Annotated in this window: 79 protein-coding genes; 27 read left to right on the top strand and 52 right to left on the bottom strand. The window is 70.6% G+C overall.

Going from position 1 to position 91,662, the window contains the following annotated elements; all coding sequences use genetic code 11:
- From ACTJK8_RS15905 to ACTJK8_RS15885, 5 genes are all read right to left on the bottom strand, one after another.
- Positions 1 to 1,196 (bottom strand): aspartate aminotransferase family protein (locus ACTJK8_RS15905; protein WP_440762169.1); only part of this gene is annotated, 1,196 nt, incomplete at its 3' end.
- Entirely contained in the window at positions 1,196 to 2,953 is a 1,758-nt protein-coding gene (locus ACTJK8_RS15900; protein WP_287079447.1) for an ABC transporter ATP-binding protein, read from the bottom strand. The genes ACTJK8_RS15905 and ACTJK8_RS15900, both read right to left, overlap by 1 nt.
- Before the next feature lie 11 nt (positions 2,954 to 2,964).
- A complete protein-coding gene (locus ACTJK8_RS15895) occupies positions 2,965 to 3,804 on the bottom strand; it encodes an ABC transporter permease (RefSeq protein WP_012320163.1) in 840 nt (279 codons plus the stop codon).
- Entirely contained in the window at positions 3,801 to 4,772 is a 972-nt protein-coding gene (locus ACTJK8_RS15890; protein ID WP_440762168.1) for an ABC transporter permease, read from the bottom strand. Before ACTJK8_RS15890 ends, ACTJK8_RS15895 begins: the two co-directional genes overlap by 4 nt.
- Before the next feature lie 118 nt (positions 4,773 to 4,890).
- Complete coding sequence (locus tag ACTJK8_RS15885; protein ID WP_058607669.1) at positions 4,891 to 6,444, bottom strand: ABC transporter substrate-binding protein; 1,554 nt, start codon at positions 6,442 to 6,444, stop codon at positions 4,891 to 4,893.
- 1,012 nt (positions 6,445 to 7,456) lie between these two features.
- Between ACTJK8_RS15885 and ACTJK8_RS15880 the strand changes: the two genes are divergently transcribed.
- Positions 7,457 to 8,707 carry a flavin-containing monooxygenase gene (locus ACTJK8_RS15880; protein WP_440762167.1) on the top strand — a complete coding sequence of 417 codons (1,251 nt, stop codon included), beginning with the start codon at positions 7,457 to 7,459 and terminating at the stop codon, positions 8,705 to 8,707.
- Positions 8,708 to 8,776: 69 nt separating this feature from the next.
- Here ACTJK8_RS15880 and ACTJK8_RS15875 read toward each other — a convergent pair whose 3' ends face one another.
- From ACTJK8_RS15875 to ACTJK8_RS15820, 12 genes are all read right to left on the bottom strand, one after another.
- Positions 8,777 to 9,709 (bottom strand): 2-hydroxyacid dehydrogenase, encoded by a 933-nt coding sequence (locus ACTJK8_RS15875; RefSeq protein WP_029358611.1) that lies wholly within the window; start codon positions 9,707 to 9,709, stop codon positions 8,777 to 8,779.
- The gene (locus ACTJK8_RS15870) at positions 9,706 to 10,161 is read right to left on the bottom strand and encodes a type II 3-dehydroquinate dehydratase (RefSeq protein ID WP_127992685.1); all 456 of its coding nucleotides are present in this window, start codon (positions 10,159 to 10,161) and stop codon (positions 9,706 to 9,708) included. Before ACTJK8_RS15870 ends, ACTJK8_RS15875 begins: the two co-directional genes overlap by 4 nt.
- A gap of 61 nt (positions 10,162 to 10,222) precedes the next feature.
- Positions 10,223 to 11,170, bottom strand: coding sequence for a LysR family transcriptional regulator (locus ACTJK8_RS15865; protein ID WP_012320169.1), 948 nt, complete (start codon positions 11,168 to 11,170; stop codon positions 10,223 to 10,225).
- 59 nt (positions 11,171 to 11,229) lie between these two features.
- On the bottom strand, positions 11,230 to 11,904 hold the full coding sequence (locus tag ACTJK8_RS15860; protein ID WP_058607672.1) for a DUF1028 domain-containing protein: 675 nt from the start codon (positions 11,902 to 11,904) through the stop codon (positions 11,230 to 11,232).
- Positions 11,901 to 12,323, bottom strand: a complete 423-nt coding sequence (locus tag ACTJK8_RS15855; protein ID WP_024829447.1) for a RidA family protein — start codon at positions 12,321 to 12,323, stop codon at positions 11,901 to 11,903. Before ACTJK8_RS15855 ends, ACTJK8_RS15860 begins: the two co-directional genes overlap by 4 nt.
- A 281-nt stretch (positions 12,324 to 12,604) precedes the next feature.
- Positions 12,605 to 13,213, bottom strand: coding sequence for a glutathione S-transferase N-terminal domain-containing protein (locus ACTJK8_RS15850; protein WP_029358608.1), 609 nt, complete (start codon positions 13,211 to 13,213; stop codon positions 12,605 to 12,607).
- On the bottom strand, positions 13,210 to 14,436 hold the full coding sequence (locus tag ACTJK8_RS15845; protein WP_440762166.1) for an ABC transporter ATP-binding protein: 1,227 nt from the start codon (positions 14,434 to 14,436) through the stop codon (positions 13,210 to 13,212). Before ACTJK8_RS15845 ends, ACTJK8_RS15850 begins: the two co-directional genes overlap by 4 nt.
- The gene (locus ACTJK8_RS15840) at positions 14,417 to 15,235 is read right to left on the bottom strand and encodes an ABC transporter permease (protein WP_012320174.1); all 819 of its coding nucleotides are present in this window, start codon (positions 15,233 to 15,235) and stop codon (positions 14,417 to 14,419) included. Before ACTJK8_RS15840 ends, ACTJK8_RS15845 begins: the two co-directional genes overlap by 20 nt.
- Positions 15,235 to 16,098: an ABC transporter permease gene (locus ACTJK8_RS15835; RefSeq protein ID WP_440762165.1), complete on the bottom strand. Its 864-nt coding sequence runs from the start codon at positions 16,096 to 16,098 to the stop codon at positions 15,235 to 15,237. The genes ACTJK8_RS15840 and ACTJK8_RS15835 overlap by 1 nt, the downstream gene beginning before the upstream one ends.
- 36 nt (positions 16,099 to 16,134) lie before the next feature.
- Positions 16,135 to 17,166, bottom strand: coding sequence for a polyamine ABC transporter substrate-binding protein (locus tag ACTJK8_RS15830; RefSeq protein WP_012320176.1), 1,032 nt, complete (start codon positions 17,164 to 17,166; stop codon positions 16,135 to 16,137).
- 822 nt (positions 17,167 to 17,988) lie between these two features.
- Complete coding sequence (locus ACTJK8_RS15825) at positions 17,989 to 20,205, bottom strand: TonB-dependent siderophore receptor (RefSeq protein WP_440762164.1); 2,217 nt, start codon at positions 20,203 to 20,205, stop codon at positions 17,989 to 17,991.
- A gap of 976 nt (positions 20,206 to 21,181) precedes the next feature.
- Positions 21,182 to 21,820 carry a hypothetical protein gene (locus ACTJK8_RS15820; protein ID WP_440762163.1) on the bottom strand — a complete coding sequence of 213 codons (639 nt, stop codon included), beginning with the start codon at positions 21,818 to 21,820 and terminating at the stop codon, positions 21,182 to 21,184.
- Positions 21,821 to 22,448: 628 nt separating this feature from the next.
- Between ACTJK8_RS15820 and ACTJK8_RS15815 the strand changes: the two genes are divergently transcribed.
- The 3 genes from ACTJK8_RS15815 (at position 22,449) to ACTJK8_RS15805 (ending at position 26,445) form a co-directional block, all read left to right on the top strand.
- A complete protein-coding gene (locus ACTJK8_RS15815; RefSeq protein ID WP_440762162.1) occupies positions 22,449 to 23,738 on the top strand; it encodes a cystathionine gamma-synthase family protein in 1,290 nt (429 codons plus the stop codon).
- 274 nt (positions 23,739 to 24,012) lie between these two features.
- Positions 24,013 to 25,305, top strand: a complete 1,293-nt coding sequence (locus ACTJK8_RS15810) for a YjgN family protein (RefSeq protein ID WP_440762161.1) — start codon at positions 24,013 to 24,015, stop codon at positions 25,303 to 25,305.
- 3 nt (positions 25,306 to 25,308) lie between these two features.
- Positions 25,309 to 26,445 carry a M48 family metallopeptidase gene (locus ACTJK8_RS15805; protein WP_440762160.1) on the top strand — a complete coding sequence of 379 codons (1,137 nt, stop codon included), beginning with the start codon at positions 25,309 to 25,311 and terminating at the stop codon, positions 26,443 to 26,445.
- Between the two features lie 199 nt (positions 26,446 to 26,644).
- On the opposite strand, the gene ACTJK8_RS15800 is transcribed toward ACTJK8_RS15805, so the two are convergent.
- The 21 genes from ACTJK8_RS15800 to ACTJK8_RS15700 all read right to left on the bottom strand — a co-directional run bounded on the left by ACTJK8_RS15800 (position 26,645) and on the right by ACTJK8_RS15700 (position 49,207).
- On the bottom strand, positions 26,645 to 28,684 hold the full coding sequence (locus ACTJK8_RS15800; protein WP_059408305.1) for a molybdopterin-containing oxidoreductase family protein: 2,040 nt from the start codon (positions 28,682 to 28,684) through the stop codon (positions 26,645 to 26,647).
- Positions 28,685 to 28,826: 142 nt separating this feature from the next.
- The gene (locus tag ACTJK8_RS15795) at positions 28,827 to 29,642 is read right to left on the bottom strand and encodes a M55 family metallopeptidase (RefSeq protein WP_024829436.1); all 816 of its coding nucleotides are present in this window, start codon (positions 29,640 to 29,642) and stop codon (positions 28,827 to 28,829) included.
- A gap of 3 nt (positions 29,643 to 29,645) precedes the next feature.
- On the bottom strand, positions 29,646 to 30,722 hold the full coding sequence (locus tag ACTJK8_RS15790) for a DmpA family aminopeptidase (RefSeq protein ID WP_440762159.1): 1,077 nt from the start codon (positions 30,720 to 30,722) through the stop codon (positions 29,646 to 29,648).
- On the bottom strand, positions 30,719 to 31,621 hold the full coding sequence (gsiD, locus tag ACTJK8_RS15785) for a glutathione ABC transporter permease GsiD (protein ID WP_007568587.1): 903 nt from the start codon (positions 31,619 to 31,621) through the stop codon (positions 30,719 to 30,721). The genes ACTJK8_RS15790 and gsiD overlap by 4 nt, the downstream gene beginning before the upstream one ends.
- A gap of 7 nt (positions 31,622 to 31,628) precedes the next feature.
- Positions 31,629 to 32,549 (bottom strand): glutathione ABC transporter permease GsiC, encoded by a 921-nt coding sequence (gsiC, locus tag ACTJK8_RS15780; RefSeq protein ID WP_043074077.1) that lies wholly within the window; start codon positions 32,547 to 32,549, stop codon positions 31,629 to 31,631.
- 105 nt (positions 32,550 to 32,654) lie between these two features.
- Complete coding sequence (gene gsiB, locus ACTJK8_RS15775) at positions 32,655 to 34,202, bottom strand: glutathione ABC transporter substrate-binding protein GsiB (RefSeq protein WP_440762158.1); 1,548 nt, start codon at positions 34,200 to 34,202, stop codon at positions 32,655 to 32,657.
- 31 nt (positions 34,203 to 34,233) lie between these two features.
- Positions 34,234 to 36,147 (bottom strand): dipeptide ABC transporter ATP-binding protein, encoded by a 1,914-nt coding sequence (locus ACTJK8_RS15770; RefSeq protein ID WP_440762157.1) that lies wholly within the window; start codon positions 36,145 to 36,147, stop codon positions 34,234 to 34,236.
- A gap of 8 nt (positions 36,148 to 36,155) precedes the next feature.
- Positions 36,156 to 37,133, bottom strand: coding sequence for an isoaspartyl peptidase/L-asparaginase (locus ACTJK8_RS15765; RefSeq protein ID WP_029358591.1), 978 nt, complete (start codon positions 37,131 to 37,133; stop codon positions 36,156 to 36,158).
- On the bottom strand, positions 37,130 to 38,068 hold the full coding sequence (locus ACTJK8_RS15760) for a MurR/RpiR family transcriptional regulator (protein ID WP_012320190.1): 939 nt from the start codon (positions 38,066 to 38,068) through the stop codon (positions 37,130 to 37,132). The genes ACTJK8_RS15765 and ACTJK8_RS15760 overlap by 4 nt, the downstream gene beginning before the upstream one ends.
- A gap of 282 nt (positions 38,069 to 38,350) precedes the next feature.
- Positions 38,351 to 39,043: a GntR family transcriptional regulator gene (locus ACTJK8_RS15755; protein ID WP_024829429.1), complete on the bottom strand. Its 693-nt coding sequence runs from the start codon at positions 39,041 to 39,043 to the stop codon at positions 38,351 to 38,353.
- 85 nt (positions 39,044 to 39,128) lie between these two features.
- A complete protein-coding gene (locus ACTJK8_RS15750; protein WP_440762156.1) occupies positions 39,129 to 39,893 on the bottom strand; it encodes a carboxymuconolactone decarboxylase family protein in 765 nt (254 codons plus the stop codon).
- Positions 39,890 to 40,279, bottom strand: coding sequence for a cupin domain-containing protein (locus tag ACTJK8_RS15745; protein ID WP_043074082.1), 390 nt, complete (start codon positions 40,277 to 40,279; stop codon positions 39,890 to 39,892). The genes ACTJK8_RS15750 and ACTJK8_RS15745 overlap by 4 nt, the downstream gene beginning before the upstream one ends.
- A 21-nt stretch (positions 40,280 to 40,300) precedes the next feature.
- Complete coding sequence (locus ACTJK8_RS15740; protein WP_043074083.1) at positions 40,301 to 41,194, bottom strand: NAD(P)-dependent oxidoreductase; 894 nt, start codon at positions 41,192 to 41,194, stop codon at positions 40,301 to 40,303.
- Between the two features lie 26 nt (positions 41,195 to 41,220).
- The gene (locus ACTJK8_RS15735; RefSeq protein WP_059408310.1) at positions 41,221 to 42,597 is read right to left on the bottom strand and encodes an MFS transporter; all 1,377 of its coding nucleotides are present in this window, start codon (positions 42,595 to 42,597) and stop codon (positions 41,221 to 41,223) included.
- A 92-nt stretch (positions 42,598 to 42,689) separates the two neighbouring features.
- Positions 42,690 to 43,091 carry a carboxymuconolactone decarboxylase family protein gene (locus ACTJK8_RS15730; RefSeq protein ID WP_058606607.1) on the bottom strand — a complete coding sequence of 134 codons (402 nt, stop codon included), beginning with the start codon at positions 43,089 to 43,091 and terminating at the stop codon, positions 42,690 to 42,692.
- Positions 43,092 to 43,149: 58 nt separating this feature from the next.
- Entirely contained in the window at positions 43,150 to 44,586 is a 1,437-nt protein-coding gene (locus tag ACTJK8_RS15725; RefSeq protein ID WP_440762155.1) for an aldehyde dehydrogenase family protein, read from the bottom strand.
- A 4-nt stretch (positions 44,587 to 44,590) separates the two neighbouring features.
- On the bottom strand, positions 44,591 to 45,463 hold the full coding sequence (locus ACTJK8_RS15720; protein WP_440762154.1) for an NAD(P)-dependent oxidoreductase: 873 nt from the start codon (positions 45,461 to 45,463) through the stop codon (positions 44,591 to 44,593).
- A gap of 55 nt (positions 45,464 to 45,518) precedes the next feature.
- Positions 45,519 to 45,845 carry an NIPSNAP family protein gene (locus ACTJK8_RS15715; protein WP_012320199.1) on the bottom strand — a complete coding sequence of 109 codons (327 nt, stop codon included), beginning with the start codon at positions 45,843 to 45,845 and terminating at the stop codon, positions 45,519 to 45,521.
- 12 nt (positions 45,846 to 45,857) lie between these two features.
- Positions 45,858 to 46,667, bottom strand: a complete 810-nt coding sequence (locus ACTJK8_RS15710; RefSeq protein WP_440762153.1) for an N-acyl homoserine lactonase family protein — start codon at positions 46,665 to 46,667, stop codon at positions 45,858 to 45,860.
- Between the two features lie 320 nt (positions 46,668 to 46,987).
- Positions 46,988 to 48,223 (bottom strand): MFS transporter, encoded by a 1,236-nt coding sequence (locus ACTJK8_RS15705; RefSeq protein WP_440762152.1) that lies wholly within the window; start codon positions 48,221 to 48,223, stop codon positions 46,988 to 46,990.
- A gap of 147 nt (positions 48,224 to 48,370) precedes the next feature.
- Positions 48,371 to 49,207, bottom strand: a complete 837-nt coding sequence (locus tag ACTJK8_RS15700) for an IclR family transcriptional regulator (protein WP_440762151.1) — start codon at positions 49,205 to 49,207, stop codon at positions 48,371 to 48,373.
- Positions 49,208 to 49,530: 323 nt separating this feature from the next.
- Here ACTJK8_RS15700 and ACTJK8_RS15695 point away from each other — a divergent pair, with 323 nt between their 5' ends.
- The 9 genes from ACTJK8_RS15695 (at position 49,531) to ACTJK8_RS15655 (ending at position 58,242) form a co-directional block, all read left to right on the top strand.
- Positions 49,531 to 50,541: an ABC transporter substrate-binding protein gene (locus ACTJK8_RS15695; protein WP_024829417.1), complete on the top strand. Its 1,011-nt coding sequence runs from the start codon at positions 49,531 to 49,533 to the stop codon at positions 50,539 to 50,541.
- Between the two features lie 50 nt (positions 50,542 to 50,591).
- The gene (locus ACTJK8_RS15690) at positions 50,592 to 51,743 is read left to right on the top strand and encodes an acyl-CoA dehydrogenase family protein (protein ID WP_053621021.1); all 1,152 of its coding nucleotides are present in this window, start codon (positions 50,592 to 50,594) and stop codon (positions 51,741 to 51,743) included.
- A 5-nt stretch (positions 51,744 to 51,748) separates the two neighbouring features.
- Complete coding sequence (locus ACTJK8_RS15685) at positions 51,749 to 52,864, top strand: acyl-CoA dehydrogenase family protein (protein ID WP_024829416.1); 1,116 nt, start codon at positions 51,749 to 51,751, stop codon at positions 52,862 to 52,864.
- A gap of 16 nt (positions 52,865 to 52,880) precedes the next feature.
- Positions 52,881 to 54,137, top strand: a complete 1,257-nt coding sequence (locus tag ACTJK8_RS15680; RefSeq protein ID WP_440762150.1) for a CaiB/BaiF CoA transferase family protein — start codon at positions 52,881 to 52,883, stop codon at positions 54,135 to 54,137.
- On the top strand, positions 54,134 to 54,937 hold the full coding sequence (locus ACTJK8_RS15675; RefSeq protein WP_440762149.1) for an enoyl-CoA hydratase/isomerase family protein: 804 nt from the start codon (positions 54,134 to 54,136) through the stop codon (positions 54,935 to 54,937). Before ACTJK8_RS15680 ends, ACTJK8_RS15675 begins: the two co-directional genes overlap by 4 nt.
- Before the next feature lie 126 nt (positions 54,938 to 55,063).
- Positions 55,064 to 56,065 (top strand): TRAP transporter substrate-binding protein, encoded by a 1,002-nt coding sequence (locus ACTJK8_RS15670; protein ID WP_076729097.1) that lies wholly within the window; start codon positions 55,064 to 55,066, stop codon positions 56,063 to 56,065.
- 28 nt (positions 56,066 to 56,093) lie between these two features.
- The gene (locus ACTJK8_RS15665; protein WP_058606598.1) at positions 56,094 to 56,681 is read left to right on the top strand and encodes a TRAP transporter small permease; all 588 of its coding nucleotides are present in this window, start codon (positions 56,094 to 56,096) and stop codon (positions 56,679 to 56,681) included.
- Complete coding sequence (locus ACTJK8_RS15660; protein WP_012320210.1) at positions 56,678 to 57,961, top strand: TRAP transporter large permease; 1,284 nt, start codon at positions 56,678 to 56,680, stop codon at positions 57,959 to 57,961. Before ACTJK8_RS15665 ends, ACTJK8_RS15660 begins: the two co-directional genes overlap by 4 nt.
- Before the next feature lie 104 nt (positions 57,962 to 58,065).
- Positions 58,066 to 58,242: a hypothetical protein gene (locus ACTJK8_RS15655; RefSeq protein ID WP_312892750.1), complete on the top strand. Its 177-nt coding sequence runs from the start codon at positions 58,066 to 58,068 to the stop codon at positions 58,240 to 58,242.
- A gap of 399 nt (positions 58,243 to 58,641) precedes the next feature.
- On the opposite strand, the gene glpT is transcribed toward ACTJK8_RS15655, so the two are convergent.
- The 3 genes from glpT to ACTJK8_RS15640 all read right to left on the bottom strand — a co-directional run bounded on the left by glpT (position 58,642) and on the right by ACTJK8_RS15640 (position 62,614).
- Positions 58,642 to 59,982: a glycerol-3-phosphate transporter gene (gene glpT, locus ACTJK8_RS15650; RefSeq protein ID WP_012320211.1), complete on the bottom strand. Its 1,341-nt coding sequence runs from the start codon at positions 59,980 to 59,982 to the stop codon at positions 58,642 to 58,644.
- A gap of 270 nt (positions 59,983 to 60,252) precedes the next feature.
- Positions 60,253 to 61,755 carry a glycerol-3-phosphate dehydrogenase gene (gene glpD / locus ACTJK8_RS15645; protein WP_440762148.1) on the bottom strand — a complete coding sequence of 501 codons (1,503 nt, stop codon included), beginning with the start codon at positions 61,753 to 61,755 and terminating at the stop codon, positions 60,253 to 60,255.
- Positions 61,756 to 61,852: 97 nt separating this feature from the next.
- Positions 61,853 to 62,614: a DeoR/GlpR family DNA-binding transcription regulator gene (locus tag ACTJK8_RS15640; RefSeq protein ID WP_012320213.1), complete on the bottom strand. Its 762-nt coding sequence runs from the start codon at positions 62,612 to 62,614 to the stop codon at positions 61,853 to 61,855.
- Between the two features lie 288 nt (positions 62,615 to 62,902).
- On the opposite strand from ACTJK8_RS15640, the gene ACTJK8_RS15635 reads away from it, so the two are divergent.
- From ACTJK8_RS15635 to ACTJK8_RS15605, 7 genes are all read left to right on the top strand, one after another.
- Positions 62,903 to 64,543, top strand: a complete 1,641-nt coding sequence (locus ACTJK8_RS15635) for a PAS domain S-box protein (protein WP_440762147.1) — start codon at positions 62,903 to 62,905, stop codon at positions 64,541 to 64,543.
- Between the two features lie 75 nt (positions 64,544 to 64,618).
- Positions 64,619 to 66,241 carry an ATP-binding protein gene (locus tag ACTJK8_RS15630; RefSeq protein ID WP_440762146.1) on the top strand — a complete coding sequence of 541 codons (1,623 nt, stop codon included), beginning with the start codon at positions 64,619 to 64,621 and terminating at the stop codon, positions 66,239 to 66,241.
- 388 nt (positions 66,242 to 66,629) lie between these two features.
- Positions 66,630 to 67,976 (top strand): oxygen-independent coproporphyrinogen III oxidase, encoded by a 1,347-nt coding sequence (gene hemN, locus ACTJK8_RS15625; protein WP_440762145.1) that lies wholly within the window; start codon positions 66,630 to 66,632, stop codon positions 67,974 to 67,976.
- A gap of 137 nt (positions 67,977 to 68,113) precedes the next feature.
- A complete protein-coding gene (locus ACTJK8_RS15620) occupies positions 68,114 to 69,667 on the top strand; it encodes a PAS domain S-box protein (protein WP_024829407.1) in 1,554 nt (517 codons plus the stop codon).
- Positions 69,657 to 70,274, top strand: coding sequence for a response regulator FixJ (fixJ, locus tag ACTJK8_RS15615; RefSeq protein WP_012320218.1), 618 nt, complete (start codon positions 69,657 to 69,659; stop codon positions 70,272 to 70,274). The genes ACTJK8_RS15620 and fixJ overlap by 11 nt, the downstream gene beginning before the upstream one ends.
- Before the next feature lie 191 nt (positions 70,275 to 70,465).
- On the top strand, positions 70,466 to 70,873 hold the full coding sequence (locus ACTJK8_RS15610; protein WP_024829406.1) for a response regulator transcription factor: 408 nt from the start codon (positions 70,466 to 70,468) through the stop codon (positions 70,871 to 70,873).
- Between the two features lie 72 nt (positions 70,874 to 70,945).
- Positions 70,946 to 71,626, top strand: a complete 681-nt coding sequence (locus tag ACTJK8_RS15605; protein ID WP_440762144.1) for a helix-turn-helix domain-containing protein — start codon at positions 70,946 to 70,948, stop codon at positions 71,624 to 71,626.
- A 308-nt stretch (positions 71,627 to 71,934) separates the two neighbouring features.
- Here ACTJK8_RS15605 and efeB read toward each other — a convergent pair whose 3' ends face one another.
- From efeB to ACTJK8_RS15590, 3 genes are all read right to left on the bottom strand, one after another.
- Entirely contained in the window at positions 71,935 to 73,176 is a 1,242-nt protein-coding gene (gene efeB, locus ACTJK8_RS15600) for an iron uptake transporter deferrochelatase/peroxidase subunit (RefSeq protein WP_440762143.1), read from the bottom strand.
- Between the two features lie 79 nt (positions 73,177 to 73,255).
- Positions 73,256 to 74,143, bottom strand: a complete 888-nt coding sequence (efeO, locus tag ACTJK8_RS15595; protein ID WP_182179125.1) for an iron uptake system protein EfeO — start codon at positions 74,141 to 74,143, stop codon at positions 73,256 to 73,258.
- 238 nt (positions 74,144 to 74,381) lie between these two features.
- Positions 74,382 to 74,567, bottom strand: coding sequence for a hypothetical protein (locus ACTJK8_RS15590; protein ID WP_024829403.1), 186 nt, complete (start codon positions 74,565 to 74,567; stop codon positions 74,382 to 74,384).
- Positions 74,568 to 74,776: 209 nt separating this feature from the next.
- On the opposite strand from ACTJK8_RS15590, the gene ACTJK8_RS15585 reads away from it, so the two are divergent.
- Entirely contained in the window at positions 74,777 to 77,122 is a 2,346-nt protein-coding gene (locus ACTJK8_RS15585) for a sensor histidine kinase (RefSeq protein ID WP_012320224.1), read from the top strand.
- On the top strand, positions 77,119 to 78,480 hold the full coding sequence (gene ugpB, locus ACTJK8_RS15580) for a sn-glycerol-3-phosphate ABC transporter substrate-binding protein UgpB (RefSeq protein WP_440762142.1): 1,362 nt from the start codon (positions 77,119 to 77,121) through the stop codon (positions 78,478 to 78,480). The genes ACTJK8_RS15585 and ugpB overlap by 4 nt, the downstream gene beginning before the upstream one ends.
- Before the next feature lie 33 nt (positions 78,481 to 78,513).
- Here ugpB and ACTJK8_RS15575 read toward each other — a convergent pair whose 3' ends face one another.
- From ACTJK8_RS15575 to ACTJK8_RS15555, 5 genes are all read right to left on the bottom strand, one after another.
- Entirely contained in the window at positions 78,514 to 80,151 is a 1,638-nt protein-coding gene (locus ACTJK8_RS15575; protein ID WP_440762141.1) for an ABC transporter substrate-binding protein, read from the bottom strand.
- Positions 80,148 to 82,487 carry an ATP-binding protein gene (locus tag ACTJK8_RS15570; RefSeq protein WP_440762140.1) on the bottom strand — a complete coding sequence of 780 codons (2,340 nt, stop codon included), beginning with the start codon at positions 82,485 to 82,487 and terminating at the stop codon, positions 80,148 to 80,150. Before ACTJK8_RS15570 ends, ACTJK8_RS15575 begins: the two co-directional genes overlap by 4 nt.
- Positions 82,488 to 82,749: 262 nt before the next feature.
- Positions 82,750 to 82,983 (bottom strand): hypothetical protein, encoded by a 234-nt coding sequence (locus ACTJK8_RS15565; RefSeq protein WP_440762139.1) that lies wholly within the window; start codon positions 82,981 to 82,983, stop codon positions 82,750 to 82,752.
- Between the two features lie 15 nt (positions 82,984 to 82,998).
- Positions 82,999 to 83,256, bottom strand: a complete 258-nt coding sequence (locus tag ACTJK8_RS15560; RefSeq protein WP_043074095.1) for a hypothetical protein — start codon at positions 83,254 to 83,256, stop codon at positions 82,999 to 83,001.
- A 140-nt stretch (positions 83,257 to 83,396) separates the two neighbouring features.
- On the bottom strand, positions 83,397 to 84,158 hold the full coding sequence (locus ACTJK8_RS15555) for a response regulator (RefSeq protein ID WP_012320229.1): 762 nt from the start codon (positions 84,156 to 84,158) through the stop codon (positions 83,397 to 83,399).
- Between the two features lie 134 nt (positions 84,159 to 84,292).
- On the opposite strand from ACTJK8_RS15555, the gene ACTJK8_RS15550 reads away from it, so the two are divergent.
- Complete coding sequence (locus ACTJK8_RS15550; protein ID WP_024829397.1) at positions 84,293 to 86,047, top strand: ATP-binding response regulator; 1,755 nt, start codon at positions 84,293 to 84,295, stop codon at positions 86,045 to 86,047.
- Between the two features lie 224 nt (positions 86,048 to 86,271).
- Positions 86,272 to 86,403 carry a hypothetical protein gene (locus ACTJK8_RS15545; protein WP_012320231.1) on the top strand — a complete coding sequence of 44 codons (132 nt, stop codon included), beginning with the start codon at positions 86,272 to 86,274 and terminating at the stop codon, positions 86,401 to 86,403.
- Between the two features lie 61 nt (positions 86,404 to 86,464).
- Here ACTJK8_RS15545 and ACTJK8_RS15540 read toward each other — a convergent pair whose 3' ends face one another.
- Together ACTJK8_RS15540 and ACTJK8_RS15535 are read right to left on the bottom strand one after the other, a co-directional pair.
- Positions 86,465 to 86,974 (bottom strand): c-type cytochrome, encoded by a 510-nt coding sequence (locus ACTJK8_RS15540; RefSeq protein ID WP_440762138.1) that lies wholly within the window; start codon positions 86,972 to 86,974, stop codon positions 86,465 to 86,467.
- A gap of 160 nt (positions 86,975 to 87,134) precedes the next feature.
- On the bottom strand, positions 87,135 to 88,526 hold the full coding sequence (locus ACTJK8_RS15535; protein WP_440762137.1) for a PLP-dependent aminotransferase family protein: 1,392 nt from the start codon (positions 88,524 to 88,526) through the stop codon (positions 87,135 to 87,137).
- 199 nt (positions 88,527 to 88,725) lie between these two features.
- On the opposite strand from ACTJK8_RS15535, the gene ACTJK8_RS15530 reads away from it, so the two are divergent.
- Together ACTJK8_RS15530 and ACTJK8_RS15525 are read left to right on the top strand one after the other, a co-directional pair.
- Complete coding sequence (locus tag ACTJK8_RS15530; protein ID WP_024829394.1) at positions 88,726 to 89,130, top strand: DUF983 domain-containing protein; 405 nt, start codon at positions 88,726 to 88,728, stop codon at positions 89,128 to 89,130.
- A gap of 73 nt (positions 89,131 to 89,203) precedes the next feature.
- Entirely contained in the window at positions 89,204 to 89,704 is a 501-nt protein-coding gene (locus ACTJK8_RS15525; RefSeq protein ID WP_083460949.1) for a LysR substrate-binding domain-containing protein, read from the top strand.
- A 258-nt stretch (positions 89,705 to 89,962) separates the two neighbouring features.
- On the opposite strand, the gene ACTJK8_RS15520 is transcribed toward ACTJK8_RS15525, so the two are convergent.
- Positions 89,963 to 90,388, bottom strand: coding sequence for a MucR family transcriptional regulator (locus ACTJK8_RS15520; protein WP_012320236.1), 426 nt, complete (start codon positions 90,386 to 90,388; stop codon positions 89,963 to 89,965).
- Between the two features lie 553 nt (positions 90,389 to 90,941).
- Between ACTJK8_RS15520 and ACTJK8_RS15515 the strand changes: the two genes are divergently transcribed.
- Positions 90,942 to 91,662 (top strand): MCP four helix bundle domain-containing protein (locus ACTJK8_RS15515; RefSeq protein WP_440762136.1); only part of this gene is annotated, 721 nt, incomplete at its 3' end.

Here is a 91,662-nt window from a genome sequence, read left to right as displayed (position 1 = left end):
CCGGCCGCGCCGGGCTTCGCGCCGGGTGCCGTCGCGGGCTTCAGCTCGAGGGCCCCGATCAGGCCGACGCCGCGCCACGTCTTCACCAGGGGGTGCTCGGCGAGCCCCACCAGCCGCTCGAGGAAGAGCGGGCTGAGGCGCCGGCAATTGCCCACGAGGTCGCGCTCCTCGATGATCCAGATGTTCTCCAGGCCCACCGCGGTGGCGACGGGATGGCCCGAGGCCGTGTAGCCGTGGCCGAGCACGCCGAGCCGGGCGGATTCGTCGGCGATCGGCTCGTAGAAGTTCGCGTTCATCAGGATCGCCGAGAGGGGCATGTACGAGGAGGAGATCTGCTTCGAGAGCACCATCACGTCCGGCTCGATGCCGAAGGTCTCGCAGCCGAACATCGCCCCCGTGCGCCCGAAGCCGCAGATCACCTCGTCGGCCACCAGCAGCACGTCGTAGCGGCGCAGCACCGCCTGGATCTCCGCCCAGTAGTTCTCCGGCGGGACGTAGACCCCGCCCGAGGCCATCACCGGCTCGCCGAAGAAGGCCGCCACGGTGTCCGGCCCCTCGGCCAGGATCAGCTTCTCGAGCTCGTCCGCCATGCGTCGGGAGAACGCGGCCTCGCTCTCGCCCGGCAGGGCCGACCCGGCGTAGTCGGGGCAGGAGACGTGCCGCATCCGGTCGAGCGGCAGGTCGAAGCTCTCGTGGTTGCGCGGAAGGCCGGTGATCGAGCCCGCCGCGATGGTGACGCCGTGATAGCCCTTCAGGCGGCCGATGATCTTCTTCTTCTCCGGCTTGCCCAGCGCGTTCGAGCGGTACCACGCCAGCTTGACGACGAGGTCGTTGGCCTCGGACCCGGAGGAGGTGAAGTGCACCTTCGACATCGGGACCGGCGCCAGGCTGATCAGCTTCTCGGCGAGGTCGACCGAGGGGCCGTGCGTCTTGTGCGCGAAGATGTGGTAGTACGAGAGCTGGTCCATCTGCCGCTTGGCGGCGTCCGACAGGCGCCGCTCGCCGAAGCCCACGGCGACCGACCAGAGACCCGCCAGCCCCTCGATGTAGCGTCGGCCGGCATTGTCGTAGACGTAGATCCCCTCCCCCCGCTCGATCACGAGCGCACCGGTCTTGTCGTAGTTGCGCAGGTCGACCAGCGGATGGAGCTGGTAGGCGATGTCGCGCGCCTCGACGGAGTTAGGCATGAAGGTCATCAGACGGGTGTCCTGATCGCGGCCGGAAGGGGAACGGGGGCAAGGGAAACGGAGGCGAGGGAGACGGAGGCAGAGGGCGCGGAAGCGGGCGCCTCCGGCGGCGTCGTGCGCGGTCTGCGGCCGGGGATCGCCGCCACGAGGCTGCGCGTGTAGGGCTCGCGCGGGTTCGAGAAGATCTCGGGCCCCGGCCCGATCTCCACGACGGCGCCCTTCTCCATCACCATCACGCGGTCGCAGATCTTGGCCGCCACCCGCAGGTCGTGGGTGATGAACAGGAGCGAGAGGTGCAGCTCCCGCTTCAATTCGTCGAGGAGGTCGAGGATCTGGGCCTGGATCGAGACGTCGAGGGCGCTGACCGCCTCGTCGGCCACGATGATCTCGGGCTTGAGCGCCAGGGCCCGGGCGATGCCGATGCGCTGGCGCTGCCCCCCGGAGAACTCGTGGGGGTAGCGGTCCGCCGCCGAGGCATCGAGGCCGACGCGCTCGAGGAGCGCGGACGCGGCCTTCAGGGCGGTCCCGACATCCTCGCCGTAGGCGATCGGGCCGTCGGCGATGGCCCGCCCGACGCGCACCCGCGGGTTCAGCGAACCGTAGGGATCCTGGAAGACCATCTGGATCCGCCGCCGCGCCTGCCGCAGGGCCTCGCCCGACAGGCCGGCCATGTCGATGCCGCCGAGGCGCACCCGTCCCCCGTCCGGGTCCTGGAGCCGCACGAGGCACCGCCCCACCGAGGACTTGCCCGATCCGCTCTCGCCGACGATGCCCAGGGTCTCGCCGCGGCCGAGGGTGAACGTGACGTCGCGCACCGCCGCGACCGTCCGGGGCGCCCGGAACAGGCCGCCGCCGAGCGTGTAGCTCTTGGTCAGACCCTCGACGTCGAGGACCGAGTCCCGAGGCGCCGCCCGCGCCGCCCGGCCGGCCCCGGCCTCCATGTCGGGGATCGCGGCGATCAGCTTGGCGGTATAGGGGTGCTGCGGCCGCTCGAGGACGTCCGCGGCGCGGCCCTCCTCGACGATCCGGCCGTGCTGCATCACCGCCACCCGGTCGGCGATCTCGGCGACCACGCCGAAATCGTGGGTGATGAACATCACCGCCATGCCGCGCCGGGCCTGGAGATCGCGGATCAGGCGCAGGATCTGCGCCTGCGTGGTGACGTCGAGGGCCGTGGTCGGCTCGTCGGCGATCAGCACCTGCGGTTCGAGGGCCAGCGCCATAGCGATCATCACGCGCTGCCGCTGGCCGCCCGAGAGCTGGAACGGGTACGCGGCGGCGGCGCGCGCCGGGTCGGGCAGGCCGACCTCGGCCAGCAGTTCGAGGGCCCGGCTCCGGCGCGTCCGGGGCGTCAGCAGGCCGTGCGCGGCGAAGACCTCGGCGATCTGCGCCTCGATCCGCATCAGCGGGTTGAGGGCCGTCATCGGCTCCTGGAAGATCATCGCGATGCGCCGCCCGCGCACCGCGTAGAGCTCCGCCTCGTCGAGGGTGAGCAGGTCGGTCCCGCCGAGGAGGATCCGGCCGCCGACCGGCTGCACCGTCTCCGGCAGAAGGCCCATCGCGGCGTTGGCCGACATCGACTTGCCCGAGCCGCTCTCGCCGACGATGCAGAGGATCTCGCCGGCCCTCAGCGTGAGGCTGACCCGGTCGACGGCGTAGGGGCGGTCCGCGCCGGACGGCAGGGCGACGGCGAGCTTCTCGACGACGAGGACCGGCTCGCCGGCGGCGTGGTTTTGGGGCGCGTGGTTTCGGGGGGCGACGGTCATGGCTGCGCCCCTCATCGCGTCCTGCGCGACAGGCGCGGGTTGAGGGCGTCGTTCAGCCCCTCGCCGACGAGGTTCAGGGCGAGCACCGTCAGGAGGATCGCGACGCCGGGGAAGAGACTCACCCACCAGGCCTGCCGGATCACCGTGCGCCCGGCGCCGATGACGTAGCCCCACGACATGATGTTGGGGTCGCCGAGCCCCATGAACGACAGGGCGCTCTCCAGCAGGATGGCGGCCGCCACCATCATGGTCCCGAGGACGATGACCGGCGAGAGCGTGTTGGGCAGGATCTGCCGCAGGATGATCGGGCCGCTGCGCTGGCCCGACAGCACCGCGGCCTGCACGAATTCCCGCCCGCGCAGCGCCATCACCTCGCCGCGCAGGAGCCGGGCCACCGGCGGCCAGCTCACGATCGCGATGGCCGTGACGATCGAGACGAGGCTCGGCCGGAAGATCGCCACCAGCACCACCGCCAGGGCGAAGTTCGGCACGCTCTGGAAGAACTCGGTGAAGCGCATCAGCAGGTCGTCGACCCGGCCACCGAAGTAGCCCGCGACGGCCCCGATCGGGATGCCGATCAGCAGGGCCGCGAGGGTCGAGACGAAGCCGACCAGCAGCGACACCCCGGCCCCGTGGGCCACCGCGGAGGCGATATCCCGGCCCATCGTGTCGGTGCCCAGCGGGTAGCCGCCGTTGGTGAAGGGCGGCAGGAACGGGCGCTGCACCATCGCCCAGGGGGAGCGCGGGTAGAGCGCCGGCGCCGCGATCGCCAGGACGAGCACCAGGACGAGGATGACGATTCCCACCACCGCGCCGCGGTTGCGGGCGTATCGGGCCCAGAACGCCGTCATGCCGCAGCTCCGATACGGGGATCCACCAGCCGGTAGAGGATGTCGGTGATGAGGTTGAAGGCCAGCACCATCGCGGCGGAGACGACGAAGATGCCGAGGAGGAGGTTGTAGTCGCGCTGCTCGAGGGCCTCGAACATCAGCCGGCCGATGCCCGGCCACGCGAAGACGGTCTCGATCAGCACGGCGCCGCCGACGAGTTGCCCCGCCTGGAGGCCGGCCAGCGTCACCACCGGGAGGATGGCGTTGCGCAGGATGTGGCGGACCAGCACGACGCGGGGGCGCAAACCCTTGGCGCGGGCGGTCCGCACGAAATCGAGGCGGCTCACCTCCAGCACGGAGGCCCGGGTCATGCGGGCGTAGACCGCCATGAAGAACAGGCCGAGCGTCAGGGCCGGCAGGACGAGGTGGTGGAGGATGTCGGCCGCCCGTTCGAGGCCGCTGTAGCCCGAGCCAACGCTCTCGTAGCCGAAGCCCGGAAACCAGCCGAGCTGCACCGAGAACAGCAGCACCGCCATCAGCGCCAGCCAGAACAGCGGCGTGGCGTAGAACAGGAGGGCGAGGGTCGAGATGACCGAGTCGGAGACCTTGCCCTGGCGCGAGGCCGCCAGCGCCCCCGCCGCCACGCCGAGGACGAGGGAGATCAGGAAGGCCGAGCCCGACAGGAGCAGGGTGGCGGGCAGCCGGTCGGTGATCAGGTCGATCACCGGCATGCCCTGGCGGTAGGAATAGCCGAAGTCGAGCCGCAGGACGTTCGCGAGGTAGGTCAGGAGCTGGATCGGGAGCGGCCGATCGAGGCCGAAGCGCTCGCGCAACTGCTGCAGGAAGGCGGCGTCGGCATCGCCGGCCTCGCCCGCCATCACCGAGGCCGGATCCCCCGGCGCCGCGTGGATGAGCGCGAAGTTGAGGATGACGATCCCGACCAGGATGAGCGCCATCTTGCCCAGGCGCGAGGCGATGAAGCGGGGCATGACGGGTATGGTCCTCCGCGCGCGGGAGCCCCGCCGGAACGGCCGGCGGCTCGGGGTCGGACGGGGCCCCGCGATCGGGGCCGCTGGATGAGGCGTCGTGCGGGCCGGTCCGGCGCCGTCAGCGCTTGATCCACGTGTCGCGCAGCGAGTCGTTGAGACCGTTGGCGGTGGTGATCAGGTCCTGGACGTTGCACCGGTAGATGACCGGGAAGCGCAGATCGAGCAGCCACGCCACGGGCACGTCGGCCTGAACCGCCTTCTGGACCTCGTCGTAGAGATCCTGGCGCTTCTCGGCCGGCGTCGCCAGCGCCGCCTTGGCGAACAGCGCGTCCACGGTCGGGTTCGAGTAACCCTCGACGTTGTTCCAGGGATTGCCCTTGGAGATCTGCGAGGTGATGTAGTTCCGCTCGACGCCGAGGGCCGGGTCGCCGTTCTGGAACAGGAAGGTGAAGGCCATGTCGTAGTCCCATTGGGACACGCGCTGGTTCCAGCCCGCCACGTCGGTGGCCTGGATCTCGACGGGGATGCCGACCTCGCCGAGATTCTGCTTCACCGCCTCCGCCCAGCGCTGCCACGTCTCGCCGTAGGGAAGCGGCAGCAGCTTCAGCGGCTTGCCGTCGTAGTGCATCTCGGCGAGCAGCGCCTTCGCCTTCTTCGGATCGTGCGGATACTGCGGCTGGACGGACTTGTAGAACGGCGTCGTCCCGGCGATCGGACCGGTGGCGACCTTGCCGATCCCGTTCCACAGGACGTCGAGGGCGAACTGCCGGTCCATGGCGTACATGACCGCCTGGCGGAACCGCACGTCGTTCATCGGCGGCTTCCGGTTGTTGAGCCAGAGAAACGACAGGGGCGAGTCGAACTCCTGACCCTTCTGCGAGACGCAGGTGTTCTTCAGGGCCGTCAGCCGCGGCACGTCGAAATTCTCGACCGACCCGCCCGGCAGCACGTCGACCTTGCCGGTCTCGTAGGCAACGGCGCGCGAGGCGCCGTCCGGGATGACGTGATAGTAGATGTCCTGAAGATACGGCTTGCCCGCGAGATAGTAAGCCTCGTTCTTCACGAGGTGGATCGCGCTCCCCTTCCGCCAGCTCTCGAACTTGAACGGCCCGGTGCCGATCGGCCTGTCGTTCGCCGGGTTGGAGGCGTAGTCGGTACCCGCGTAGATATGTTTGGGCACCATCGGCATCACCCAGAAGGCGAAGCTGCGGATGAAGGGCTCGAAGGGCTCCTTGAGGGTGAAGACCACCGTGTGATCGTCCGGCGCACCGACATCGGCCACACGCGTCATCGTGTTCCTGTGACGCGGCTGCGTCTTCATCAGGAATTCGTTGACCGAGAACAGGACATCCGCGGAGCTGAATGGCTTTCCATCGTGCCACGTCACGCCTTGATTGAGGTGGAACGTGTAACGCAGTCCGTCAGGGGAGATATCCCAGCTCTTCGCGAGGGACGGCAGCGGCTTGAGCTTGTCGTCGTAGCGCAGCAATCCTTCGTAGATCTGCCCGGCTACGAGCTGCGTCGGCGCGTTGGTCACGAGACCGAGCATCAGGCTGGGCGGTTCCGGCTGAACGATCAGGTTGGCGCGACCGCCCGAGACGGGCTGCGCCTGTCCGACAGATGGCACCGCGAGAGCCGATATCGTGAGCAAGGCTCGAAGAATGTTCGACATGGAAGCTCCGTACACTGCCACGACATGCGCGGAAAAATCGAACCCGTGAAAACCCTATTCGCTCTGATCTTGTCGTGCTCGAGATCTACTCTTCGCCGCCCGAAGGCCGGCGGCCTGACCCGAACGGGTGGGCGAGGCTGTCCCGCCCCCGGCGGCGCTCAGCGATATATCGGTATATCAGTTCCGAATCAGTGATTTGTCAAACCGAGGCCGCGGAAAAAGACGTCACGCGGCGCCTCATTGTGCGTCACGGTCGCTCAAATATTGAGCCCGCAGGCTGGTGTGTTCAGGCGGGATCTATTCACTCTGAACCGCGCGGGAGACCAGCGGCACCTGCTCGGTTCGGGCCCGCACCCCTGTCGGGGACGGACCCGTCCCTCACAGCATCCGGAGTCGACAGGAAGGGACATTCGCATCCGGCAATGCGTGCCGGGCCGAGGTCTGCTTGGGAGCTGCCGGGGGCGACCGGCGAACCGCCCGATGGGCGCGGAGCAGCCGGCTGATCCTGGCCGATACCGGTCTGTTCGCTGCGACGCCCGACCGTGAGCGAGTGGATGCTCGCTTGGCCCAGGCGCGAGTTGGAGAGTGCCCGAGAGGGGATCTTCGGAAGAACCGCATCCCGTCTCTAGGATCGAATGGGGCGCGGCGGATCGGCAGAGGCCGTCGCCGTCCTGGGTGCTCGCGAGCGGACGCGGTGAGATGAGGGCGTTCGGACTTTGCCGTGCGATCATCCGCTTTCGGCGACCGATCGGGGTCGGTTGCCTCGGGATCTCAGCGCGCGAGCCCGCGCCGGCAGGACGACCGCGCACCGCAGACGTGAGCTCGGATGAGCAATTCGCATTTTCCGAAGCACACCATACGATAATCGTACTTCTCATCTGCGGCCCGTTCCAGCAGACCCGGCTCACCAATCACCGTCGCCGACCCCGCGTACAGCAGGTCCAATCCGGCCGGTTCCGACGCCGCCGGCGGATCTCGTGATTGAAGAGTCTGCGAGCTTTCGGGAGCTGACATGGCAGTCGAAACCACCGACACCCTGGTCGTGGGAGCGGGCCAGTCGGGTATCGCGATGAGCGAGCATCTCAGCGCATTGAAGATCCCGCACATCGTGCTGGAGCGGAGCCGTATCGCGGAGAACTGGAGCTCCATGCGCTGGGACTCGCTCGTGGCGAACGGGCCGGCGTGGCACGACCGCTTCCCGAACCTAGAGTTCGAGGATGTGCATCCGGACGCTTTTCCGGGCAAAGATCGCGTCGCGAGATACTTCAACGATTACGCCGCGATGATCGAGGCTCCCATACGGACCGGCGTGGAGGTCAGGCTCGTCAGGCACAGCCAGGGTCGCCCCGGCTACACCGTGACGACGTCGGACGGCATCTTCGAGGCGCGGCGCGTCGTTGCCGCGACCGGGCCGTTCCAAGTGCCCTCGTTCCCGGACATCGTTCCCGGGGACGCGGCGGTCCATCAGTTACACTCCTCAGCGTACAAGAATCCGGGCCAGCTGGCGGACGGCGCCGTGCTGGTCGTCGGATGCGGCGCGTCCGGCTCGCAGATCGCGGAGGAGCTCTGCAAGGCTGGACGGCGAGTCTACTTGTCCGTGGGCGAGCACTACCGGCCGCCCCGCGCCTATCGCCAGCGGGATTACTGCTGGTGGCTGGGCGCGCTCGGCCTCTGGGACGAAGTCAAGTCGAAGCGCAAGAAGCGCCACGTCGCCTTCGCGGTGAGCGGCTACGAGGGCGGCCGGACCGTCGATTTCCGGCGCCTGGCGCATATGGGCGTCACGCTGGTCGGCGTGACCCGCGCTTACGAGAACGGCACGCTCCACTTCGCGGACGACCTCGTGCGGAACATCGCCGAGGGCGACGAGGCCTATTTCGAGGTCCTGCGGGACGCCGACGCCTATATCGCGCGCAAGGGCATGGACCTGCCGCCCGAGCCCGAGGCGTGGCAGCGCTACGAGGACCCGGACTGCCTCAAGGAGCCGATCCTCAGCCTCGACTTGGGCAGAGCCGGCATCGGCACCATCCTGTGGGCGACCGGCTTCCGGTACGATTTCAGCTGGCTCGACGTCGACGCGTTCGACGAGCAGGGCATGCCCCTGCACAAGCGCGGCGTCTCCGCGGAGAACGGCATCTACTTCCTCGGCCTGCCCGACCTGACCAACCGCGCCTCCGCCTTCATCTACGGCTGCTGGCAGGACGCGAAGCACATCGCCGACCACATCGTCATCCAGCGCAACTACGACGCCTATACCCGGGCCTGACGGGCCGGAACCGGGCCGGAGCCGCCGCAGGAAACGGCCGTCGGCCGTGAGATCTCCCGTGCCAGCCTCTCAGTAGCCCCGCGTCAGGTCCACGCGGTGCTCGGGCGCGCGGCCCGCGCGCACCCGGTGGATGTTCTCGGCGATCTGCCGGGCCGCGGAGGCGGGGATCGCCACCGAGGCGAGGTGCGGCGTGACGAGGACGCTCTCCATCCCCCAGAGCGGGTGCCCCGCCGCGAGCGGCTCGGTCTCGAACACGTCGAGCGTCGCCCCACCGAGGTGGCCGGCCGCCAGAGCCGCAACGAGCGCCGCCTCGTCGATCACGGCCCCGCGCGACACGTTGATGAGCGCGGCGCCCCGCGGCAGCGCAGCGATCTCGGCCGCTCCGACCAGGCGCCGGGTCTCAGGGGTCAGCGGCAGCATCACCACCAGGATCTCGCTCCGCGCGAGAAACGGGATCAGCGCGTCCGGTCCCGCGTGGCAGTCGACTCCGGGAAGCGCCTTCGGCGTGCGCGACCAGCCGGCGACGGAGAACCCCTGCCGCGCAAGTTCGAGCGCCGCCGCGCCGCCGAGCTCGCCGAGGCCCAGCACGCCGACCCGGATTTCCCGGGCCTCGCGCGGGTGGACGTAGTGCCAGCGGCCGGCCCGCTGGGCCGCCTCGAACGCCGGGATGTCGCGGGCGTAGCGCAGCACCGCGAACAGCACGTAGTGGGTCATCATCCGTGCCATCTCGGGGTCGGACAGGCGGGTGATCGGCACGTCGGGCAGGTCGTCCCGGCCGACGAGAGCGTCGGCGCCCGCGCCCAGGATGGTGACGAGCCGCAGGCCGGGATGCCGCGCGAAGAATCCGGCCGGCGGCTTCCAGACCAGCGCGTAGCGGACATCGTCCCCGGGCCCGATCTCGTCCGGCGTCCTGACGCGCACGTCCGGCAGCAGCGCCTCCAGCGCCGCGCGCCAGGGCTCGATCGGGTCGACGGCGCTCGCGAAGACCAGGGTCTCGGTCACGCGCGGGCCTCCCGCACCAAGGTGGCGAGGGCGGTGATGGCCAGCTCGTAGCCGAGGCCGCCGAGCCCCGCGACCACGCCGGTCGCCGCCCGCGAGACGTAGGAATGGTGACGGAAAGGCTCCCGCTTCCAGATGTTGCTCATGTGAGCCTCGACGATGGGTCCGGGAAAGGCCAGCAGCGCGTCGAGGATCGCCACGGAGGTGTAGGTGAGCCCGGCCGCGTTGATGACGAGGCCCGCGGCCGTCCCCCGCGCCTCCTGGATCCAATCCACGAGCACGCCCTCGTGGTTCGACTGCCGGAAGTCGAGGCCGACCCCGACGCTCTCGGCGTGCCGCTCGCAGCGCGCCTTGAGCGCGGGGAAGCTCTCCGTGCCATAGGTGCCGCTCGGGTCGAGCCCGTACAGGTTGGCGTTCGGGCCGTTCAGGAAGAGGATCGGGATCGGCGCGGTCATGGAGCTTTCCTTGGAGCTTTCCTGGGGCGTTCCTCGGGGGCTCGCTGCGCGGGGCACGACTTCAGCGCGGCACCCGCCGCTCGATGGCGGGCGCGACCATGCCGGGGATGTAGGCGTCCGAGATGAAGGCCCGGCAATGGGTCTCGAAGGCCTCCACGAGGCGCGAGCGGTTAAGCTGCTTCAGGCGCGCGAGGCCGATGCGCATCGGGCGATGCGTGCCGGCGAGCCGCACCCGCCGGAGCCGCTTCCCGTCGAGCGCGAGGTCGGAGCGCGGGCGCACGTTGAACAGGGTGTAGCCGTGGCCGTTGGCCACCATCGTGCGCACCACCTCCTGGTGGGCGGAGCGCGCGGCGATCTTCGGCTGCAAACCCTCGGCCATGAACAGGGCGAGGAAGTACTCGCGGCTCAGCGGCAGGTCGAGGAGGATCATCGGTTCGTCCACGATGTCGGTCATCGCGACGGCGGCCTGCTCCGCCAGCGGGTGCCCCTCCGCCACCAGGACGTGCGGCGGCAGGTCGACGAGCGGGGTGAAGTGGATGTCGTCCGGCACGTGCAGGTCGTAGGTCAGCACGACCTCGGTCTCGGAGCGGCGCAGGCCGACGATGAGCTGTTCCTGGTCGCCCTCGACGTAGCGGATCTGCGTGGCCGGGAAAGCGGTGGTGAAGGCGTGGGCGAGTTCGGGCACCAGCATCGGCGCGAGCGTCACCATGCAGCCGAGCGAGAGGGGCCCCCGCACCTGTCCCCCCGCCTCGGACGCCAGGGTGTAGAGGCCTTCGGCCTGCTCCACGAGGGCCTTGGCTTCGCGCAGCACCTCGCGGCCGATCGGCGTCAGCGTGAGCCCCTGCGCGTGGTGACGGACGAAGAGCTGCACGGAGAGTTCCCGCTCCAGATGCGCGATGGCCGTCGAGATCGAGGGCTGCGAGATGTGGATGCGCTCGGAAGCGAGCGTGATGCTGCCGGTCTGGCCGGCGGCGATGAAGTATTCGAGCTGGCGCAGGGTGAACCGCATTCGCTGCCTTCAGCGAGCGGCCGGCCCGACCTCGATGCCGCCTCGCGTCCCGTCCTCGATCATAGGTCGCCCGGGACTCCGTAACTCGGGGCCGAGACCGGGTCGAGGGCGCGGGTGACGTAGGCGTCCAGCTGCGGCCGGTATAGGTCCCACAGCGCGGCGAGGCCGGCAATCGGGCAATCCTCCGTCCAGTCGACGCGCAGGTCCGCGACGGGCCACGCGACCTCGCGCACGAGCACCAGGCCGGCCGACCGCACCGGGCCGGCCTCCCCGCCGGCGGCGAGGGCCGCCCGCATCGCGACGAGCAGACGATCGCCGAGATGGCCGGACGTGCCGAGGAAAGCCTCGACCATGGCGGCGGGCACGCGCGCGTCGGCCAGCAGGTTGCCGCCGCAGGCGACGTTCTCGGCGCGCGCCTCGGCCCAGGTCCCGAGCGCCTTGGGCCCGGAATGGATCGCCGTGCCGCCAGCCGCGTCCACGACGAGCACTTGGCGGTACGCCATCGGGCCGCCGGTCCGCCGCAGGACGGCGACGGTCTCCTCGGCGTCGGCGCCGAGCGCCATCAGGTCCAGGGCGCGCCGGCCGAGCCGCGGGTCGGTCACGTTCTGGCTCGCGACCGCGCCGATCCCCGCACGGGCATGGGCGCACCGCGCCGCGACGGCGGGTGAGGAGGACGAGACCGCGACGCCGAACATGCCGGTCGACGCGCAGCGCGCCACGATCGAGAACGTCATGCCGCCTCCGGGATGACCGCGATGGCGTCGATCTCGACCAGCCACTCGGGCCGGGCGAGCGCGGAGACGACGATCCCGGTCGACACCGGATGGACGCCCTTCAACCAGCGGCCGACCGTGCGGTAGACCGGCTCACGGTAGCGCGGGTCGACGAGGTAGATCGTGATCTTGCAGATGTGCTCGAGCCGCGATCCGGCCTCTTCCAGCAGCATCGCGATATTGGCCATCGCCTTCTCGGCCTGACCGGCGGCGTCGCCGATCGCGACGCTCTCGGAGCTGTCGAGGTCCTGACCGATCTGGCCGCGCACGAAGACCATCTGGCCCCGGGCCACCACGGTCTGGCAGAGATCGTTGTCGAGCTGCTGCTCCGGATAGGTGTCGCGGGTGTTGAAGGGACGGATCCGCTTGTGGACGGTCATCGGGTCGTTCCTACCTCGGGCAAGAGCGCAGGCTGCCTGTCGCCGTGGCGCAGAGGGGCGCCCCGAGATCAGGGCGGCCCGCCATGGCAGGCAGAGGGCACGCACCCGGCCGCGCGACGCGTCGGGATCGAACGGTGGCGCCCGCCTTCAGGCTTGAGCGCATTGAGGATAGCAATCCGGTCGGTCTCAACAACAAGCACTTGCTGGGGTCGTAGTTCGGAAAATCCGAAGCCGCCGAGGGCTCCGGGGGCGGGCGCGAGCGCCGCGTTCGAGGTCGCGCATCAATCCTCGGGCTTCGTGCGCTGCATCGACGGACGCCGCGCGAACGCCTCGTACCACGCGGCCGCAGCGGGCCGTCCGGTGCGCCAGCCGAGGTCGGGAAAGCGGAAATCGAGGTAGCCGAGGGCGCAGGCCGTGGCGACCGTGCCGATGTCGAGCGCGCCCGCAGGCCCGACGCGGGTCGCCTCGATCCGGTCGAGGGCGCCGGCGACCTTCGCGATCTGCCCCACCTCCCAGGCATCCCAGCGCGACGAGGCCGGCCGCATCACGCGCTCGTAGCGGAGCAGCAGCGCGGCATCGAGCAGCCCATCGGCGAGGGCTTGACGGGCGAGTGCGTCCCAACGGGCCTCCCCCTCCGGGAATAGGCGAGGACCGACGGAGCGCGCGTCGAGGTACTCGCAGATCACCCGGCTGTCGAACAGCGCGGTTCCATCGGCCAGCACCAGGGCCGGGATCTTGCCGAGCGGGTTGTGGCCCACCGTCTCGGGATTGCGTTCGGTCGGCGATGCCGTGACCGGAACGATTTCGATCGCCGCGGCCTGACCGGTCTCGTGGGCCAGGACCAGGACCTTGCGGACATAGGGCGAGGTTCGCGCGTAGAGGAGCTTCATCGGGCCGGATCGTCCTGTCCCGAGCCCGTCCGGCCCGAGGGTCCATTCGGGCTTCCCGGCTCGGCCGGGAAGGCGACGAGGCCTGCCTGCGGCACGAGCAGGGCCACCGGCGATCCGGGGGCGTAGGTGGCGAGCGCCCCGTGCCCCGGCATCCGCACCACCACCCGCCCGCCGCTCATAGGACCGGAACGGAGGTCGGCGTGCAGGTCGATATGCAGGTCGATGTGCGAGCCCTGGTAGACGAGGGCCGCGACCCGGGCCGGCAGGGTGCCGCTCTCGCCCGCCGGGCGCACGCCGAGGTGATCCGGCCGCACGAACACGTCGACCGCGGCGCCGGTCGCACAGTCCCGCAGGGTGTCGGCCTCGACCTCGCGGCGCAGGTCACCGATCGCGACCGTCGCGCGCTCGCCGGCCCGCGCTTCGAGGCGGCCGGGCAGGAGGTTCACGTCGCCGATGAAGCCCGCCACGAAGCGGTCCTGCGGGTGACGGTACACCTGATCCGGTGTGCCGATCTGCCGGACGCGACCGGCCGACATCACGACGATCCGGTCCGACATGCTCAGCGCCTCTCCCTGGTCGTGCGTGACGAAGACCGTCGTCACGCCGAGCCGGCGCTGGATCTCCTTCAGCTCGACCTGCATCGCCCCGCGCAAGTTCTTGTCGAGCGCCGAGAACGGCTCGTCGAGGAGCAGGACCTTCGGGCGGATGACGAGGGCGCGGGCGAGCGCGACGCGCTGCTGCTGCCCGCCGGAGAGTTGCCGGGGCGAGCGGTCCGCGAAGCCCGAGAGCTTCACGAGGGCGAGAACCTCCTCCACGCGCGCGGCGATCTCCCGTCTCGGCACGCCGCGCACGCGCAGACCGTAGCCGACGTTCTTCGCGACGCTCATGTGCGGGAACAGGGCGTAGTTCTGGAAGACGATGCCGACCTCGCGCTCGTAGGGCGGAGTGGCGGTCACGAGGTCGTCCCCGATGAAGATCTCGCCCGCATCCGCTTCCAGGAAGCCCGCCATCAGGTTGAGCAGGGTGGTCTTGCCGCAGCCCGAGGGTCCGAGCAGCGTCAGGAACTCGCCCTGCTCCACCTGCAGCCAGCTCTCCTCCAGCGCGGTGACCGCGCCGAAGCGCTTGACCACGCCGTCGAGGCGGACCGCCGGTCTTGCCCGGGGGGCCGCGGCTGTGCCGGGGAGGGTCGCCGGCGCGGTGAGATCAAGAGCCTTGCTCAACATTCAGAACCTTGCCGAGCCCGAGGAACGTGTTGGCGACAATCAGGGCGAGGGCCGTGACCGCGATGTAGATCACCGAGACGGCCGCGAGCGTCGGGTCCGCGAACTCGCGGACGTAGCCGTACATCGCCACCGGCAGGGTCTGGGTCGCCTGCCCCGTCACGAAGAGCGAGGCGGTGAACTCGTTGAAGGACAGGATCGCCGCGAACAGCCAGCCGCTGGCGAGGCCGGGCGCGAGGAGCGGCAGGGTCACGGTGGTGAGCACGCGGCCCGGCCGGGCGCCGAGGCTCGCGGCGGCCAGCTCCAGCCGCTCGTCGATGTTCTGCAGCGAGATGTAGACCGAGCGGATCACGAAGGGCAGCACCACCACGACGTGGGTGAGGACCACGACGGAGAAGCCCCGCGCCGCACCGATGCCGGTGGCCAGGACCAGGAGGCCGAGGCCGATGGTGAAGTGCGGCACGATCAGCGGCGAGAGCAGCACGCCCTCCAGCGCCGCCTTGAAGCGGAAAGCGTATCGCTTCAGGGCGATCGCGAAGCCGGTGCCCACGGCGAGCGCGAGCGTGGAGGCCCAGGCGGTGACGACGAGGCTGTTCCACAGGCCCGTCTGGAAATCCCGGTAGGTCAGGGCCCGGGTGAACCAGCGCGTCGAGTACTTGGCCGGCGGGAAGCTCAGGATCGCCCGGTCGTTGAACGCGGCGAGGGTCACCACGAAGGCCGGCAGCACGATGAAGGCGAGGATCAGCCCGACGAGGACCCTGCCGGAGATCCCGAGAAGCCGGGTGCGGAGGCCGCGGCGCATCAGTGGCCTCCGAGCGCTTCGAGCGGGCGGGCGCAGCGGCGCACGAGCCACATCGTTCCGAGCGCCAGGACCAGGCCGGCGAGGCTCAGGGACGCCGCGACCGGGAAATTGAAGGAGGACAGGCCGAGCTGGTAGACCAGCGTCGAGACGACCCCGACCTTTCCGCCGCCGATCACCTGGGGCGTCGCGAAGGCGCTGAACGTCCAGGCGAAGGCGGTGGTGAAGCCCGCCACCACGCCGGGCAACGACAGCGGCAGCGTCACGGTGAGGAACGTGCGCACCGGCCCGGCGCCGAGGCTCTGGGCCGCGCGCTCGTAGTCGCGGTCGATATGCGCGAGGGCCGCGGCCAGCATGATGACCATCACCGGCAGCGTGACGTGCACGAGGGCGATGATCACCCCGAGCTCGGTGAACATGAGCTGGATCGGCCGCTCGATCAGGCCGAGCTGGCGCAAGGTGGCGTTCACGAAGCCGGAATTGCCGAGCACCACCGTCCAGGCATAGGTGCGCACCACCTCGCCGAGGAAGAGCGGGGTCACCGCGACGATCAGGATGACGGACTTCAGCAGCAGCGAGCGGGTGCGCACCAGGGCGTAGGCGACGGGGTAGCCGACGACCAGGGTGATCAGCGCCGTCTCGAAGCAGATCAGCACCGTGTCGCGTAGCGCCCGGAGCACGATCGGGCGGCCGAGATCGGAGAAGTTCTCCAGCGTGAGCCCGCCGACGTCGAGGGAACCCGGCACGTAGGCGTGCAGGCTGTAGCGCAGGATCGCCGCCATGGCGGCCACGATCGCGGCGGCGACCAGCACCGCCGGCGTCACGAACAGCGGCAGGAAGGGCCGGCGGCGGATCGCGGGTGTCATGAGGCTTCCCGTCGAGCGAGGCGCATGGCGCGGGCCCTAGCGCGCCATGATGTTCTCGGCGAACCACTTGCGCCAGAGCGCGGTCTTCTCGGCCCGGAGCTTCGGGTCGATGTTGATCGCCTGGGTCTTCCACTGCTCGGCGGTGGTGAACACACCCGGCAGCTTGGCGATCTCGGGATCGACCTTGGCGTTGGTGACGGTCGGGCTGCCCTTCTTCAGCTGCGCGATCTTGGCCTGTACTTCGGGATCGAGAGCGATGTTGATGAACTTGTAGGCGAGCTCTGCCTTCTTGGACCCCTTGTTGATCGCGACCGTGTCGATGCCGAGAACCCCACCCTCCTTGGGGATCACCACGGTGACCGGCACGTCCTGGCCCTTCATGTAGTAGGCGTTCATGGTCAGCACGACCTGAACGGGCGTCTCGCCGGTGGCGATCAGCTGCTGGCTGTTGGCGTCGTTGGTGTAGAAGGCCCGGAAGTTCGGCTTCAGCGCCTCCAGCTTGGCCTGCCCCTTCTCCCAGGTCGCCGGGTCGCCGCCCGAGAGCAGCGCCGAGACGGCGATGATGTGGCTCGGGTCGAAATCGGGCGCGGCCAGGCTGTTCTTGAGCTTCGGGTCCCAGAGATCGGCCCAGGAGCCGAAGGTCATGCCCTTGGGCGTCAGGTCCGCGCGGTAGCCGATCGTGTAGACGTAGCCCCAAGTGCCGAGATGCGCCGGGCTGACCCGGGCCTGCTCGACGAGGTTCGCCGCGTTCGGGATCTTGGCCATGTCGAGCGTCTCGAACAGGCCGTCATTGACGTAGAGCCAGCCGACATGGGCGGTCGTGAAGGTCACATCGCTCTCGGGCGCGTCCTTGGCGAGCTTGGCCTTGTTGAGCCGGTCGATGGTACCGCCGGTGATGTACTCGACCTCGGCGCCGGTCTCCGCCTTGAACTTCGTGGCGATGGCCTCGTCGATCAGATCGCGGAAGCTGCCGCCCCAGGTGCTGACGACGAGCTTCTCGGCCGCCTGCACCGGGATGATGGATGCGACCAGGGCGGAGGCCGCGAGGAGCGGGGTCAGAAGACGCATCACGTCGACAGTTCCTTTCTCTGCAGTACCGCGCGCCGAGCAAATCGAATGCCAGAGATGTATTTTATCCTGGAGAAACTGTTCCGGTTTCGATCGAGATTCGCCCCGTCAGAGCGCGGTCTCGATTTTCGATCATTTTACGCCGATCGATCATCCAAGCGCCCCCTCCCGGAAACGGCCGCACGGACTATCGGCGCCTATCCCGGACATGTCTCTCCGGACGCGGGCGCTGCGTCTGCCTCGAGCTTCTGCGTCACGCCCGCTCAGGACGTCCTGCCGACATCACGTGGAGAGCTGTTCGTCCTCAACCCGAGCAGATCTCGATAGGAAAGGCTAAATGGCCGCACCCGCTCATCAAGCACGATTTCCGGAAGCGTCTGGATCGGAAATCCTGAGGCAGACGACGATCGGGTTCGGATCGCGCTCGAGGCCGCGGTCAGGATGTGGAGAACCGTCGGTCGACGGCGCGAATGTCGCGGTGGCCACACAGCGCCCTTGTGGGGCCGAACGCCGGGCGGCCTATCGCCGGCGACCTGGCGACACCCGCCTGAGCGTAGGCGCCCGACCCGCACAGGAAGGCCGGGTCGGTCATTCGGCGCGTGTAGATCGGAGCCTCATCGCCGGGGCCCGCGCCCTCCGGCGTATCGGAGCGCCTCAAGACCTGCGCCGTCGATGAGTGAACCAGCGGTCGCAGATCGCCCGGGCGGACGTCGATCCGCGCCCCCGCCATCGCGATCGTGGCCCGCCGCGCGGCGGGCCACGATCGTCGTGTCCTCCTGGAGGCCCTGCCTCGGAACACGCAGGCGCCGGAGATGGACGCTCTCACCAGCGATAGATCAGGCTACCGATGACTCGTGCCGGCTGGTTGAAGTTGCAGAACCCGAACGAGCAGGTCGTGTAGTTACGGTCGAAGATATTGTAGGCGTTGATCTGCGCCCGGAAGCCCTTGTACTTCGGATCCAGCGCCGCGAAGTCGTAGGCGACCAGCGCGTCGTAGAGGGTGACCGCGGTGTTGCGCACCGTGTTCTGGTCGTCGGCGAAGCTGGATCCGATGAAGCGGATGCCGCCGCCGATCTGCAGACCGCGCAGGGCCGAGGAAGGCGGGAAGGCGTAGGTCAGGAACGACGCGTAGGTGTCGCTGGGGATGCCGGACACGCGGTTCCCGGCGATCGACTGACCGGTGGCCGAGACCGAGTTCACGAACCGGATGTCGACGTGTGTGTAGGCGATCGTCAGGTTCGTGCCCGGCGCGAGGTTGGCCGTGGCCTCGGCCTCGAAGCCCGTCGAGCGCACGGCACCGCCGGCGGTCTGGAACGCGAGGTTGCCCGCGTCGGGGATCAGGATATTCGACTGGTTGATGTCGAAGCCGGCGAACGCCGTCTGGATATTGGTGCCGGGGATCAGGTACTTGACCCCGGCCTCGATCTGGTCGCCCGTGGCGGGCTTGAACGCCTGCCCGTTCCGGTCGATGCCAACCTGCGGCGTGAAGGTCGTGGCGTAGCTGGCGTAGGGCACCAGCCCCGGTGCCAGGACGTAGCCCAGGCCGACCCGGCCCGTGAAGGCGCTGTTGTCCTGACGTGAGACCGCGCTGTCCGGCGTCGCGTAGTTGTTCTGGAAGACCCAGTCGTGCCGCCCGTTCAGCGTCAGGATGAAGTTTCCGAACTTGGCTTGATCCTGCAGGTAGACACCGATCTGGTCCTGGCTCTGGCGCGACGCGGGCGCCAGGGGGGGCGTCGGGATGAACTGCTGGCCGTAATTCCGCGTGACGAGGTTGAGGTCCGGAGCCAGCCCGAACCCGAAGCGGGCGCTCAGGCTGTACCGGGCGTAGTCGACGCCACCGACCACGGTGTGCGCGACCGGGCCTGTAGCGAAGCGGGCTTCCAGCTGGTTGTCCAGCGTCTGCTGCACCAGGCCCTCGCGAATGTAGCCCGTATCGCGCGTGCCGATCGTGCGTGCTTCGTTGATGTTGTTGATGTCGACGTACTTGGCGCTCAGGAAGAGCCCGTAGTGCCGGAAATTCTGGCGAAAAATGAGGTCCGGCGTGATGAAGTGCTCGAAGGCGTAGCCGACCCGGTACTGCGTCTGATCGAGGCCCATGAAGCGCGGGTCGCCCTGGTAGAACTTGGACACCCGAAAGCCCGGGTCATTGTAAAAGAACGTCGCCGCCGGCGTATTCGTGACCTGAAACTCGCTGAGGAACGTGAATGTGGTATCGGCCGACGGTTTCCAGGTGAACGCGGGGGCGAGATAGAGCTGGTCGTCGGTCGTGCCCAGACCGATGAAGGTGCCCGCCTCGCGGCGCACGCCGGTGAGACGGTAGGCCATGGTGCCGCCCGAACCCTCGATCGGCCCCCCGACGTCGAAGTTGCCCTGGAAGCGGTCGAAGCTGCCGGCTTGGAACTGAACCTCGCCGAACGGCGCGAAGACGGGACGCTTGGTCGTGATGTCGAGGATGCCGCCGGGCGAGCCGAGGCCGTAGAGGCCGGAGGCGGGCCCGCGCAGGATGGTGAGCGCCTCCGCGCCGTAGGGCTCGCTTTTCGGGAAGGCGAAGCCGGTCCCGATCACGCGCAACCCGTCTCGGTAGATTCCCTGATTGGTCAGCACGTCGAAGCCGCGGATGAAGATCTGATCGAACCGCGGATCGAAGCCGGACCGGGCGGATACGGCGCCGGGGACGTAGTTGACCGCGTCGGTGAAGGTCTGAACGTTGCGGTCGTTCAGCTGCTCGCGGGTGACCACCGACACGGACTGGGGGACCTCGATCAGCGGCGTGTTGGTTTTCGTTGCGGTCGTGGCGACCCGGGCGGTGTAACCGGTGATCCCGGACGGACCGCCACCGCCGCCGCTGGTGCTTGCCGTACCGCCGTCGCCCCCGCTCACGTTGAGGCCGCCCGAGCCCGTCAGGCCGGGGGCGGAATTGCCGGGCGACGCCGCTTCGACCGAGATCTCGTTGAGCTGAACGGAGCCGTCCTGCGCCCTCGCGGGCCCGGCGAGAGCAGTGGTGGCGAGGAGGAGGGTGAGGAGCGAGCGATACGACATAGATCACGCTGACGAGCGCCTCCGGCGGCGCAGTGCCCACGTGTTCGCCGTTCACGGATCGTTGATCAAGCCGAAAACGTGTTATAGATCACACACTTACAACGATTCAAAAGTGAATTTATTCTAAGGCATGGATTACCGGCCGAGGTTTTACAGCGCCGGAACCGAGTTGTGCTCGGATGTGCTGCGCGCAGCGCGCACCTTTCGACACGCGAGACGGCATATTGCGTAGGATCGCGAGCGGCGCGCAGCAGGATCTCCGATCCCCGGCGTCGAACAAACGTCCGTTCACCGCCCCGAGCCGAGGTTGCCGAACGGCCGGTGGTGGCTGCTTTCGAGATCCGCCCCCTGACCAGCGGCCGGTGGTGCAAGGGTCTCGGGCGCAGGTCCGACGACAGCGCATGCTCGGCGATCGGCCCGGTCCGGCCGCTAGCGGCCGGTCCGGGTCGCGGCAGGGCGGCCGCAGGGGACGCCCTCGACGCTTCCCGAGAGCGTCGATCCGTCGGCCGCCGCGCGACTTCGCATCGGGGCTGACGACCAGCGTCGAGAGCACGCCCATTGGCTGATGCGCGCCGAGCGTCCGGACCGCCTGCGATTAGGCGCTCCAGCCAGACTGGCGTAGGATGTCGCGATCACCAGCCGGTTCTCGAACCCGTGGGCGCTGGTGGCTGAGAGATACGTGTGCTCCCGCCTGCATGACGCGGAGCAGCCTCTTGGCAAACTCGTCCCCCAAAGCTCGACTGTCGGCTGGATACGATCAGTGGCTCCTGGAGACCTCGTTGCAGGCGATCCGACGCTCACGGACGTTGCTGGATCAGACGGAGCATCTCGTTCGTCGCCCCGACCCTCCGCCGTCGATCAATTGTTCCGAGCTCAGCGACGACGACGTGAATTCCCCGAATCCTGAAGACGACGCCACGAGCAGCGTGACGCCTGCTCCTCGCGCTGAATAGAATTCGACGCTACCCGCCCGGGATCAAAGCGCACCAGCTTGTATCAGGCGAAGTTCGTCAAGAAATTTCGCACGGGTGTCTTCCAGGGCGGATAGACTATTCAACAGCTCCTCCAGCAATTCTTCGGCAAGATTGAGGCTGTGCCGCATGCCTCGGAATCGAGCAACCCGCTCTCGCTGTTGAGCGACGCGCCGCTCTCCTGCTTGGATATGTCGGCTCACCGCCCCCAGCCTTGTCAGCGCCCGATAGAGCTTGCTCTCGAAGGTGCCCTCTAGAAGCTGGCTGAGGCCGCAGATCAGCCTGTGATCTGAATGGGGCTTTCCGATGTTGAGGCAGTCTCGATATTCTTCCGGGATCTGCGATAGCGGATGGGCGCTCGCGAATATATAAGGTATTCCGGCCCAATCGAGGCGTTTGGCGATCGGATAGCTTCTCTTCCCGTCCTGAAGGTCGATGTCGAGAACGGCCGAATCGATGCGATCGATACTCCGATCGAGCGATGACATGGCATGTTCGACGTTCGACCAGGGCCCCTCGATGGTTGCACCATGTGTGCGCAGGCAGTCTTTGACGTGTGCTGCGGCAAAATAATCATCTTCCACGACTAGAATATGGCGACCTATCAGCGCCCTTTGGTCGAAAAACATGGTCTTCTGCCGCACGGAAAGATCACATGCTCGCGTCTCTCGCGGTAAAATTCCATCACTTGGATCATACCTGATCGGGCAGCGACAACGTGACCGCGGGTGAAAGGACGGGGCTGAAGCGCGATACAGGGTCAGCGGGTCGCTATCGAAGGTCGTGAAAGGCTGCGATGAGCCGCGGTCGCGAACTCATGGAGCGCGCGGCGAGGCCCGGACCGCCGCGAGCTCGACGCTTGCCGGGACGTTAGCGGGATCCTCGCCGAAGCGGGTGTCGACGGCACGGCATCCAGGCGCGGGCGATTCAGGAGGCGCCCGACCTGCCCCTCGGGCAGTATCTCGGCCCGGCAGCCTATCGGAACGAACTCCGCGACGCGGTCGAGAACCGGTCCGTGCTCCGGAACGCGTGCCGAACACTTTGAATGTAAATCATCGTGAAATTTAATATCACTCTGCAGACCAAGCAATCGGTCGGAACGTTTCCAGATCGGCTCAAGACCGGAGTCGAGATTGATCGAGCTCGCGGGCACGCATTAAACTGCCCCTGCGCCCGTACGGGAAGATCGGCACGGCTGTGCCGTGCTCCCGCACCCGGAGCGCATCCGGGCTGTCCAGCTCCGCGCTGGCGTCCTGTCGGAGCGAGGTCAGCATGTCGGACGACCGCTACCACAAGAAGGAACTCGGCAACCGCCCGCTCCATCCCGAGACGCTGATGCTCGGCTACGGCTACGATCCGGCCCTGTCCGAGGGTGCGGTGAAGCCGCCGGTCTTCCTGACATCGACGTTCGTCTTCACCTCCGCCGAGCACGGCAAAGCCTTCTTCGACTACGTCTCCGGGCGGCGCGAACCGCCGGTCGGCGAGGCGGCGGGGCTGGTCTACTCGCGCTTCAATCATCCGAACAGCGAGATCGTCGAGGATCGGCTGGCCGTCTTCGAGGAAGCCGAGGCGGCGCTGGTCTTCTCCTCCGGCATGTCGGCGATCGCCACCACGATCCTGGCGTTCGCCCGGCCCGGCGACGCGATCCTGCACTCGCAGCCCCTCTACGGCGGCACCGAGACGCTGATCGCCAAGACCCTGGCCGGGTTCGGCATCGCGCCGTTCGGGTTCTCGGACGGGACCGACCCGGCGAGCGTGCGCGCCGCGGCCCACCGGGCGGCCGACGCGGGACGGGTCAGCGTCGTCATGGTCGAGACCCCCTCGAACCCGCTCAACACCCTCGTCGACCTCAGCCTTGTCCGCGCGGTCGCCGAGGAGATCGGTGCCCGGCAGGGCGGCGCGGCGCCGATGGTGGTCTGCGACAACACCCTGCTCGGGCCCCTCTTCCAGCACCCGCTGCGCGAAGGCGCCGACATCTCGGTCTACTCCCTGACCAAGTATGTCGGCGGCCACTCGGACCTGATCGCCGGCGCCGCCCTCGGCTCGGCGGCGCGGATGAAGCCGGTGCGGCTGCTGCGCTCGGCGATCGGGACCGGTCTCGACCCGCATTCCTGCTGGATGCTCGGGCGCTCGCTCGAGACCCTGTCGCTGCGCATGAGCGCCGCGAACCGCAACGGCGAGATCGTCGGCCGGATTCTGGCGGAGCACCCGAAGGTGGCGCGCCTTCACCATCTCGCGCATCTCGAGCCCGGATCGCATCAGGCGCAGGTCTACGCCAGGCAGTGCGCGGCACCGGGCTCGACATTCTCGTTCGACATCGTCGGCGGCGAGGCCGAGGCGTTCCAGGTCCTCAACCACCTCCAGTTGTTCAAGCTCGCCGTCAGCCTCGGCGGGACGGAGTCGCTCGCCAGCCACCCGGCCTCCACGACCCATTCCGGCGTGCCGAAGGCGGTGCGCGACCGGCTCGGGATCACGGACGCGACGATCCGGGTGTCGATCGGGATCGAGCACCCGGACGATCTCGTCGCCGATCTGGCCGCGGCCCTCGCTGTCCTGGGCTGACGGCGCTCAGGCCGTGGCGGTCGCGCCGGTTCTGCGCCGCCGTCGAGCCGCTCCGGCCGAGCGCGACGCCTCCCTCACCGGGCCGGCTCGGCCGCGACACCCTGCGATGACCGCCTCGAACCCGGAAGTCGCTCGTTGACGACGCCGCAGGTCTCGTGCGGTCGCCGCACGACAGTGGGGGACGGAATTGAATTGCGTCCGCGCGGAACTGGTCAGCGCGGGTCTCACTTCGTAGTGTCCCGCCGCGAAACGCGACGGGACGATCGACGAATCCATGGATCCCGCAACCGGCACCGAGTTCGACACGCGGAGCGGCGCTCCGGCCACGCGCGTGGCCGCCGTAACCTTCGATCCGCGGGTCGAAGGACTCACGTGGCTCGCGTTGAAGGGCTTTCTGCTCTCGGTGGTGACCTTCGGCATCTACCGGTTCTGGTACGTCACCAATCTGCGCCGCTTCTTCTGGGAGCGCACCGCGCTCGACGGCTCGCCCGCCGAGTACACCGGAACCGGCAAGGAACTGTTTCTGGGCTTCCTCGTCGCGCTCGCGATCCTGGTGCCGATCTACGTCGCGCTGTTCGCGGTCTCGCTCGTCGCGCCCGCGCTCGCCCCGTTCTCGGTGGTGATTTCCTTCGTGTTCCTGTTCCTCCTGGGCCAGTTCGCGATCTACCGCGGACGCCGCTACCGGGCGATGCGGACCCTGTGGCGCGGCATACGCCTCGGACAGGACGGCTCCGGGCTCGCCTACGCGGCGCGCGCGGGCGCTTGGTGGCTGCTCACGCTCGTCACCGTCGGCCTGGCCGTCCCGTTCATGCGGGCGAGCCTGGAGCGCTACCGCATCGGTCACACCCTGGTCGGCACCAGCCGGATGCACTCGACGGCGCGGGGACGCAGCGTGCTCGGCCCCTGGCTTCTGCTCTACGTGGTGGGGCTCGGGCCGCTGATCGGGCTCGGCATCGCCCTCCTGGCGGCGGCGGATTTCTCGCTGCCCGGCGACCTGCTGGTGCCGAAGCCCGGCGGCAAGGCCGGCGAGACGATCCTCAATCCCGCTTACGCGGCCTCGCATATCGGCGTCCTCCTCCGGACGATGGGCTTCGCGGCCGCGATCTGCGTGCCCGCGGCGCTGCTTCTGATCCCCTATTACCGCGCCCGGGAGACGCGGGCCTTCATGGCCGCCGCCGGCCTCGGTCACGCCCGCCTCGCCTCGAGCCTCAAGGCGCGCCAGTTCTACTGGCCCTACATCGTCTACATGCTGTCGCTTCTCGGCTTCCTCGTCGTGCTGGGCCTCGTCGCCGCGCTGCTGATCTTCGCCGCGCGGGCGGCGGGCGATCTCGGGATGCTCCACGGGCTCGTCGTCCTCATCTACCTCGTCGGCGCGCCGCTCTTCGCGGTGCTGTACGTGCGCGTGGTGCAGGCCCGGTTGTGGGCGGCGGTGGCGACGAGCACGACGGTCGTGGATCCCCGAGCCCTGGACAGTGTCCTCGCCTCGTCCCGCGGCGCCGGCAGCGGCCTGCAGGAGGGTCTCGCCGACGCGCTCGACGTCGGGGGCGCCCTCCAGATCGGCTTCTGAGACTTGATCCGCCCTTCCGAAGCGACCGCCGGGGCGCCGATCGAGGTCGAAGGCCGCTACTTCGACGGCGTCAGCGCGCGGGCTCATCCCGTCACCCTGCGCCTCGACGACCGCTTCCGCGTCTCCGGGCCGGACGTCGCCCGGGACTGGAACCTGCTCGACCTGCGCGCCGCCGTCTCGGTGCCGCCGCTGATGCGGATCGGTCCGGCCGACGAGCCGGCCCGCGTGGAATTCTCGGACGCGACGCTCGCCGCGGCGCTCGCCGCGCGCTGCCCGGACCTGCACCTTCGGGAGGGTTCGGGCGGCACGGTGCGGCTCGTGCTCTGGTCTCTGGCGGCGGGTCTCTCGGTCCTGCTCGTGGCGGTCTTCGGCGTCCCGCAGATCGCCGGCCTGCTCGCCCCGCTCGTGCCGGACGCCGCCGAGTCGCGGCTCGGGGCGGTGGCGGAGCCGCAAGTCCTGCGCTTCCTCGGCGACCCGCCGGCCTGTGCGGAGCCCGCCGGGCGCGAGGCCCTCGACAAGCTCGTCGGTCGCCTCGTCGCGGCCGGGCAGGCTGAGGGCTCGCTGCCGCCGGCTCTCGCCGTGAGCGTGCGCCGCCACGGGATGGCCAACGCCTTCGCCCTGCCGGGCGCCCGCGTGATCGTGCTCTCGAGCCTCATCACGCGGGCGCGATCGGCCGACGAGGCCGCGGCGGTTCTGGCGCACGAGCTCGGCCATGTCCGCAGACGCGATCCGACCCGCTCCCTCATCCGGGCATCGGGCACCTCGTTCCTCCTGAGCCTCGTCCTCGGGGATCTGACCGGCTCGACCATCATCATCGCGCTGGGCGACGCGGTGCTCTCGGCCGGCTACAGCCGCGACGCCGAGCGGGCGGCGGATGCCTACGCGGTCGACCTGATGACGCGCGCGGGCGGCAACGGCGCGGCGCTCGCCGACATCCTCGAGCGCATCGCCAAGGACAAGCACGACGGCAAGAGCCACGTGCTGGACCTGCTGCGCAGCCATCCCTTCACGCGCGAGCGCGCGGCCGCGATCCGCGCCCAGGCGGGACCCGCGGCGCCCGAACGGCAGATCCTGTCGGGCGCCGCGTGGACCGCGCTCCAGGGCATCTGCGGGGCGGGGTCGACGAGGGCCGAGCCTTAGCCCGGCCCGCGGTCACGATCACCGCCCGCGGGCGGGAAAGCGCGGGCGCGGGAGAGCGCCGCCCGACCCCGTCGACCCCGACCAGCCGTGCGCCTGACCGGGATTCCGGGCAACGGATTGCTGTCGATTGTCCGTCCCCGGCTTCTGCGAGGGGGGCACCGGAGAAGGAGCGTGAGTTTCGACGGCCCGAGCGCCCGGCTCAGGCCGCTCGAACCCAGACCGCAGTGTCGTGGAAGGCGGCACCGTCGTTGGGCGCGGCCGGCGCCGACCCGATCAGCGTGTTGATGCCCCCGTCCCCGCCCGCGAAGGCCGCGCTCGGCCACAGGCTCTCGACCACCACGACGCCCGGCTGCTGCCCCTCGGCGAGCCGCGCGTGCAACCGGACCCGACCGCGGGCATTGCCGACCTCGACGGCGTCGCCCGTACCGATCCCGAGCCGCACGCCGTCCGCCGGGTGGATCAGGCAGGTCGGCCGCCCCTCGCGGCGGAGCGACTCGGGCACGTTGGTGAAGGTCGCGTTGAGGAACTGACGGGCCGGCGGGGCGATCATCCGGAACGGGTGCTCCGCGTCGGCGGGCTCGGCCTCCGGCCAGTGATCCGGGAGGGCCGGCATGCCGGCCGCGCGCGGACCCAGCGCCGCCCAGTCGGGGGCGAAGCGGAAGCGCCCGTCGGGATGGCCGAACCCGGTCAGGAAGTGGCTCTCGGCGAAATCCGGCTGCGCGTCGATCCAGCCCTCCGCCTCCAGCCTGTCGAGACCGCCCCAGCCGGAGCGCGCGAGGGTGGCGTCGGCGAGGTCCCGGGCGGTCAGGCGGAAGCCCGCGTGGTCCGCGCCGAGCCGGGCGGCGAGCCCCGACAGGAGCGCGTGGTTCGAGCGGCACTCGCCCGGCGGCTCCAGGATCGCCGGCCCGGCCTGGATGTGGCTGTGGCCGCCGGCGCCGTAGATGTCGTCGTGTTCCAGGAAGGTGGTGGCCGGCAGCACGAGGTCGGCGAGCGCGGCCGTCTCGGTCATGAACTGCTCGTGCACGGCCACGAACACGTCCGGCCGCGTCAGCCCCGCGCGCACCCGGGCGCTGTCGGGCGCGGAGACCGCGGGATTGGCCGACTGGATCAGCATGGCGCGGACCGGCGGGCCGCCCAGCAGGGCGTCGGGATCGTCGGTGAGCACGGCGCCGATCCGGCTCATGTCGAGCTCGCGCACGCCGGGCGCCCTGGCGTCGAGCCCCTCCGTCAGGGTCTTGTCCCAGTTGAAGATCGCGGCGTGCTGCCAGAGGGCGCCGCCGCCCTCGTGCTGCCAGGCGCCGGTGACGGTCGGCAGGCAGGTCACCGCGTGCAGGTTCACCGCGCCGTTGCGGCTGCGGGTGAAGCCGAAGCCGCAGCGGATGTAGCTGCGCGGCGTGCGCCCGTAGAGGGCCGCGAAGGCCTCGATCGCGGCGGGCTCCAGGCCGGTGATCGCCGCCGCCCATTCGGGGGTGCGCGACGCCAGATGCGCCTCCAGCGCCGCCGTGTCCTCGGCCTGGGCGGCGAGGTAGGCCCGGTCCGCGTGGCCGTCGCGGAACAGGACGTGGAGCACCGCGCAGGCGAGCGCCCCGTCGGTGCCGGGCCGGAGCGCGAGGTGGAGGTCGGCCGCCGCCGCGGTCCCGGTGCGGTACGGATCGATCACCACCAGCTTGGCGCCCCGCGTCTTGCGGGCGCGGCTGATGTGGGTCATCGCGTTGACCTGGGTGCTCACCGGGTTGCCGCCCCAGACAACGATCAGGTCGGAGAGCGCCATCTCGCGGGGATCCGGGCCGGCGATCCGGCCGACCCCGGCGCTCCAGCCCGCGATCGCGACCGCCGTGCAGATGGTGCGCTTGCGCCGCGAGTAGCCCATCACGTGGGTGAGCCGGTGGATACCGTCGCGCTGGACGAGGCCCATGGTCCCGCCCGAATTGTACGGCCAGACCGCCTCCGCCCCCCAACGGTCCGCCGTCTCCGAGAAGGCCGCCGCCAGCCGGTCGAGCGCCGCGTCCCAGGAGATCCGGCGCCACGCCCCGCCGCCCTTCGGCCCGACGCGCTCCAGCGGGTGGAGGATCCGGTCCGGGTGGTGGACGCGCTCGCCGTAGCGGCTGACCTTCGCGCAGATCACCCCGGCCGTGTAGGGATTGTCGCCGCCCCGGACCGACACGACGCGCCCGTCCGCGACCTGCACGTCGAGGCTGCAGGCAGAGGGACAATCGTGCGGGCAGACGGTCCGGACCAAGCGACGAACTCCCGTGGCGCCAGCATGGGGAAGCAAGGACCGTGCGGTTCTGGGCCTTCGGCCGGAAGACCGCAAGGCGCGCATGCCGCCGCCTCTCGGGCGACGCCGGGCGGATCGTCGCCGTCGCGCCGGCCGCGAGGGCTCAGCGCAGCGCGCTCGACATCGCCGAGAGGGCGTTGATCACCTGGACCGCCTCCGCGACGTGCGCCGCCGCGAACACGACCTCGCTGCCCTCCCCCCGCCGGAGGCTCGGCCACAGGCAGAACAGGTCCGCCAGGGCCGGTGTCTGCGCGCGCACGCGGACCTCCAGCGGACCCTCGAGGCGGAAGGGCCGCGCGCTCGACTCCCGGAGGGCCGCTGCGACGGCCTCGCCGATCGCCGCGCAGCTCTGCGCCGGCGAGAGGCTGATGCCGCTGTTCTGCCCCGTCGCGCGCTTGGTCTCGACGAAGCGCGTGCCCGGGAGCAGCGCGCGGTTCTCCGCGACGAACACGTCGTCGCCGCTCGCCATCGCCACAGGCACGCCGTAGGCGCCGGCCAGCGCGCCGTAGAGGCCGGCCTCGCCGAGTTCCTGGCCGTTGATCGCGATCCGCGCGAAGGCGAAGCTGTTGACCGTGTGGGCCAGGATGCCCCGCCCGCTCGCCCGCGCGTGGTAGCCGACGAGGCAGACCGCATCGATGTCCTGATCGATCCCGGCCATCATCCCGAGGGGCCGCGGCTTGCCCTGCACGGCCTGCGCCCTGGGGTCGAGGAGGTCCGGGGGCATGTTGCGGAAGTCGCCGTGCGAGTCGTTGACCAGCACCGCCCGCGCGCCGCCGTCGAAGGCGCCCGCGACGGCGGCATTGGCCTCCCGCGTCATCAGCACCCGCGCGCGCTCGTACTCGGGATTCCCCGGCGTCGTCTGGACGCGGTGATAGATCCCGGCGACACCCTCGATATCCGTCGAGATCAGGACGCGCATCGCTCAGGCTCCGAGAATTTCGGCCCAGCCGGGCAGGAGATCCGTCAGCGCGTCCCGCCGGTGGCCGTCGCGGCCCGTCACCGCCTGGGCCCGCCAGAGGGCGTGGATGATCGCCTGCTCGACCCCGTCCGCGGCGGCCTCGAACAATGGATCGAGCTCCGCGTCGTGCAGCAGGGCGGGCGCCGGCATCGGGCGGGCGGGATCCTGCGGCACCGTGTAGGCGGTCGTGAAGGCCAGCGCGATGTCGCCGCTGCCGTGGCCGAACACCGAGCCGGTCCGGGCGAGGCCGGCCCCGGCCCGCAGGGCGAGGCGGCGGAGCTGGCGCGCGTCGAGGGGCGCGTCGGTGGCGACGATCATGATGATCGAGCCCTTCTCCGGCGGCTCCGCGCCGGATTCCGGTTCCCCGGCGGCCGCCCAGAGGTGGGCGGCGAGCGGCGTGCCGCACACCCGGATCTGCGACGGCTTGCCGAAATTGGACAGGACGAGGGTGCCCAGCGTGAACCGGCCGCGCGCGCGCGTGCGGACACGGCGGGAGGCGGTGCCGATGCCGCCCTTGAGGCCGAAGGTCGACAGGCCGCGCCCGGCTCCGACCGACCCTTCCGCGACGGCGGAACCGGCCGCGTCGAGGGCGTCGCGGTAGTGGCACGCCGCCACCGCCATGCGCTGGATGTCGTTGAGGTAGCCGTCATTGCACTCGAACACGAGCGGGTTGAGCGTCGGCAGCGCGCGCCCGATCTCCGGATTGTCGGCGATCGCGGCGCGGATCTGGGCGGCGGCCACCGCCGGCACCGAGACGGTGTTGGTCAGGGCGACCGGCGTCTCGAGCACGCCGAGCTCCTCGACCTGCATGAGGCCGACGGATTTGCCGAAGCCGTTGAGCACGACGCCGGCCGCCGGAACGCGGTCGCGGTAGGGATCGCCGCCGTGCGGCCGCACGACGGTCACCCCCGTCTGCACGTCGCCCTCGGCCAGCGTGCAATGGCCGACCGTCACGCCCGGGACGTCCGTGATGGCATCGCGCGGGCCCCGCGGCAGGCGGCCGACGCGGGGCGCCGGGCGCGGAGGGGCGGTCGGCGTCACAGGCGATCGATCTTCGGATCGAGGGCGTCCCGCAGGCCGTCCCCGAGGAGGTTGAAGGCCAGCACCGTGAAGAAGATCGCGAGGCTCGGGAACAGCGCGACGTGCGGCGCCGAGACCATGTCGGCGCGCGCCTCGTTCAGCATGGCGCCCCACTCGGGCGTCGGCGGCTGCGCGCCCATGCCGAGGAACGACAGGCTCGCGGCCGTGATGATCGAGGTGCCCAGTCGCATGGTGAAGTAGACCACGATGCCCGAGATCGTGCCCGGCAGGATGTGGCGCAGGATGATCGTCCGGTCGGGGGCGCCGATGCTCCGCGCGGCCTCGATGTATGTGCTGTTCTTCAGGACCAGGGTCGTGCCGCGCACGAGGCGCGCGAAGGCCGGGACGCTGAAGACCGAGACCGCCACGACGACGTTGACGAGCCCGGAGCCCAGGATGGCGACGACGCCGAGCGCCAGGAGGATGCCCGGGAAGGCGAACAGCACGTCGGACATGCGCATGACGATCCGGTCCCACCAGCCGCCGTAATAGCCCGCCAGGAGACCGAGCACGGTCCCGACGAGGCCGCCGACGGCGACCGACAGGAAGCCGGTCGCGAGGGAGATCCGCGCCCCCTCGACGATGCGGCTCAGGATGTCGCGCCCGAGGGGATCGACGCCGAGCCAGTGCGCGAGCGAGGGGCCCTCGTTGATCCGGTCGTAGTCGAAGTCGTTGACCGGGTCGTAGGGCACGATCCACGGCGCCAGCACGGCGACCACGACCAGCAGGCCGATGAAGCCCAGGGCGACGACGGCGACGCGCTGGCGGCGGAACTTGCGCCAGAATTCCGACCACGGCGTCCGGATGCCGGTGGGGACGGGCGCGACGGTGGGGGCGGCGGGGACGAGGATGTCGGTCACGGCCGGCTCACCTGTAGCGGATGGTCGGGTTGATGAGGCCGTAGAGCACGTCCACGACCAGGTTGATCAGGATGAACTCCAGGGAGAACAGCAGGACCAGGGCCTGGATCACCGGATAGTCGCGCTGGTTCACGGCATCGACGAGCAGGCGGCCCATGCCGGGCCAGTTGAACACCGCCTCCACGACGATCGAGCCGCCGAGCAGGAAGCCGAACTGCAGGCCCATCATGGTCACGACCGGGATCAGAGCGTTGCGCAGGCAGTGCTTGGCGATCACGACCCGCTCCTTGAGCCCCTTGGCGCGCGCGGTGCGGACGAAATCCTCGCCGATGACCTCCACGAAGGCGGCGCGGGTGAAGCGGGCCATCACGGCGGCCACGGCCGCGCCCAGCGTCAGCGACGGCAGCACGTAGTGCCGCCACGTCTCGGCGCCGACGGTGGGCAGCCAGCCGAGCTCGACCGAGAAGATCTGCATCAGCAGGATGCCGAGCGCGAAGGCGGGGAACGAGATGCCGGACACGGCGAGCGTCATCCCGACCCGGTCGGGCCATTCGTTGCGGTAGACCGCCGAGACGATGCCGATGATCAGCCCGAAGGCGACCGCCCAGGCCATGCTGGTGAGCGTGAGCAGAAGGGTCGGCAGGAAGCGCTCGCCGATCTCGGTCGAGACCGGGCGGCGGGTGCGGATCGAGACGCCGAGATCGCCGCGGGCGAGGTTGGCGAAGTAGCGCACGAACTGTTCCGGCAGGGACCGGTCGAGGCCGAGTTCGGTGCGCACCAGCGCCACCGTCTGGGCGTCGGCATCCTGCCCGGCCGCCAGCCGCGCCGGATCGCCGGGCAGCAGGTGGACGAACAGGAAGACCAGAACCGAGACGATCAGCAGCGTCGGCAGCAGCCCGAGGAGCCGCTTGAGCAGGAAGGTCAGCATAGGCTCGCGCCCGGGATCCGGGGTTTCCGTGAGGCGATCGCGCGGGAGCGCCGCGCCGGGCCGGCCATCGATTGGGCCGCCCGGCGCAGGGTCCGCGATCGGCGGCTACTGAGCGACGGCGATTTCGCCGGAATCGATGTTGCCATCGGGCATGACGTACACGCCGGAGAGCCGCGCGGAGGTCGCGTAGAGGTTCTGCTCGGTGACCAGCGGCGCCCAGGGGGCGTCCTTCATGACGATCTCCTGGGCCTTGGCGTAGAGCTCGGCCCGCTCCGCGTCGTTGGTCGAGACCAGCGCCTTGGCGAGGAGGGCGTCGAACTCGGCGTTGCTGTAATAGGCGGTGTTGTTGAGCTTCGGCGGCCACGCCTCCGTCGCCAGCAGCGGCCGCAGGCCCCAATCGGCCTCGCCGGTCGAGGACGACCAGCCGGCATAGTAGAGGCGGACGCGGGCGATCTTCGGATCGGGGGCGGTCTGCACCCACTCGGTGCGCTGGCCGGGCTCCAGCGCCAGGGTCTGCACCTTGATGCCGACTTGGCCGAGCTGCTGCTGGAGGAACTGGATCGCCTTCTGGGCCGTGGTGGTGGTGTAAGCGCTCCAGAGGGTCGCCTCGAAGCCGTTGGCGTAGCCGGCCTCCTTCAGGAGCTGGCGCGCCTTGGCCGGGTCGTAGGGCCAGGGATCCATCTTGTGGGCGTAGCGCACGCCCTGCGGGACGATCCCCTGGGCGGGGAAGGCGTAGCCCGAGAAGGCGACCTTGGCCAACGCCTCCTTGTTGATCGCGTAGTTGATCGCCTGGCGGACGCGCAGGTCGTCGAACGGCTTCTGCAGCACGTTCATGCTGAGATACCGCTCGATGATCGAGGCGTGGACCTCGATCTTCAGCTTCTTGCTGGCTTCGAGCATCTTGGCCTGCTCGTAGGGCAGCGGGAAGGCGAAGTCGGCCTCTCCGGTCTGCAGCATGGCGGCGCGGGTGCCGTTCTCGGGCACCGGCTTCCACGTGATGGTGTCGACCTTCGGGAAGCCGGCCTGCCAGTAATCGGCGAACTTCGCGCCCTTGACGTAGTCGGTCTGCTTCCAGTCGACGAAGGTGAACGGCCCGGTACCGACCGGGTGGAAGGCGATGTCCTTGCCGTACTTCTTCAGGGCCGTGGGCGAGATGATCGCCGCCGAGGCGTGGGCCAGCGAGTTGATGAACGGCCCGAAGGGCTCCTTCAGGGTGATGCGCAGGCTCGTGGGCGAGAGCACCTCGATCGTCTTGATGCGGTTGAACTGGTTGTACCGCGCGAGGTGGTTCTCCGGGTCGAGGACGCGGTCGAGATTGGCCTTCACCGCAGCGGCGTCGAACGTCGTGCCGTCGTGGAATTTGACGCCCTCGCGCAGCTTGAACGTGTAGACCAGGCCGTCGGGCGAGGTCTCGTAGCTCTCGGCCAGGACGTTGCGGACCTTCAGGTCCTTGTCGAAGCCGAAGAGGCCCTCGTAGAACGACTTGGTGACGGCGGTCGTGAGCGTCGTGTTCGTGTTGTACGGGTCGAGAGTCTCGGGCTGGCCGCTGATCGCCAGGATCGGGTCGCCCGCCGCGGCGGCGGGCGCGGCCGCCACGGCGAGCAGGCCGGCGGCGAGGAGGAAGCGCTCGAACATGGTCAGACCTCGGGGCATGGGACGATCCTGCTGGCGGGGGTAGGCGGTGTCAGGCGGCGAGGCCGCCGACGGTGTGGCGGGCGACGAGATGGCCGGGGCCGATCTCGACGAGGGGCGCGACCTGCGGCTCGTCGCCGAGCGCCCGCACGGGGCTCGGGATCTCGTCGGTCAGGAGCCGGCGGGCGCGCAGGTGCCGGCGGGCCGGGTCGGCGATCGGCACTGCCGCCATCAGCTTGCGGGTGTAGGGGTGCTGCGGGTTCTCGAAGATCGCCCGGCGCGGGCCGATCTCGACGATCTGGCCGAGATACATCACCGCCACCCGGTGGCTGATCCGCTCGACCACCGCCATGTCGTGGCTGATGAACAGGTAGGCGAGGCCGAACTCCCGCTGGAGGTCGAGCATCAGGTTCACGATCTGCGCCTGGATGGAGACGTCGAGGGCCGAGACCGCCTCGTCGGCGACGATGACCTTCGGGTTCAGGGCGAGGGCCCGGGCGATGGCGATGCGCTGCCGCTGCCCGCCCGAGAACTCGTGCGGGTAGCGCTGCGCCTGGTCGGGCGTCAGCCCGACGCGCTCGAGCAGCCACGCCACCCGCGCCTCCGCCTCCCGGCGCGTCGCGATCCCGTGGACCAGCAGCGGCTCCATGATCGAGAAGCCCACGGTCAGGCGGGGATCGAGGGACGCGTACGGGTCCTGGAAGATGAACTGGATGTTGCGCCGCAGGCCGCGGAGCTGCCCGGGGGGCAGGTCGCGGACGTTGCCGCCGTCGAACTCGATCAGGCCGCTCTCGCTCTCCACGAGGCGCAGGAGCGAGCGGCCCGTCGTGGACTTGCCGCAACCGGATTCGCCGACGAGGGCCAGGGTCTCGCCGGGATGGAGATCGAAGCTGACCCGCTCCACCGCGTGGACGCGGCGGCGCACGCGGTTGAGCAGGCCGCCGCGGATGTCGAACCGGGTGACGAGGTCGCGCACACGCAGGATCGGACCGGCGCCGGCGCGGACTGTGTCGTGGGGCGCGTCGACCGCGGCGGCCGCCCCCTGCCCTGCCGTCTGTTCCCGGGCCCCGGCCCGCAGCAGGTCGAACTTCCGCGGCAGGTCGCTGCCCGCCATCGCGCCGAGCCGGGGCACGGCCGCGAGCAGCGCCCGGGTGTAGGCATGGCGCGGCGCGGCGAAGAGCGCGGGCGCCGCCCCCTCCTCGACCTTGTCGCCGCGGTACATGACCAGCACGCGGTCGGCGATCTCGGCCACGACCCCCATGTCGTGGGTGATGAAGACGACGCCCATCTTCATCTCGGCCTGGAGGCTGCGGATCAGTTCGAGGATCTGGGCCTGGATCGTGACGTCGAGGGCCGTGGTCGGCTCGTCGGCGATGAGCAGCTGCGGCTTGCAGGACAGGGCCATGGCGATCATCACGCGCTGGCGCATGCCGCCGGAGAGCTGGTGCGGGTAGCGCGTGAGGACATTGCGCGCCTCGGGGATGCGCACGAGGTCGAGCATCCGCAGGGCCTCGGCCCGGGCGGCGGAGGCGCTCTTTCCCTGATGGACGCGGATCGATTCCGCGATCTGGTCACCGGCGGTGAAGACCGGGTTCAGGGAGGTCATCGGCTCCTGGAAGATCATCGCGATATCGGCGCCGCGGATCGCCCGCATCTTGGCGTTCGGGGCGGCGGCGAGGTCGAGGACCTCGCCCGAGCCGCGCCGGAACAGCATCTGCCCGGCCGCGATCCGGCCGCCGCCGTGCTCCACGAGGCGCATCAGGCTCAGCGAGGTCACGGACTTGCCCGACCCGGACTCGCCGACGATCGCCAGGGTCTCGCCGGCATCGACGTGGAACGACAGGTCGCGGACCGCCTCCACGACCCGCTCGGAGGTCGCGAAGCGGACGGTGAGGCCGCTGACGGAGACGACCCGCCCGTCGGGCATCGCGGTGGGAGAGCCGGTTCCGGCTGCGATGGTCGGCATGGCGGATCTCAGCGCGCGGGAGCCGGGACGCGGCGGGATTCGCCGAAGATCGCGGTGGTTGGCACCTCGCCGGGGCGGACGACACCGCGATACATGCCCTCGGTGTTGAACGGCATCGCGACCCGGCCGCGCGCGTCGACGGCGATCAATCCGCCGCGGCCCCCGACCGCCGGGAGAGCGTCCTCGACCACCGCCCGAGCCGCCGCCGCGAGGTCCTGGCCCCCGTAGGCCATGCGCGCGCAGACATCGTGCGCCGCCGCGACGCGGATGAAGGCTTCCCCCGTGCCGGTGCAGGAGATTGCGGCGGTCCGGTCGTCCGCGTAGGTGCCCGCGCCGATCAGCGGTGAGTCGCCGATCCGGCCGGGACGCTTGTTGGTCATGCCGCCGGTCGAGGTCAGGGCGGCGAGATGGCCGTCCCGGTCGAGGGCGACGGCACCGACCGTGCCGAACTTGCGGGTCTCGTCGAGGGGGCCCGACGCCGCGTCGTGGTCGAGGGCCACCTGCCCGGCGGCCCGGGCCCGGCGGAGCTGGTCGCGGCGGGCTTCCGTCGAGAAGAAGTTCGGCGCCACCATCTCCAGGCCGTGCTGCTCCGCGAAGGCCTCGGCGCCGGCCCCCGCCATCAGGACGTGCTCGCCCGCCTCCATCACCGCGCGGGCCGCGCGGCCGGGCCGGCGGACCCGCGCGACGCCCGCGACGGCGCCGGCCCGCAGGGTGGCACCGTCCATGATCGCGGCGTCGAGCTCGTGGGTCTCGGCGCTGGTGAAGACGGCGCCGTGGCCGGCGTTGAACAGCGGGCACTCCTCGAGGAGGTCGACGGCGACGCTCACGGCGTCGAGGGCGTTGCCGCCGTCGGCGAGGCAGGCCGCTCCGGCCGCCAGGATGTCCGCGAGGGCCGCGTGATAGCGCGCCTCGCCCGGATCATCCTGACCCTGCGCGATCGTCCCGGCGCCGCCGTGGATCACGAGAACGGGGCGGTGGTCGCTCATGGAACGGTTCCCGGAGGCGGGGTGTCGGACAGGTCGTCGGCTCCGCCCTGCGGCGGCCAAGCGGCGTAGTCGCGGTCGAGCCAGGGCAGCACCGCTTCCGTCACCCGCGTCGCGGCCGGGACGAGATCCACGGTCGCGTGGGCGAAGGCGCTCGCGAGGGCCTCGACGAGGGCCGTCAGGCTGGCATCCGAGGCCGCGAAGTAGTGGCAGTCCGTCTGGGCGTAGAGCGCGAGGGTGGCGGTCGCCACGAGGGGCGAGTGCGGGCCGTCGGTCAGCGCCAGCACCGCGGCGCCGTGCTTCCGGGCGATCTCGGCCAGCCGCACCGTGTCGGCGAAGTAGCGCGGCGTGGCGAGGGCGATGACGAGGTCGTCGGCCGTCAGCCGGCGCAGGGTCCGCGCGGCGAAGCCCGGCCCCTCCAGCGTCGCCAGCAGGTGCACGTCCTCGCGGTTCACGTCGAGGTTGCGCGCGAGGATGCCGGCCGGCCAGCTGCTGCTGCCCAGGCCCACGACGTAGACCCGTCGGGCCTGCCGGATCGCCTCGACCGCGCGGCCGCACGTTTCGCCGTCGAGCCCCCGCCGCGTCGCCTCGATGTTGCGGACGATGTCGGCCAGGGCCCCGTCGAGGATCCCGGACACGGTCGTGGGCTGCTCCCGGCCGCCGCGCAGCTTCTCGACCGGGGCGAGCGCCTTCTCGTAGCCCAGGACGAGGGCCGCGCGGAACTTCGCGTAGCCCGCGTAGCCGACGGCGCGGGCGAACCGGTTGGCGGTCGCGACGGAGACGCCGACGAGATCCGCCAGCTCGTTGACCGGGAGCGTCGCGGCGCGGAGCGGGTGATCAAGCACGAAGCGGGCAACCTGCCGATGGGCGGCGCTGAGGGACGGGTACGCCTGCGCGATGCGCTGGGCGACAGATGCTTCCCCAGGTTGCAGTGCCACGGCGCCAGGCTCGATCGAAAATTCTCAACTGAGCCGAGATTGAGAAACTTTTAGATCATTTGCAAGCCGAGACCTGCCGCTTCTGGTGGCATCCCCTGCACAAATCATCGCGTTCCATGCGTCGCCGGGAGGCGCCTTGGCGGCGAACGCGCGCTGCGGCGCGCCCCGCCGCCCCTCCCCGGCCTGGCGGCATGGCTGGTCGGCCATCGCCGGCGACCGGCACCGGATCGTGTCAGCGGGTCGGCCGAAGGACGGGCGGGCTCGCGGGCGAGGGGTTTCGGCTCAGCTCACCGCGTCGAGCGGCGTCTGCGCGGTCCGAGACGCGAGCTGCTTCAGGGCGACCGCGCACGCGTTGGTGACGTGGAGGCGGGCCAGCTGCTCCGCCTGCGCGGCGTCCCGCTTCTGGAAAGCGGCCACGAGGGCGTCGATCTCGGCGAGGCTGTGCGGCAGCCGCTCCGGATGCATCAGGGATGTCGCCCGCAGCAGGTTTATCCGGGAGTAGAACCCGCGGAGGATCTCGCGGACGAGATCGTTGCCGCAATGGCTGAGCATGACGTCGTACAGGATGCCCTTGGCGCGCAGGACGCGGTCCGTGTCGCCGCTGCCGGCGGCCTCGCGCAGATCCGCCGCGGCTCGCCCGAACTGCAGGATGGCGGCATCCGCGGCCTGCGTGGCGAATTCGTGAGCCGCGTAGCCCTCGAGGACGGCGCGCAGTGCGTAGAGCTGACGCGCCTCCTCCACCGAGATCGAGGCCACGACCGGGCCGCGATGCGGAACCGTGTGGACGAGCTTCTCGGCCTCGAGCCTGCGCAGGGCCTCGCGCACGGAGGCGCGGCTGACGCCGAGCCCTTCGCACAATTCGCGCTCGATCAGCCGCTCGCCGGGGGCGTAGACGCCCGAGGTGATCGCCTCGCGGACGGCGTCCTCGACCTTGCGACGGAGCGTGTCCGGCTGGATGGCGCTGATCTTGTTCATCGCTGGGTGTTCGGGGATCGCGGCTGGGCCGCACGGGTGACATGGCGCGGCCTCGGGTGGCAAGGCATGCCCCGCAGCGCGCCCGTCAGCCCCGGCCCCGAGCGGCCAGCTCGTCCCGCAGGATCGGCGCGGCCAGTTCCGCGCCGTGCATGCCGATCAGACTGACGATCTCGAGAACCTCCATGAGTTCTTCCTTGGTCGCCCCGTAGCCGAGGGCGTTCTTCATGTGCATCTTCAGGCCCGGCACGTAGAGATGGGTCGCCGCCGCGTCGAAGGCGCAGTAGACGAACTCCTTCATCTTCGGCGTGAGCACGCCGTGGCGCCAGGGCCAGGCCGAGAAGTCGAGGTAGCCCTCGAACAGGTCGGGATCGAGTTCGAGAAGACCGTCCCAGAAGCTGTGCCAGTAGCCCCGGTCGCGGGTGAAGTCGGATCTCAGCTGCTCCTGGCGCGGTGTCAGCGGCGCGGGGCCGCTCCGCTGGCCGGCCTCTTCCAGCACCTCCAGCAGCAGCGGCACGCCGATGTTACAGGCGTGGATACCGAGCGTCGCGGTGAGCGCGAGCACCTCCGTGATCTCGTCGGCCGTCGCGCCCGCGTCGAGGGCGTTGCGGATCTGGCGGCGGGTTCCGGGCGCGTAGAGGTGGGTCGCGGCCGTCGCGGCCGAGAGCGCGATCAGGGCGCGGTCCTTGGCGCCGAGATGGTTCTTGCGCACCGGGACCGTCGCCAGCCGCGCCCAGGCGTCGAGGAAGCCCGGGGCCAGCTCGGCCAGAGCCGCCTGCTCGGGATCCCAGTAGCCGAGCTCGCCCTGCACGGTGTGCCGGAGGCTCTCCGGGTTCGGGGCGGTTCCGGTCATGCCGTGGCTCCGGCGTAATCGGCCTCGACCACCTCGTCCTGCCAGTCGGTCTTGCCGAGCGAGATCGCCGTGTGGATCAGGTAGCTGTCGGCGGCCGCGCCGTGCCAGTGCCGCTCGTCCGCGGGGATCCAGACGGTGTCGCCCGCCCGGATCGGCTGCGCCTGCTGGCCCGCGACGCAGATCCAGCCCTTGCCGGCGGTGACCTGCAGGATCTGACCCTGCGCGTGCGCGTGCCAGAAGGTCCGCGCGCCGGGCGTGAAGAAGACGTTGTTGATCATCACGCCGCCCGTCGACGGCATGACCGGATCGGCCCAGACCTGCCCGGTGAAGGTCGGCCCGCGGCTCTCGGATCTCGCGCTGTTCTCGCGACCGTGGAAGATCTGCATCGTATCCTCTCAGTTCTCGTGTCAGTTCTCGTGGAGCCGGACGCCGCCGGAGACGTCGCCGATGGCGTCGACGACGCGGTTGGAGATGACGTCGCCGTAGCCGAGCGCCGTGGCGAGGCCGAAGCTCGCCATCGGGCCGGACGCGTTGAGGGAGGCGACGCCGAGCTCGTGCAGGAGATCGGTGTAGAGCACGACGTCCTTGGTCATCAGCTTGCCGGTCAGGCCGCCTTCCAGGTAGTCGCCGTCGACGATCTTCGGGAAGCGGTTCAGCGTCGCGAAGTTGACGCCGCTGGAGGCGTTCAGCACCTCCAGGAGCCGGTGCAGGTCGAGCCCGGCCTTCCGGCCCGCCACCATGACCTCCGCGGTGGCGGCGAGGCTGACCGCGTTCAGGAAGTTGTTGAGCAGCTTGGTCGTGTGGCCGGCGCCGGAGCCGCCCATCACGACGACCTTTCGGGCGATCGGCGCGAAGACCCAGCCCAGCCGGTCGATCACGGCCGGATCGCCGCCGACCATCAGGGTCAGCGTCCCTTTCTCGGCGGCCGCGGCGCCGCCGGAGATGCCCGCGTCGACGTAGGCGACGCCGCGCTCGGCCAGCGCCGCGGCGATGCGGCGCGTCGAGCTGGCCGAGGCCGTGCTGAGGTCGACGACGATCTGCCCGTGCCGGCAGCCCGCGAGGACGCCGCCCTTGCCGAGCACGACGCGCTCGACCACCTTGCTGTCGGGCAGGGACATCAGGACCACGTCCGCCGCCTCGACGACCGCGGCGATCGAGGCCGCTTCCGTCGCGCCCCAGCGCGCCGCGGCCTCCGGGTCGGTGTCGAAGCCGACGACGTCGATCTCCGCCCCGGTCAGGCGGCGCGTCATGCGGCCGCCCATGTTGCCGAGCCCGATGAAGCCGATCCGGTTCCCGTTCATGCTGCAACCTCCGCGCGGCGTCCGTCTCAGTGCCCGGTGCCGAAATCGACGTCCCTGGTCTCCGGCCCGATGAGCGCGCCCACGGTGCCGATCAGCCCGCCGACGATCAGCAGGGCCACGGGCGTCAGCGCGAGCGGCATCAGCGCGCTCAGCCAGTCCATGTAGAAGGCGTAGAAGGACGGGATCACCACCGAGAGGCTGAATCCGATGCCGAAGCCGGTGGCGCGGACATCCGTGGCGAAGCGCTCGTTGATGTAGGTGACGATGACGCCCCAGGGCGACGTCACGATGACCGCCAGGAGGCTGACCAGCAGCACGCGGGTGCCGAAGGCCATCCCGGGCGTGACGGTCAGCGTGTAGAGGATGTACGCGCCGACGGTCGCGATCAGCGGGCCGACGACCAGGAAGAAGCGCCGGCGGCCGATCATCTGCCCCAGCAGTCCGGAGCCGATGTAGCTGAAGAACAGGATCGTGTAGCAGATCATCAGCGTCGCGGTCAGCGCGAAGCCGTCGAGGTGCAGGGTCTTCACCAGCAGACCGGTCGGCATGTAGATCGTGATGATGTTCTGCGTCGTCCAGAAGCCGGTCATCAGAAGCAGGACCTGCAGGAGATCGCGCCCGCCCTTCCCGGAAAGCAGACCCGCCATGGGTGATGTCTCGGCCTGGACCGCGCCGCCGGCCGCCTCCTTCTTCCAGACCTCCGATTCCGAGACCTTGTGGACGTAGTAGAGGGCGAGCAGGCCGGCGAGCGCCGCGCCGACGATGAAGGGGATGCGCCAGCCCCAGACCGTGTAGGGCGATCCCGGCCCGTCCAGCGGGAACAGGTAGAACATCAGCATCGTGATGAGGTTGATGCTGACATAGGCGGCCGGGAAGCCCGCGATGATCAGGCCGCCGACGAAGCCGCGCTTGTCCTTCTTCGAGTACTCGATGGCGAGCGGCATCGCCCCGGTGTAGCCGCCGCCGAGGAAGATCCCGTCGAGGAAGCGCAGCAGGACCAGCAGGATGTACGAGGCGAGGCCGAGCGTCTCGTAGCCGGGCAGCAGGCCGATCAGCAGCGTGATCACGCCGAAGCCCGCCACCGAGTAGATCGAGGCGGCCCGGCGCCCGACCTTGTCGGCGATCAGGCCGAAGATGAGCGCGCCGATCGGGCGGCCGAGCAGCGTGGTGATGAACACCAGCGACGCCAGCACCGTCTCCATCTGGGGTGACAGGTTCTTCGGCTGGAACATGAACATCACCGGCGCCAGCGCGACCACCGGCAGGTAGATGTCGAACATGTCGATGTATTCGGAGAAGAACGCGCCGCGGATGGCGCTTCGTCGCTTCTCCTCGATCGACTGGGACGAGGCCGGGCGCGCGCCCGCTGCGTCCGTTGCCAAGGCCGCCGACGTGACCGACATGGCGTCTCCCTCCCTGTTGTACTGCCGCGCAACTTTTTTGACTGCGTCGGAGCGTGGGCGCGGGCGCCGAGCCCGCGCGGTCGTCCGCGGGATCAGCGCCCGCCGTCGTGCTCCGCGTCCCACGCGGCGATCGCCGCGGAGGCGGTCCGGAAGGCGGACAGGGCCGCCGGCGCGCCGCAATAGACCAGCGCCTGCATCAGCACGGCCTGGATCTCGTCCTTGGTCACGCCGTTGTTGAGAGCGCCTTTGACGTGGACGCCGAGCTCGTGATGCTGGTTCATCGCGGTCAGCATCGCGATGTTGAGCATGCTGCGGGTCTTGAACGGCAGCGTCTCGTCGCCCCAGACCGCGCCCCAGCAATACTCGGTCACGAGCCGCTGGACCGGACGGTTGAACGCGTCGGCGTTGGCCCAGGACTTCTCGACATGGGCGGCGCCCAGGACGGCCTTGCGGTTCTCGAAGCCCTTGCCGAACAGCTCGCTCTCGTCGGACATCTGGTTCTCCTGGTCGGGGCCGACGCGCGAAGACGCCGGCCGCATCGCGCGGGACGGATCAGTCGAGGCCGAAGCCGATCATCGCCTTCGTCTCGAGGTATTCCTGGAGACCGGCCTCGCCCCATTCCCGGCCGTTGCCGGACTGGCGGTAGCCGCCGAACGGCGCGTGGACGTCCGGGGGCGGGTAGTTGATGTGGACCTGGCCGCCGACGAGCCGCCGCGCCACGGCGCGCGCCCGGTCGCGGTCCCGCCCCTGCACGTAGGCGGCGAGCCCGTAGCGCGACCCGTTGGCGATCGCGACGGCCTCGTCCTCGCTGTCGTAGGCGAGGATCGACAGGACCGGGCCGAAGATCTCCTCCTGCGCGATGGTCATGTCGGGGGTCACGTCGGCGAAGACCGTCGGACGGACGTAGAAGCCGCGGTCCAGGTGGTCCGGCCGCTCCGGGCCGCCGGCGACGAGCCGCGCGCCCTCCGCGATGCCGGTGCGGATCAGCCCGACGACGCGCTCGTACTGGGTGCGGTTGACCACCGGGCCGAGATCCGTCTCGGGATCCGCAGTCGGGCCGAGCCGGAAGCCGGAGGCCGCCTCGGCCGCGATGGCGGCCGCCTCGTCCATCCGCGCCCGGGGCACGAGCATCCGCGTCGGGATGGAGCAGGACTGGCCGGAATTGGTGCAGCAGGCCGCGACGCCGCGCCGGACCGCCTGATCGAAGTCGACGTCCTCGAGCAGGATGTTGGCGGATTTGCCGCCGAGCTCCTGCGCGACGCGCTTGATGGTCGGGGCCGCCGCCCGGGCGATCTCGATCCCGGCGCGGGTCGACCCGGTGAACGAGACCATGTCGATCCCCGGATGCGCGGCGATCGCCGCGCCGACGCCGGGGCCGTCGCCGTTCACGAGGTTGAACACGCCCGGCGGGACGCCCGCGTCGTGAAGGACCTGCGCGAACAGCATCGCGCTGACGGCCGAGTACTCGCTGGGCTTCAGCACCATCGTGCAGCCGGCCGCGAGCGCCGGGGCGATCTTCACGACGATCTGGTTGATCGGCCAGTTCCAGGGGGTGATCAGGCCGCAGACGCCGATCGGCTCGCGCCGGATCCGGGTGGTGCCGCGGTCCTCCTCGAAGGCGAAGCGTTCCATCACCTCGATGAGCGCGTTGAGGTGCGCCGGTCCCCGCGCCGCCTGCCCCTTGCGGGCGAAGCCGATGGGCGAGCCCATCTCCTGCCGGATCGTCTCGGCGAAGGTCTCGAACCGCTCCTCGAAGAGCGCGAGGATCCGGCGCAGGAGCGCGACGCGCGCGTTGGGCGCCGTCTCCGAGAAGGCCGGGAAGGCGGCGCGGGCCGCGCGGACGGCCCGGTCGACATCCTCGGCATTGCCGAGCGCGAGGGTGCCGAACGCGGTCTCGGTGGCGGGATCGATCAGCGGGAACGGCCGGGCCGCGACCGGCTCGACCCAGGCGCCGTCGATGTAGAAGCGGCTCAGGTCCGGGAGCGCCATCGTCTCAGGCTCCCTTGGCCAGCAGGTGGTACATCTCGGTGTGGTCGGCCGCGGGCCCGACCTCCCCGGCGATCGCGTGCCAGGTCTCGATGCAGTGCCGGCCGAAGTCGAGCGGGTAGTCGACCGACTCGGCCAGGGCCCCGGCGATGCCGAGATCCTTGTCCATCAGCTTCAGTGAGAAGCCCGAGGCGAAGCTGCCGCTGAGCATGAACTGCTTGACCTTGTTCTCGGAGGTGTTGCTGCGCCCGGACGAGGCGTTGAGCACGTCGGTCATGGCCTCCGGCGCGATGCCGAAGCGCTGCGCCACGTGGAGCGCCTCGACGGTAGCGAGCAGACCCGCGGCGGAGACGAAGTTGTTCAGCGCCTTGGCGGCGTGGCCCGATCCCGCCGGGCCGATATGCAGGACGGAGGTGCCCATCGCCTCCAGCACCGGCCGCCAGCGGGCGAGGAGGTCCTCCGTGCCGCCGACGAGGATCGCGAGCGTGCCGTTGACCGCCCGCTTCACGCCGCCCGAGACCGGCGCGTCCAGGTAGCCGAGCCCTTTCCCGGCGAGCGTCTCGCCGAGCGCGCGGGATCGCACCGGCTCCGACGAGCTCATGTCGATCACGGTGGCACCGGCCGGAAGCGCGTCGGCCCAGCCGTCATCGAGTAGCACCGCCTCGACGATGGCGGAGTTCGGCAGCATCGTGATCAGGAGATCGAGCCCGGCGGCGTTCTCCCGCGTCAGCGTCGTCGCGCCGAGGTCCCGGGCGAGCGCGTCGGTCCGGCCCGCGTCCGCGTCGAGCAGGCGGAGCACGTGCCCCGCCTTGGCGAGGCACCGGCTCATGGGGTCGCCCATCATGCCGAGACCGATGACGCCGATGGTTCTCTGTTCCATGCCGTGAATGTCCCTCTGGGCGACAGCCGGAGCGGCCCGACGCCGCGTGTCCCCGTCAGCGCAGGGCGGAGAAGTCCGTGGGGGTGAGGAAGGTGTTCTCGATCCGGGCGACGATCGGCCGGTCCTTCTCAGTCTCGGCGCGGGCGGCGATCCAGTCCGGATCGGCCTGGAAGGCGTTCCAGCGCGCCTCGCGCTGGGCCATGTCGTCCCACTTGAGCAGGTAGGTGAGCGCGTGGTTGTCGGGACCGACGAGCGTGGTCCAGAAGCCGATCTGCTCGATGCCGTATTTCTGGAAGAAGCCGAGCGTCGTGGAGCGGAACCGCTCCAGCAGGGCCGGCAGACGTGTCGGGGCGCAGTAGTAGACACGCATCTCGACGATCATGGAATCCTCCGGTCAATAGGTCGGTGAAGCGGTCGGGGGCAGATCGACGCGCGCGATCCAGCCGGCGACATCCTCGGCCGCCGGCGGGTAGATCGCGAGAACCTGCGGATCGTGGCCCGGGACGATGTGATCCTCGGACTCGGCCAGGCGCCGGACGGTCCGGTAGCCCTCGAACATGTCGCCAACGTTGTAGACGATCGGATAGGCGAGCCGGCGGCCGATATTGGCGAAGAAGTGCGCGGCGTCGGAGGCCAGAACGACCCAGCCGCGCGCCGTCCGGACCCGGACGATCTGCAGGCCATCCGAGTGCCCGCCGACCCGGTGGAGGGTGATCCCCGGATACAGCGTGTCGGTCGTCTCGCGGAAGCGGACGCGGTCCTCGAACAGCCGGTCCACCATCGCCTTCACGTCCTCGGCGGCGAAGGGGTGGCGGACCTCCGGGTGGCACATACAGCGGCCGGTGCAGAAGGCCATCTCGCGCTCCTGGACATGGAAGCGGGCCTTCGGGAACAGGTCGTGGTTGCCGGCATGGTCGTAGTGCAGGTGGGTCAGGACGACGTCCTCGATCTGAAGCGGGTCGACCCCGATCCGCGCCAGCCCCTCCTCGACCGGTCGGACGATGTCGCGGCCCCGCTTCGTCGCCATCGCCCGGTCGAAGCCCGTGTCGACGACGATCGTTCGGCCAGCGCCCGCGACGACCCACACGAAGTAGTCGATCGGCATTGGCCCATCGTGGATGTCCCCGCCGATGAAGTTCTCGCGGGCCATACGGTGATGATGCGCGTACTTGATCGCGTAGATCTTGTAGATCTCTGCGTCCATGCGGGCGTTTCCTTCAGGCGGCCGGTTGAACCGGCTCTTCCTCGCGGGTGCATCTCATCCGCGACTCGAATTGAGCATATCGTCCGACAATCTGTCAATCAGGCGATACCGATTTTGACAGCCCCAGTCGATCGCCCCGCTCAGCGATGCCAGGCGCCATCAGATCGTTCGCGTGGGGTGGAACCGGCTAGCTCGACGGGGATGGCGGCTGTCAGCACCCCGCGGGCACGCCCGGACGCGGCATCAGGAACCGCGACGGACGGCCCGGGCGAGCTGCCGCGGAATGCTGCCTCGCTTCCGTGACCGGCCCGCGGAGCCGATCACGCCTGCTCGTTCGGGCGGCGCATCGCGAAGCCGAAGACCCAGAGGGACAGGCCGAGATTGATCGCCGCCACGGCCAGCATGACGTCCAGCAGCGGCATGAGGCCGAACCGTTCGGCGATGTAGCCGCAGGCTAGCGGGGTGACCGCCTGACCGAGGAGCGGCAGGCGGGCGAGCCGGCCCATCGCCGCCGCGTATTCGCGCTGCCCGTAGAGCGCCAGCGGCAGCGTGCCCCGGACGACGGTGCGCATGCCGTTGCCGGCGCCGTAGAGCAGCATCGCGAGCCACGCCAGCGACGGCCAAGTCGCCAGCAGCAGGAGGCCCAGCCCCACGCTGGCGCTCGACAGGAGCAGGGACCAGGCCGGATGGGCGCGGCGGCCGAAGGCGAGTTCGACGACGCGCACGCCGACCTGGGCGGGACCGATCAGGCCGGTCAGGGCCACGGCGGCGGTGCCGCCGACGCCCAGGGTCTGGAGCAGGTTGAGCAATTGCACCGAGGCGGCGGTCATGATCATCGCCGCCATCGTGAAGGTCACCGCGAGGAGGCGCTCGGCCGGCAGGCGCGCGGCTTCGGCCGACCCCGCCGGCCCGGCAGGTCGCGGCGGCGCCGGTCCTACAGCAGCCCGGCTCCGCGCCGGAAGCGCCCAGGCGAAGAGCGGGGCCACGAGGGCGACGGACAGGATCGCGTAGGTGAGGCAGGCCCCGCGCCAGCCGACATGATCGACCAGAAACCGCGTCGCCGGCCAACAGAGCGAGACCGCCAAGCCCGACGAGATCGCGATCTGCGTCATCGCCCCGCGCGCGGCGGGGCCGTAGGCCTGGCCGATCGCGGCGAAGAGCGGGTCGTAGAGCGCCGCCGACATGCCGAGACCGGCCACCACCCAGGCGAGCAGGAAGACCGGCAGGGTCTGGGCGACCGCCATCAGCACGAGGCCGGCCGCGATGATCGTGGCGCCGGCGACCAGGACCGGCCGCCCGCCGTGGCGCCGGATCAGGCGGCCGACGAAGGGAGCCGGCAGACCCGACACGAAGATCGCCAGCGACAGCGCGCCCACCACCATGGCCTGCGGCCAGCCGGTCTCGGCGACGACCGGGTCCGAGACGACCGCGGTGAGGAAGAAGGTGCCGCCCCACAGGACGATCTGCGTCACGCCGAGGGCGGTGTTGCCGGCGAGGGTCGGCCGCGGCGGCACCTCGGGCGGCTCGGAACTGCGCGCGGATGGAACGCCGGGCACGATGATGATGTCTCCGCTGGGTCGCGTTCGAGGCTGCAGGGCCTCGCGCTTCACTAGCGCGCCGCCGGGCGCTCCAGCCCCGCAATCCTTGACCTGCAGCCGTGCGCGCGCTTCGGAGGTCGCGGCGATTGCGACAACAATTGGGACTCAGGACCTCAAGGGATCCTCGGGCAGGAACCGCGCGACCGCGTCGTGGATCGCCGCGGCGAATTCCGCTTCCCGACGCTCGAATTCATCGATCAGGCCGGACACCGCGACCGCCAGCGGGCGGCCCCTGCTGTCGATGCGCTTGGGCAGCGGGACCGCGATCGAGCCGGCGCCCGGCGTGACGAGGCCGCGGGAGAAGAAATGCCCGTCCCGCCGCAGTCGGGCCAGATTGGCCAGGACGGCCGCGAGCGCGATCGGCTGCTGCCCGGCCGGCGCCTCGGCGTTCGTGCGGCGGACCAGCGGACCGATCTCGGCCTCCGGGCTGTCGGCAAGGAGCGCGGTGCCGGTCGCCGACCAGACGACGAGGCGGCGCGTCCCGGGCGGGACGTGGAAGCGCATGGCGGTGCGCGCCTGCAGGACGTGGACGTATTGCGAGAAGATCGCGTTGCGCGCGGCGAGGATCACCGTGCCGCCCGTGCGCTCCGACAGGTGCTCGAGCATGCGCACGAGGCTGCCGTCGCGCACCGGCCCCTTGTCGAGCCACGCGCCGAGGAGCGCCACACGAGGCGACGGCAGGAAGCTGCGGCTCGCCGGGTCGTAGTCGAGGTACCCGAGCCGGACGAGGCTCTTCAGGAGCACCGACGTCGACGATTGCGGGACCTTCAGCCGCTCGGCGATCTCGGAGACACGGGCCTCGCGCTGGATCTCGTCGAACATCTCCAGGATCTGGAGCACCCGTCCGGCGGACTTCACCAGGGCCAGATCCGAGCCGGCGGGATCGGCCCCGACCGTCAGGTCCGTGCACGCGGCGCCCCGCTCGCCGATGCGCTCACCCATGCCGGGACCCGCGGAACGGGGTCCCCGGAAGCCGCATGGCGCAAGACGGCCCTGCGCGTCCCTGCCCGAAGCCGTGGTGATCGCGGCGCATCGCCGGCGCGTCCCCGTTGCTGCGACGCGACCCCGGATCGTCGTCGATCGGCAGTATAGCGCCGGCACGATCGGTGGCCACCATCACGGATGTGATATTCTTCAGCAGATGGGCGATGGCGGTTGAAGCCGGGTCCGCGCTCTGCCCTATTCGTCCGCGGTGTCGCGTCGGTCTGACCGACCGGCACCGGGAGACCGCGCGGCAAGCGCGGCCCTGTCCGGGAGGAATGCCGATGTCGATCCGCCACGCGGCCGTCGCCGCGCGCCTCCTCGTCGCCGCGCTGACGCTTCCGGCCCTCGCCGGGGCGGCGCGGGCCGAGACGGCCTCCGTCCGCATCGGCCTGCAATACGGCCTCGTCTACCTGCCGGTGATGATCGCGCAGAGCGAGGGGCTGTTCGACAAGCGCGCCAAGGAAGCCGGGCTCGAAGGGCTGACCGTGACGCTGACCCGCTTCAGCGGCTCGACGGCGATGAACGACGCGCTGCTCTCCGACAGCGTCGAGCTCGGCACCCTCGGCTCGGCTGGCGCCCTGATCGCCTGGGACAAGACGCGCGGGAGCCAGCAGATCAAGAGCCTCACCGCCCTGAGCTCGGTCGTCTACACGCTGTTCACAGGCAAGCCCGGCGTCGCCGCGCTGAAGGACTTCACCTTCGGCGACAAGATCGCGGTCCCGGCCTTCAACTCGCCCCAGGCGATCCTGCTGCGGGTCGCGGCGGCCCAGCAGCTCGGCGCCGCGGCCAAGGCCGACGCGCTGATGGTGAGCCTGCCCCATCCGGACGCCACCGCGGCGATGCGCGCCGGACAGGGCATCGCCGGCTACTTCGCGACGCCGCCGTTCACGCAGGTCCTGCAGGCGGACCCCAAGATCCGCGCGATCATGACCTCGACCGGCCTGATCGGCAGCGGCGACATCACCGCCGCCACCCTGAACGCCAAGCAGGGCTTCGTCGACGCGAACCCGAAGGTCGCGCAGGCGATCCGCGCCGGGATGGAGGACGCGGTGGCGCTGATCCGGAGCGACCCCAAGCGCGCGGCGACGATCTACCTCGCCTCCGAGCAGGTGCAGATCGACCGCGCGCAGGTCGAGACGATCCTGACCGACGGCTCCATCGTCTACGACGTGGCGCCGAAGGGGATGGTGAACCTGGCCAAGGCGATGGCGACGCAGGGCTTCCTGCGGAAGGTGCCGGGCGACTGGCAGGAGATCTTCTTCCCCGGCCTCCAGGGCCGCGACGGGAGCTGAGCGACGCGGATCCGGCGCCGCCCACACATCCCATCGCTCACGGAACCCGGATGCACAGCTTCCGCTTCAGCGCCGAGCCGCTCCCGCCCGAGGTCGAGGCCGCGCGCGCGTCCGTCCGCGCCTTCCTCGACGCGGAACGGGCGGCCGGGCATTTCGTGCCGCACCGGACCTCGTGGACGACCTTCGACGCCGCCTTCAGCCGGCGCGCGGGGGCGGCGGGCCTCATCGGGCTGACCTTGCCGGAGGCCTATGGCGGCCACGGCCGCTCCGGCCTCGTCCGCTTCGTCATCACCGAGGAGATGCTGGCGGCGGGCGCACCCTGCGGCGCGCACTGGATCGCCGACCGCCAGTCGGGCCCGCAGATCCTGCGGCACGGCACCGAGGCGGCCAAGCGGGCGATCCTGCCGCGCATCTGCCGGGGCGAGTGCGCCTTCGGCATCGGCATGAGCGAGCCGAATTCCGGCTCGGACCTCGCCGCCGTGCGGACCCGCGCGGTGCGCGACGGCGACGATTGGGTCATCAACGGCTCCAAGATCTGGACGACGAACGCCCATCAGGTCGACTATCTGCTGGCCCTCGTTCGGACGGGCGATCCCGGGCCGGACCGGCACGGCGGGCTGACCCAGTTCATCGTCGACATGGCCGCCCCCGGGGTGACGGTGCGCCCGATCCTCGACCTGTCGGGCCATCACGAGTTCAACGAGGTGTTCTTCACCGACTACCGCGTTCCCAACGCGATGCGGGTCGGTGCGGAGGGCGATGGCTGGAACCTCGTCACGGAGGAGCTCGCCTTCGAGCGCTCGGGACCCGACCGGTTCCTGTCGGATTACCGCCTGCTCGTCGAACTCGTCGACCGGATCGGGCCGGAACCGGACCGTTTCCAGGCGGTCGAGACCGGGCGGATGGTGGCGCAGCTCACCGCGCTGCTGGGCATGTCGGCCTCGGTGGCCCGCCTCCTCGACCAGGGCATCGTGCCGGGCGTCGAGGCGGCCCTGGTCAAGGACGTCGGCAACGGCTTCGAGCGCGCGGTGCCGGAGATCGCCCGGCGGCTCGTGCCGGTCGAGCCGAGCCTGACGGCGCAGGGCGACGCCTTCCGCGAGGCGCTCGGCGGCGTGACCCTGCGGGCGCCGTCCTTCACCCTGCGCGGCGGGACCCGCGAGGTCCTGCGCGGCGTCATCGCCCGGGGGCTGGGGCTGCGATGAGCCGGATGGACCACGCGGCGGAGGCCGGCGACGATGTCGACGGGATCGTCCTCGATCAGGTCGAGCGGTTGCTCGCCCAGCACCTCACGCCGGCGCTGCTGGCGGCGTGCGACGGGGCCGCGGACGCGACAGCTTGGCCGGCGGATCTCTGGACGGCGTGCGCCGAGAACGGCCTGCCGCTGGCGCTGGTGCCCGAGACGGAGGGCGGGATCGGCCTCGCCGCGACGACCGCCGCCCGGCTGATCCGGCGCTGCGGCGGGGCCGCCCTGCCCCTGCCGCTGCCGGAGACCGTCGGCGGCGCGGCGCTCTGGGGCGCGGCGGGCGGGGACGCGAACGCGGACGCCCTGTCGCTTGTCCCGGGCGGCCCCGTGCGGATCGCACCCCACACGGACGGCTTCGTCTTGGACGGCCGGGTCGCGCAGGTGCCCTGGGGCGGTTCGGTCGCGTCCCTGCTCCTCGACGCCGTCGACGCGGCGGGCGAGCCGCACCTCGTGCGGATCGCCGCGCCCGGCACGATCCGCGACACGCACCACAACCTCGCCGGCGAGCCGCGCGACACGCTCGACCTGACCGGCCGCACCGTCTCCACCGACGAAGTCCGGGCCGCGCCGGGCTGGGCCACCGGAGCGGGTGTGCTGGCCGTCGAGGCGGTCGGTGCCTGGGTCCGGGCGCAGCAGATGGTGGGTGCCCTGGAGAGCTGTCTCGGCTCCGCCCTCGATCATGCGCAGGAGCGGCAGCAATTCGGCCGGCCGCTCGCCAAGTTCCAGGCGATCCAGCACATGCTGGCCGAGGCCGCGGGCCACGTCGCGGCGGCGAGTGCGGCCGCCGACCTCGCGGCCGCCTGCTGGGGCGACCCGCGTTTCGTCCTCGCCACCGCCATCGCGAAGGCGCGCTGCGGCGAGGCGGCGGGCCACGTCGCGGCGATCGGCCATCAGATCCACGGGGCCATGGGCTTCACTCAGGAGCACCCGCTCCACCGCGCGACGCGGCGGCTGTGGTCCTGGCGCGACGAGTTCGGATCCGACGCCCTCTGGCAGGAGCGGATCGGGCGCGCGGTCTGCGCGTGCGGCGGCGCGGCCCTCTGGCCGATGCTGGTCCGGCTCCGGGGCGGTGCCGGCTGAGATGGGAGACCTTTGCGTGCCGGATCACTCCGCCGAGACTCACTCTGCCGAGACGAACAAGGCCGGGCCGCTCGCGGACGTGCGGGTCGTCGATCTGACCAGCGTGATCATGGGCCCCTCGGCGACGCATATCCTCGCCGATCTCGGCGCCGACGTGATCAAGATCGAGACGCCGGAGGGCGATTCCTTCCGGCACTATCGGCCCGCCCGGAGCGCCGGGATGGGCGGCAACTTCCTGCACCTCAACCGCAACAAGCGCAGCGTGCGCCTCGACCTGAAGCGGGCCGCGGCGCGGGCCGCCCTGGACCGGCTGATCGCCACGGCAGACGTCTTCGTCCACTCGATGCGGCCGGACGCGATCCTGCGCCTGGGCTACGGCTACGAGCGCGTGCGCGCGCTCAAGCCCGACATCGTCTTCTGCGGCGCCTACGGGTTCGGGGCCGACGGCCCCTACGCCCACAAGGCGGCCTACGACGACCTGATTCAGGCGGGCTCGGGCCTCGCGGCGCTCCAGACGGCCGCCACCGGCCGGCCCGGCTACCTGCCCACCGTGCTGTGCGACAAGATCGCCGGCCAAGCCATCGCCTGCGCGATCCTCGCCGCCCTCTACGAGCGCCGGGCCGGCGGTGGCGGGCAGGCGGTCGAGGTGCCGATGTTCGAGACCATGGTGGAGTTCAACTTCGTCGAGCACATGGTCGGCTACGCCTTCGAGCCGCCGCTGGGGCCGCCGGGCTTCAACCGGGTGCTGAGCCCGAAGCGCAAGCCCTACCGCACCCGGGACGGCTACGCCTGCATCCTGCCCTACTCGGACCGGAACTGGCGCGACTTCTTCATCCATACCGGCCGGCTCGAATTCGTCGACGATCCGCGCTTCGCGCCGCTCGCCGTGCGGGTGGAGAACATCGAGATCCTCTACGCGCTGGTGGAGGAGGAGGCGCCGCGCAGGACCACCGGCGAGTGGGTCGCGTTCTGCGACTCGGTGAGCATCCCGTGCATGCCGGTCCTCGGGCTGGAGGACCTGCCGGAGGACGAACATCTGAGGGCGGTGGGCTTCTTCGGCACCGCCGAGCACCCGAGCGAGGGGGCCTACCGGACCATGCGCCGGCCGGTCTCGTTCAGCGGCAGCCGGTTCGCGATCCGCCGCCACGCCCCGCGGCACGGCGAGCACACCGCCGAGGTCCTGGCCGAGGCCGGGCTCGACCCGGCCGAGATCGCGGCCCTGATCGACGCGCCGGGCGAAACCCACCCCGCGCCCCTGGAGGCCGCCCGATGAGTGCCGAGACTGGGACCCGAGACGCGGGCGAGGACCTGCTGTTCTCCGTCGCCGAGGGGGTGGCGACCATCACGCTGAACCGGCCCGAGCGGAAGAACGCCTTCACCTTCCCGATGATCGAGGCCTGGACGGCGGCCCTGCAGCGCTGCCGCACCGACGCGGCGATCCGCGTCGTGGTCGTGACCGGCGCGGGCTCGGCCTTCTGCAGCGGCGGCGACATCGTCGAGATGGGCGAGCGCCTCGACCAGCCGCCGGCCCGGCGCAAGGAGGAGCTCCACGGGCGGATCCAGCGCATCCCGCTGACGCTGGAGGATCTCGACAAGCCGGTGATCGCCGCCCTGAACGGCGTGGCCACCGGCGCGGGCCTCGACCTCGCCCTGATGTGCGATCTGCGCTTCGCCGCGCGGAGCGCGCGCTTCGCCGAGACCTACGTGCGGGTCGGCCTCGTCCCGGGCGCGGGCGGCGCCCATTTCCTGCCCCGCCTCGTCGGGACCGCGAAGGCGCTGGAGCTGTTCTTCACCGGCGATTTCGTCGATGCCGACGAGGCCCTGCGGATCGGCCTCGTCAACGGCGTCCACGCCGACCCCGACCTGATGCCGGCCGTCGCGGCGCTGGCGCGGAAGATCGCCCAGGCGCCGCCGATGACCCTGAGCCTGATCAAGCGCGCGGTCTATCAGGGCATGCGCAACGACCTGCGCACCAACCTCGACCTTATCTCCTCGCACTACGCCGTCGTCACCGCGACCCCCGAGCATCGGGAGGCGGTGCAGGCCTTTATCGGCCAGCGCGACAGGGGCTGAACCACCGGCGCGAACAACATCTCCCCCCGGGCATCACGCTTTGGTGCTTGTCGCCACCGCGACTACCTGCAAGTCTATCCAAAATTCAATCCGCGCAACGATGCGGAATCAGTCTGGGAGGACGCGATGACGGCTCGGATTCTCGGTGCGCTCGTGTGTGCGCTCGCCCTCGCGGCGCCGGCCGCGGCGCAGAGTCCGATCGTCATCAAGTTCAGCCACGTCGTCACCACAGACACGCCCAAGGGCCAGGGCGCCGAGCGGTTCAAGCAGCTCGCCGAGGAGCGCACCAAGGGCGCGGTCAAGGTCGAGATCTATCCGAACAGCACGCTCTACAAGGACAAGGAAGAGGTGGAGATGCTCCAGCTCGGCGCCGTGCAGATGCTGGCGCCGTCCACGAGCAAGTTCGGCCCCCTCGGCGTGAAGGAATTCGAGGCTTTCGACCTGCCCTACATCTTCCCCAACGAGCAGGTGCTCCGCCGCGTCCAGGACGGGCCGATCGGCCAGGGCCTGTTCAAGAAGCTCGAATCCAAGGGGATCAAGGGCCTCGGCTACTGGGACAACGGCTTCAAGATCCTCACCGCCAACAAGCCCATGCACGCCCCCGAGGACGTGAAGGGCCTGAAGTTCCGCATCCAGTCCTCGAAGGTGCTGGAGGCGCAGTTCAAGCAGCTCGGCGCGCTACCGCAGGTCCTGGCCTTCTCCGAGCTCTACCAGGCGCTGCAGACCGGTGTGGTCGACGGCCAGGAGAACCCGCCGTCGAACGTCACGACCCAGAAGATCAACGAGGTGCAGAAGCACGCCACGCTGACCTATCACGGCTACATCGGCTACGCGGTGATCGTGAACAAGGGCTTCTGGGACGGCCTGCCCGCCGACATTCGCACGACGCTCGAGGGCGCCATGAAGGACGCGACCGCCTACGAGCACGAGATCGCCGACAAGCAGAACGAGAAGGCGCTCGCCGACATCCGCGCCACCGGCAAGACCGAGGTCTACACCCCGACCGAGGCCGAGAACGCCGCGTGGCGCAAAGCGCTCGCACCGGTCCAGCGCGAGATGGCCTCCCGCGTCGGCAAGGATCTCGTCGCGGCGCTCAACAAGGAAGCCGAGGCGGCGCCGAACAACTGATCCTGCCGCCGCGCCGCCCGGACCGACCATGTTGCTGAAACTTCTCGATCGGCTCGAAGAGGTGCTGATCGGAACGCTGATGGCGGCCGCGACCGTCATCACCTTCGCCACGGTGGTGCACCGGTTCCTCTCCGGCATCCCCGCGCTCCAGGACTACACCGACCGGATCGACTTCGGCTGGTCGCAGGAACTGTGCATCTACATGTTCATCTGGGTCGCGAAGTTCGGCGCGGCCTACGGCGTGCGCACCGGCATCCATGTCGGCGTCGACGTGCTGGTCAACCGGCTGCCGCCGGGCGCGCGCCGGATCATGGTCCTGGTCAGCCTCGCGGCGGGCGCCCTGTTCACCGGGATCGTCGGCACGCTCGGCACGAACTTCGTCTGGCGCATCGGCCACACCGACCAGACGACGCCCGACATGGAGATCCCGGTCTGGATCGTCTACCTCGCGATCCCCCTCGGCTCCTACCTGATGTGCTTCCGCTTCCTCCAGGTCGCGTGGGGCTACTGGACGACCGGGCACCTGCCCGCCCGCGACCACGCCCATGTCGACGGCGTCCCGACCGTCGAGGGCGTCGACCCGGTCCAGCTCGGCCGCGAGGGAGGCCCCGCATGAGCGGCCTGATCATCTTCGGGCTGCTCATCGCCCTCATGCTCACCGGCATGCCGATCTCGATCGCGCTCGGCCTGACGGTGCTGACCTTCCTGTTCACGCTGACGCAGGTGCCGATCGAGAGCGTCGCGCTCAAGCTGTTCACCGGGATCGAGAACTTCTCGATCATGGCGATCCCGTTCTTCATCCTCGCCGGCAACTTCCTGGCCCATGGCGGCGTGGCGCGGCGGATGATCGCCTTCACGACCTCGCTCGTCGGGCACTGGCCGGGCGGCCTCGGCCTCGCGGGCGTGGTCGCCTGCGCGCTGTTCGCCGCCGTGTCGGGATCGAGCGTGGCGACGGTCGTGGCGATCGGCTCGATCATCCTGCCGGCCATGGTGGCCGAGGGCTACCCGCGGCGCTTCGGCGCCGGGGTGATCACCACGTCGGGGGCGCTCGGCATCCTCGTGCCGCCCTCGATCATCCTCGTGCTCTACGGGGTGTCGACGAATTCCTCGATCGGCAACCTGTTCCTGGCCGGGGTGATGCCCGGCATCGTCCTGTCGGCGATGCTGGCGACCGTCACCTTCGTCATCGCCAAGCGCCGGGGCTATCCGCGCATGCCCAGGGCCTCCTGGGCCGAGCGCCTGCGCGCCTTCCGCGAGAGCGCCTGGGGCCTGTTCCTCGTGGTGATGGTGATCGGCGGCATCTACGCGGGCATCTTCACGCCGACCGAGGCGGCGGCGACCGCCGCCGTCTACGCCTTCGTCATCGCGGTGTTCGTCTACCGCGACCTGAAGCTGTCGGACGTGCCTCGGGTGCTCCTCGCCTCCGCCAACATGAGCGCGATGCTGCTCTACATCATCACCAACGCGGTGCTGTTCTCGTTCCTGATGACCTCCGAGAACATCCCGCAGACGATGGCGGCGTGGCTGATCGCCATGAACTTCAGCCCGCTGGTCTTCCTGCTCGTCGTCAACATCATCCTGCTGATCGCCGGCAACGTGATGGAGCCGTCCTCGATCCTGCTGATCATGGCGCCGATCCTGTTCCCGATCGCCGTCAAGCTCGGGATCGATCCGATCCATTTCGGGATCATCATGGCGGTCAACATGGAGGTCGGCCTGTGCCACCCGCCGGTCGGGCTCAACCTCTACGTGGCCAGCGGCATCGCCCATATGGGCATCTCCGAGCTGACGGTGGCGGTGCTGCCCTGGCTCCTGACGATGCTGGCCTTCCTGGTCCTGGTGACCTACTGGCCGGCCCTCTCCCTGTGGCTCCCGCGGGCGCTCGGGGCGATGTGACGGGCGCGCGCCGCGCGGGTGCAGCCCAGGGCTCGGCCGGCGTTGCGGCGCCCGGGGCACGCGCAGATCGACGCGCGCCACCGGCCCCGCCCGCTCGGCAGCAGATGCGAGCGCGACCGCTCCGCCGATCCGAGCTGTCCGAGACCGACAGCCTGCTGCTGCCGTTCTGCACCGCCCTGTCGAACCTGTTCTGGCTGCCGGTCATGGGGGCGCTGTCCGGCCGGATCGGGCGCAAGCCGATCCTGCTCGTCATCTCGGCGCCCACCCTGCGCACCGCCTAACCGGTGCTGGGCTGGCCCGTGGCCAACGCGAGCGTCGGCAACGTGCTGATCGCGCTCCCCGGCTGTCCTTCCTGTACGGCAGCGGCAACGGCGCGATGGTGGTGGCGGCGACCGAGGTGGTCCCGGCGAGGGTGCGCACGGCCGGCTTCGTCCTCGCCGACCCGCTGGCGACCGCCCTGCCCGGCGGCTTCACGCCCCCCGTCACGACGTGGCTCACCGAAGCCGACGGCAACCGCGCGGCCTGTGGACGGCGATCAGGGGGGCCTGCGGCCCCGTCACCACGCGCCTGATCGACCGCCGCGCGGGCCAGTCGGCCGCTCTGGGCGCTCCGGCCTGATCCGCCGGCACGGGATCGGCAGGGGGGCTTCAGCCTCCCTGCCGCGCCGACAGGACCGGCGGTCAGGCGAATTGCGGGGCCGCGGTGCCGGTGTGCCGCAGGGTCAGGGCCAGGCAGACGATCGCGAGGACGCAGGCCGCCAGCAGGAGGATGAAGCAGCCGTTCCAGCCGTAATGGTCGGTCGTGTAGCCGACCAGCGCGCTCGCCGCGACGGAGCCCCCCAGATACCCGAACAGGCCCGTGAAGCCCGCCGCCGTCCCGGCCGCCTTCTTGGGCACGAGCTCGAGGGCCTGGAGACCGATCAGCATCACCGGCCCGTAGATCAGGAAGCCGATGCAGATCAGGGCCGCGAGATCGACGCCCGGGTTGCCCTCGGGGTTGAGCCAGTAGACCAGCGTCGCCGCCATGACGCCGAACATGAACACCACGCCCGTCGCGCCGCGATTGCCGCGGAACAGTTTGTCGGACAGCCAGCCGCAGAGCAGGGTGCCGGGGATGCCGGCCCACTCGTAGAGGAAGTAGGCCCAGGAGGTCTTGTCCACCGAGAAGTGCTTGGCCTCCTTCAGGTAGGTCGGCGCCCAGTCCAGTACACCGTAGCGGAGCAGGTAGACGAACACGTTGGCGAAGGCGATGTACCAGAGCATCCGGTTCTTCAGGACGTGCTCGACGAAGATCTCGCGCGTGGAGAACTCGCGCTCGTGGTTGGCGTCGTAGCCCTCCGGGTAATCGTTCTTCCAGGTCTCCACGGACGGCAGCCCGCAGGATTGCGGCGTGTCCCGCATGGTCAGGAAGGCGAAGACCGCGACGCCGAGCGCCACGGCGGCGGGCACGTAGAAGGCCGCGTGCCAGTCGTTGAACCAGGCCAGGCCGAGCAGGAACAGCGGCCCGATCAGGCCACCGCCGACGTTGTGCGCCACGTTCCAGACCGAGACGACGCCGCCGCGCTCCTTCTGCGACCACCAGTGCACCATCGTGCGACCGCTCGGCGGCCAGCCCATGCCCTGGAACCAGCCGTTGAGGAAGAGCAGCACGAACATGATGCCGACGCTGGACGTCGCCCAGGGCACGAAGCCGAACAGGAACATCACCAGCGCCGAGAGCACGAGGCCGATCGGCAGGAAGTAGCGCGGGTTGGAGCGATCCGAGACCATGCCCATCAGGAACTTGGACAGGCCGTACGCGATCGCCACCGCGGAGAGCGCGGTGCCGAGCTCACCGCGGCTGTAGCCCTGCTCGACCAAGTAGGGCATGGCCAGCGAGAAGTTCTTGCGCAGCAGGTAATAGCCCGCATAGCCCAGGAAGATTCCCGCGAAGATCTGCCAACGCAGCTTGCGGTAGGTCGGATCGACGCGATCCGTCTGAATGGGTGGCCGATGGGCCGCGGGAGCGAGGAAGCCGATCATGGCGCGCCTTCGTGAGATCGCGGACGGACCCAGGCTCATCCCGGGCGCATCTCGGATTGGACGGGGTGGTGACGGGCCGCGCTCAGCGTCGCGCCGAAGCGGATCCCGCGGCGTGCCGACGCGCGATCCGCGCGTCCGGTCTCGACCTTTGGCGATGGTGGACGGCATTGTCCGGTCGCGGCATCGTTTCCTCCTTGTGGTGCGGCGCGTCTCCGGCTCGGCCGGGTCGCCGTCGTGCGGTTCCCCTGCCGCCCGCGCGGGGCGGCCGGCTCAGCCGGCGGCCATCGCGCCGGCGTGCCGGCCGGTCATGGTCGCGATCTTCGCCCGCAGCGCCGCGACCTCGTCGGCCGAGAAGGCGAGGCCGAGCTTGGACCGACGCCAGAGCACGTCCTCGGCGGTGCGGGCCCATTCCCGGTCCATCATCCAGCGCAGCTCGCCTTCGTGGAGGCCGTGCCCGAGGTCGGGCCCGAGATTCGCGGCGATGCGCAGCGCGTCCGTCCCGTAGGCGGCCACCAGGCGCTGGACCGTGGCGGCCGCGAGCTGGGGCGCGGCGCGGGCGAGGCGCGCCTCGAGCTCGGCCACCCCGTCCACCGGGAAATCGCCGCCCGGCAGCGCGGCGCTTCCGGTCCAAGGGCGGCCGCGCGCGCCGAGGCGCTGACCGATCTCCTTCAGGGCATCCTCGGCCAGCTTGCGGTAGGTCGTGATCTTTCCGCCGAAGATGTTGAGCACCGCCGCCTCGCCGGCCGCGCCGTCCGTCTTCAGCACGTAGTCGCGCGTCGCCTCCTGCGCCGCGGAGGCGTGATCGTCGTAGAGGGGGCGCACGCCCGAGAAGGACCAGACGATGTCGTCGCGGCGCAGCGGCGTCGCGAAGTACTCGCTGGCGGCGCTCAGCAGATACGCGGTCTCCTCCTCGGTGATCGCCGCGTCGGCGGGATCGCCGGAGAAATCACGGTCCGTCGTGCCGACCAGGGTCGTGTCGTTCGCGTAGGGGATCGCGAAGATGATGCGCCCGTCCGCGTTCTGGAAGATGAAGGCCCGGTCGTGGTCGTAGAGCTTGCGCGTCACGATGTGCGAGCCCTGCACGAGGCGCACGTGCTTCGCCTCGCTCCGGCCGAGCGGCCCCTGAATCACCCGGTCGACCCAGGGTCCGGCCGCGTTCACGAGGAAGCGCGCGGCGATCTCGTCCTCGCGGCCGGTCTGCAGCTCGCGCCGGACGATGCGCCACAGATCGCCCTCGCGGCGGACCGAGACGACGCGGGTTCCGACCGCGATCTCGGCGCCCCGCGCCTCGGCATCGCGCGCGTTGAGCACCACGAGCCGCGTGTCGTCGACGCGCGCGTCCGAATACTCGAAGCCGCGCCGGAACTCGGATTTAAGCGGGGCGCCGATCGGGCCGGAGAGGTCCACGGGGCGCGTGCCGGGCAGGCGCTTGCGGCCGCCGAGATGGTCGTAGAGGAACAGCCCGATCCGCAGCAGCCAGGCCGGACGCAGGCCGGTATGCAGCGGCAGGACGAAGCGCAGCGGGCGCACGATGTGGGGCGCGATGCCCCAGAGCACCTCGCGCTCGGCCAGCGCCTCGCGCACGAGGCGAAACTCGTAGTGCTCCAGGTAGCGCAGGCCGCCGTGGATCAGTTTGGTCGACCATGACGAGGTGCCGCTGCCGAGGTCGTTCTGCTCGGTCAGCGAGACCGAGTATCCGCGGCCGGCCGCGTCCCGCGCGATCCCGCAGCCGTTGATCCCCCCGCCGATGACGGCAACATCGAACGTGCGCATGATCCTCCCCCTTTCGTGTCGCGGCGTCCGGCGCGCGACTGCGAAAGCAGAGGAATTGAATACGAAACCAAAGGAAAGTCAATCGAAAGCGATACGCTCAACGACCGGTTTCGACGAGGCGGACGCCGGACGCGCGACAGAGGTCGCGCAGCGTCTCGCTGGGGCAGCGATCGGTCACGAAGGTTCCGATCTGGCCGAGCTGGGCGAGCCGGACCGGGGCGCTCCGCTCGAACTTGGTGGAATCCGCGACCAGCACGACGTGGCGGGCGTTGGCGATGATCGCCTGGGCGACCCGGACCTCGCGATAATCGAAATCGAGGAGCGCCCCGTCCTCGTCGATCGCCGAGGCCCCGATCACCGCGAAATCGACCTTGAACTGGCGGATGAAGTCCACCGCCGCCTCCCCCACGATCCCGCCGTCCGAGCGACGGATCAGGCCGCCCGCCACGATGCACTCGATCTCGGGGCTCGGCCGCAGGGCGAGCGCGACGTTGAGGTTGTTGGTGATCACCATGAGCCCGGAATGGCCGAGGAGCGCCCGGGCAACGGCCTCGGTGGTGGTACCGATATTGATGAACAGCGAGGAGCGGTCCGGGATCAGGTCGGCGGCCGCGCGCGCGATCGCCGCCTTCTCGGGCGCCGCCAGCGCGTTGCGGGCCTCGTAGTCGAGGTTCTCGGCCCCCGCGCCGAGCACGGCCCCGCCGTGGATGCGCGAAAGCAGACGCGCGTCGCACAGGTCGTTGAGATCCTTCCGGATGGTCTGCACGCTGACCGCGAACCGACCGGACAGGGCGTCGACCGAGACGCGCCCTTCGGTCCGCGCGATGTCCATAATCGCGTTCTGACGCTCCGAGAGCATACCTGCAGACCTCCGCGCGACGAAAACGAAACCTCTTCTCGGTGCGAGCGCGCGAGCGTCATGAGAAAGCGAAAGCGCGTTCTGGACCGGCGACCACGCCTAGCGGATTCGCCCCCGGGAGGGAACGTCGGGACGCCCGAGGCCGACCGGTCGCCCCGCTGGGTGCGAAGGCGGGACTCGCGCGGCGCGCCATCAGGGCGCCGCCTGCCCCGAGGCGCCCGCCCCGTTGACGCCGCGCGCCCGCGCGTCGACAAGCACCGCGATGCATTGGTTTCCGTATTCACATCGATGACCGGCGCGGCCGTCCCGCAGAACTGGTCTCCGGTCGGAGGCGGGGAGCTCGGCGACCTGATCCGCAGCCACGACTGGGCGGCGACACCGCTCGGAGCCATCGGCACCTGGCCCGCGCCCGTCCGCACCATCGTCCAGACCCTGCTGCTCTCGCCGGTCCCGACTGTGGCGATCTGGGGCCGGGACGGCATCCTGGTCTACAATCAGGGCTACGCGGAGATCTGCGGCCCCCACCATCCGGTGGCCCTCGGCGGGCGCCTCTTGGAGCTCTGGCCGGACGCCCGCGCCTTCAACGCGCACGTGATCGCGAGCGGCCTGTCCGGTCGCCCGCTCAGCTTCCGCGCCCACGAACTCGAGCTCTGGCGGCACGGGCGCGCCGAGACGGCCTGGATGGACCTGGAATACACCCCTGTCTTGGACGATCGGGGCACGCCGATCGGCACGCTCGCCACGGCGCTCGACATCACCGAACGCGTCCTCAGCGCGCGCCGGATCGCCGAGAACGAGAGCCGCTTCCGCTTCCTCGACCAGCTGGGTCAGGCAACCGCGAATGCTCGCGACGCCGGCGCGATCCTGGAGATCACCACGCGTTGCGTGGGCGCGCACCTGAACCTGTCGAACTGCGCCTACGCCGACATGGATCCGGACGGCGACGGCTTCACCATCCGCGGCAACTGGCACGCCCCGACATCGCCCTCGATCCTGGGGCATTACAGCCTCGCCGATTTCGGCGCGCTGGCCGTCCGGGAGCTGAATGCCGGTCGGCCCCTCATCGTGAACGACAACGTCGCCGAGCTCGCCCCGCACGAGGCCGAAACCTTCCGGGCGATCGGGATCGCGGCCACCATCTGCATGCCGCTGGTGAAGGACGGCCGGCTCGCGGCCCTGATGGCCATCCACCACGCGCACCCCCACCGCTGGTCGCACGCCGAGCTCGCGCTCATCCGCGAAGTCACCGAGCGCTGCTGGGCGCATATCGAGCGTGTCGGGGTCGAGGCGAGCCTGCGGGTCAGCGAGGCGCGGCTCCGGGCCCTGGTCCACGCCACCTCCGACGTGGTCTACCACATGAGTTCGGACTGGCAGGAGATGCGCCAGCTCGACGGCCGCGGCTTCCTGTCCGACCTGGCGGAGCCGAGCGTGCGCTGGCTCGATCACTACGTCGATCCGGCCGACAGGCCGGCGGTCAAGGCTGCGGTCAACGACGCGGTCCGCCGCAAGGGCCTGTTCGAGCTCGAGCACCGGGTCCGGCGCGCCGACGGCCGCGTCGGCTGGACGCTGTCGCGCGCGGTGCCGGTGATCGATCGGCACGGGACCGTGACCGAGTGGTTCGGGATGGCGAGCAACGTCACGTTCCGGCACGAGGCCGACGCGCGGCTCAGGGAGAGCGAGGCGCGGTTCCGCGCCATAGCGGACGACGCCCCGGTGATGACCTGGATCACCGACGAGAGCGGCGCGTGCATCTACCTGAACCGTCGCTGGTACGAGTTCACGGGGCAGGCCGAGGCCGAGGCACTCGGGCTCGGTTGGCTCGACGCGATCCATCCCGACGACCGCATCCGGTCCGAACAGGCGTTCCTGGCAGCGAACGCGGACCGGACGTCGTTCCGCCTCGAATACCGCCTCCGGAACAGGGACTGACGTTACCGCTGGGCGCTCGACGCCGCCTCGCCGCGTTTCGACGCCGACGGCGCGTTTCTCGGCTACTTCGGGTCGGTGATCGACATCGACGAGCGCCGCGAGGCCGAGGCACGGCTGCGCACGCTGACCGACGTCGTGCCAGCCTTCGTCTGGTTCGCCTCGCCGGACGGCCAGCTGCATTTCCTGAACGACCGCTGGTGCGCGTATACCGGCCTCGACACGCGGGCGTCGCTGCCCGATGGCTGGATCGAGGCGGTTCATCCGGACGACCGCGCGCGGACGGCGGCGGTCTGGTCGGACGCGCGCGAGCGCGGCGTCACCTACGAGATCGAGGTCCGCTACCGCCGGCACGACGGGGCGTATCGCTGGTACATGGCCCGGGCCGAGCCGCTGCGCGATCCCGGCGGGACCATCACCGCCTGGTTCGGGACGTCGACCGACATCCACGACCGCAAGCTCGCCGAAGACGGTCTGCGCGAGCTGAACGAGACGCTCGAGAGCCGTGTCGCGGAACGCACCGGGGAGCTGCTCAAGACCGAGGAAGCGCTGCGCCAGTCGCAGAAGATGGAGGCGGTGGGTCAGCTCACGGGCGGCGTCGCGCACGACTTCAACAACCTGCTCACCATCATCCGCTCGTCCGTCGACTTCCTGCGCCGGCCCGAACTGCCCGAGGCGCGCAAGGCCCGCTACCTCGACGCGGTGTCCGACACGGTCGATCGCGCCGCCAAGCTGACCGGCCAGCTTCTCGCCTTCGCCCGCCGCCAGACCCTGGCCCCGCAGGTCTTCGACCTCGGTGACCGGTTGCGGGCCGTGGCCGAGCTGCTCGACACGGTGACCGGTGCGCGGATCCGCGTCGTCACCGAGGTCCCGGAAATCTCCTGCGCCGTGCGCGCCGACCTGAGCCAGTTCGAGACGGCGCTGGTGAACATCGCCGTCAACGCGCGCGACGCGATGGACGGCGAAGGCACCCTCACATTGCGGTTGACCTGCACCTGCCCGCTGCCGGCGATCCGGGGCCACGCGGCCAGCGCCCAGCCCTTCGCCGCGATCGCGCTGACCGATACCGGCTCCGGCATCGCCCCGGAGGTGCTGGACCGGATCTTCGAGCCCTTCTTCACCACCAAGGAGGTCGGCAAGGGGACGGGCCTGGGCCTGAGCCAGGTTTTCGGCTTCGCGAAGCAATCGGGCGGCGATGTCGCGGTCGAGAGCGTGCTCGGCGCAGGGACGACCTTCACCCTCTACCTGCCCGAAGTCGCGGCCGAGACCCTGCCGCACGTGGCCGTCGCCGCCGCGGAGCCGGCCTCCCCCATCGGTTCCGGACAGCGCGTTCTCGTGGTCGAGGACAATGTCGAGGTCGGCACCTTCGCCACGCAGATCCTGGAGGATCTCGGTTACGAGACCAGCTGGGCGGCGAATGCCGAGGAGGCTCTGGACCGGCTCGGATCCGAGGGGGCGGATTTCGACGTCGTGTTCTCGGACGTGGTGATGCCGGGGATGGGCGGGTTGGCCCTCGCGCAGGAGCTCAGGCGCCGGATGCCGCGACTGCCGGTGCTCCTGGCCTCGGGCTACAGCCACGTCCTCGCACAGGACGGCACGCACGGGTTCTCCGTCCTGCACAAGCCGTACTCGGCCGAGCAGCTCGGACGCCTGCTCCGGCAGGTCACCGCGCCGAAGCGGGACGCCCTGTCGACGCGATGACGGGCCTTGTTCGGCACAGGACAGGAGAACGTCAGACCATCGGCCTGATGTCCCTAATCAGATGCGCAACCGTGGTCCCTCGGTAGGACTCCGCTGAAGCGGACAGCCAGAGGCCCTCACCGGATCGCCCTCTCCGGCCGGCGCCCGATGGCGACCGCGCTGGCGAAAATCGCCGAGGCGCGGAGTCCCGCGTCCTGCACGACGGCCGACGTCACGCGGCCGCGGCATCCGGAGCGGTTCAGTCTGCCAACCCGGAGGCGCGCGCCACCGCACGTCCTGCCGTCAGGGCGATTGCGTCAGATCAAGGTCGCGCAGGCAGCCAGACGATACGGCTGCTTCGACAGCGCGGGCCCGTGCGGGTCCCGGCGCGGACGATGAGGAAACGCGCATGCGCGAGGTCTTGCGGACGCACTACGGCGCGGAGCGGTTGCCTCGCTACACGAGCTACCCGGCGAGTCCCCATTTCACCGACGCGGTCGATGCCGGAACTTACGGGGACTGGCTGCGCGGGATACCCGCGGACGCGACCGCGTCGCTCTACCTGCACGTCCCCTTCTGCCGGTCGATGTGCTGGTACTGCGGGTGCCACACGACCATCACCCAGCACGACGCGCCCATCGCCGCCTACCTCGCCACCCTGCGGGCCGAGACGGTGCTCGTCGCGCGCCACCTCGACCGGGCTCCGCGCGTCCGCCACGTGCATTTCGGGGGCGGTACGCCCACCATCGTGACGCCGGACGGCTTCCGCGAGCTCGTCGCGCTCCTCCGCGACCATTTCCCCGTCGACCCGGACGCCGAGATCGCCGTCGAGATCGATCCGCGCACCCTGACCCCCGCGATGACGCGGGCGCTCGGCGCCGCGGGCGTCTCGCGGGCCAGCCTCGGTGTCCAGAGCTTCGACCCGGTGGTCCAGGACGCGATCCGGCGCCGCCAGAGCTTCGCGGAGACCGCGGCGGCCGTCGCGGGTCTCCGGGCCGCTGGCGTCGACGGGATCAATCTCGATCTGATCTACGGCCTCCCGCATCAGTCGGTGGCGTCCTGCGTCGAGACGGTCCGGCAATCCCTGCGGTTGCGGCCCGATCGCCTGGCCGTGTTCGGCTACGCCCACGTCCCGACGTTCAAGAAGCATCAGCGCCACATCGAGGACGCGACGTTGCCGGATGGCCGCGTCCGGCAGGCCCAAGCCGAGGCCATCGCCGCCCTGCTCGGTGAGGCCGGCTACGCGCGGATCGGGCTCGACCACTTCGCGCTGCCGGGGGATGCGCTGGCGCGGGCGGGACGTGCGGTCCGCCGGAATTTCCAGGGCTACACGACGGATCCGAGCGACCTGCTGATCGGCTTCGGGGCATCGGCGATCGGGCGGCTGCCGCAGGGCTACGTCCAGAACGACCCGGCCCTGCGCGGCTACGCGGACCGGGTCGCCGGAGGGGCGCTCGCGACGCTGAAGGGCTACGCCCTCACGCCGGACGATCGTCTCCGGGCCGACCTGATCGAGCGGGTCATGTGCGAGTTCCGAGTCGACGTCGGTGCCGTGTGCCGCGCGCATCGGCGCGATCCGGACGCGCTCCTCGCCGCGCTGCCTCGCCTGCCGCAGCTCCTGGCCGACGGGCTGGTCCGCCGGGAAGGCGCCACCCTCCACATCCCCGACGACGCGAGGGCTTTCGTGAGAAGCGTTGCCGCCGCCTTCGACGCGCATCTCGGCACCTCTGCCGCGATGCACAGCCGCGCGGCCTAGCCGGCAGCGCCGCGCGCGGTGATGACGCCGGACCGAGGACATCCCCGCGCGCCGGCTGTTTTCCGATACAACCGGCGGTGTAAGACGGGCGCCGACGACCTGGACGGATGACGGTGCCGTCCCCCTGCGCGGCCGACATGACGACGCCTGAACCCCCATACGTGCCCGCCGCGGGCAACGGCGACCCGTTCGACGCGGACGGCCTGCGGCTGACGCTCGACGAAGCCGGCATCTGCGGCTGGGCCCTCGACATCCCGACCGGGCGCGTCACGATCCTCCCGTCCTGCATCCGCCTGTTCGGCGTGCCGCCGGAGCGTCTCACCACCTTTGCCGAGACGCAGGCCTTCGTGCATCCGGACGATCGCGCCGCCAGGGCGGCGGCGATCGGGCGGGCGCTGACGGACGGCGGGAGCTACGAGATCGACTTCCGCACCGTGCATCCCGACGGACGCGTTCACTGGCTGCGCTCGCGCGGGCGCGTGCAGGTCGGTGCCGACGGTCGGCCGTGCCGGCACCGCGGCGTGGTCTTCAGCATCCACGAGCAGAAGCAGGCCGACGAGGAGTTGCGGGCGCGCGAGGCCCACCTGCGCTCGATCCTCGACACGGTGCCCGATGCGATGATCGTCATCGACGAGCAGGCGCAGATCAAATCGTTCAGCGCGGCCGCCGTGCGCCAGTTCGGCTACGGCTCGGACGAGGTGGTCGGCCGGAACGTCAGCCTGCTGATGCCGGAACCGTACCGCAGCCAGCACGACGCCTACATGTCCCGCTACCTCGTGACGGGTGAGCGCCGGATCATCGGCATCGGCCGAGTCGTGGTCGGGCAGCGCAAGGACGGCTCGACCTTCCCGATGGAATTGTCGGTCGGCGAGATGCGCTCGGGCGGCGAGCGCTACTTCACCGGCTTCATCCGCGACCTCACCGAGCGGAACCAGACCGAGACCCGCCTGCAGGAGCTGCAGTCCGAGCTGGTGCACATGTCGCGCTTCACCGCCCTCGGCGAGATGGCATCGACCCTGGCCCACGAGATCAACCAGCCGCTGACGGCGATCGCGAGCTACCTGAAAGGCTGCCGCCGCCTCCTCGGGCGCATGGAAGGTCCCGAGGTGCCCCTGCTCGCCGACGCGGTGAACCAGGCTGCCGATCAGGCCCTGCGAGCCGGGCAGGTGATCCGGCACCTGCGGGATTTCGTGTCGCGCGGCGAGAGCGAGCGGCACATCGAGGGCTTGCCCAAGCTGATCGAGGAAGCGAGCGCCCTCGCCCTCGTCGGCGCCAAGGAGAAGGGCGTGCGCGTCCGCTTCGACCTCGACCCGGACGCGCCCCTCGTGATGGCGGTCCGGATCCAGGTGCAGCAGGTCCTGCTCAACCTGATCCGCAACGCGATCGAGGCCATGCAGGATGTCGCCCGGCGCGACCTGACCGTCGCCACGCGGGCGCTCCCCGCCGAGGGCCTGGTCGAGGTGCGCGTGTCGGATACCGGACCCGGCATCGCCCCAGAGATCGCCGAGCAGCTCTTCCAGCCCTTCGTGACCACGAAGGCGAACGGCATGGGCGTCGGCCTGTCCATCTGCCGGACCATCGTCGAGGCCCACGGCGGCAAGATCCAGGCCGGCCCCGGCCCGGACGGCGGGACCACCTTCCGCTTCACCCTGCGCACCCTCGACCGCGAGGAGATGGCTCATGTCGAGTGACGCGCCCGTGCACATCGTGGACGACGATCTCGCGGTGCGCCAGGCGCTGGCCTTCCTGCTGGCGACCGACGGGCTCGCCGTCCGCGTCCACGACTCCGCGACCGCCTTCCTGGCCGCGGAGACCGAGCGCGTCGGGTGCGTCGTCACCGACGTGCGGATGCCCGGCATCGACGGCGTCGAGCTCCTGCACCGTCTACGCCAACGGGGCGGCCTGCCGCCGGTCATCGTCATGACGGGCCACGCGGACGTCGCCCTCGCGGTCGAGGCCATGAAGGCCGGCGCGGTCGACTTCATCGAGAAGCCGTTCGACGACGAGGTGCTCCTCGCCAGCATCCGCTCGGCCCTGGCGCGGGCGGACCGGACCAGCAAGCGCGCGTCCGAGCGCGACGCGGTGCGGGCGCGCCTGGCCGAGCTGACCGAGCGCGAGCGGCAGGTGCTGGAAGGCTTGGTCGCCGGCAAGGCCAACAAGGTCATCGGCCTCGACCTCGGCATCAGCCCGCGGACGGTGGAGATCTACCGCGCGAACGTCATGTCCAAACTTCAGGCAGGCAGCCTCTCCGAGCTCGTCCGCATGGCTCTGATCGCGGGACAGGCGGACGGCGACTGAGCGCGGCGGCGACCCGGCATGTGTCCGGCCGGTCTTCCGGACCTCCGGGGCACCGTGTCGGGGCAGCGTCGGGCGCGAAGCGGGAACCGCGTTCGCGCGCCACGCGACACGCGGGGGACCTGCTTGAGGCAGATCAAGGCGCCCGGCCCGAGGCGGGCCTACGCCGGCCCAACGAAGGATCGGGCACCGCAATGCCGAAGCTCACGGGGCCGGTCCTCGTCGTCGACGACGACGAGGCCGTCCGCGACTCCCTGAAATTCGTCTTGGAGCTGGAAGGATTGCAGGTCCGCCTGTACGCGGGCGCCGCGCAGCTTCTGCGCGACGTCGCCTTGCCGACGGACGGTTGTCTCCTGGTCGATTACCGGATGCCCGACATGGACGGGCTCGAACTCGTGGCCCGGCTGCGCGCGCGCAACGTCGCTCTGCCGGCGATTTTGATCACCGGCCGCCTGTCGGGCGACCTGGGCCGCCTCGCGGCGGATGCCGGCTTCAGACGCGTGGTCGAGAAGCCTTTCGAGGACGGCTCGCTCCTGGAGGGGATCCATGAGGCCCTGGCCCTCCACCCCGACGACCGGATCGGCCTCCGTAAAACCCCTTAAGAGAAGCCCCCGAATGTCGCCGCGCCGGGGAAGGGCGTAGCCAAGAGCCACGTTCCGCTCCCGGAGGCTCCCATGCAGACCGCCCTCGCCGCCGCCGGCCTCGCCCCCGTCTTCGGACGCGGCGCGCCGGCAGCCCTCCCCGCGTCGCTCGCGTCCGACGCGCGGACCGTGACGCGCAGGACCCTCGCGGCCAACGAGGAGATCTACACCGAGGGCGACCGGGCGATGTCCTTCTACAAGATCGTCGTCGGGGTGGTGCGCACCTACAAGCTGCTGTCGGACGGTCGGCGGCAGATCGGCGCCTTCTACCTGCCGGGCGACATCTTCGGTCTGGAATGCGGTGAGGAACACCGGTTCGGCGCCGACGCCGTCACCGAGACGCGGCTCGTCGTCCATCGCCGCGAGCCGCGGGCGTTGACGGGCGACGACGGCAACCTCGCCCGCGAGGTCGTGGCCGCGATGATGCGCGACCTGGAGCGGGCGCAGGAGCACATGATGCTGCTCGGCCGCCAATCCGCTCGGGAACGGATCGCGAGCTTCCTGCTCGCCCTTTCGGAGCGGACGGCGGACGCTGGCGGGGCGGTCTGCCTGCCCATGTCGCGCAACGACATGGCCGACCATCTGGGCCTGACGATCGAGAGCGTCTCCCGCGCCGTCACCCAGCTCGAGCGGGCGGGGCTGATCGAGCTGCCTCCGAACCGCCGGACCGTCATCCTGCGCAACGCCGCCGCCCTGCGGCACCTCGCCGACTGACGGGCGCGCGGTCCGATCGGATTGGGACGGTTCGGGAGGCAGGCCATCCCGGTCGATGCCACAGGCCCTCACGGGACCGCGCGCCCGTCGCGGCAGAGGTGCGCGATCCCCTCGCACGCCCCGGTATCGACCAGCATGTCGGCTCCCCGCGACGGCGGGGCGCATCGCCCGGCTCGTCCCGCCGTCCCGTCCGTCCGGTCAGGATGGATGGAGCCGGCCGTCGCGCAATGATCCGACGCAACGGATCGGACCCGACATCCGGCGGCCGCTCCGTCGCATCCGGAAACCGGTACCTGGTACGGCGATGTCTAGACCGCGGCCAGCAGGCCTTCCCCGAGAATGGCTTCGGGCCCCGGAACGCCGGGAAGAGCGAAGAAGTAGCCGCCGCCGGTCGGGCGGATGTACTCTTCGAGGCCCTCGCCGGACAGACGGTTCTGCACCGTGATGAAGCCGGCCGAGAGATCAGCTTGGTAGCAGACGAACAGCAGGCCCATGTCGAGCTGGCCGGCGGCGGTCAGCCCGCGGGAATAGTTGTAGCTGCGGCGCAGGATCAGGCTGCCCTCGGTGCCCGGCAGGCGCGGATTGGCCAGACGGATGTGGGCGGCGAGCGAGATGGCCTCGCCGTCCGGGTCGGCGGCGTAGTCGGGAGCGTCGCGCTCGTGTCCCTGCCTGAGCGGCGCGCCGCTGCCCTTGTGCCGGCCGATGATGGCCTCCTGCTCGCCGAGCGGCGTGCGGTCCCAGCGCTCGACGAGGGTGCGGATGATCCGCACCACCTGGTAGCTTCCGCCCGCCGTCCAGGCCGGCTCGTCCTGTCCCGCCCCGACCCAGACGTAGCGGTCCATCAGCCGGGGATCCCGCACGTCGAGGTTGGCGGTGCCGTCCTTGAAGCCGAGCATGTTCCGCACGGTGTCGGCCCCCATGGTCTTCACCACGTGGGGCGGGAGGAAACCCTCGATCTTCCAGCGCGGCGTGAGGAGGCCGGGCGTCGCCTTGATGACGTCGCGCAGGGCGTGGATGTTGGTCTCGGCGGTGTTCGAGCAGAACTGGATCAACAGGTCGCCGTGGCACTGGGCCGGGTCGAGGGCGTCGTTGGGGAAGCGTTCCATGGGTCCGAGATGGCGCGGGCGGGCGCGGGCCAGGCCGAACCGGTAGTCGAACAGGCTCGCGCCGACCGAGACCGTGGCGGTGAGATTGTCCGGCAGGACCGTCGGCCCGAGGATGCCGGAATCGCGCGGCGGCAGTTGGAGGTGGAGATCGGGCACGGCGCCGCCCCGCGTCAGGAAGGCGAGGCGCTCGGTGAGCGTCCGGAACAGGTGGGGCAGCTCGCCGCGCCGCTCGGCCAGCACGTCGAAGGCGACGTAGAGGGCGGCGGCCGGCTGCGGGGTGACGATCCCGGCCTGATGAGGCCCGTAGAAGGGCTGGGCGACGAGCGTGCCCTCGGTGGCGGTGGTCGGCGTCGCGTCCTCGGCCCGGGCGGGCCCGAGGAGCGCGGCGGCGCCGAAGCCGCCGAGGAACCGGCGGCGGGTGGTGACCGGTGAAGGGAACCGCATTGTCGCTCGGCAAAATCTGGTCGTGCTACCGCACTGTAGCCTATAAGGAAGGCCACAGGGTGACACCTCGGCAATGATATCAGTCTAGACCGAGCCGGCCACGCAGCGTCGACAGATCTTCAGCCAGAAGGGTGATGGGACCCTTCAGGGCGTTGCGATCCCGGGCCGTCAGTTTGTCGTAGCTCTGGAAACCGCCGTCCGGGCTGCGGTAGCGGGCGAGCAGGTCCTCGACCCGCTTGTAGCTGCGCTCGACCCGGGCCACGAAGTCGCGGTCCGCCAGGAGCGGGCGCAGGAGCGTGAACACGACCTTCGAGCCCTCGATGTTGGCCTGGAAGTCCCACAGGTCGGTGCGGCTGTAGCGCTCCTCCTCGCCGCTGATCTTGGTGGCGGCGATACCCTCGATCAGGGCCGAGGCCGCCCCGACCGCCTTGGCGGGCGGGATAGCGAGCGCCGCGATGCGGTCGCGCAGGGTCACGGTCTCGGCGGCGAGCCGCTCCGCGATCTCGCCCAGCCCCTCCGTCGTGCTCAGGGTGAACAAGACCATCTCCAGGCGATGGAACCCGACGAAGGCGGGATCGCGCTCGCGCAGCTCGAACTCGTCGCTGCGCACGTCGAGCCGCTTGATCAGTTCGGGAAACAGCGCCGCCACCGGCTCGATGCGCTCGTAGGGCGCGCGCGCCGGGGCGTAGAGCCGGCGCGCCTCCGCGAGTTGCCCGGCCTGGATCGCCGCGACGAAGCGCGCGGTCTCGCGCACGAAGGCGTCGGCCTGGGCCACGACGTAGGTCCTGTAGGCCGCGAGGGCCGCGGCCAGCTCCGGCGCCACCGGCCGGGACGGCCGCGCGGGCCGCGGGCCGTCCGGCAGGTCGAGGGACCAGCCCGGGCGGGTATCGCCGGCGCCGATCAGCATCGCCAGAGCGAGGGCCGCGGTGCGGGATCGGTCCCGGGCGAGGCGTGGAGACTCGGGCATGGGCGGCGGATCGTGACACGGGGCGCGGCCCGAGCCGGCCGCGGGGTCCGGCTAATCGAGGCCTCACCGTCGGGCAACTTCCGACCGCAGCGGCGGTTCGGGGCCGGTGCTGATCGACCGGCTTCCCGGGCGGCTCGCAGATCACGATCGCGGCGCTATCAGACGAGGAGCGGGATCAGGATGGCGAGCAGAACATTCCCGCCCACGAGCAGGACCAGAGGCAGCGTCTCCATGCCGGTCAGCCCAGGCAGGCCAGGGCGCGGATCCCGGCCGTCGCGGGCTTCGCCGGGCAGGCAGGCGCGGGGGCGGTGGCGACCCGGGTGCCGGCCGGCTGCCCGCTGACGGCCCGCGAGAGCGCGGGCAGGTAGGTCGTACCGACCATGATCCCGGCCGAGAGCAGGAGGCGGGCGATGACGTCGAGCATGGTGTTTCCCCTCGTTCGGTCTTCGAGGACCGTTGTGCGAGGCGGTATCTACGGAAGCCGTGCTGCGGGAATATTGCGTCCCGTGTTGCTTCAGCGCTCTCGGGAAGTCATCGCGCCGATGGCAGAATAACGGAATGTGTCGTCGCGGAATCGGCGACCGATCGGGAGGCCGCACGGGTGACGGGGCGCGGGACACGGTGCGAGGCGCGATGACCCGCGGGTTCGGGCGGTCCGGGATCGCGCGCCGCGTCCTCGTGGTCGGCGCGATCCCGATCCTCGTCGCGGCCGCCATCGCGCTGGGCGCCTGGATCCTGCTCTACGAGGCCGAGCGCGCCCGGACCGGCGCCGTGGTGGCGACGGAGACGGCGCAGACGCTCACGTCGATGAACCGGGCGCGGGCGGACGCCGTCAGCGGCGGCACCGCGCGGCGGGACGAGGCCGAGCGCCGCTTCGACGAGCGGGCCGCCACCGCGGCCGGGCAGCTCGAACGTCTCGAGGGTCTCGCGCGCACGCGCGGCCAGTCCGCGCTCGTGGCGACCGTCACGGGCGATCTGAACTCGCAGGTGACGCGGATGCGCTCGCTCCTGCTCTCCGAGCGCACGGCGACCGCCACGATCGCCGACATGGCCCGGCGGGCGGACGCCCTGGTCGCGCTGACCGACGTCGCGCGCCGGCGCCAGCAGCAGGACAATGCCCAGTTGATCGCCGTCCTGGCCGTCAAGGATGCCGAGCTGGAGCGGAATCAGGGCGTCGTCACCGCCCTCCGGGAGCTGCGCGAGGCGATCAGCACCGCGGAGCTGAACCGGGCGCGCATCGGCCGCCCGGTCTTCCCGATCGAGTTCGACGAACTCGCCGCCGACCTGCGCCAGCTCGACGCCGTGGGCGACCGGCTACGCCGCGTCCTGCGGGTCGACGGCGAGGCGGGGGCGGCGGACCGGGCGACGGAGCTCCTGAAGGCGTATCGCGACCGGAGCCGGACCGAGGACGACCTCAACCGGGTCCTGTCCGAGGGCTTCGAATTGACCCGCGCCACCCAGGCCGGCCGCGTCCTGGTCGAGTGGTGCGACCAGCTCGTCCAAGTGAGCGTCGCCCGCCAGAACCGGCTGTACGAGGAGGTCGCGCTCCTGATCCGTCACTCGGTCCTCTCGAACGAGGCCGAACTCTCCGCCCAGGACATCGCCCTCACGGCCCTGCGCCTCGCCCGGCGGACCGATGCGGCGCTCGCGCGCCGGGACACCGCGGAGGCGTCGCGGGTGCTGGAGGCGGGCGCGGAGCTGTCGGGCACGTCCCGGACGCTGCTCATCCCGGTGAGCATCCGGGACGAGATGGCGGAGGCGATCGACGGCTGGCGCGCGCAGCTCGCCGCGACGATCGAGAAGATCGGCGAGCAGAACGACACCATCGCCGACATGGACAGCCGCGCCGCCACGATGAGCGCCAACGCGCAGACCCTGAGCCGGGCCTTCATCGACGATGCCGACCAGTTCGGCAGCGTGATCCGGCAGCTCCTGGTCGTCGGGGCAGTGGGCGCCCTGTGCCTCGGGATCGGCGCCGCCGCCGCGGTGGCGCGCTCGATCACCCGGCCGCTGCACGCCCTGCAGCACAGCATCGTCACGGCCGCCGCCGCGCCCGCCCCAGAGGATATCGGCCGCGACGGCCACCTGCTCACGCGGCGCGACGAACTCGGCGACATCGCCAGGGCGACGAACGCGTTCCTGGAGCAGATCCGCCGTCGCGAGGCGGACCGGCGCAACGCCTCGCAGCGGGCCGACGACGCGCTCACCACTCTGCGGCAGGCCCAGGAGGACCTGATCCGCGCGGAGCGGCTCGCGTCGCTCGGCCAGCTCGTGGCGGGCGTCTCGCACGAGATCAGCACCCCGCTCGGCATCGCCCTGACCACGGCGACGCAGGTCCAGTCCGACTCGGCCGCGTTCGAGCGGCTGGTGGGCGAGAACCAGCTCTCCCGCTCGCGGCTGACCCAGTATGCCGGGCGGATGCGGGAGGGCGCTCAGCTCCTGACCAGCAACCTGATGCGCGCGGCCGACCTCCTCTACAGTTTCAAGCAGGTGGCGGCCGATCAGGCCATCGAGGACCGCCGCGCGCTGAACCTCGCGGACTGGATCGACGAGTTGCTGAAGAGCCTGCGCGCCCTGGCGCGACCGGGCCGGCACGTCTTCGTGGTCGAATGCCCGCCCGATCTCGTCGTCGACACGCTGCCGGGCATCCTGGCGCAGGTCGTGTCGAACGCTGTCAAGAACGCGATCGAGCACGGCTTTCAGGAGCGGGAGGGTGGCCGCATCACCATCACGGGGATCCGGTCCGGGGACGGCATCGGCCTCTCGATCGCCGATGACGGGCGCGGCATCGACGGCGCCGACCTCGGCCGCGTGTTCGACCCGTTCTTCACCACGGCGCGCGCCCGCGGCGGGACGGGCCTCGGCCTGCACATCGTCCACAACCTCGTGGTCAACCGCCTCCAGGGGCGGGTCGAGCTGCAGAGCAGCGCGGGCGCCGGCACGGTGCTGCGGCTGTGGCTTCCGGAGCGGCTGGCATGAGCGGAGCGCGGCAACCGGCGCGGCGCGGGGACGGCCGCCTGAGGCCGCTGATAGCCGGCGCGCTCGCCGGCCTGCTCCTCGCGCTGCGCCCGCTGCCCGCCGAAGCCCTCACCGAACTCCAGTTCTGGCACGCCCTCGACGGGCCGAACGGCGAGCTGGTGACCCGCATCGCCGAGACGTTCAACGCCTCGCAGCCCGATTACCGGGTCGTGCCGGTCTACAAGGGCTCCTACGCCGAGACGATCAGCAGCGGCATCACGGCCTACCGTACCGGCGCGGCGCCGCACCTGCTGCAGGTTTTCGAGGTCGGGAACGGCACCATGGCGGCCGCGATCGGCGCCGTCAGGCCCGTCGCCACCGTGATGCGGGAGGCGGGGCTCTCGGTGGCGCCGGAGGATTTCCTGCCGGTCGTCGCCACCAACTACCTGGATGCCGAGGGCGGGATGCTGTCCCTGCCCTTCAACGTCTCGTCGACGGTCATGTGGATCAACCGCGACCGGTTCCGTCTGGCGGGCCTCGACGCCAAGAAACCCCCGGCCACCTGGCCGGAGGTCTTCGAGGCCGCGCGGCGACTCAAAGCCGCGGACGGCAAGCGGTGCGCCCTGTCGTCGGCTTGGCCGACCTGGGTGCATATCGAGCAGCTGTCCGTCTGGCACGACCGGCCGCTCGCGACCCGCTCCAACGGCCTGGACGGCTACGACGCCGAGCTCGTCTTCAACGGCCCGCTCCAGGTCCGCCACTTGCAGAACCTCGTCGACCTGAAGCGCGCGGGCGTGTTCGAGTACAACGACCGCGTCAATCGCGGCGAGAGTCGGTTCGTCTCGGGCGACTGCGCGATCTTCCTCACCTCGTCGAGCCTGTACGGCAAGGTCTCCACCGCGGCCCGGTTCGACTGGACGGTCGTGCCGATGCCCTTCTATCCCGACGTCGTCGCGGAGCCGCAGAACGCGATCCTCGGCGGCGGCTCGCTCTACGCGATGCAGGGCAAGACGCCGGACGAGTACCGCGGCGTCGCCCGGTTCCTGGCGTTCCTGATGGAGGGACGGCAGCAGGCCGCGCTGTACCGGAACACCGGCTACATCCCCACGACGCGCGCCGCCTACGCCGACGCGGTGGCGGAGGGCTTCTTCGAGCGGCACCCGCAGCTCCACGTCGCCGTGCAGGAGCTGACCCGGCGCCCGCCGACGCGCAACACCGCCGGCCTGCGCCTGGGCAACATGCTGCAGATCCGCGACCTCTGGGCCGAGGAGCTGGAGGCGGCGCTCAACGGTGCGAAGTCGCCGCAGCAGGCCCTCGACGACGCCGTGGCGCGGGGCAACCAAGTGCTGCGGGTCTTCCAGCAGCGGACCAAGAAGTGAGCGTGGCGGATAGGTCGGCCCGCGCCGCCGTCGTCACCGGGCGGCGCGGAACCGCACCGTCTCGAAGAGGTGGCGGCCGAGGGGATCCATCGTCAGGCCGCGCACGTCGTTGCGGAGCGCCAGATGCACCTTGGTGTGGGCCAGGGGCACCCAGGGCATCGCGTGCCGGACGATGGCCTGGGCCTGACGGTACAGCGCCTGTCGCGCCGCCCGGTCGCCGGTGCGGCGGGCGGCCTCGACCAGCCGGTCGTAGGCCGGGTCGCACCAGCGGGCGAGGTTGGCGCCGCCGGCCAGGGCGGCCTTGCAGCCGAGCAGGACGCTCAGGAAGTTGTCCGGGTCGCCGTTGTCGCTCGTCCAGCCGTAGAGCATCAGCGCGGGCTCTCCGCCGTACAGGGCGGCGCGGTACGCGTTCCAGGAACGCGTGACCGGTCGCGCGCGGATGCCGACCTGCGCGAGGTCGGCCTGGATCATGTCGGCGACGCGCCGGCCGTTCGGATTGTAGGGCCGGCTGACCGGCGGATACCACAGCTCGACGTCGAAGCCCTCGGCGAGCCCGGCCTCGGCCAGCAGGCGCAGCGCCTCGCCGCGGTCGAAGGGGGTGTCCGGCAGGTCGGCGTCGTAGGCCCAGATCCCCGGCGGCAGCGGCCCCTGAGCCAGGATCCCGGCATCGCCGTAGACCCCCGCCACGATCGCCCGCCGGTCGATGGCGAGGTTGACCGCGCGCCGCACCCGGACGTCTCCGAAGGGTGAGCGGGTCGTGTTGAGGGCGAGGTAGGCGACGTTCAGCTCGGCGAGCGCGAGCAGCGTCAGGCCCGGCTCCGCCCGGATCGCGTCGAGATCGCCGGTCGCCGGAAACGCCATCGCGTGGCACTCGCCGGCCCGCAGCTTGGTCAGCCGGACCGCCGCGTTCGGCGTGATCGCGAAGACGAGGCCGTCGGGACGCTCGCCCGGTTCGCCGTCGTCCGCGGCGCGGCGCCAGTATTCCGGGAAGGCGCGGTAGCGCAGGACCTGATCCGGCCGATACCCCTCGAACACGAACGGGCCGGTCCCGATCGGCGCCCGCGCGATGTCGTCCGACGCGTTGCCGGCCGCGAGGGTCGCCGCGTACTCGGCCGAGAGGATCGCGCCGAAGGCCTGGGCGATGTTGGCGAGGAAGGTGGTGTCGGCCTCGCGCAGCCGGAACCGGACGTGGCGCGGATCCGGGGCGTCGACGGCCTCGATCAGGTCGGCGAGGCCGAGGTCGTGGAAGTAGGGGAAGCCCGGCGCGGCGCCGTCGGGTCCGGAGCGCCGCTGCCGGGCGAAGGAGAACACCACGTCGTCGGCGTTCAGGGGCCGCGTGGGGGTGAAGCGCGCGTTGGCGTGGAAGCGGACGCCGTCCCGCAGGGCGAAGACGTAGGTCCGGCCGTCCTCCGAGATCGTCCAGGATTCGGCGAGGGCCGGGCGGATCGTCGTCGTGCCGGGCGCGAACTCCACCAGCGTGTTGTAGACCTGCCACGCGGCGTTCATCGTGGTGGTGGTCGTGGCGCGGGCGGGATCGAAGGATTCGGGGCTGCCCTCCGAGCAGAACACGAAGGTGCGCGCCGCCGCCGGGCCGGGGTCGAAAAGCGGGCCGGAAGCCAGGCCGGCCGCCAGGGCGAGGAGCCCGGCCCGGCATGCCGCGGCCGGCCTCACGGCGTGCCGATCGCGCTGGTCCGCGGCCGCGCGGCCGCTCCCGCGCCCTCTGCGGGAAAATCGACCTGCACGACGGTCCCCTGACCGCGCTCGCTGCTGACCGCGATGCGGCCGCCGAGCTTGGCGGTCACGAGATTGTGGACGATGTGCATGCCGAGTCCCGTGCTGCCGGCGCTCCGGGCCGTCGTGAAGAACGGGTCGAAGATGCGCTCGAGGTGCTCCGGCGGGATGCCCTGACCGGTATCGCGAACCTCCATCCGCACGAGGCCCCCCTCCCGTTCCGACACGTCCACGGTGATCCGTCCCGGCTCGCCCGCCCGGAACCCGTGCACGACCGCGTTGGCGACGAGGTTGGTCACGATCTGCGCCAGCACCCCGGGATTGGTGACGATGACGAGGTCCGCCGGGCAGGCGCGCTCCACGACGTGGCCGCCCTTGCGCAGCATCGGCCGCAGGCTCGTCAGCAGGTCGTCGAGCCAGGTCGCCAGCGCGACGCTGCGGCTCTCGTCGCTGACCCGGTCGACCGCGACCTGCTTGAAGCCCTGGACGAGGTCGGCGGCCCGGGTGAGGTTGGCGCAGAGCAGGGTGGCGCCCTCCTCGACCCGGTCGACGAAGTGAGTCAGCCGGGAGCGCGATAGCGTGCCGGCGGACAGTCCCGTCCGGAAGGTCCGCGCCTCGTCGCTCATGAGCGTCCCGGTGGTCAGCGCGATGCCGAGCGGCGTGTTGATCTCGTGGGCGACTCCGGCCACGAGCTGCCCGAGGGAGGCGAGCTTCTCGGCCCGGACGAGGTCGTCCTGAGTCCGGCGCAGCTCGACCAGGGCGACGTCCGCCTGATCCTTCGCCCGGCGCAGCGCGCCTTCCCGGCGGGTGATCTCGGACACGAAGACCGCGGTGGCGCGGGCGATGTCGCCGAGCTCGTCCCGGCGTGCCGTGCCCCGCACGGCCGCCCCCGCCGGGTTCCCGGTCAGCATGACCATATCGCCCTGGAGCGCGCGCAGCGGCACCAGGATCGAGCGGGCGACGAAGATCACCACCAGGGCGCCGAACAGCAGGAGGCCGGCCGCGCCGGCGAGCAGGATCCGCTGGATGAAGATGCCGAACCGGTCGGCATCCTCCACGAAGGCGTCGTTGAGCGCCTTGGCGCTGTCGATCATCGTCGCGGCGAGCCCGTCCATCGCGACGATCATGGCGTTCTGCTGCCGCAGGCCCCCAATGGTGGTGGTGAGGCGCGCGCGCCAGCCGTCGAGGGCCTGGACCATCTCGGCCTGGATCAGCGGCGAGATCGGCAGCGAGGCGGCGCTCCGGGCGAGGCGCTCGCCCTCGTCGCGCATCCGCTCGGCGAGGGCGGCATCCCGGTGCAGGAGGGCGCCGGCGGTGCGCGGCCCCAGCTTGAGGGTGCCGATCGCGACGTTCTGGGTGGCCTGCTCGATCTCGTTGGCCTCCACGGAATAGGCGAGCAGCTGCGCCACCTCGTCGTGCAGGCTCTCCTGGCCGGAGGTCTCGATCTTCAGAACGCGCTCGATCCAGCCGTCGAGCTTCGCGCGGAGATCCGGTTTCTGCGCCGCCGCCTCGGCGGCGAGCGCGTCGAGGGACTCGGCGTCGGCATCCCGGCCGTCGGCCCGCAGAGCGATCGCGAGATCGCGGCTGGCGGCGCGGAAAAGACTCTGCGCGCGCGGGCCCTCGCTCTCCGCGCCCGCCGCTCCCGCGGGGGCGTCGCTCCGGGCCACAACCTGCGCTCCCGCCTGGGCGGCGGTCCGGGCGGCGACCACGGCGCCCTCCGCGCTCCGGGCTCTCAGGGCGTTGAGGCGGGCGACGAGTCCCCGGGCGACCCGCAGCGCCTCGACCTTCTCGGCCATCGAGCGCGCGAGGTCCGCGTTCGAGGCCTGCTGCCGCAGGCGTGCCCGGTCGGTGAGGTCGATCAGGGTGTCGGCCCGCTGCGTCATCTCGCGGATCAGGCCGTCATTCTCCCGCGTCCGCCGGACGAAGGCGTCCATCTCGCCCCGATAGCGGGCCAGGGCCCGCTCCACAGAGGCGATCCGCGCGCGCTGTTCGTCGATGCGGGCGAAGCCGGCGAGCCGGCCGAGACCGGCCTCGGCCCGCGCCGTCAGGCCGGCGAAGCGCTCGGCATAGGCGGACCGGTCCCGCGCGTCCGCGGCGGCGTACTGATCGCGGACCAAGCGGGCGGTGGCGATGTCGTGGTAGACGTCGGCCACCAGGACCGCACCGCGCCGGGCGCGCTCCTCCTGCGCCAGGAGCAGCCAGCCGGCCATGGCGATCGCGCCGGCGGCGAGGATCGGCACGCCTCCGACCAGGGCGATCTTGGGTCCAACCCGCATCCGCGTCCCGACATAGGGGTCCGGCAGCAACTTAAGGCCGGGCCGGAGTGCGGTGCAATCGGGCGGCGCTCCGACGGGTCCTGGCGCCCGGGCGACCAAGTCTTCCGGTCGCCGCTCGCAGCCTTCGGTCGATGCCGCCCGCTCCGCCGTCACGAGCGCAGCGGAGTGATCCAGGGCTGCGCGCGCCCGGTCGGTCTGGCGCCGCCGGATCGCTTCGCTGTGCTCGCAAAGGCCGCCTCGCAGCCACCCACCACGCGCGGTCTCAGCGCGGTCGGGATCCGACCCGTCGCGGGGCGGGGCCGGCCAGCACCGGATCCTGCGCGTCACGCGCGCCATCGCGCGGCGTGGGTGCGCCGTGCGGCGTGGGCACGCCGAACCGCTCCGCGCAGGTCGGCAGTCGCCGTGGCCGGGGATCGCCGCCGCGCAGCATGCGGCGCAGCCGGAGAAGCAGGTCGGGATCTTCGTCGAAGCCGGGATCATCGATGAAGTGCGGCATGGCCGGGTCCGCCCCTCACCGCGGGCCGGGCGCGGCATCGACCGCAATGAGGCGGACGCGCCGGGCGGCCGGGCCGGCACCCGCGCAGGCGCCCGGTGGGTAGGGCCAGGTCGCTCCAGCACAGGGAACGCCGTCACGGGCCGCCGCAGCGGCCCGGCCGCCGCCGCGGGCCTCCACGGTCACGGTGCCGGGCACCGGGGTCCAGCCGACGAAGGCCAGGATGCAGAGCGTGCCGACCGCCGCGGCCGACGAGGTTCCGATCACGTGTCGCATGGCCCGTCCTCCGGGCACCCGCGGCCCTCGGTCCTGCCACGCTGATAGGGAAGCTCCGTACCGCCGATATTGCTTCCAGCCCAAGCCGGAGCACGAATTGTTGCGTTGTCACGTCACGACGCAACATTTAGCCGGGAACATCAGTCCCCCTCGGGGCGGAATATGTATCCGAGACCCCGCACGGTCCGGATGTAGCGCGGATTGCCGGGATCCGGCTCGACCTTCTTGCGGATGCGGTTGATCCGCACGTCGATGGCGCGGTCGAACGCGTCCGGGTCGCGGGCGTCGGCGAGGTCGAGCAGGCGCTCGCGCGAGAGCGCGCGCCGCGGGTTGTCGGCGAAGGCCTTCAGCAGATCGAATTCCGAGCGGGTGAGCGCCTGCTCCAGACCGGCATCGTCGCTCAGGCGCAGCGCGTCGAGTTCCAGCCACTTGGTGCCGAACCGGATCCGGCGTCCGCCCACGGGAGCCGGGGCCGGCGCGGCGCCCGGCATCTGCACGCGGCGCAGGACCGATCGCACGCGGGCGACCAGCTCCCGCAACTCGCACGGTTTGGGCAGGTAATCGTCGGCCCCGAGCTCCAGCCCGACCACGCGGTCGATCGCGCTCGCCGTGGCGGTGAGCATGATGATCGGGATCGCCGTGCGGGCCTTGAGGTCGCGCACGATGGAGAGCCCGTCCTCCTCGGGCATGTTCAGGTCGAGCACGATCAGGTCGGGACTGTGGTGGGCGAGGTGCTCGCGCAGGGCGCGCCCGCCGTCGCACAGGACCACCGCGAACCCGTGGAGCTTGAGGTAATCCCCGACCATCTCGCGGGTCGCCGCCTCGTCGTCGACCACGGCGATCGACGGGATCGCCGCGACGCCGCGGGCGGTGCCGGGGGCGGGGCTGTCTGGAATGGTCATCGCAGCGGTGCGCACTTTCCGGGTTCGCTCTGGAACGAATGCAGGAATCGTATCGGCTCACGTTACCGTGACAAGTTTTCAACACGATTTCTAGCGTAGTCGTCCGGTTGCGAGCAGCATTTCGGGTCATAGCCATGGACGATGATACCCTCACGTTGATCCCCGACGATCCCGATGAGGCGCAACCGACCGCGGGAGCCTGGGTGATCGCCGTGATCGACGACGATCCGGCGGTCCATGACGGCACGCGTTACGCGCTGGCGAGCTACACCCTCGACGGGCGGGGCCTGGAGATCCTCACCGCCCGGTCGGCCGCGGAGGCGCGGGTGCTGCTCGCCGAGCGCCGCGACGTGGCGGTGGTGCTGCTCGACGTGGTGATGGAGACCGACAATGCCGGGCTGGAGCTGGTGGACTACATCCGGCGCGAACTCCGGCAGGAGACCGTGCGCATCATCCTGCGGACCGGCCAGCCCGGCCAGGCACCGGAGCGGCGGATCATCGTCGATTACGACATCAACGACTACAAGGCGAAGACCGAACTGACCGCCGACAAGCTGTTCACCAGCCTCACCGCGGCCCTGCGCGCCCACCAGCAGCTGAAGCGCCTCGACGAGACCCGGCGCGGGCTCGAGATCATCATCGACGCGGCGCCGATGCTCCTCGACCACAAATCGATGCAGCGCCTGGCCGAGGGTGTCCTCACCCAGGTCGCCTCGCTCCTGAACGTCGCCTGCGCGGGGATCCTGGTCCTGCGCGAGACCGCCGCCCCGCAGGAGCGCTTCTGCGTCCTGGCCGGGTCCGGCTGCTACGGCCACTATGCCGGGCGCGAGCCGGCCTGGCCGCTGGAGGAGCGGGTGCAACCCCTCGTTGAGCGGGCCTTCGCCGAGCGCCGCCACAGCTTCGGCGAGCACTGGTCGACCCTGTACCTGCACACCGCGAGCGGCAGCGAGATCGTCGCGCTGATCGAGGCCGACCGCCAGCTCTCCGAGACGGACCGGTCGCTCATCGCCCTGTTCACGAGCCGGCTGTCGATCGCGTTCGACAACGTCATCCTCTACGAGCGGCTGCAGCAAACCAACGCCGACCTGGAGCGGCGGGTCGTCGAGCGGACCGCGGAGCTGATCCGGGCGAACCGCCGGCTGGACCTGCAGCGCTCGGACCTGCGGCGCGCCAACAGCCTCAAGACCGAGATCCTCGGCACGATCGCGCACGATCTGAAGAATCCGCTGGCGGTGATCCTCGGCCGCGCCGAGATGCTGTCCGACCTGATCGACATGCAAGGGGACCGGGAGCAGATGCGGGCGCAGGTGCAGCACGTGCGCACCAGCGCGAAGGGGCTGACGACCATGATCGACAGCCTCATGGCGGACGCGATGAACGACGCCCTCGACATCAGCCTGCGCCGGGAACCGGTGGACCTCGCGGGCCTCGCCCGGGAGGTCTGCGAGGCCGACCGGCCGCTGGCCGACGCCAAGGGCCAGACCCTGGTCTGCGAGGGCCCGGACGAGCTGTTCCTCTGCGGCGACGCCGAGCGCCTCCGCGAGGCGCTCGACAACCTCGTCTCCAACGCCATCAAGTACAGCCCGACCGGCGGCGCGATCACGGTGCGGGTCAGCCGCGAGCCGGGCCCGCGGGGCGCGGAGCTGGTCTGCGCCGTCGCCGACCACGGGCCCGGCCTGTCGCCGGAGGATTCGTCCCGCGTGTTCGGCCGGTTCCAGCGCCTGTCGGCCAAGCCCACCGGCGGCGAGAACTCGACCGGTCTCGGGCTCTCGATCGTCCGTCGGATCGCCGAGCTGCACGGCGGCCGCGCCACGGCCGAGAGCGCCGGGCCGGGCTTAGGCGCGGTCTTCGCGATCCGCTTCCCGGAAGAATCCGTCGGCCTGTTCTGAGGGGAGGCTCCCGGAGCTCTCCCGGACCGACGTCGGCTTGCCGCCGTCGCGAAGGACGGCCGCAGACTGCCGGTTCCGGCGATCCCGCGCGAGCCGGGATCGTCAAGTCAGCCCATGCCGCCGCACGGGACGAAATACTTCGCGCAATCCTGCGGCAAAGGAGCTTGACCATAACACCGCCTCACGGCGGCCGATCTCGGGCCGCGACGAGGAGGAGACGGCAGATGGTCACGCGCATGATGACGAACACCGCGTCTGGATCCGACCGCATCGTCGCTTGGTCGATGATCGCGGGTCTCGCACTGGCTGTGATCCAGTACGCGCAGGACGTGGCCCTGCCGGCGCATTTCGTCTGACCGGCAGCACTGCCCCGCTTCCGACCTGTGCGGGCGGACGAGCGACGCCGACAGGACCGGCTCAGGGCCGCGCCGGCCGCGGCTCTGCGTCACCGTCCCCGGGCGAATGCGACCGAAGGTAGGCGATGATATCCGCCCGATCGAGGGCATCGGGGAGGCCGCGGAAGCTCATGCTGGTGCCGGGCGCGAGCTTCGCCGGGGCGGAGAGCCAGAGGTCCATAAGCTCCGGGGTCCAGACGCCGCCCAGCGACCGCAGCGCCCCGGTATAGCCGTAGCGCCTGCTGTTGCTGGCAACGGGCTTGCCGAGCACGTCGTAGAGTCCGGGACCGTTCCGATCGCCCGCGCCGGGGCTGATCGTGTGACAGGCGGCGCACTGACCGAACAGCCGCCCGCCGCGCTCCGCGTCGGCCACCCGCATGACGTCGTCGAACGTCGACGTCTCGCCCAGGGCACGGCGGCGTTCCCGCCCATCGTCCGAGCAGGCGGACGCGAGCAGGGCCAGCGCGAGCGCCACGGCGCGCGCGGGACGGCGCAGGATCCGCGATCGCGTCTGCCCAAGACAGCACAGCATCGCGTTCCCTTCGCGGTGAGCGGATTCGGATCGGCACGCGCCGGGCGTCCCACGGGGAGCGCGCCTCCCCCAGCAGGAGTCGGCCGACGATCGAGGGACAGCGCTCGTCCGGGCGGCGCGGACTGCCCGAACGCGCGAGGCACGGGCCGCCTCGGCCGGCTCAGACAACGGTCGAGATCGCGCCGGGCGGATGCGCCAGCAACGTCGCGAGCAGGCTGAGGCCGTATCGGAGCGTCTCGGCGTCCGGCGCCGCGCCCAGGGAGACGCGGATGGCTTCCGGAGCAGGCCCGACCGCGAAGGCGTCGCTCGGGATGACCGACACGCCGAGCTGCCGCGCGTGGGCGCCGAACTCGCCGCGACGCCAGAAAGCGGGAAGCCGGAGCCACAGATGGTGCCCGCTTGGATGCCCCCGGACGTCGAGACCCTGGAGCGTCTCGCGCGCGACGGCCTGCCTGAGCGCGTTCTCCTGCCGGATCGCCGCGACGACGGCGTCGAGCTCGCCCTCGGCGATCCAGTGTGAGGCGAGCGCGGCCGTGAGAGGCGAGGCCATCAAGTTGATGGCGCGCAGTTCGGCCGCCAGCCGCACCGCCTCGTTCGTTCCCGGGACCGCGACGTAGGCGACGCGCAGGCCGGGACTCGCGCATTTGGACAGCGTCGCGATGTGCCACGTGATGTCGCTCGCCTGGGACGCGATGGGAGCCGGAGCGTCCAGGGGCAGTGCGCCGTACGCGTCGTCCTCGATGATGGCGACGCCGTGCGTTCTGGCAATCTCGGCAATCTGCCGCCGCCGGACCGCCGGCAGGGTCGCGGTGGTCGGGTTGTCGAGCGTCGGAACGAGGTACAGAGCCCGCGGACGCTCGGTTTCGCAGCGTTCGCGGAAGGCGTCCGGCTCGAGCCCTTCCGCGTCGCCGGCCACCGGCACGAGGCGGACTCCGCGGCGCTCCGCGGCCGTGCGCAGCCCGGGATAGGTGAGCGCCGGGACGCAGAGGACGTCGCCCGGCTTCAGGATGGCGGCGAGCACGGCGGCGAGCACGACCTGGGCACCGCCCGCCACGAGGACGCGCTGCACCGGAAGTGTCCCGAGCCGTTGACCGAGCCAGTGGGCCGCCGCCGCCCGGTCGGCCAGGTTCCCGGCACTGTCCTGGTACTGCATTCGGGCGAGGAAGCCGGACGATCCGGCGAGCCGCGACAGACCTGCCTCCAGGCGCTCCGCCAGTCGCGCCGCCGCGGGCTGGGGCGGCATGTTCACGCTGAAGTCGATGCTGCCGGACGGATCAGGCCGTGGCACCTCCGCGGCCGGCGACCGGGGCCCCCGGACGAAACTGCCTCGGCCAGCCGTCGCGTCGATCAATCCCACTCGGCGCGCCTCGTTGAAGGCACGCGTTACCGTCGTGAGATCGACGTTCAGCTGCTTCGCCAGCGCGCGCTGCGGCGGCAGGCGCGCTCCCGGCGCGAGCCGGCCGGCACGGATGTCCGCGGTCAGCGCCCGGACGATGGCGAGGTACTTGGGCCCGGTCTCGCCGGCGATTGTCGGGCTCCAGGATTCCAACATTGACCCCTGTTCTCGCGCTGGCGTATTCATACATTCAGAGTACGACCGGCGTGCACGGCCGTGCGTCCGTTCCGCGCTCGGCGGACGATTCGCCGGAACGCTCGGTTTCCGCCGCCATTGTATGGTTTAATATGCCATACAATCGACAGGCACAAGCCCGTCCGTACAGGGAACGGCCCGCTGTTCAGGAACGTGGATGATGCAGAGGACTACCGATCAATCGCTCATGTCGGTCGGGCTGCGCTGCCGCTGCCCGCGCTGCGGGGAAGGCCGTCTGTTCGACGGCTTCATCACCCTGCGGCCGCGCTGCGAGGCGTGCGGCCTCGACTACAGCTTTGCCGACCCGGCGGACGGGCCCGCCTTCTTCATCATGATGACGATGGCGTTCCCCGTCACCGCCTTCGGGATCTGGCTGGAACTGGCCTACGATCCGCCGCTCTGGGTCCACGCGGCAGTGACGCTCCCGCTGCTCATCCTGGCCTGCGTGCCGATCATCCGGCCGCTGAAGGGACTCTTCATCGCCAGCCAGTACATCAACAAGGCCGCGGAGGGACGTCTCGCAGTGCCGAAGGCGCCCGTCGCCGGCCCGGCACCGCGGGACTGACCGCGTCGCCGCCCGCTCCGGCCGATCCTGGCCGAGGCGTGGCCCCCGCAGCTCGCCGGGATCCGAGTTCTCGATCGCGCCCTCCGTCTCGGGCGGCTCCCGACTCCGCCCAGCGCAACATCCGCCTCTTCGAAGACTGGCAGCGCCCCGCCTGCCGCCCGGCCTGTCGCGACGCCGTCACCGGCCGGACGGTACCGTCGATCTCCGGCGCGCGACGACGATCCACGTCGCGTCCGCGACCGAGGATTGCCCGGCTTGGCGCCAGGCGGCAGGGACGGCGGAACTGCCGTCGGCCGACACCCTGCACGTCGACACCTTCGCGATGGCGCTCCAGGCCGCGGCCGCGGGCCTGGGCGTTGCCCTCGGCCGGGGCGCGCCCATGGAGCGGGACCTGCGCGACGGCACCCTCGTCCGCGTCGGCCCAGCCGTCGCGGCGGCGACGTCCCGCTGGCTCATCAGCGCCGAGGGCGTTGACGATCGGCACAAAGCCGACCGGTTCCGGACCCGGGTGCTGACGGAGGCGAGCCGGTTCGCGGCCGAGCAGAAGGTGCGATACCCGCTCGGACGCGCCTGACAGCCCGAAGGGAGGGGGTCAGCGCGTCTCGCCCGAGAGCGCCGCTCAGGGCTCGAGGATATCTTCTCGTTTGTCGTCGCGACCGCCGGCCGCGACCGCCTCCGCGAAGGAGACCGCGATCGCGACGCTCGGGCGTGCGCGCGCAGCGCGGCGGGGCCGGCCTCCGGTGGCGCCGGTGGCAGTCGCGGCCGGCTCGGCGACGCCCGCCGCGATGTCGGACGCATCCCGGCGGACCGATCCTCGCGCGGTCGCGCAGGCCTATCCGGACTTATGGCGCAGCTGCAGCAATCGCGCGATCTCCGAGCGCTTGGCGGCGTAACCCGGAGCGACCATCGGATAGTCGCGCGGCAACCCGTACTTGGCGCGGTAATCCTGCGGTGTCAGGCCGTGCGCCGTCAGATGACGCTTGAGCGTCTTGTAGGACCTGCCATCGATGAAGCTGATCAGGCCCTCGGCCTGGATGGACGTGCGGATCTCCCGCGCGGTCGCGGCTTCGGGCGTCGCGACCGCGGGCGCCGGCCCCACGCTGATCTGGCAAAGCATCTCGTACGTACTAACCAAAATCTCACAGAGCTGGGTGTGCGAGACCGAATTTCGGGAGACGTAGGCACAAACGATCTTTATTGAATTTTTCAAAGCCGCGTCAAAAACATTTCTCCCGCCAGTACCAACCTCAGGTAGCATACCTGCCAATCCCCCTCAAGACACGCAGCGTAAGAGTTGTATATCAATTTTCGCATGTCAATCCGTTGCCTTGATTGAGCTTGAAAAAAGAACCCTGTGATCGATATTCTACTTATGGAAACATCGATAGAGAAATAGCTCAACCAGAAAGGGGCGTTATGCATATCGCGCACCCTTCACACCTCGTCCGTATATCGTCCGCCTATCGTCCCACCGGACACTGAGCGCGTCCCCGCGCCGCGGACAAATGCGGACGCGCCGCGGGGATGCAGACCTTCGGCTCCGAGCGTGCCGGGCGCGTCACGGTCCGAGGTCGGAAGGGGCTCCTCGGACGGCCCTGATGACGGGACCCGCGCCGCAGATCCTCTCCAATCCCGGCGGCGGACAACGTCCACGTCCCTGTGTCGGCCACGGACCAGAACTGATCTCTCAAGTTGCATCACGCGGATATTGACAATCTACGCGACGACGATAAGTCGGTCAAAACCTGTCTTCACTATTTTTTAAGTATGATAACTGACACCTAGCACATCAGACACTGACGGGGGCCGTGATGTTGCGCAATACTAAAGTCCTGGTGAAATCGTTCCTGCCACTTCTGCTGATGGCGGCGCTCTCCGCTGGTTTGATCTTCTACGCGAACGCTAACCTGAACGATCTGTCGCGTCAGACCCGGGACATCGTCGATCTGCAGGTCGTTCGCTTGGAGAAGATCCTCGCCGTCCGGATCAACGTCAACGAGGCCGCCGTCAACGCGCGCAATCTCATTCTCGAGACCCGCGAGCAGGAGATGGGCAGCTACCGGGCCCGCTACGATGCCGCGGCGAAGGGGGCGTTCGACGCGACGAAGGCGCTGATCGCGCTCGCCGACACCCCTGAGCGGAAGAACACCAATCAGGCTCTCCAGGGTATCCTGGAGGAGTTCTTCGCCGCCATGGACAGGTCCAACAGCCTCGGCCTCAAGAACGACAATGAAGCCGCTGCAAAGATCCTGCTGACCGAAGGTTCCGTCGCCCGCGCCAAGGTGCGAGACTTCGTCCAGGGCCGGGTGGACCGGCTGACATCGGAGCTGCGGCAGGCGCGCGACGGCGCCGAACAGGCCGTGAGCACCGCCAAGATGGTCCTGACCTCGGCCACCGTCGCGGGGCTGATCGGCGCGATGGCGCTCTCGGCGCTGATCGTGATCTTCGGGATCACCCGCCCGCTCGGCAGCCTCGTCGGCGTGCTGCAGCGGATGGCCCGGGGCGAGGTCGACGCGGAGATCCGCGAGGCCG

Source organism: Methylobacterium sp. 22177 (assembly GCF_052045615.1).
Classification (GTDB): Bacteria; Pseudomonadota; Alphaproteobacteria; order Rhizobiales; family Beijerinckiaceae; genus Methylobacterium; species Methylobacterium radiotolerans.
Note: the sequence above shows the minus strand (reverse complement) of the source record. Positions and strands in the feature narration are given on the sequence as shown.

Coding starts and splice junctions, on each gene's coding strand:
- ACTJK8_RS15900 (WP_287079447.1), bottom strand. CDS start 2,953: ATGACCGTCGCCCCCCGAAACCACGCGCCCCAAAACCACGCCGCCGGC.
- ACTJK8_RS15895 (WP_012320163.1), bottom strand. CDS start 3,804: ATGACGGCGTTCTGGGCCCGATACGCCCGCAACCGCGGCGCGGTGGTG.
- ACTJK8_RS15890 (WP_440762168.1), bottom strand. CDS start 4,772: ATGCCCCGCTTCATCGCCTCGCGCCTGGGCAAGATGGCGCTCATCCTG.
- ACTJK8_RS15885 (WP_058607669.1), bottom strand. CDS start 6,444: ATGTCGAACATTCTTCGAGCCTTGCTCACGATATCGGCTCTCGCGGTG.
- ACTJK8_RS15880 (WP_440762167.1), top strand. CDS start 7,457: ATGGCAGTCGAAACCACCGACACCCTGGTCGTGGGAGCGGGCCAGTCG.
- ACTJK8_RS15870 (WP_127992685.1), bottom strand. CDS start 10,161: ATGACCGCGCCGATCCCGATCCTCTTCCTGAACGGCCCGAACGCCAAC.
- ACTJK8_RS15865 (WP_012320169.1), bottom strand. CDS start 11,170: ATGCGGTTCACCCTGCGCCAGCTCGAATACTTCATCGCCGCCGGCCAG.
- ACTJK8_RS15860 (WP_058607672.1), bottom strand. CDS start 11,904: ATGACGTTCTCGATCGTGGCGCGCTGCGCGTCGACCGGCATGTTCGGC.
- ACTJK8_RS15855 (WP_024829447.1), bottom strand. CDS start 12,323: ATGACCGTCCACAAGCGGATCCGTCCCTTCAACACCCGCGACACCTAT.
- ACTJK8_RS15850 (WP_029358608.1), bottom strand. CDS start 13,213: ATGAAGCTCCTCTACGCGCGAACCTCGCCCTATGTCCGCAAGGTCCTG.
- ACTJK8_RS15845 (WP_440762166.1), bottom strand. CDS start 14,436: ATGTTGAGCAAGGCTCTTGATCTCACCGCGCCGGCGACCCTCCCCGGC.
- ACTJK8_RS15840 (WP_012320174.1), bottom strand. CDS start 15,235: ATGCGCCGCGGCCTCCGCACCCGGCTTCTCGGGATCTCCGGCAGGGTC.
- ACTJK8_RS15835 (WP_440762165.1), bottom strand. CDS start 16,098: ATGACACCCGCGATCCGCCGCCGGCCCTTCCTGCCGCTGTTCGTGACG.
- ACTJK8_RS15830 (WP_012320176.1), bottom strand. CDS start 17,166: ATGCGTCTTCTGACCCCGCTCCTCGCGGCCTCCGCCCTGGTCGCATCC.
- ACTJK8_RS15825 (WP_440762164.1), bottom strand. CDS start 20,205: ATGTCGTATCGCTCGCTCCTCACCCTCCTCCTCGCCACCACTGCTCTC.
- ACTJK8_RS15815 (WP_440762162.1), top strand. CDS start 22,449: ATGTCGGACGACCGCTACCACAAGAAGGAACTCGGCAACCGCCCGCTC.
- ACTJK8_RS15810 (WP_440762161.1), top strand. CDS start 24,013: ATGGATCCCGCAACCGGCACCGAGTTCGACACGCGGAGCGGCGCTCCG.
- ACTJK8_RS15795 (WP_024829436.1), bottom strand. CDS start 29,642: ATGCGCGTCCTGATCTCGACGGATATCGAGGGTGTCGCCGGGATCTAT.
- gsiC (WP_043074077.1), bottom strand. CDS start 32,549: ATGCTGACCTTCCTGCTCAAGCGGCTCCTCGGGCTGCTGCCGACGCTG.
- gsiB (WP_440762158.1), bottom strand. CDS start 34,202: ATGCCCCGAGGTCTGACCATGTTCGAGCGCTTCCTCCTCGCCGCCGGC.
- ACTJK8_RS15770 (WP_440762157.1), bottom strand. CDS start 36,147: ATGCCGACCATCGCAGCCGGAACCGGCTCTCCCACCGCGATGCCCGAC.
- ACTJK8_RS15765 (WP_029358591.1), bottom strand. CDS start 37,133: ATGAGCGACCACCGCCCCGTTCTCGTGATCCACGGCGGCGCCGGGACG.
- ACTJK8_RS15755 (WP_024829429.1), bottom strand. CDS start 39,043: ATGAACAAGATCAGCGCCATCCAGCCGGACACGCTCCGTCGCAAGGTC.
- ACTJK8_RS15750 (WP_440762156.1), bottom strand. CDS start 39,893: ATGACCGGAACCGCCCCGAACCCGGAGAGCCTCCGGCACACCGTGCAG.
- ACTJK8_RS15745 (WP_043074082.1), bottom strand. CDS start 40,279: ATGCAGATCTTCCACGGTCGCGAGAACAGCGCGAGATCCGAGAGCCGC.
- ACTJK8_RS15740 (WP_043074083.1), bottom strand. CDS start 41,194: ATGAACGGGAACCGGATCGGCTTCATCGGGCTCGGCAACATGGGCGGC.
- ACTJK8_RS15735 (WP_059408310.1), bottom strand. CDS start 42,597: ATGTCGGTCACGTCGGCGGCCTTGGCAACGGACGCAGCGGGCGCGCGC.
- ACTJK8_RS15730 (WP_058606607.1), bottom strand. CDS start 43,091: ATGTCCGACGAGAGCGAGCTGTTCGGCAAGGGCTTCGAGAACCGCAAG.
- ACTJK8_RS15725 (WP_440762155.1), bottom strand. CDS start 44,586: ATGGCGCTCCCGGACCTGAGCCGCTTCTACATCGACGGCGCCTGGGTC.
- ACTJK8_RS15720 (WP_440762154.1), bottom strand. CDS start 45,463: ATGGAACAGAGAACCATCGGCGTCATCGGTCTCGGCATGATGGGCGAC.
- ACTJK8_RS15715 (WP_012320199.1), bottom strand. CDS start 45,845: ATGATCGTCGAGATGCGTGTCTACTACTGCGCCCCGACACGTCTGCCG.
- ACTJK8_RS15710 (WP_440762153.1), bottom strand. CDS start 46,667: ATGGACGCAGAGATCTACAAGATCTACGCGATCAAGTACGCGCATCAT.
- ACTJK8_RS15700 (WP_440762151.1), bottom strand. CDS start 49,207: ATGGGTGAGCGCATCGGCGAGCGGGGCGCCGCGTGCACGGACCTGACG.
- ACTJK8_RS15695 (WP_024829417.1), top strand. CDS start 49,531: ATGTCGATCCGCCACGCGGCCGTCGCCGCGCGCCTCCTCGTCGCCGCG.
- ACTJK8_RS15690 (WP_053621021.1), top strand. CDS start 50,592: ATGCACAGCTTCCGCTTCAGCGCCGAGCCGCTCCCGCCCGAGGTCGAG.
- ACTJK8_RS15685 (WP_024829416.1), top strand. CDS start 51,749: ATGGACCACGCGGCGGAGGCCGGCGACGATGTCGACGGGATCGTCCTC.
- ACTJK8_RS15675 (WP_440762149.1), top strand. CDS start 54,134: ATGAGTGCCGAGACTGGGACCCGAGACGCGGGCGAGGACCTGCTGTTC.
- ACTJK8_RS15670 (WP_076729097.1), top strand. CDS start 55,064: ATGACGGCTCGGATTCTCGGTGCGCTCGTGTGTGCGCTCGCCCTCGCG.
- ACTJK8_RS15665 (WP_058606598.1), top strand. CDS start 56,094: ATGTTGCTGAAACTTCTCGATCGGCTCGAAGAGGTGCTGATCGGAACG.
- ACTJK8_RS15660 (WP_012320210.1), top strand. CDS start 56,678: ATGAGCGGCCTGATCATCTTCGGGCTGCTCATCGCCCTCATGCTCACC.
- ACTJK8_RS15655 (WP_312892750.1), top strand. CDS start 58,066: ATGCGAGCGCGACCGCTCCGCCGATCCGAGCTGTCCGAGACCGACAGC.
- glpT (WP_012320211.1), bottom strand. CDS start 59,982: ATGATCGGCTTCCTCGCTCCCGCGGCCCATCGGCCACCCATTCAGACG.
- glpD (WP_440762148.1), bottom strand. CDS start 61,755: ATGCGCACGTTCGATGTTGCCGTCATCGGCGGGGGGATCAACGGCTGC.
- ACTJK8_RS15640 (WP_012320213.1), bottom strand. CDS start 62,614: ATGCTCTCGGAGCGTCAGAACGCGATTATGGACATCGCGCGGACCGAA.
- ACTJK8_RS15635 (WP_440762147.1), top strand. CDS start 62,903: ATGACCGGCGCGGCCGTCCCGCAGAACTGGTCTCCGGTCGGAGGCGGG.
- hemN (WP_440762145.1), top strand. CDS start 66,630: ATGCGCGAGGTCTTGCGGACGCACTACGGCGCGGAGCGGTTGCCTCGC.
- ACTJK8_RS15620 (WP_024829407.1), top strand. CDS start 68,114: ATGACGACGCCTGAACCCCCATACGTGCCCGCCGCGGGCAACGGCGAC.
- fixJ (WP_012320218.1), top strand. CDS start 69,657: ATGTCGAGTGACGCGCCCGTGCACATCGTGGACGACGATCTCGCGGTG.
- ACTJK8_RS15610 (WP_024829406.1), top strand. CDS start 70,466: ATGCCGAAGCTCACGGGGCCGGTCCTCGTCGTCGACGACGACGAGGCC.
- ACTJK8_RS15605 (WP_440762144.1), top strand. CDS start 70,946: ATGCAGACCGCCCTCGCCGCCGCCGGCCTCGCCCCCGTCTTCGGACGC.
- efeB (WP_440762143.1), bottom strand. CDS start 73,176: ATGCGGTTCCCTTCACCGGTCACCACCCGCCGCCGGTTCCTCGGCGGC.
- efeO (WP_182179125.1), bottom strand. CDS start 74,143: ATGCCCGAGTCTCCACGCCTCGCCCGGGACCGATCCCGCACCGCGGCC.
- ACTJK8_RS15590 (WP_024829403.1), bottom strand. CDS start 74,567: ATGCTCGACGTCATCGCCCGCCTCCTGCTCTCGGCCGGGATCATGGTC.
- ACTJK8_RS15585 (WP_012320224.1), top strand. CDS start 74,777: ATGACCCGCGGGTTCGGGCGGTCCGGGATCGCGCGCCGCGTCCTCGTG.
- ugpB (WP_440762142.1), top strand. CDS start 77,119: ATGAGCGGAGCGCGGCAACCGGCGCGGCGCGGGGACGGCCGCCTGAGG.
- ACTJK8_RS15570 (WP_440762140.1), bottom strand. CDS start 82,487: ATGCGGGTTGGACCCAAGATCGCCCTGGTCGGAGGCGTGCCGATCCTC.
- ACTJK8_RS15565 (WP_440762139.1), bottom strand. CDS start 82,983: ATGCCGCACTTCATCGATGATCCCGGCTTCGACGAAGATCCCGACCTG.
- ACTJK8_RS15560 (WP_043074095.1), bottom strand. CDS start 83,256: ATGCGACACGTGATCGGAACCTCGTCGGCCGCGGCGGTCGGCACGCTC.
- ACTJK8_RS15555 (WP_012320229.1), bottom strand. CDS start 84,158: ATGACCATTCCAGACAGCCCCGCCCCCGGCACCGCCCGCGGCGTCGCG.
- ACTJK8_RS15550 (WP_024829397.1), top strand. CDS start 84,293: ATGGACGATGATACCCTCACGTTGATCCCCGACGATCCCGATGAGGCG.
- ACTJK8_RS15545 (WP_012320231.1), top strand. CDS start 86,272: ATGGTCACGCGCATGATGACGAACACCGCGTCTGGATCCGACCGCATC.
- ACTJK8_RS15540 (WP_440762138.1), bottom strand. CDS start 86,974: ATGCTGTGCTGTCTTGGGCAGACGCGATCGCGGATCCTGCGCCGTCCC.
- ACTJK8_RS15535 (WP_440762137.1), bottom strand. CDS start 88,526: ATGTTGGAATCCTGGAGCCCGACAATCGCCGGCGAGACCGGGCCCAAG.
- ACTJK8_RS15530 (WP_024829394.1), top strand. CDS start 88,726: ATGCAGAGGACTACCGATCAATCGCTCATGTCGGTCGGGCTGCGCTGC.
- ACTJK8_RS15520 (WP_012320236.1), bottom strand. CDS start 90,388: ATGCTACCTGAGGTTGGTACTGGCGGGAGAAATGTTTTTGACGCGGCT.